At 45.4% G+C, this 115343-nt stretch carries 88 protein-coding genes and 1 tRNA gene (2 of these 89 running past the window's edge); 47 read left to right on the top strand and 42 right to left on the bottom strand.

Annotation, left to right across the window (positions count from 1 at the left end):
- Both Q1A41_RS12115 and Q1A41_RS12120 read left to right on the top strand, forming a co-directional pair.
- On the top strand, window positions 1–941 hold the 3' portion of the coding sequence (locus Q1A41_RS12115) for a FecR domain-containing protein (protein ID WP_299979170.1). Its footprint begins 37 nt before the window's first position; 941 of the gene's 978 nt are visible here — the last part of the coding sequence; its start codon lies off the left edge, out of view; its stop codon occupies window positions 939–941.
- Between the two features lie 178 nt (window positions 942–1119).
- Window positions 1120–4065 carry a TonB-dependent receptor gene (locus tag Q1A41_RS12120; RefSeq protein WP_299979173.1) on the top strand — a complete coding sequence of 982 codons (2946 nt, stop codon included), beginning with the start codon at window positions 1120–1122 and terminating at the stop codon, window positions 4063–4065.
- A 163-nt stretch (window positions 4066–4228) separates the two neighbouring features.
- Here Q1A41_RS12120 and Q1A41_RS12125 read toward each other — a convergent pair whose 3' ends face one another.
- Window positions 4229–7198: a TonB-dependent receptor gene (locus Q1A41_RS12125; protein WP_299979176.1), complete on the bottom strand. Its 2970-nt coding sequence runs from the start codon at window positions 7196–7198 to the stop codon at window positions 4229–4231.
- Between the two features lie 712 nt (window positions 7199–7910).
- Window positions 7911–9239, bottom strand: coding sequence for a hypothetical protein (locus tag Q1A41_RS12130; protein ID WP_299979179.1), 1329 nt, complete (start codon window positions 9237–9239; stop codon window positions 7911–7913).
- A gap of 491 nt (window positions 9240–9730) precedes the next feature.
- Between Q1A41_RS12130 and Q1A41_RS12135 the strand changes: the two genes are divergently transcribed.
- The 4 genes from Q1A41_RS12135 (at window position 9731) to Q1A41_RS12150 (ending at window position 16223) form a co-directional block, all read left to right on the top strand.
- A complete protein-coding gene (locus Q1A41_RS12135; protein ID WP_299979182.1) occupies window positions 9731–10708 on the top strand; it encodes a dipeptide epimerase in 978 nt (325 codons plus the stop codon).
- A 102-nt stretch (window positions 10709–10810) separates the two neighbouring features.
- Window positions 10811–11833, top strand: coding sequence for an AraC family transcriptional regulator (locus tag Q1A41_RS12140; protein ID WP_299979185.1), 1023 nt, complete (start codon window positions 10811–10813; stop codon window positions 11831–11833).
- Between the two features lie 143 nt (window positions 11834–11976).
- Window positions 11977–14187, top strand: a complete 2211-nt coding sequence (locus Q1A41_RS12145; protein ID WP_299979187.1) for a TonB-dependent receptor — start codon at window positions 11977–11979, stop codon at window positions 14185–14187.
- 158 nt (window positions 14188–14345) lie between these two features.
- A complete protein-coding gene (locus tag Q1A41_RS12150; protein ID WP_299979190.1) occupies window positions 14346–16223 on the top strand; it encodes a serine hydrolase domain-containing protein in 1878 nt (625 codons plus the stop codon).
- Between the two features lie 93 nt (window positions 16224–16316).
- On the opposite strand, the gene clpB is transcribed toward Q1A41_RS12150, so the two are convergent.
- The 3 genes from clpB to rluD form a co-directional block, all read right to left on the bottom strand.
- Complete coding sequence (gene clpB, locus Q1A41_RS12155) at window positions 16317–18950, bottom strand: ATP-dependent chaperone ClpB (RefSeq protein WP_299979193.1); 2634 nt, start codon at window positions 18948–18950, stop codon at window positions 16317–16319.
- A gap of 192 nt (window positions 18951–19142) precedes the next feature.
- Window positions 19143–19925, bottom strand: coding sequence for a peptidoglycan editing factor PgeF (gene pgeF / locus Q1A41_RS12160; RefSeq protein WP_299979196.1), 783 nt, complete (start codon window positions 19923–19925; stop codon window positions 19143–19145).
- Window positions 19926–19961: 36 nt separating this feature from the next.
- Window positions 19962–20984 (bottom strand): 23S rRNA pseudouridine(1911/1915/1917) synthase RluD, encoded by a 1023-nt coding sequence (rluD, locus tag Q1A41_RS12165; protein ID WP_299979199.1) that lies wholly within the window; start codon window positions 20982–20984, stop codon window positions 19962–19964.
- Window positions 20985–21374: 390 nt separating this feature from the next.
- Between rluD and Q1A41_RS12170 the strand changes: the two genes are divergently transcribed.
- Entirely contained in the window at window positions 21375–22379 is a 1005-nt protein-coding gene (locus Q1A41_RS12170) for an outer membrane protein assembly factor BamD (RefSeq protein WP_299979201.1), read from the top strand.
- Between the two features lie 74 nt (window positions 22380–22453).
- On the opposite strand, the gene Q1A41_RS12175 is transcribed toward Q1A41_RS12170, so the two are convergent.
- The 4 genes from Q1A41_RS12175 to Q1A41_RS12190 form a co-directional block, all read right to left on the bottom strand.
- Window positions 22454–22744: a transcriptional regulator gene (locus tag Q1A41_RS12175; protein WP_299979204.1), complete on the bottom strand. Its 291-nt coding sequence runs from the start codon at window positions 22742–22744 to the stop codon at window positions 22454–22456.
- Window positions 22737–23216 (bottom strand): hypothetical protein, encoded by a 480-nt coding sequence (locus Q1A41_RS12180; RefSeq protein WP_299979207.1) that lies wholly within the window; start codon window positions 23214–23216, stop codon window positions 22737–22739. The genes Q1A41_RS12175 and Q1A41_RS12180 overlap by 8 nt, the downstream gene beginning before the upstream one ends.
- A 243-nt stretch (window positions 23217–23459) precedes the next feature.
- Window positions 23460–24818 (bottom strand): APC family permease, encoded by a 1359-nt coding sequence (locus Q1A41_RS12185; protein ID WP_299979210.1) that lies wholly within the window; start codon window positions 24816–24818, stop codon window positions 23460–23462.
- A 132-nt stretch (window positions 24819–24950) separates the two neighbouring features.
- Window positions 24951–26312, bottom strand: coding sequence for an aspartate aminotransferase family protein (locus tag Q1A41_RS12190; RefSeq protein WP_299979212.1), 1362 nt, complete (start codon window positions 26310–26312; stop codon window positions 24951–24953).
- 299 nt (window positions 26313–26611) lie between these two features.
- On the opposite strand from Q1A41_RS12190, the gene Q1A41_RS12195 reads away from it, so the two are divergent.
- From Q1A41_RS12195 to Q1A41_RS12205, 3 genes are all read left to right on the top strand, one after another.
- Entirely contained in the window at window positions 26612–27514 is a 903-nt protein-coding gene (locus Q1A41_RS12195) for a LuxR C-terminal-related transcriptional regulator (protein WP_299979215.1), read from the top strand.
- Between the two features lie 270 nt (window positions 27515–27784).
- Window positions 27785–30106: a TonB-dependent receptor gene (locus Q1A41_RS12200; protein WP_299979218.1), complete on the top strand. Its 2322-nt coding sequence runs from the start codon at window positions 27785–27787 to the stop codon at window positions 30104–30106.
- A 64-nt stretch (window positions 30107–30170) separates the two neighbouring features.
- Window positions 30171–31544: a glutamine synthetase family protein gene (locus tag Q1A41_RS12205; protein WP_299979221.1), complete on the top strand. Its 1374-nt coding sequence runs from the start codon at window positions 30171–30173 to the stop codon at window positions 31542–31544.
- Between the two features lie 268 nt (window positions 31545–31812).
- Here the strand turns inward: Q1A41_RS12205 and Q1A41_RS12210 are convergent, their stop codons facing one another.
- On the bottom strand, window positions 31813–32100 hold the full coding sequence (locus tag Q1A41_RS12210) for a helix-turn-helix domain-containing protein (RefSeq protein ID WP_299979224.1): 288 nt from the start codon (window positions 32098–32100) through the stop codon (window positions 31813–31815).
- Between the two features lie 148 nt (window positions 32101–32248).
- On the opposite strand from Q1A41_RS12210, the gene Q1A41_RS12215 reads away from it, so the two are divergent.
- A complete protein-coding gene (locus tag Q1A41_RS12215; protein ID WP_299979227.1) occupies window positions 32249–32800 on the top strand; it encodes a carboxymuconolactone decarboxylase family protein in 552 nt (183 codons plus the stop codon).
- Window positions 32801–33038: 238 nt separating this feature from the next.
- On the opposite strand, the gene Q1A41_RS12220 is transcribed toward Q1A41_RS12215, so the two are convergent.
- Window positions 33039–33719, bottom strand: a complete 681-nt coding sequence (locus tag Q1A41_RS12220) for a class I SAM-dependent methyltransferase (RefSeq protein ID WP_299979230.1) — start codon at window positions 33717–33719, stop codon at window positions 33039–33041.
- Entirely contained in the window at window positions 33719–35929 is a 2211-nt protein-coding gene (locus tag Q1A41_RS12225) for an EAL domain-containing protein (RefSeq protein WP_299979232.1), read from the bottom strand. Before Q1A41_RS12225 ends, Q1A41_RS12220 begins: the two co-directional genes overlap by 1 nt.
- A 388-nt stretch (window positions 35930–36317) precedes the next feature.
- On the opposite strand from Q1A41_RS12225, the gene Q1A41_RS12230 reads away from it, so the two are divergent.
- The 5 genes from Q1A41_RS12230 to Q1A41_RS12250 all read left to right on the top strand — a co-directional run bounded on the left by Q1A41_RS12230 (window position 36318) and on the right by Q1A41_RS12250 (window position 42123).
- Window positions 36318–37838, top strand: a complete 1521-nt coding sequence (locus Q1A41_RS12230; RefSeq protein WP_299979235.1) for a peptide MFS transporter — start codon at window positions 36318–36320, stop codon at window positions 37836–37838.
- A 178-nt stretch (window positions 37839–38016) separates the two neighbouring features.
- A complete protein-coding gene (gene ychF / locus Q1A41_RS12235; RefSeq protein WP_299979238.1) occupies window positions 38017–39108 on the top strand; it encodes a redox-regulated ATPase YchF in 1092 nt (363 codons plus the stop codon).
- A gap of 13 nt (window positions 39109–39121) precedes the next feature.
- Window positions 39122–40087: a DMT family transporter gene (locus tag Q1A41_RS12240; RefSeq protein WP_299979241.1), complete on the top strand. Its 966-nt coding sequence runs from the start codon at window positions 39122–39124 to the stop codon at window positions 40085–40087.
- A 121-nt stretch (window positions 40088–40208) separates the two neighbouring features.
- Window positions 40209–40285, top strand: a tRNA-Met gene (locus Q1A41_RS12245).
- 119 nt (window positions 40286–40404) lie between these two features.
- Window positions 40405–42123: a site-specific integrase gene (locus Q1A41_RS12250; protein ID WP_299979244.1), complete on the top strand. Its 1719-nt coding sequence runs from the start codon at window positions 40405–40407 to the stop codon at window positions 42121–42123.
- Between the two features lie 106 nt (window positions 42124–42229).
- Here the strand turns inward: Q1A41_RS12250 and Q1A41_RS12255 are convergent, their stop codons facing one another.
- From Q1A41_RS12255 to Q1A41_RS12265, 4 genes are all read right to left on the bottom strand, one after another.
- Window positions 42230–43084, bottom strand: coding sequence for a hypothetical protein (locus Q1A41_RS12255; RefSeq protein ID WP_299979246.1), 855 nt, complete (start codon window positions 43082–43084; stop codon window positions 42230–42232).
- 241 nt (window positions 43085–43325) lie between these two features.
- Window positions 43326–43580: a membrane protein insertion efficiency factor YidD gene (yidD, locus tag Q1A41_RS20390; protein WP_363322385.1), complete on the bottom strand. Its 255-nt coding sequence runs from the start codon at window positions 43578–43580 to the stop codon at window positions 43326–43328.
- Window positions 43570–43896 carry a hypothetical protein gene (locus Q1A41_RS12260; protein ID WP_299979249.1) on the bottom strand — a complete coding sequence of 109 codons (327 nt, stop codon included), beginning with the start codon at window positions 43894–43896 and terminating at the stop codon, window positions 43570–43572. Before Q1A41_RS12260 ends, yidD begins: the two co-directional genes overlap by 11 nt.
- Window positions 43897–43987: 91 nt before the next feature.
- Complete coding sequence (locus Q1A41_RS12265) at window positions 43988–44551, bottom strand: recombinase family protein (RefSeq protein ID WP_299979251.1); 564 nt, start codon at window positions 44549–44551, stop codon at window positions 43988–43990.
- A gap of 178 nt (window positions 44552–44729) precedes the next feature.
- Between Q1A41_RS12265 and Q1A41_RS12270 the strand changes: the two genes are divergently transcribed.
- The gene (locus Q1A41_RS12270; protein WP_299979253.1) at window positions 44730–45539 is read left to right on the top strand and encodes a hypothetical protein; all 810 of its coding nucleotides are present in this window, start codon (window positions 44730–44732) and stop codon (window positions 45537–45539) included.
- Window positions 45540–45691: 152 nt separating this feature from the next.
- Here the strand turns inward: Q1A41_RS12270 and Q1A41_RS12275 are convergent, their stop codons facing one another.
- From Q1A41_RS12275 to Q1A41_RS12285, 3 genes are all read right to left on the bottom strand, one after another.
- The gene (locus Q1A41_RS12275) at window positions 45692–46207 is read right to left on the bottom strand and encodes a hypothetical protein (RefSeq protein ID WP_299979256.1); all 516 of its coding nucleotides are present in this window, start codon (window positions 46205–46207) and stop codon (window positions 45692–45694) included.
- Between the two features lie 295 nt (window positions 46208–46502).
- Window positions 46503–47249, bottom strand: coding sequence for a hypothetical protein (locus tag Q1A41_RS12280; RefSeq protein ID WP_299979259.1), 747 nt, complete (start codon window positions 47247–47249; stop codon window positions 46503–46505).
- Between the two features lie 270 nt (window positions 47250–47519).
- A complete protein-coding gene (locus Q1A41_RS12285) occupies window positions 47520–48713 on the bottom strand; it encodes an ISL3 family transposase (protein ID WP_299979262.1) in 1194 nt (397 codons plus the stop codon).
- 916 nt (window positions 48714–49629) lie between these two features.
- Between Q1A41_RS12285 and Q1A41_RS12290 the strand changes: the two genes are divergently transcribed.
- The 7 genes from Q1A41_RS12290 (at window position 49630) to Q1A41_RS12320 (ending at window position 57004) form a co-directional block, all read left to right on the top strand.
- Window positions 49630–51012, top strand: coding sequence for a hypothetical protein (locus Q1A41_RS12290; protein WP_299979265.1), 1383 nt, complete (start codon window positions 49630–49632; stop codon window positions 51010–51012).
- Between the two features lie 702 nt (window positions 51013–51714).
- Window positions 51715–52161, top strand: a complete 447-nt coding sequence (locus Q1A41_RS12295; protein ID WP_299979268.1) for a TlpA disulfide reductase family protein — start codon at window positions 51715–51717, stop codon at window positions 52159–52161.
- A 92-nt stretch (window positions 52162–52253) separates the two neighbouring features.
- Entirely contained in the window at window positions 52254–54080 is a 1827-nt protein-coding gene (locus Q1A41_RS12300) for a DUF255 domain-containing protein (RefSeq protein WP_299979271.1), read from the top strand.
- A 20-nt stretch (window positions 54081–54100) separates the two neighbouring features.
- Window positions 54101–54409, top strand: a complete 309-nt coding sequence (locus Q1A41_RS12305) for a hypothetical protein (protein WP_299979274.1) — start codon at window positions 54101–54103, stop codon at window positions 54407–54409.
- A 103-nt stretch (window positions 54410–54512) separates the two neighbouring features.
- The gene (locus Q1A41_RS12310; protein ID WP_299979277.1) at window positions 54513–55175 is read left to right on the top strand and encodes an NAD(P)H-dependent oxidoreductase; all 663 of its coding nucleotides are present in this window, start codon (window positions 54513–54515) and stop codon (window positions 55173–55175) included.
- A gap of 78 nt (window positions 55176–55253) precedes the next feature.
- On the top strand, window positions 55254–55952 hold the full coding sequence (locus Q1A41_RS12315; RefSeq protein WP_299979280.1) for a GDSL-type esterase/lipase family protein: 699 nt from the start codon (window positions 55254–55256) through the stop codon (window positions 55950–55952).
- A 119-nt stretch (window positions 55953–56071) separates the two neighbouring features.
- Window positions 56072–57004, top strand: a complete 933-nt coding sequence (locus Q1A41_RS12320; protein ID WP_299979283.1) for a LysR substrate-binding domain-containing protein — start codon at window positions 56072–56074, stop codon at window positions 57002–57004.
- An 88-nt stretch (window positions 57005–57092) separates the two neighbouring features.
- Here Q1A41_RS12320 and Q1A41_RS12325 read toward each other — a convergent pair whose 3' ends face one another.
- From Q1A41_RS12325 to Q1A41_RS12340, 4 genes are all read right to left on the bottom strand, one after another.
- Window positions 57093–57668 carry a VOC family protein gene (locus Q1A41_RS12325; protein ID WP_299979285.1) on the bottom strand — a complete coding sequence of 192 codons (576 nt, stop codon included), beginning with the start codon at window positions 57666–57668 and terminating at the stop codon, window positions 57093–57095.
- Window positions 57669–57997: 329 nt separating this feature from the next.
- Window positions 57998–58450 (bottom strand): DUF4440 domain-containing protein, encoded by a 453-nt coding sequence (locus tag Q1A41_RS12330; RefSeq protein WP_299979288.1) that lies wholly within the window; start codon window positions 58448–58450, stop codon window positions 57998–58000.
- A 262-nt stretch (window positions 58451–58712) separates the two neighbouring features.
- Window positions 58713–59150, bottom strand: a complete 438-nt coding sequence (locus tag Q1A41_RS12335) for a hypothetical protein (protein WP_299979291.1) — start codon at window positions 59148–59150, stop codon at window positions 58713–58715.
- A gap of 198 nt (window positions 59151–59348) precedes the next feature.
- On the bottom strand, window positions 59349–60719 hold the full coding sequence (locus tag Q1A41_RS12340; protein ID WP_299979294.1) for a cytosine permease: 1371 nt from the start codon (window positions 60717–60719) through the stop codon (window positions 59349–59351).
- A 316-nt stretch (window positions 60720–61035) separates the two neighbouring features.
- Between Q1A41_RS12340 and Q1A41_RS12345 the strand changes: the two genes are divergently transcribed.
- The 7 genes from Q1A41_RS12345 (at window position 61036) to Q1A41_RS12375 (ending at window position 68756) form a co-directional block, all read left to right on the top strand.
- A complete protein-coding gene (locus Q1A41_RS12345; RefSeq protein WP_299979297.1) occupies window positions 61036–61785 on the top strand; it encodes an SDR family oxidoreductase in 750 nt (249 codons plus the stop codon).
- A gap of 27 nt (window positions 61786–61812) precedes the next feature.
- Entirely contained in the window at window positions 61813–62586 is a 774-nt protein-coding gene (locus Q1A41_RS12350) for an SDR family oxidoreductase (protein WP_299979300.1), read from the top strand.
- A 27-nt stretch (window positions 62587–62613) separates the two neighbouring features.
- On the top strand, window positions 62614–63291 hold the full coding sequence (locus tag Q1A41_RS12355; protein WP_299979303.1) for an urea carboxylase-associated family protein: 678 nt from the start codon (window positions 62614–62616) through the stop codon (window positions 63289–63291).
- Window positions 63292–63325: 34 nt separating this feature from the next.
- The gene (locus Q1A41_RS12360) at window positions 63326–63775 is read left to right on the top strand and encodes an ester cyclase (RefSeq protein ID WP_299979306.1); all 450 of its coding nucleotides are present in this window, start codon (window positions 63326–63328) and stop codon (window positions 63773–63775) included.
- Between the two features lie 121 nt (window positions 63776–63896).
- The gene (locus tag Q1A41_RS12365) at window positions 63897–64790 is read left to right on the top strand and encodes a polysaccharide deacetylase (RefSeq protein ID WP_299979308.1); all 894 of its coding nucleotides are present in this window, start codon (window positions 63897–63899) and stop codon (window positions 64788–64790) included.
- A gap of 144 nt (window positions 64791–64934) precedes the next feature.
- Window positions 64935–67214, top strand: a complete 2280-nt coding sequence (locus tag Q1A41_RS12370) for a TonB-dependent receptor (protein ID WP_299979311.1) — start codon at window positions 64935–64937, stop codon at window positions 67212–67214.
- Between the two features lie 51 nt (window positions 67215–67265).
- Window positions 67266–68756: an amidase gene (locus Q1A41_RS12375; protein ID WP_299979313.1), complete on the top strand. Its 1491-nt coding sequence runs from the start codon at window positions 67266–67268 to the stop codon at window positions 68754–68756.
- Here Q1A41_RS12375 and Q1A41_RS12380 read toward each other — a convergent pair.
- The 5 genes from Q1A41_RS12380 to Q1A41_RS12395 all read right to left on the bottom strand — a co-directional run bounded on the left by Q1A41_RS12380 (window position 68750) and on the right by Q1A41_RS12395 (window position 75665).
- The gene (locus Q1A41_RS12380) at window positions 68750–69703 is read right to left on the bottom strand and encodes a LysR family transcriptional regulator (protein WP_299979315.1); all 954 of its coding nucleotides are present in this window, start codon (window positions 69701–69703) and stop codon (window positions 68750–68752) included. The genes Q1A41_RS12375 and Q1A41_RS12380 overlap by 7 nt on opposite strands.
- A 192-nt stretch (window positions 69704–69895) precedes the next feature.
- Window positions 69896–71299, bottom strand: coding sequence for an amidase family protein (locus tag Q1A41_RS12385; protein ID WP_299979318.1), 1404 nt, complete (start codon window positions 71297–71299; stop codon window positions 69896–69898).
- 850 nt (window positions 71300–72149) lie between these two features.
- Window positions 72150–72830 carry a hypothetical protein gene (locus Q1A41_RS12390; protein WP_299979321.1) on the bottom strand — a complete coding sequence of 227 codons (681 nt, stop codon included), beginning with the start codon at window positions 72828–72830 and terminating at the stop codon, window positions 72150–72152.
- A 29-nt stretch (window positions 72831–72859) separates the two neighbouring features.
- Complete coding sequence (locus tag Q1A41_RS20395) at window positions 72860–73549, bottom strand: tyrosine-type recombinase/integrase (RefSeq protein WP_363322398.1); 690 nt, start codon at window positions 73547–73549, stop codon at window positions 72860–72862.
- 220 nt (window positions 73550–73769) lie between these two features.
- On the bottom strand, window positions 73770–75665 hold the full coding sequence (locus Q1A41_RS12395; protein ID WP_299979324.1) for a PhoX family phosphatase: 1896 nt from the start codon (window positions 75663–75665) through the stop codon (window positions 73770–73772).
- 302 nt (window positions 75666–75967) lie between these two features.
- Here Q1A41_RS12395 and Q1A41_RS12400 point away from each other — a divergent pair, with 302 nt between their 5' ends.
- Window positions 75968–78784, top strand: a complete 2817-nt coding sequence (locus tag Q1A41_RS12400) for a TonB-dependent receptor (protein ID WP_299979327.1) — start codon at window positions 75968–75970, stop codon at window positions 78782–78784.
- Between the two features lie 91 nt (window positions 78785–78875).
- Here the strand turns inward: Q1A41_RS12400 and Q1A41_RS12405 are convergent, their stop codons facing one another.
- The 5 genes from Q1A41_RS12405 to Q1A41_RS12425 all read right to left on the bottom strand — a co-directional run bounded on the left by Q1A41_RS12405 (window position 78876) and on the right by Q1A41_RS12425 (window position 86322).
- Window positions 78876–79475, bottom strand: a complete 600-nt coding sequence (locus tag Q1A41_RS12405) for a thiamine biosynthesis protein ThiC (protein ID WP_299979330.1) — start codon at window positions 79473–79475, stop codon at window positions 78876–78878.
- Window positions 79476–79799: 324 nt separating this feature from the next.
- Window positions 79800–80990, bottom strand: coding sequence for a serine hydrolase (locus Q1A41_RS12410; protein WP_299979333.1), 1191 nt, complete (start codon window positions 80988–80990; stop codon window positions 79800–79802).
- 774 nt (window positions 80991–81764) lie between these two features.
- On the bottom strand, window positions 81765–82976 hold the full coding sequence (locus Q1A41_RS12415; protein ID WP_299979336.1) for a hypothetical protein: 1212 nt from the start codon (window positions 82974–82976) through the stop codon (window positions 81765–81767).
- 273 nt (window positions 82977–83249) lie between these two features.
- Window positions 83250–84872 carry a HAMP domain-containing methyl-accepting chemotaxis protein gene (locus Q1A41_RS12420; RefSeq protein ID WP_299979339.1) on the bottom strand — a complete coding sequence of 541 codons (1623 nt, stop codon included), beginning with the start codon at window positions 84870–84872 and terminating at the stop codon, window positions 83250–83252.
- Between the two features lie 283 nt (window positions 84873–85155).
- Window positions 85156–86322 (bottom strand): MFS transporter, encoded by a 1167-nt coding sequence (locus Q1A41_RS12425; RefSeq protein ID WP_299979342.1) that lies wholly within the window; start codon window positions 86320–86322, stop codon window positions 85156–85158.
- 279 nt (window positions 86323–86601) lie between these two features.
- On the opposite strand from Q1A41_RS12425, the gene Q1A41_RS12430 reads away from it, so the two are divergent.
- The 7 genes from Q1A41_RS12430 (at window position 86602) to Q1A41_RS12460 (ending at window position 95097) form a co-directional block, all read left to right on the top strand.
- Entirely contained in the window at window positions 86602–87399 is a 798-nt protein-coding gene (locus Q1A41_RS12430) for a DUF3348 family protein (RefSeq protein ID WP_299979345.1), read from the top strand.
- Window positions 87400–87498: 99 nt separating this feature from the next.
- Entirely contained in the window at window positions 87499–90243 is a 2745-nt protein-coding gene (locus tag Q1A41_RS12435) for a DUF802 domain-containing protein (RefSeq protein WP_299979348.1), read from the top strand.
- 9 nt (window positions 90244–90252) lie between these two features.
- Window positions 90253–90933: an OmpA family protein gene (locus Q1A41_RS12440; RefSeq protein WP_299979351.1), complete on the top strand. Its 681-nt coding sequence runs from the start codon at window positions 90253–90255 to the stop codon at window positions 90931–90933.
- Complete coding sequence (locus Q1A41_RS12445; RefSeq protein WP_299979354.1) at window positions 90930–91598, top strand: DUF2894 domain-containing protein; 669 nt, start codon at window positions 90930–90932, stop codon at window positions 91596–91598. The genes Q1A41_RS12440 and Q1A41_RS12445 overlap by 4 nt, the downstream gene beginning before the upstream one ends.
- Window positions 91599–91725: 127 nt before the next feature.
- Complete coding sequence (locus Q1A41_RS12450) at window positions 91726–92880, top strand: paraquat-inducible protein A (protein ID WP_299979356.1); 1155 nt, start codon at window positions 91726–91728, stop codon at window positions 92878–92880.
- Window positions 92877–94505, top strand: coding sequence for an intermembrane transport protein PqiB (gene pqiB, locus Q1A41_RS12455; protein ID WP_299979359.1), 1629 nt, complete (start codon window positions 92877–92879; stop codon window positions 94503–94505). Before Q1A41_RS12450 ends, pqiB begins: the two co-directional genes overlap by 4 nt.
- A gap of 10 nt (window positions 94506–94515) precedes the next feature.
- Window positions 94516–95097 carry an ABC-type transport auxiliary lipoprotein family protein gene (locus tag Q1A41_RS12460; protein ID WP_299979362.1) on the top strand — a complete coding sequence of 194 codons (582 nt, stop codon included), beginning with the start codon at window positions 94516–94518 and terminating at the stop codon, window positions 95095–95097.
- Window positions 95098–95164: 67 nt separating this feature from the next.
- Here the strand turns inward: Q1A41_RS12460 and Q1A41_RS12465 are convergent, their stop codons facing one another.
- The gene (locus Q1A41_RS12465; protein WP_299979364.1) at window positions 95165–95944 is read right to left on the bottom strand and encodes a hypothetical protein; all 780 of its coding nucleotides are present in this window, start codon (window positions 95942–95944) and stop codon (window positions 95165–95167) included.
- Between the two features lie 2 nt (window positions 95945–95946).
- On the bottom strand, window positions 95947–96648 hold the full coding sequence (locus tag Q1A41_RS12470; protein ID WP_299979367.1) for a hypothetical protein: 702 nt from the start codon (window positions 96646–96648) through the stop codon (window positions 95947–95949).
- A 598-nt stretch (window positions 96649–97246) separates the two neighbouring features.
- Here Q1A41_RS12470 and Q1A41_RS12475 point away from each other — a divergent pair.
- From Q1A41_RS12475 to Q1A41_RS12495, 5 genes are all read left to right on the top strand, one after another.
- On the top strand, window positions 97247–98464 hold the full coding sequence (locus Q1A41_RS12475; protein WP_299979369.1) for an alginate export family protein: 1218 nt from the start codon (window positions 97247–97249) through the stop codon (window positions 98462–98464).
- Between the two features lie 191 nt (window positions 98465–98655).
- Window positions 98656–99495 carry a glutathione-dependent disulfide-bond oxidoreductase gene (gene yghU, locus Q1A41_RS12480; protein ID WP_299979372.1) on the top strand — a complete coding sequence of 280 codons (840 nt, stop codon included), beginning with the start codon at window positions 98656–98658 and terminating at the stop codon, window positions 99493–99495.
- 190 nt (window positions 99496–99685) lie between these two features.
- The gene (locus tag Q1A41_RS12485) at window positions 99686–100078 is read left to right on the top strand and encodes a DUF2306 domain-containing protein (RefSeq protein WP_299979375.1); all 393 of its coding nucleotides are present in this window, start codon (window positions 99686–99688) and stop codon (window positions 100076–100078) included.
- A 90-nt stretch (window positions 100079–100168) separates the two neighbouring features.
- Window positions 100169–100576 carry a MerC domain-containing protein gene (locus Q1A41_RS12490; RefSeq protein WP_299979377.1) on the top strand — a complete coding sequence of 136 codons (408 nt, stop codon included), beginning with the start codon at window positions 100169–100171 and terminating at the stop codon, window positions 100574–100576.
- An 8-nt stretch (window positions 100577–100584) separates the two neighbouring features.
- A complete protein-coding gene (locus Q1A41_RS12495) occupies window positions 100585–101604 on the top strand; it encodes a GTP-binding protein (RefSeq protein ID WP_299979379.1) in 1020 nt (339 codons plus the stop codon).
- Between the two features lie 61 nt (window positions 101605–101665).
- Here Q1A41_RS12495 and Q1A41_RS12500 read toward each other — a convergent pair whose 3' ends face one another.
- From Q1A41_RS12500 to gloA, 5 genes are all read right to left on the bottom strand, one after another.
- Window positions 101666–103237: a hypothetical protein gene (locus Q1A41_RS12500; protein WP_299979381.1), complete on the bottom strand. Its 1572-nt coding sequence runs from the start codon at window positions 103235–103237 to the stop codon at window positions 101666–101668.
- Window positions 103238–103284: 47 nt separating this feature from the next.
- Window positions 103285–103989: a hypothetical protein gene (locus Q1A41_RS12505; protein WP_299979382.1), complete on the bottom strand. Its 705-nt coding sequence runs from the start codon at window positions 103987–103989 to the stop codon at window positions 103285–103287.
- A 143-nt stretch (window positions 103990–104132) separates the two neighbouring features.
- On the bottom strand, window positions 104133–105419 hold the full coding sequence (locus tag Q1A41_RS12510; protein WP_299979384.1) for an ATP-binding protein: 1287 nt from the start codon (window positions 105417–105419) through the stop codon (window positions 104133–104135).
- Window positions 105420–105508: 89 nt separating this feature from the next.
- Window positions 105509–106228: a response regulator transcription factor gene (locus Q1A41_RS12515; RefSeq protein WP_299979386.1), complete on the bottom strand. Its 720-nt coding sequence runs from the start codon at window positions 106226–106228 to the stop codon at window positions 105509–105511.
- A complete protein-coding gene (gloA, locus tag Q1A41_RS12520; RefSeq protein ID WP_299979389.1) occupies window positions 106228–106638 on the bottom strand; it encodes a lactoylglutathione lyase in 411 nt (136 codons plus the stop codon). Before gloA ends, Q1A41_RS12515 begins: the two co-directional genes overlap by 1 nt.
- 98 nt (window positions 106639–106736) lie before the next feature.
- Between gloA and Q1A41_RS12525 the strand changes: the two genes are divergently transcribed.
- Window positions 106737–107438 (top strand): SOS response-associated peptidase family protein, encoded by a 702-nt coding sequence (locus Q1A41_RS12525; protein WP_299979392.1) that lies wholly within the window; start codon window positions 106737–106739, stop codon window positions 107436–107438.
- Window positions 107439–107491: 53 nt separating this feature from the next.
- Here Q1A41_RS12525 and Q1A41_RS12530 read toward each other — a convergent pair whose 3' ends face one another.
- Together Q1A41_RS12530 and Q1A41_RS12535 are read right to left on the bottom strand one after the other, a co-directional pair.
- On the bottom strand, window positions 107492–109450 hold the full coding sequence (locus tag Q1A41_RS12530) for an ATP-binding protein (protein WP_299979396.1): 1959 nt from the start codon (window positions 109448–109450) through the stop codon (window positions 107492–107494).
- A 120-nt stretch (window positions 109451–109570) separates the two neighbouring features.
- Complete coding sequence (locus Q1A41_RS12535; RefSeq protein ID WP_299979398.1) at window positions 109571–111934, bottom strand: EAL domain-containing protein; 2364 nt, start codon at window positions 111932–111934, stop codon at window positions 109571–109573.
- 262 nt (window positions 111935–112196) lie between these two features.
- On the opposite strand from Q1A41_RS12535, the gene Q1A41_RS12540 reads away from it, so the two are divergent.
- On the top strand, window positions 112197–113480 hold the full coding sequence (locus Q1A41_RS12540) for an FAD-binding oxidoreductase (protein ID WP_299979401.1): 1284 nt from the start codon (window positions 112197–112199) through the stop codon (window positions 113478–113480).
- A 447-nt stretch (window positions 113481–113927) separates the two neighbouring features.
- Window positions 113928–115343 carry the 5' portion of a PAS domain S-box protein gene (locus Q1A41_RS12545; protein WP_299979404.1) on the top strand. The gene runs 69 nt beyond the window's last position, so 1416 of the gene's 1485 nt are visible here — the first part of the coding sequence; it begins with the start codon at window positions 113928–113930; its stop codon lies beyond the right edge, outside the window.

Genomic DNA, 115343 nt, shown 5'->3' on the forward strand with positions numbered 1-115343 from the left:
TAAACCAAAAGCTGCTTGACCAAGCCGCTTACTGGATAGTCAGACTACGCTCTGATCGCTGTGCCCTGTCCGATAAAAAAGAGTTTTCAAATTGGCTGGAAAGTGACCCCCTACACGCCAACGCTTTCGACCAAGTATTAGATACTTGGCAGGCCAGCGCCCACGTTAGCAATGAACCTGAACAAAATCATCGCACAAGCCAATGGCAGTATATTAGTGCCATGGCGGCCACCGTATTAGTCGCTGTAGCGGCCATATTGTGGCAATCAAACAAAGACGCCAATATCTACCAGCAGAGTTTCAGCACTCAAGCTGGCGAGTTTGCTCAAATTGAGCTTCCTGATGGCTCCGTTATTGAACTGAACACCAATTCCAAAATTGATGTGCATTTCGATGATAAGGCACGTCATATCACCCTTTACCAAGGTGAAGCCTACTTTGACATCAATAGCGATAATCAGCGCAAGCTAGAAGTCGATCTTGGTGATGCCAGCGTTAGCGTACTGGGCACAGAGTTCAACATCCGCAAAAAGAGCGATAACAGCCACATTATTGTGACCGAAGGCCGCGTCAAAGTAAGCGAAAAAACCGGCCACGAGCAGATCGCCGGAGACAAAGCTGTACTAAACCAAGGCCAGCAAATCAGCGTATTCAAGCGTACCGGTCTGGGCTTGGTAATGCCTAAGCAGAACAGTCAAGATATTAACTGGCGTGAACGTACCCTAGTATTTCAAGAGACCAACCTGCAACAGGCGCTTGAAGAGCTAAATCGCTACCTAAAACAACCCGTTGATACCAGCGATGAAAGCCTGCAGTACTCAAAAGTATCAGGCACTTTCAGCCTGGATGAGCCGGATACCACCCTTTCTGCCCTTATCGAAACCTTCTCTATCGAGCAAGAAGAAGGTATCAATGGCAAGACTCGCCTGTTTATTAAATAGCTCCTCTCATCCCCAGCTTAAGCGATATTTCGCGACAAATTTGAGCTATCGCCTCAATTCAGTTATAAATGTGCAATTGTTCTTACTTTTGTATACAAAATAACAAGGCACCACTGGCTTATTTAGACAAAATAACAGCCGTGATGGTCCACAAACGCTGAATAACGAGCACCAAGATTTGCACAAGCTTTCACTGCAATGGCCCGCCCTTATTGCCGCCAGCATTGCTTCTAGTTATCCGCTAGAAATAGTCGCGGAGGCCCCTGCTCGCCAAGCGCAAAGCCAGCAAGAAAACTCAATTACCCTCGACATTCCCGCGCAGAGCCTAGCCCGCAGCCTTATCCAGTTAGGCAAGAGCCAAAATATCAGCATTGTATTCCCAACCCAGCTGCTAAACGGCAAACAAGGCCCTGCAATCAAAGGCCAGTTCAATATTGATGAGGCGCTAAAAGCTCTACTAAAAGACAGCGGTATTGAACATTTAGCCTTAAACCCAAAGGTTATTCGCCTAAAGGCCAGCGGCAAAACCGAGCAACCCAATGAAGCGCCCTTTCAATATGGCCCGATGGAGGAAATTTCCGTCATTGGCCGCCCTTTAACCGGTAGTCGATTAAAGCGGCATGACTTAAATGGCAGCGCTCCTGTTGATATCATTTCGGCCCCTCAAATAGCTGAGCTCGGCGCCCAATCCGTTGGTGAACTACTAAAATTTATGCCCGCCGTATCCGGCAACTCCACATCCACCTCGATCGGTAATGGCGGTGATGGCACTGCAACCGTTACCTTAAGAGGACTGCCCGCCAGCAACACCCTTGTATTAATTAATGGACACCGAATCGCCAATAGTGGATTTGCTGGCGAAGCCGTTGACTTAAACAGTATTTCGACAGATAGCATTGAGCGAATTGAAATTCTTAAAGGCGGCGGCTCAGCGGTATACGGTTCCGATGCAATTGCAGGCGTAGTAAATATAAACCTTAAAAAGGAATACAGTGGTGCCAGCTTCAATCAATACTACGGTCAAAGCAGCCGCGGGGATCTAGGCAGCCTTAATAGCAACCTGAGCATTGGCAAAGATTTTGATAAAGGCAATGCCTTAGTGATACTTTCACATCAGCAGCGCGATCCCATTTTTAGCCGTGACCGAGAACTTTCCGCCAGTGCCGATGGCCGACCCTTTGGCGGTAGCGATAGCCGATCAAGCGCAACACCAGGCGGCCGCTTTACATTAAGTGACGGCAGTGTTGTAACTTTCGATAAAGAGCTCGATAGCTTTAGGCCCGTGACCTCAGAAGATTTATATAATTTCTCCGAACAAACATCGGCCGTTTCAGAATCTTCACAAGATGCCATTTACGGCTTTGTAAATTGGCAGCTTGATGATCAACTTGAGCTCGCTATTGACCTTGCTTACACCCGCAGCCAAGCTGAAGCAACGCTTGCTTCTACCCCCATCTTCACAGCTTTCAGCCAAGAAGATGCCACTATCTCAAAGGATAATATTTACAACCCCTTTGGCGAAAACATTAGCGATGCACGCTATCGCGCACTCGAAGCCGGCCCCCGTTTACAAAATGATGATTCAAAAAGTTATCGCAGTAATATTCAACTCGACGGTAACTGGCAACAACTAAATTGGTCCGCGCAATGGAACTGGAGCCGCAGCGAATCAAGTGAAACACTGGCAGGAATTTTTGATGGTGCCCGCTTACAAAGAGCGCTTGGCCCCAGTTCGCAGTGCCAAGGTAGCGATGTCGATGGTTGCGTACCCTTAGATTTATTCTCAGGAAACATCTCGCAAGATCAGATCGATTATATTCAAACACAATCTTCAGCATCCGGCTTCGCAGAACTCAATGAATTCTCTGCAACCCTTAGCGGCAACTTGAATATCAGCCCTGCGGGCGCAAGCCAAGCCTTAGGCGGATTTAGTTATCGCACTGAAAAAACAAAATTTTTATCCCGAAATAGCGAAAGTTTTTTTGTTGGAGGTAGCGTCCTAGGAGACACCGCAGGCCAACGTCAGGTAAAAGAAGCATTCCTAGAACTCTTCGTCCCCCTAGCGAAACCCAGCAAATGGGTGAGCATGTTGGATTTGGAGTTCGCAGTTCGCCACTCTTCATTTAGCGATTTTGGCAAAAACACCTCACCCAAAACTGGCATTCGCTACCGACCCAATAACGATATTTTATTGCGGGCCAGCTACGCCGAAGGCTTTAGAGCCCCAAGCCTGCATGAGTTACACGCTGGTCGCACAGCTTCATTTTTAACCTTAAACGACCCCTGCTCTAACCCGGATAATGTAGCCACATTACCAGGCTGCCAACAGGCATCCGACCCTAGCTTGAACCAGTTCCTAACCTTAAAAAAGGGCAACACCCAATTAAAAGCCGAACTGGCTGACACCAGCACAATCGGGTTTGTATGGACACCCCAAGCAATTCCCAAGCTATTTCTCAGCGTCGATTATTTCGACATCAGCCAACGCAATGTCGTCGACTCAAGCGCCCAATTTATTATTAATCAAAATGCACAATTCGCCCACTTCCAAGATTTAATTGAACGTGACAGCGCAGGCAATCTCCGCCAGGTAACCGCCCCCAATTTAAACATTGGCCGGCGCAGTATCGGCGGGCTAGACATTCAACTGCACTATCGTACCCTTCCCATACTTGGCGGCAATGTTGATCTTTCCCTAAATGCAGCACATATATACCGGTACCAAGAGCAAATTAGCCCAGAACAAAGTAGCGAAAACCTGGCAGGCTCCTTCAGGGATGAAGCCTCAGAAGGCAATGGCGCACTACCTAAGTGGAAGGTAAGTACCGGGATTCGCTATAAGAAATCTCGCTGGCAGCTTAACTACAACATCCACTATGTAAGCCCAGTTGAAGAAATCCTTATGGACAGCCAGGAGCTTCGCAAGACCGCCAGCTGGCTAAATCAGAACCTTCAATTCAGCTACGACTTTAATAAAAAAACACGACTCAGCCTTGGTATAGATAATATATTTGACCAACGCCCCCCCTTCTTCGACTCTGCCTTTCTCGATAACCATGACGCTCGAACCTATGACATAAAAGGGCGCTATTGGTATACACGCTTCAACTACCATTTTAATTGATAAATCTATCTAGCAAAGCAAAGCAAAGCAAAGCAAAGCAAAGCAAAGCAAACATCTAACAGCCTACCCAAATAAAAAGCAAAAAAAATCCCTGCCAATGACAGGGATTTTTAAAGTAGCTAGGCGGGTGATTAAACCCGCTCAGCTCATTCTAAACCAAAGATTAGAATGTGAACTTAGCAGTCAAACTGTAACGACGACCTAGGGTGTCGAAAGTTGACGGATAAGTGTTACCACTGTTGTAGCCAGTTGCACCAATGAAGGCACCAGTCAATGGTGGCTCTTCATCAAGCAAGTTTGATACTACACCAGTAACAGTAATGTTATCAGAAACAACATAACGTAGAGTCAAATCAAAGATGCTGTAAGACTCAGTACGGTTGAAGTTTTGAGAACCTAATACATTACCTTCTGGTACACCAATGAAGGCTTGGTCGCTTACACCGTTTTCATAGTCGTTGCTGCTAATGTAGCGCCACATCAATGAAACATCTAGATCACCGTAAGATAGGGTGTTACGCCAGTTGAAAGTCTTCTCTGGCTGGATAGATGCACAGTTTGAGCTGTACAAACCAACACACTCACGATTGATAGAGGTTGGAGTAGCCTGGAAAGTAGACTTGTTGGTTTTGTTCGCTACGAAGTAAGAACTCCACAAGAACTCACCAAACTCGCGAGAGTAATCGATAGTCAAATCAAAACCATCGGTTTCTAGCGTACCAGCATTGGTTAGCACCAACGGCAGACCTTTAACAACAGCCTCATCACCACTCAAGCTACCATCGATCGGAGAACGAACGATAGAAGTACAAGCCGCATTAGAGGTGCTTGGGTTATCAAAACAAGCCGCAATTACGTCGTCTTCAGTAGGAGTAGTAATCGCATCTTCGATTTTGATGTTGTAGTAGTCAACAGTCACAGTCAAATCAGGAATCATTGAAGGCTGGATTACAAAACCAACAGTCAAACTATCAGATTCTTCTGGATCCAAGTTCAGATTGCCACCACCGGTAGTATTCACCTGGCCAGCGGCTGGCTGAGGGATAAAACCAATAGTACCGGCAGGTGCACCCTGTGCAATACAAACATCACGTAGCGCACCAGTTGGTACATTACCGTTGTTAACACCTTCGTCATTTACAGAAGCACAAGGGTCAACAGCTAGGTTACCCAACTCAGTAACTGTAGGCTCAAATAGCTCTTCAATGTTTGGCGCACGAACCGCACGGGAGAAAGTAGCACGAGCTTTAACATCCTCAATTGGAGTCCAGCTTAAACCAGCTTTCCAAGTGGTAGTAGAGAAGCCCTCTGCACCTTCAGCACGAATGTTGTAGTCAGAGTAACGTACACCCAACTCACCGGTAACTTCTTCAGCAAACTGTGCATCTTGAATAAGTGGAATAGCGGCCTCAGCTACCAATTCCTTAACAGAGTAACCACCAGAGATGTTTGGACGAGCAGAACCGGCACCACCTAGGTCACCAGACTGAGACAAAACGTCAGACTCCTGAGAACCACGATAGTCACGGAACTCAGCTGCAAGAGCGAAGTTAATAGAATCGTTAGCGAAAGGACTAGTAACACCAGTCTCACCAGAGATATTGGCAGTAAACTGAGTCATGTCAAACTTGGTTGCAATGCGGCTTTCACCACCCAACAAGAACGCATTCATCTCATCAGTAATTGAACCGGTAGGACCGAAGAAGTCTACAGGTACACAACCGTTGCTAGCATCGTTACAGCCATCAGGACCTGCCAACAAGCTCTGACGGAAACGAGACTTCATCCAGTAACCTTTTTGAACCTGAGTCTGATCACTCTTACCGTAAGAACCATAAACGTCCCAAGAAATGGACTCGTTCAAGTCGCCACGTAGACCAAGGCTGTAGTTGAAGTAGTGACCAGTGTAATCACTGATTCGTGGACCACCTTCAACGTTACGACGACGTAGCTGAGTATCAACTGTCAAGTAATTTGGATCGTTAGGGCCTACGGCTGCACCAGCTGCATCACACTGAGCCTGACTGTACTTAGGAGTATAGCCATTACCAGGAGTAGTGTTAAACGCACACAAAGCATTACGCTGAGCATCAGATAGGAACGGGTGGTTCAAAGAAATAGAAACAGAATCACCGAAAGAACCTGAAGGTGCAATCAAGGTATTTACTACGTTCTGAGAGTAAATAGCGCGTGAGTAGGCTTCAATAGAATCGGTAATCTCATAGTTTACCGAAGAAAAGATGTTAAAACGCTCAAACGGAGTTTGGAAAACGTTAGATGGGCCATAGTTGTATGGGGTGAATGCCGCTGCGAAAGTACGGTCATCCTGAACACCACCTAGAGACAAGTTACCGTCTGCAGTACCAGTAGGGTTCACGTTACCAATACGAGTATTGAATGAACCTAGACCAGAACCACCGCGGGCACCATTCCAGTAGAAGTGTACAAACTCAGAGAATTCACGGTCACCCTGGTATACAGGATCTGTGCTTTGAAAGCCTAAGCTTAGTACAGCATTACCACGGCCATCATCAAGATCGGCACCCATAGTAACTTCGATTAGGTCTTTTTCACCATCACCTTCAGCAGTCTCACCGTAAGTAGTGGTCAATTCAACGCCAGTGAAGTCGGTCTTAGTAATGAAGTTAACAACACCTGCGATGGCATCTGCACCGTATGTGGTACTTGCACCACCGGTCAAAACGTCAACACGCTCGATTAGCGCTACAGGAATGTTGTTCAAGTCAAAACGGCCGTTTAGCTCAGAAGGCGCCATGCGACGACCGTCAAGCAAAACAACGTTACGGTTAGAACCCAAACCACGAAGGTTTACATAAGAGAAACCACCGTTACCATTGTTAACGTTGGCGCCGATGCTAGGAACAGCACCTGGAACCTCACGCAACATCTCTTCTACTACGCTGATGGATTGAAACTCCATCTCTTCAGAAGAAATCACGTTAACCGGAGCAGAACGGGTTAAGTTAGGGTTTTTGATCAAAGAACCGGTTACTACCACTTCTTCAAGATCAGTAGCAGAGTCTTGAGCTAGTGCGGCAGCTGGAAAGATGAAGGCCGCTGCAGAAGCGCCTACAATCCCTCGGATTGCACCAGTCAGTAACTTTTGTTTCATATGCATCCCCTCAATGGACATTATTTGTTTTGGCATAACTTTAGAGGCTAAAACGCCTCTCAATGGCGGCAATGAAAGCACCACTATTTCTTGGTTAGAAAACCGCCGTCGGAATATAAACGAAAGTATCCCCTGTACCCTCAAGAAAATACGCAAAAAAATGTAAAAATTAGCTTTTTATAGGGAACTTTTATAAAAATCTCATTTTCAGATCAATTTTCAACCTAATACCTGGGCAAAATAAAGATTTATGCGCCAACAACAAGAAGGTACTGCTCATAAAACACACATGTAAGAGCTATGCCACCTCCCCGCTTTTTTTGCGGACACAGAAACCCAACCACCCTCTATTTCGGCAAATTTGCCTAGAAACTAATGAGTTAATGGAAAATTTCAGCTCGGCTAGGTATATGGGATATTGCCTTTCGAGGCTTATCTAAACCAACTAACTGCCGCAAAGCTCAATCGCCCAACCATAAGCATTGCCACTTCCCCCCTAAGGAAGAAGCGCCAAAATAAAAGGTTCCGCTAGCAGGCTTCCCGGCTAAATCAGAAATAGCGCCCCCCTGTATCAAATGACCAATAATCCCTTTAAGGTAGCCCGTTTATTATTTCTGAAAGCGCCGTCCAATTTGATTACCCGCCTTACCTCGCAACTTTCGTGCCTCTGATTACAGCCATGCTCCACAACGGGAAATCTGCCCTTAAATAATCAATGTAAAGTGTCTAATTTAAGCTGCAGCTTTTCTAAGCGACCAGAAATTTGCTTCTTTTTTTCCCCACTTAGACTGTGCCACCACCCCAGCAAAGCTTTACTCTCATGTTTGGCAATTAACCCAGGCCACATTTGTGTTTGATCGATAAATTCTGAATAATCTCCAGAATTCAAGCCTGCCTGTAAAAAGCTCAATACTAGGCTTCTTTGTAAATCAAGCATAACCCCAGGTTCGGTTTCGCCGGCCAAAATCCCCCCTAGCGGCCATGGTATCAGTAGCGCCGCATCACTAAATGCAAAGTGGTGACTCCCTTTTACTATATATTGGTAATAGCTCTCCTCACGTCCGGCATAGGCAAACCGTTGTTCAGAAAAATCGTTATACAAAAGCTCTGTATTTACAGGGCCTCCTGCTTCGCCCTGCTGCTGCAAACGGTGGACATCATGGGCTAAATGGAGTGTAGGAACAGTAGGTGCAGAATTAAGACCTAGAAAATGAGAATCCGCTCCGTCCAAATTTATTGCCACAGCGCAACGCTTGCTAAGTCGACAAGCCGCTACCGCTGTACTGCCACCGAAAGACATCCCGGTAAATGCGACTTTATCATAACGCCCGTGGCTTGCGATAATTCGTACATGAGCGGGTAATTCTCCATCAACAAGCTGCTCGGTAACAAACAATTGATCCGCCAGCCACTGCGGTGCACTGCGCGTCAATTTTGAATCCCCCACCTCAAAGGCCCGTTCAATATACTGCATAAAAAAATCAAAGCGATTGTTCATATCGGCTTCGCTATAAGCCATTTTACGAAGTGCCTGTATATCCTGCTGCTGTTGATTTTGCTCTGGTATATAAGCTTCAATTAGCTCACCAGAGTCAAACTGCACAGCGGCCGCATCATAGGGGTGGTGTATGCTGAAGACCAAGTAACCCTCGCTTGCGATTGATTCCAAAAGTGCAGTGCTTTGCCACATATAGGAGTACAGACCATGGCTGAAAATAACCACTGGCAATTGTTGTTTATCAATAACGTCGGCACCTTCAACACTATGGGTAGTTACCCGAGTAAAATGGCTGAAGACTCCACTCGGTAATGACATCAGCTTCGCCATTCCCCTCATAGTTCCCAAGACTTCAGACTCATTGGCATAGGGGCGCGTCGCTCGATCAGTAGTATTCTTCGCTGGGTACCACATTCTTAACTGCAGTTTTCTATCTGCACAGTTTTTCTTCTGACACAAAAGTTCAGGCCGACCATGATCGGTCAATTCGAAATCCGCAACCCCTACAAAATAAGGCCCCGTCGGTTTAGCTAATGTAGCCACAGGAAATTGCCAAGGTAGGTAACTGGCTACGAGTAATAAAATAAACAAGATTCCATTTGCCAAGATAAAAAGTTTGGGAAATCTTCTTTTCGCCTGGAGGCGCTTTTTCCCAAGTGCCCATATCGCCAAACATAAAAACGAGCTGTACAACAAAGGCTGCCCGTGCCAACGAAGATCCAGAATCAATAAAAATGAGGCTAGCACAAGAAGCAGTTGAACATTTCGTTTGCCCTTGAACGAACTAGCGAAGCCCAACAAACAAAAAAGTAACAAGCAAGCCGATGCGACCACTTCGCTCAACAACATAAACTTGGCCTCTCCATCCAATAAAAGTGCTGTAGTTTAAAACAATCCACTATCCGTTCAAATCGAGAAGCCGCATCAGAACCCACACTCTTGTTTCGATGTCGTTTTTCATTGTTTGCGTAACAGCGGCTTTATCGAAAGCGCTGCCCATAATCTGCCATTCAATATGAGCAGGTATCAGCTACATGGAATTTAAATACAACTTCTACAAACGTAAACTTAGACAGCCTCTGGAAATAAGTGATTATCTATTTGAGCAGATCGAAACATTAGAGGTAACACTATATGCAGATGGTCAATGTGGCAGAGGAGAAGCAGCAGGTGTCTACTATCTTAACGATGACCGCAGCCAAATGGAGTCTCAACTCATTGAGATAAAACAAGCTATCGAGGCGGGAATCGACACTCAGAGTTTGCAACAACTATTAGCACCTGGCGGCGCTAGAAACGCTATTGATTGCGCCCTTTGGGATTTGAACTGTAAGCGTGAAGGAATAAGCATTTGGCAAAAACTAAAGTTATCACCGAAAAACCTGCATACTGTATTTACTATCGGCCTAAATGAAGCCGAGATAATGGCCAAGCAGGCTGTTAATGCGAGCGGGTTTAAACGTTTAAAACTGAAACTCAATAACCAGCAAGTCATAGAAAAACTCAGCGCCGTACATCGCGCCAGGCCTGATGCTGAGATTATATTGGACATCAATCAAGGCTGGAGTGAAGGGGAGCTTATCGACTTCCTTCCACAGCTTAAATCCTATGGTGTCATCCTTCTCGAACAGCCACTTGCAAGGGGGGGCGATGAGATCCTAAAAGCCTTAGATAGAGACATCGCTATTGCGGCAGACGAATCATGCCTTGATATGAAAGACTACCATCACGTAAAACAGCGCTACGATGTCATCAATATTAAACTGGATAAATGCGGTGGCTTTAGTGAAGCTTTAAACCTAGTAAAGCAGGCGAAGAGTGATGGTAAACAGCTCATGGTAGGCAATATGATTGGTAGCTCCCTAGCCATGGCACCGGCCTATGTAATAGGTCAATACTGTCAATTTATTGATATCGATGGTCCCTTATTGCTCGAAAGCGACTGCCCCAACGCCTTAAGGTTTCATAAAAACGGTTTGTGCGAAGCCCCATCGTTAGAGCTTTGGGGCTAAAGACTGCAATTTTACTAAATGCATACTTTAATTGCCTATTTGCACAGTTACGTTGTTTAATTATGTGTAACCTCTTTGCTTTGAAGTTTAGAAGTAGGATTTATGCAGCAACATATTCGCAGAGAAATTTCTGACGCTTTTGCTTCGTCAAAAGATGCCAGCTTGCAGGAAATGATTCGGGAAAACACACTCGAAATTGAAGCCGAGGAGTTTTTTCCCGGTGGTCATATCACTCGCTATCATGTTCACAATCAAGCCCTATGCGGCCGGCAAGAAATTGTTCAAATCAACCGTGATTTTTCCGTCATTACCAGCAATATTGAGGCCACCAAGGCCTCGCAAACCAGCTACAGTGGTGCTAACTGGCTGGCACTACAACTTTGTGTCGCCGGCGAATATGAAGTTTCTATCAACAAACAGAATCCGCAAATTCTTAAGGCAGGAGATTGCCGCTTAGATATATTCAGCAAGCGCGGCACCTTGAACCGCTATCAACAGGGCGGCAGCCGTTATCGCAATGTCGCTCTTTATATGAGCATAGAGGCTTTCAAGCAAAACCTAAATGTTGGTCAACACGCGGAGCAAATGTTGCAACAGCTGTTTCAAGACGACCTCATCCACCCCCACGCATCCAGTACTTTTGAGGCCTCTAAATCTCTAATGATCTCCGCCAATGAGCTGTCAGAGTTTGGGCGCTTTGGAGGCCTACGGCCAGCTTATATTAAAGCAAAGGCCATTGAGTTTATGGTATATGCGGCAAATTTTGCGCGCTGGCAAGGCCGCGGGGTTTCAGGTTTAAGAAGCCGGGCAAAGTTATCTCGCAGTGTAAATATCGCTCAACAAACCAAAGCAATTATCGATCGGGAGTACTCTATAGCCCATACCATTGATGAGCTGGCTCAACGGATAGGAACTAATAGAACAACTTTAAGCCAATCCTTTCGAGCTGAGTATCAATTGACTCCCATGCAGTATAGAAGACGCCTTAGGCTTGAGGTGGCAAAGCAGATGCTGCAGTACCATGAAGGTTCAGTGGGTGAGGTTGCCGAGCATGTAGGCTACGCCGACGCATCTTGTTTTATTAGAGCATTTCGAGACTATTACGGCGAAACCCCAGGAAGCTGATTATCGTCACAAACTATCTATTTATTTGTTGAAACATCGATTTATTTTTACTTTCTGCAAATTTTTTTTGACTTAAATTCTTCATGCTACACGCCGCAAAATAATCAAAAAATAGTATAAGTCGCTGTAGTAGGAGAATATCAATGATACCCAAGTACGCCCAGGCCGCTTTTATCTCTTTAAGTAGTTTAACTAGCAGTCAAATCGCCATTGCTAGCACACAAGAATCGGTTCAGCTTGAAGAAGTCCTTGTTACCGCCAGTAGACGTGAAGAAAATTTACAGGAGGTAGCAGCTTCGGTTGCTTCTGTAGATCCACAAGACCTTCAAAAGCATGGCCTCAATGAGCTTCAAGATATTATCGAGTACACCCCAGGTGTTAACTGGCAAGACGGTGGAGGCCGAGGTGTCGGAACGATAACCATGAGGGGAATTCCACAATCTGGAGCCATCAGAACTGTTGGTATTTACATCGATGATACGCCCTTAATTAGCGCCAGTGGTTTTAGCGGCGCTGCCGGCGGCACAATCGATGCTTCTCTCATTGATTTAAGCCGCATAGAGCTTATCAAGGGCCCGCAAGGAACACTGTATGGTGCTTCTTCGGTAGGAGGTATGATTCGCTATATTAGTCGCGCACCCTCTTTAGAAGACGTGCGAGGGGAATTCAGTGTAGATCTTTCACATAACAAAGGCCCTGGCAGTCATAACACTATCGTAAGCGGCCGCTTAAGTGGCCCTATTATCAAAGACTCCGTAGGCGCTACTTTGTCGCTCTTTCAAGCAGATGACGCAGGCTTTACACAAGTCGTACAGCCTGCAAACGGAAGTCTGCTGCGTAAGCGAGCTGATCAATCTCAAAGTAAAGGCATTTCTGTTGACCTGCTTTGGGAGCTTAATGAGGCGGCCCAAATTAAATTAAAGTATTTAAAGCAGGAAGGTGAGAGCGACTTGCTCAGTAACGTCACTCTACTTCCTGGCACAGAAACACCCGCCTTTGCACAATACAGCACCATTAATCAGCCGCTACCTTTACAAAGTGAAACCGAAATCAGCTCTGTTAGTTTTGATTATGACTTTGAATGGGGGCAATTGAACTCCGTTAGCAGCCTCTCGGACCGTAGCGTATTCGTCAACCTCGATCGTAGCGCTCAGCTGGCTCCCGTAAACGACGCTATTTATGGCCTAGCACCTGGCAGCACTGAGAGCGTCGTCACAATTTCAAATCAAAACATGCAACGTTTTGTGCAAGAGATTCGTCTAAGCTCTCAGCAAAATCAAAGCTTCGAATGGATCTTAGGCTTATTTTATATGAACGAAGATAGCGGCAATCGGCAACAAGCCATACCAGCACCCTACGTAGGCGCAGGGCTCTTTGATGTCAGCTTTCCCTCTGGGTACGAAGAGCTGGCATTTTTCGGCGATGCCACTTGGTATTTTAACGAAGACTTTGATATCACTTTAGGTTTGCGCTATAGCGACCATGAGACCGAAATGGAAAATATTAGTACTGGTCCGCTGACCGGCCCAGGGCAAGCGCTAAGTCAATATAGCGACCAAACGGTGACTTATTTGGCCACCATGCGCTACCGCCCAAGCGAGCAACTATCAGTTTACACGCGAGTCGCTAGCGGCTACCGCCCTATCTCCGCCAACCTTGCACTTTTAAATCCAGCGACAGGCGAAAACTTAGCTCAACCCTTTGTCGAATCCGATAAAATTTGGTCTTATGAATTGGGCGCCAAGGGTTTCAATCACGATGCTAGCATGCAATATGAAATCTCACTTTGGTATTCCGATTGGGATAACTTTCAAACTCGCTTTGCATTTAATGGTGTATCTGTAGGTGCTAATGCTCAAGGTCGCTTGATGGCTAAAGGGGTAGATCTCAACTTAGCACAGCAAATATCCGAGCGAATATCTCTGCAGTTAGGCATTAGCTATAGCGATAGTTACTTAAGTGATGATGAACCGGGACTTGGAGGAATCGCTAGTGAGCGCTATCCGGGCCAAGCCCTATGGAGTGGTTCTGTGCAATTGGCCTATGAACTCGGCGATCTTAAAGGCTGGCAGGCCAATCTTCTTCTTGCTGGACGATATATTGGCCAACATGACTCAAGCTTCTCTCGCTCGAGCACGCAACAATCTATCGAGGTAGATGCTTATACGCTGGTGGATAGCAGTCTAAGTCTTGAAAAAGATTCACATCAACTCAGCTTTTATCTGAACAATCTTCTCGATACGCAGTCCATTATGAACCGTACAGATACCATCGCTGGCAATGGCAGCCTATCATCTTCGGCTATTTTTACCTCGCCACGAACAATTGGTTTGAAGTATCGCTACCAATTCTAAGCGTTGTAAAACTCAGAATACATACTCTCCGGCGTTGATTTGCCGGCCCCCCCCGCAAGGGGGGTCTTTTTCCCAAATGTATCTGTCGTTGCAAGACTAAAAACCGATACAAAGCTGCGACCAACAGCAGCAACATTATTTATCCTGAGATTTTAAATATGTCAGCCGTTATCCGAAGCCTTTTAATTCTCTCTCTGAGTCTCTTTTCCCAAACCTCACTAGCTAAAACTATCGAGGATTCAGTGGGCCTAGAAAGCTACATTGACGGCCTAGTGCACAGCGCAATGAAAAAACACCACAGCCCCTCAGGGGTAGTATTAGTCTATAAAGATGGTGTTCCATTAATCAGCAAAGGCTATGGCTGGCAACAACTCGCTAGAGCCGATGAACAAGCCATTGCCATAGATGTTAAGCGCAGTTTATTTCGCCCGGGCTCTATCTCTAAGCTTTTTACCTGGGTGGCGGTGATGCAATTGTTAGAGCAGGGAAAGTTAAATCTCGATACCGATGTCAATCAGTATCTGCATCAATTCAAAGTAAGCAACAGCTGGCCTGGGCAAACGATAAGCCTGCGACATATTATGACTCACACGACTGGATTAGAAGATGGTGCGCTTGGCTATCTGATTCTAGATCAGGAAGAGTTTGTACTGCCCTTAGCCGATGCATTGGAAAAATACCAACCCAAGCGAATTAACCCTCCCGGTAAACATACTGCTTATTCAAACTGGGCTACCGCTTTAGCAGGCTTAATCGTCGCCAATGTCAGCGGCTTAAGCTTCGAAGAATATGTTCAGCGCCACATCTTTGATGTACTCGGGATGAAATACGCAACCTTTGTAGAACCACCACAAACGCCACTCAATAAACATATAGTGCAGGCCTACAAGTGGTCTGCTGGTGGATATAAGCCCACCCCCTATGAAAGAATTTCCAGCTTTGCACCAGCCGGGTCGGCGGCCATCTCTGCAGAAGATATTATTCGCTTTGCTTCAGCCCTACTTAATGGCGGAGAGTTCAATGGCCAGCGTATTCTAAAGCAGGAAACCGTAGCGCAAATGATCTCTGAAGGTTTCAGTCATGACCCCAGAACTCGAGGCATGGGGCTTGGATTTATAAAAAGGCGTTTCGGGAATGATGGTTTAAAAATCTTTGGTCACGAAGGCGCCAGTGCGTGGTTTTATTCCCACCTGGGAATCTCCAAGCAAGAAAAGCTGATTGTATTTGCCAGTTTCAGCGGCGCTGGCGGCCGCCAAGTATATCAAACTTTTCTTGCAGAGTTTTATTCACACTACTTTGCAAACCCAGACGCAAAGCCTGTTTACCAAGCACTTTCAATTAATCAGTTACAGGAGTATCAAGGTGACTACCTACCTTGGCGTGCAAGCTTCAGTAAGGTCGAAGCTCTACTGCGTGTTCTAAACGGTCGCACTATTGGTGCAATAACAGCCCAACAGCAGTCTTATCTACTATATCGCGACACGCGCTATCAAATGGTTGATAAAGATTTATTTCAAGAGCTGGGAGGCTATGGGCGCATTGCTTTTCAGCGTAATAGCAATGGCACAATAGATAATATGATTGAAGATGGTAAAGCCTACACCCAGTACTATAAAGCCCCGTTCGCTGAAACCAAGACAACTGTATTATTGTGCCTGATTGCCATCCCCCTTCTTTCTTTTACTATTCTTATCCATCTTCTATATAAGCGTAAGAAGTTGTTAGAAAGTTCTAAAACTCTGTTTTACAGTCAACTCAGCTGGTCAGCTTTAACACTGTTGTTTTTTATAGTGATGACACTATCCTTGCTAAGCCTACCAACCATCGTTAATGGCTTCCCCAGATCAATTAGCTTAGCCTTGATTTTGCCTCTACTTTCGAGCTGCTCAGGGGCCATTCTGATAGCCGGGCTTGTGCAGAGTCTACTGAAAAGAAAGCCACAGCAAGTCACAGCTTGGCTTAGCGCGATACTGGCCCTTTCGACGCTGGCATTTTATAGTTATTGGAATCTTTTAGGTTTTAACTACTTTAGCTAAAAAAACGATTTAATTTTGAGCTGTTATAAATAGCAAGGCCAGTGAAGAATAAACCCTACACTGGCCTTTAATTTGCGTTTTATTGTGTGATTGCTAGCGAGCGTCAAAAGCTAATTTATTGCCGCTCAAGCTTGCCACTATCGTCTGCCCTGGCGAAAACTTACCCGACAATATATCTTCCGCTAGAGGGTTTTCAACTAAGGCCTGAATAGCACGCTTTAGAGGCCTTGCTCCATAGACGGGATCAAAACCTGCCTCAGAGATCATATCCATGACCGACTCATCAAGCTCTAAACTCAGCTCTCGCTCTGCCAAGCGCTGACTCAAACGTTCTAACTGAATATTCGCGATACTCTGAATATGCTCCTTACCCAGCGGATGAAACACTACAGATTCATCAATTCGATTGATAAGTTCAGGGCGGAAGTGTTGAGTAACAACTTCCATAACAGCATCCTTCATTGCCGCATAACGGGTTTCTGTTAAGGTAGAATCTTCGGCCGGCGCATTAAAATCGATGGCGTCATAGGAGCGGTCATTAGCCAAATCCTGAATTCGATCTGAGCCCATATTCGAAGTCATTACCACGACAGTATTGCGAAAATCTACCGTGCGCCCTTGGCCATCGGTTAAACGGCCATCTTCTAAAACCTGCAATAGAATATTGAACACATCAGGATGGGCTTTTTCGATTTCATCTAGCAGAACCACCGAGTATGGCTTTCGGCGAACGGCTTCAGTTAGATAACCACCCTCTTCGTAACCCACATAACCTGGAGGCGCACCGATTAGTCTGGCAACGGAATGCTTTTCCATAAACTCCGACATATCGATTCGCACCAAGGCTTCCTCGGTATCAAACAAGAAAGTCGCTAATGCTTTACACAGCTCTGTCTTACCGACACCTGTTGGCCCTAAAAATAAGAAGGAGCCATTGGGACGATTCGGGTCCGACAAACCCGCGCGAGAACGACGTACAGCGTTAGATACGGCAACAACAGCTTCGCTTTGACCGATAACACGCTTATGTAAATCATCTTCCATTTTCAGTAATTTTTCACGCTCACCTTCGAGCATCTTACTTACAGGAATACCCGTCCACTTGGAAACCACCTCGGCAATTTCTTCATCGGTAACTTTATTTCGCAGCAGCTGCATAGGTGCTTGCTCAGCTGTATCGGCTGTGGCTATCTGCTTTTCTAACTGTGGAATTAGACCGTATTGCAGCTCCGACATTCGCCCTAGATCACCTGCACGACGAGCAGCCTCTAAATCAAGCTTGGCTTGCTCTAACTGGCTTTTGGCTTCAGCGGATCCACTGAGTGCCGATTTTTCAGCACGCCAAATTTCATCAAGATCCGCGTATTTACGTTCAACTTCTAATATGTCAGCGTCAAGCAACTTAAGCTGTTTGCGTGCGCCTTCTGATTCATCTTTTTTAACCGCTTCACGCTCAATTTTTAATTGAATGAGGCGGCGCTCCAATCGATCCATATCTTCTGGCTTGGAGTCAATCTCCATACGAATGCGACTTGCCGCCTCATCGACCAAATCAATGGCTTTATCTGGCAATTGGCGATCGCTAATATATCGCTGGGAAAGTTTGGTGGCTGCAATAATCGCCGAGTCGGTAATATCAACACCGTGATGAACTTCATAGCGTTCTTTTAAGCCGCGTAAAATTGCAATGGTATCTTCTTCTGTAGGTTCATCGACCTGAACCTTTTGGAAACGACGCTCCAGAGCCGCATCTTTTTCAATATACTGGCGGTACTCATCTAATGTTGTTGCGCCTACACAATGTAATTCACCACGCGCCAAGGCAGGCTTTAACATATTGCCGGCATCCATAGCGCCATCGGTTTTCCCCGCACCCACCATGGTGTGTAATTCATCAATAAAGAGAATAACTTGGCCTTCTTGTTTTGACAGCTCATTCAAAACGCTTTTCAAACGCTCTTCAAATTCACCGCGAAACTTAGCCCCAGCTAGCAAGGAACCCAAATCTAAAGACAAAAGTTTTTTATCTTTTAAGCCCTCTGGCACTTCACCATTCACAATTCGTTGTGCCAAACCTTCAACAATTGCGGTTTTACCTACACCGGGCTCACCAATTAATACCGGGTTATTTTTGGTGCGACGTTGAAGAACCTGAACAGTACGGCGAATCTCATCGTCACGACCGATCACCGGATCTAACTTACCCGCCAATGCGCGCTCGGTTAAATCAACCGTATATTTATCTAAAGCTTGGCGGTTGCCTTCAGCTTCCGGGCTATTCACAGATTCACCACCTCGGATGGTTTTAATGGTGTTTTCTAGATGTTTAATATCACCATGGGCTTCTAAAAGACTGGCCAATGAATTATTGCCATCTTTCCAAGCTGCTAATAAAACAGCTTCACTGGCAATAAACTGATCGCCCTGCTGCTGTGCTGTTTTATCGGCGAGATTTAATAAACGCGCCAACTCACTAGAGAGCGGCACCTCACCGGTGGGGTTGCCAACTTTAGCGAGCTCCGTCAGTTTTTTCTCCATGGCTTGATTTAAACCCGCCATATCAAAGCCGGCTTGGTTTAATAATGGTCGCACCGCACTGCCTTGTTGTTGCAGCATCGCGGCCAATAAGTGTACGGCATCTAGTTGGCTATGATCTTGGCCAACGGCTAAGGATTGCGCTTCAGAAAGAGCGCTTTGTAACTGATTAGTCAGACGATCGAATCGCATAATCACCTCTATGTGTTTTACGAGCCATCAGGCCTCGTATCTATCACCCGCCTTGCATTCAAGCACGAGTCGCACATGGGGCTGCCCGCCCCATCTAGCCTTTTTAAACAATATATCAGGCTCTAGATATTAGATGGGGACAAGCTTTGATAATTCAACAGCTACTTAAACAACACGGTGGTTTTAGATGAGTTATTTGCGCCAGATCAAACTGGCCATGCGACCGCAGCGGCTGTCGCCAGCCTGACTAGAGCGCCGGAAGGAAAAGTAATTTTGCTCGTCAGCAAAGCTGCACTCATCGCCGCCATGAACATTAGTAAGCCCCAAACTTATCAATTGCGCTTTAGCAATAGCGGCCAAGTCTAAGTGATACTTCAAAGGATTACATTTAGATGGCAAGGATGCCGCTGCTGTAGCCTCAAGAATATCGGCACTTGGGGCGAGCTCAAAAAAAGTCTCCAATACTTCAATACCAACTTCAAAATATTGCTGACTAATAGCCGGGCCTATATAGGCTTGCCATGGGCTGCTCTTATTGCCCTGTTTATTTAACTCGCTAAAGTTATCTAATAGAATCCCATTCGCTAAACCTCGCCAGCCAGCATGAACCGCCGCAACCGCCGAACCATCTACACGCCACATTAAAACCGGCAAACAATCAGCGGTTAAAACTGCACAGGCCTGTCCTATGTCGGCGCTAAAACTGGCATCTGCGTTAGGGCATTGTTCCTGCCCGGCCTGAACCATCACGCAACTGTGCGTTTGATTTAGCCATTGAATGCTCTTCGCGGCCGGCATCGCGCTTAGCAACAACTCTCTATTCGCAGCGACTATGGTCGCATCATCTCCGACATGATCTGCAACGTTAAAACTGCTGTAGGGCCCCTGACTTTGGCCACCTGAGCGCCGGCTGATAAGCAAGCCGATGTTCTCTGGCAACGGTATATTAGGTACATAGTCAAAGTCAGTTGCCACTGTATATCTCCTTATCCCAAAAGCCCGCTTGCAATATTAAAGGGTCTCAAAACCGGTTTTGGACGCTTTAAGGTCAGCCAGTAAACCGACCATATCCGCAGGTAGCTCGGCATCCCACTCCATATATTCACCGGTACTTGGGTGAATCAATCCCAACTGTGCGGCATGCAGTGCCTGGCGCGGAAAACCGCGTAGCTTTTCAATCAGCTCTTTATCCAATCCCTTAGGAATTTTGAAGCGGCCAGCATAGGCCGAATCCCCAACCAAGGGGTAGCCGATATGGGCCATATGAACACGAATCTGATGAGTTCGACCTGTTTCAAGCTTCAGTCGAATATGTGTATAGGCATCAAAACGCTGAATCACCCGGTAGTGAGTGATGGCTTCTTTACCACCAAAATTCAGAACCGCCATTTTGGTGCGCTGCTTAGGGTGACGGCCGATATTGGCCTCTACCATACCGCCGCCCGTCATGACGCCTTGGGAAATCGCCTCGTATTCACGCGACACGCTGCGCTCTTGCAATTGTGCCACTAGGTCAGTGTGTGCTTCCAGAGTCTTTGCCACCACCATTAAACCGGTGGTGTCTTTATCTAAGCGGTGCACAATACCGGCGCGCGGAACATGAATTAGATCAGGGCAATGGTGCAATAGAGCATTTAATAAGGTGCCAGTATGATTACCCGCTGCAGGGTGTACTACCAAGCCCATGGGCTTATTTAATACCAGAATGTCGTTATCTTCGTAAACGATATCAAGATCAATCGCCTCGGGCTGCCAGCTGCCCTGCTCTTGCAGCTCGGCTTTCAATTCTAATTGTTCACCACCGAGCATTTTATCTCGGGTTTTGGCCTTAGCCCCGTTAACCGTGAGCTCACCGCTCTTTATCCATGCTTGTAATTTAGAGCGAGAATAGGAGGAGAACAGCTCGGCGGCCGCCTGATCGAGACGCTGGCCACTGGCCGTTTCTGGAACTGTGGCCGATTCTTCGACTTGTTTATTACCTGTATCTTCCGATAAATCTTCTAGCTCATCTACAGGAGGGATATTTTCATTCATTCTAATGTCTACCTATGGCCTGCTAGGCCAAAATCTATGCAGCGTTAATGCCACTGTGTATCTTCAAGCTTAAAAACAGTCTAAACGCCTGTTTTTTAAACAATACAGGACTTAACTGTGGCATTAAGATCAAAGGGTTTGCCTTTACCTTAAGGGCCTTAACAAGCTATCGAGGTATATCGGCTCTAGCAGAACGAATACCTTGGGGTTTCGCTCGGCCTTGTGTTTAAATAGCACCCTTAACTTTTTGTCAGCCAAATGATTGCAGCTGTGCTGCGACATTGTGACGGTATGACAACAAGCGATCGATAACTCGTTTGGGCGGAAAGCGGGTATTTTAAACCGTTTCCACAAGAAAAACTAAAACACTCCTAATAGAGAGTTCTGAACATGCAAAACTACCCCTACATCGGGGCCAAGCTGGTCTTAAGCCTTTTGTTGGCACTTACCTTAAGTGGTTGCTCTTACTTCCAAGATGAAGAAGAAGAGGATAAGCCACAGTATGATACCGAGCGTCAGTTTTACGAAGCTGCCAAGCGTCAGCTGGACACCAAGCAGTGGGAGCGTGCAACCAAAACCCTACAAGCCCTAGAAGAGAACTTCCCATTCGGAAAATACGCCGAACAAGCCCAGCTTGAGTTAATTTACGCCTACTTTAAGAGCTCTGAAACTGAGGCCGCCTCGGCCGCTGCCGATCGCTTTATTCGCTTGCACCCTCAGCACCGCAATGTGGATTACGCCTATTATATGAAAGGCCTATCTTCATTCTCTGAAGGTAAAGGTTTATTTGAGCGCTTTTTACCCACCGACCTTACCCGCCGTGACCCAGGTAGCGCACGTGAGTCCTTCACTTATTTCTCACAGTTGATTGCGCGCTTCCCGAACAGTCCTTACGCACCGGATGCTGAAAAACGCATGATCTACCTGCGTAACTTGTTAGCTCGCTATGAAATTCACGTGGCTAACTATTACTTTAAGCGTGGCGCCTATGTAGCAGCGACCAATCGTGGCCGCTATGTAATTGAGAACTTTCAAAAAACCCCAGCGGTTCCTGACGGTCTGGCGGTAATGATACAAGGCTACCACGCCTTGGGTATGGATGATTTAGCCGAGACAAACTTAGCGGTTCTTAAAGAGAACTACCCAAATCATCCGGCGATTGGTAGCGATGGAAACTTCAATTACCAGTTCCACGCTGATTCTGGCGAACGTGGCTGGCTGAGCAAAGCAACCTTTGGCTTTCTGGATAAGCAAGACCCACCAGGCTTTGATAGCCGCGCGGTTTACAACCCGGCTTACAAAACTGATCGTCAAGCTCGCCAAGCTGTTGATGCACAAGAAGCCAGTGGCGATCGCCCATGGTATCACCGCATTACTTTTGGTTTGTTTGAGTAAACACAAAAGCCAAAATCGAAAAAAGCCTGCATTTGCAGGCTTTTTTGTATCTACTGTTTAACGATTTTTTCAAATTAATCGTTTAACTCAGCGACAATTTCTTTTAATGCCGCCACATGGCCACCAAAGGCTTGCCTACCCACAGATGTCAAAGCGATCCAACTACGCGGGCGCGCATAATCACTGCGCTTGGTAATGCTGATATAGCCTGCTTCTTCCAAAGTTTTTAAATGTTTCGATAGCACCGAATCACTCACTTCCAGCTGCTCTTTTAGAAACTTAAATTCCAATTCCGAGGCCGTAGATAGAGCAGCACATATCTGCAAGCGATTCGGCGCATGAATAACCGTATCCAGTTTACTCATTGTTATTCCCAGCCCTTTGCAGCTCCCCTGCGGGATGCCAATGCTGAAAATACATCATCAACGCGGCACATAAGAATGCGGATACAAAAGGCGCAAACTCAAAACCGAGTAAACGCAGCTCCCTTCCAGCAATTAATAAAAGCGCAAACGCGATACCGCTGAACAGGTGAAACATTACCCCACTGCTGCTTTTAGGCAGAATATTTATCTTCATTCCTAGCAACTTAGCGCTATAAACCGCCAATAAGACAAAACCAAAAAACAAGGCGCCCCCAATCCACATGGCCAAGGCCCAGAGGTTATCGTGCTCGGTCATCCCCCAGCCAAACACAATAAAACCATAGCTAATGCTAATACAGGCCGACATCCACAGGGGCACTCTTAAGGCCTTCTGCATATTTTTTTGGCTGCTTTCAATTTCATTCAAGGCCGCCTGGGCGGCTTTTGCATCGATAGACTCGTTATTACTCATTCGCTCGCTCCTACACAGTTACTTTCCAATATGGAAAGTAACTATAGCCATTACTTTCCATATTGGAAAGTGATATTTTGAGTTTTTGATAATTGCCATTAAAAACAACAATCTACAGGGGTTCAGGCAACAGTCTTGTTAATGCTAATACGAGCTTCAGAGTAGTAATACGCTGAGAATGGGCAGGATTCGGCCGGCGGACAAGCGGTATCCGCCGGCTTAAAAGAACAAGAATTTTAGTAGTTAGTGACTTTGTTTTTCAGCTGCTCGAACCAAAACTTCACCTAATAACATAGTCACAATGGTGCCAATCAATACCGGCCACTGCATGCCCTCTTGAGGTACATAGATAAATAACACGATTGCCAATACGATGACAGCCAAACAAAGATAAGCCAACAAACGTGCCACAAAAGGACCGCCTGGCACTTTAAATGGACGCTCTCTATCAGCATCATCACGACGTAGCTTTAAGAAAGACAGCATCATGCCAATGTAGGTTAGTAAGAAGATAACCGCACTGAAGGAAAACAATGACCAGAATAAATCTTCATTGGAAGAAGCCATCAATCCATACAGCAATAGCACCACAGTGCTTACCACCCCCATCGCAATAGCGGCCCCAACAGGTGTGCCGAATCGTTCATGCTCTTTAGCGAAAATTTTTGGCAATTCACCGTCAATAGCGGCTTCGGCCATTGAGCGGTTACAACCCATCGCCCAAGTAACACCATTTGAGAAGAAGGTATATAAAGCCGCAATACCTAACACCGTCACGAAAGCCGAGCCTAAGCTTGAGCCACCAAACAGCATATTTAAGGTATCCACTAAGCCTTCCACTAAGTTCACATCGGCAACTGGAACCGCCGCTAAAACAGCGAAGGTACCTAAACTGTAAAACGCTAAAATAATTAAGCCCGAAATCAAAATTGCTTTTGGAATATCACGCGCAGGGTTTTCCATTTCTTCACTACTGGAGCTCATCAGCTCGAAGCCCAGCATGCCGTAGATGATGGCTGGAATATACTCCAAGCTGCTACTCCAATTCGGCGCAATCGTGCTTAGGTTAATTTCATTGGCCATGCCTTCGTTTTGTACATGCACCAAGCCACCTATGATCAAGGCAGCAAAAATCACGATCTTTAGAATAGCCCCCAAATTGGGCACCCACTTGCCGATATTGAGAGTCATAACATTAATGACTACGGCCACCCAGGAAAGCGCAATCCCCATCCCTATCTGCCACGCGAGCGATAGTTCAGGAGCAAACAGTTGCTTAAAGACACCTGCAAAAAGAATAAAAATAGCCGGATTCCAAAGAGCGGTATTTACCCAATAGGCCCAAGAGATTCTCGATCCCCAGCGCTTACCAAAGGCATTTCGCACCCAGGCATATACACCACCCTGCTCTGGGTAGCTGGTACCCATTTCCGCACTGATCAAACCAAAAGGTAAGAAGAAGATTAAACCTAAAAACAGCCACCAAAAAATGCTCGACACGCCCACCGCAGCAGCAGCCGCCAATGTGTCTAATAATAAAATGGCCGAAACGGTAAACAGAGTTAGGTCGGGTAATCGGAGAGATTTAATATGCTTGCTCATGAGGTACCTGAATCTATCGCTTAGATGCCGCTTGAGCGGCTTTTATAGTTTGTGTTGTTATTATGCTACACCCCACAAATAAGGGGCATAAAAAAAGCCCCAGTCTTTTCAGGCTGGGGCTAATGCACTACATCAAGTCAACTTGCTTAGAGTGATGTCTAAGGCTTTTTTCGCCTTCTCCACCAGCTCATCAATCTGTTCTTTAGTGAGCGTTAGCGGTGGCGCTACCACCATCATGTCGCCAACGGCGCGCATCACCAAACCACTTTCGGTACAGGCATCTCGACAAATTGCACCTGCGGTACAATCATCGTCAAAACGCTCGCGCGTTGTTTTATCTTTTACTAGCTCTAGAGCCGCCAAGAAACCTACACCACGAGTTTCGCCAACTAATGGATGCTCAGCTAACTCAGCCCAGCGCTTTTGCAAATAAGGGCCAGTCTCTTCGCGAACGCGTTCGATATGCTTGCCTTCTTGCAAAGATTTAATGGTCGCGATGGCCGCCGCACAAGCTGCAGGGTGACCCGAGTAAGTAAAGCCGTGGGTAAACTCGCCGCCTTTGCTTTTTAGAACATCAGCAACGCGATCAGAAACCATTACACCACCAAGAGGCTGGTAGCCATTAGTAACACCTTTAGCAAATGGCATTAGATCTGGCTTGGCGCCGTAGTAAGTAGAACCGAACCACTCACCAGTACGACCAAAGCCACAAATCACTTCATCACATACCAACAAAATGCCTTTTTCTTCACAGATACGTGAAATCTCAGGCCAGTAAGATTCTGGTGGAACAATCACACCGCCGGCACCCTGGATTGGCTCAGCAATAAATGCGGCAACCTTATCAGCACCTAGCTCATCAATTTTAGCTTCTAGCTGGCGGGCAACCTGAACACCAAATTCAGCTGGGTCAGTATCGCCACCTTCACCAAACCAGTAAGGTTGATCGATGTGAACAATGCCAGGCAAGGTCGCGTATTGCTTGTGCATGCCATTCATACCACCAAGGCTGCCTGCAGCGATGGTAGAACCGTGGTAGCCATTCTTACGAGCAATGATCGTCTTGCGCTCTGGCTGCTCTAGCAGATCCCAATAGCGGTGGATCATACGAATAACGGTATCGTTCGCTTCTGAACCAGAGTTGGTATAGAACACATTGTTCATATGCTCAGGTGCGATTTCAGTCAGTAGACGCGACAATTCAATTGAAGGCGGGTGGCTGCACTGGAAGAAGTTATTGTAAAACGGCAGCTCTGTTAGCTGCTGATTTACTGCTTCAACAATCTCTTTGCGACCGTAGCCTAGGTTACAACACCACAGGCCGGCCATGCCGTCTAGAATCTGATTACCTTCGCTATCGTAGATATAAACGCCATCGGCCTTAACGATAATACGGCTGCCCTTTTCGGCCAGCTCTTTAAAATCGGTAAACGGGTGCAGGTGGTGCTTGGCATCCAATTCCTGCCATTGGGCGGTGCTACGTACTTCGCTCATTCTCTTCTCCAATTCAGCCCGTGGCACCATGCTTTTGCTAGCGGGTGCCTTGATGATAGGGTCTTGGTGATACAATTCGTGGATTACCCGCTTATGGGATCATAAACAAGTGCCTGGCAACAACACCCCAACTGGGGTAGGCCAATGAAAATCAGCAAATTGCCCTTGCCCTGTCATTCGCCTTTAAAAACAATCAATTAGCGGGGCGTGGCCACGAAAGCAGGATTTGACAAGGCCCCAGCGCAAGATTAGATTGAGTAAATACCATAAGCATAAACAAACGCCAGAACCTACAAATCATGCCAGATCAAGCCAATAGCCCTACCGCGCTGCCTAACCTAGCCCAATGGAACCAGGCCTTGGCTCAAATTGTAGACCACTGTGGTGAAGAGGCTTTCTTTCCACAAATGGTGGCTGTATTGCAACAGCACTTAGAAGTGGATCACCCCCAAATATGGATGTTTCGCCGGGATCTCGCCCCTGAGGCCATCTACTACGAGATCGCCAGTGAAGAAGTTGATGTTCAAATCGATCGCTATATCGATGGTGGCTATTTACTCGACCCCTTTTACCTTTCCGGCATTAAGAATCAAAAATCCCCTGGGGTTTATCGCATTACCGAGATCAGCGCCTCGCATTTTAAACAGAGCGATTATTACCGCAGCTACTATGCTCAGCTGGATACCAGCGATGAAATCGCCTATATCATCGAGCTGGATGATGATGCCTGCCTGCACATCTCCCTAATGCGCAATAAGCAAACCCGGGCCTTTAGCGAGGAGGAGCTGGGCTTTTTACAAGAAATCGAGCCGAGCATTCGTAGCCTTTCCCAATTACATGCGCGCTTGGCCAATTTGGTGCAAATGGAGGGTGAGCGCATCGATGTGCGTGGTGTAAACAAAAGTGTGCATCGAGCTTTTGACCTGTTTGGCCGTTCGCTGCTAACCGGGCGCGAGAAAGACGTTTTGGGCTTGATGCTACAAGGCCACAACACCAATCTTTCGGCTGAAAAGCTTGGTATCTCGCCCGAAACCTTGCGCCGTCATCGCAAGAATATGTATCAAAAACTCGATGTTAGCTCCCAAACCGAGCTGTTCTCCTTATTTTTAAACTCCCTTTCTCATTTTGAGCAATCCCCCGGGGAAGACCCGCTAGCGAGCTATTTCGCCAAACCCGAAGCGGCCAGCGATAACGATAGCTAACCGTATTTTATACGGCTGAAGCGCCCCCAAACCGCCAATCCCAATGAAGCACTTACCCCAAACGGGGCATTGTTTGCTTTACTCACAGCGCTAGGATGTCATAAGGCCTGTTAACAGGCCCCCAAAGCTCGTTGGGCACAGCTACATCAAGTGCAGCAAGCCCGCGAGCTTAGACTATTTTAATAATGCGTTTGCGCAAAAAGGCCGAAGCCCTGGAGCTTAGGTCACAGCCAAAATAACACCTATAAAACTCCAGTGGAGAGTCTACCCATGAGCAAAACTACGCAATATTTTTCCAAAAGCCTTCTGTCTGTGGCGATTGCTGCAAGCAGTATGTCTGCAGCCGCAGTGGAAATTGAGGAAGTTGTTGTAACCGCCCAGAAGCGTGAACAAAGCCTGCAAGACGTACCATTAGCAGTAAACGCTTTTAGCCAGAACTTTATGGAGCGAGCCGGCGTTGAAGACGTTCGCGATCTCGTCGTATTGTCACCAGGCTTCAGTGGCGCCACTGAAGACAGCTTCTCTGATGCAATGGCCATGCGCGGTATTAGCACCAACGATTTTGGTGTTGGCGGTGACCCATCAGTAGCCGTATTTGTTGACGGTGTATGGGCCGGTCGTACCGGTGGTGTACAGAGCTCCTTCTACGATATGGCTGGCGCCGAAGTGGTAAAGGGCCCACAGGGCACACTATTTGGTCGTAATGCTATTGCCGGTGCAGTAAGCATCAAAACTCAAAAACCAGTAATGGACGAGTTTGAAGGCAAGGTAAAAGTAGGCATTGCCGAATACAATCGTTTTGATACTACCGGCACTGTAAACGTACCGCTAAGTGAAAACTGGGCCATGCGCGCCAGTGTTTACGGTTTAACCGAAGACGGTTACCTAGAAAACATCCAAGGTGGTGATGACTTTGGTTTCCACGATCGCAGCTCTGCACGTGTTGCTTTGCGTTACTCTGGCGATACCGTTGATGCCACCATTACTGCTCAGTATGAAGACCGCGAGCAGAACTCTTCCATTTACTGGGACGAAACCCTTGGCCTACCCAAAGATAAAGTTAGCCAAGATCTAAAAGGCAAAGACGCTATCGATGAAGGTGAGATCGCCAACATTACCGCTAATGTTGAGATTGATCTTAATGAAAGCATGAGCCTAACTTCGATCACTGGCTGGAAAACTTATAACTTCTACTACGTAGAAGATTATGACGCCCGCCCGACTTTGATCGACAACTTCTTCCTAGATACCGATGTTGATTACTTTAGCCAAGAGCTACGCTTAAACTTTGAAGCCAGCGATACCCTAGTGGGTTTCTTGGGCGCGAGCTACTACAAAGAAAGCATCGATGCCAACACCGGCACCATCGCGGACGAAGATGCACTATGTAATGCAATTGGTCGTACCGACTCCCCAGATTTTGATGGCCCGGTAACTGGCGGCTGTGCTGATCCAAACTTCTTACGCTACTGGCTAGAAGAAGAGCCTAGCGCTGACGATATCGCCGAAGCTCGTGACTCTGTTCTAGATGGCAAGCGTGAAGATATTTACAACAAAGTTGAAGCTGATGGTTGGGCGGTATTTGCCGATCTAACTTGGACTCCAGCTGAAAACCTAGACATCATGTACGGCGTTCGTTACACCGAAGACACTAAAGAAATGGGTATTCGTGTAGCCGACTCAGGTGGTTATTTAGGTAACAACTTTAACTTTGAATATGTAATTCCAGAGTTCGTTTACGACGAGCAAACTTGGAGTGACACCACCCAACGTATTGCTGCCAATTACCAGCTAAGCGATGAAATTACCCTATATGCCAACTATGGTCAGGGTTATAAGTCCGGTGGTTACGCGACCTACGGTGCGATCTTGGTTGATAACGATGAAGACGGCATAGCCGATCCGGGTACCAAGCCAGAAGCCTTTGCACCAGAAACTGTAGACAGCTTTGAGATTGGTATTAAAACCAAGTTGTTAGAAAACACCTTACAGGCAAACTTCGCTTTGTATTCTTATACTTACGAAGATTTGCAGTTGTCATATTTTGATAACGGTGCCACCAAGGTTGAGAACCTAGGTGAAGCTGAAGGTACCGGTTTCGAGCTAGACATTCGCTACTTGCCAAATGAAAACTTAGATTTGTTCTTCACCGCGTCTTATCAGGATACTGAAATCTCTGATGACACCGACGTTGTAGGCACCGCTTGTAACGAAGCTTGTGAAGGCAATCAGTTGCCATTCTCACCTAAGTTCAGCACCTCTACTGTGGCGACTTACAGCATGCCAATGGAAGCCGGTGAAGCTTACGTTACTGTTGAACACTTCTTCCAAGGTAAGCAGTACAGCGACTTGGACAACAACCCGCAAGTTTCCCAGGACAGCCACCACGAAACAAACCTTCGCATTGGTTACGATGCCGAAGCTGAGTGGAGCGCGGTACTTTGGGTAGAGAACATCTTCAGTGAAGAGTACTTCGAGCGTGGCTGGGCAAATGGTGACTTGAACAACCAATACGGTTACGGCATTAACAATACTCAAGTTTGGGTATCTAAGCCACGCACCGTTGGTGTTGAGTTCAGCTACAACTTTTAATTTGTTTTAAACCCGGAGCACGAAGCCAGCCATTGGCGAAATGCTCCATGCCAAAGGCATTGCTATGAACACATCCAGCTCGATAGATCCCCAGTTACAACAAGCTAGGGATTTTCTAGCGGCTAACCCCGACATTAATACCATTGAAGTTTTTCTTTGTGATTACAATGGCTTGCTACGCGGTAAACTGATTCCAAGAGAAAACCTGGAAAAAGTTTTTAAGGGTAACTTAAAGCTGCCCGTTACCGCATTAAGCATGGATGTTTGGGGGCGTGATTTAGAAGAGATCGTGTTCGCCACTGGCGATGCCGATGGCCTTTGCTTACCCGTGCCAGGAAGCTTACAACGCGTACCTTGGCGTCCAGGCACGGCTCAAATGCAAATCACCATGGCTGATATGGATGCCCAAGATGACGATAGCGACCCGCGTGTTATCTTGAGCAATATTAGCCAGCAGTATGCCGCCAAGGGCTTGCGCCCTGTGGTTGCTGTCGAAATGGAATTCTTTTTATTAAAAGCCGAATTAAATGCCGACGGCAGCCCACAGCACAGCAGTGTGGAAGCCGACGGTTCTGCAAGTTTAGGTGGCCAGCCTTACCATCTAGACAGCATGATTGAGCAGCGCGAGCTGTTGGATGAATTGCGTAGCGCTTGTGAAGCGCTAGACCTACCTGCCGATACTTTTGTGAAAGAAGCGGCACCTTCGCAATATGAAATTAATTTGAACCACCTGCCAGATCCTGTAGCCGCTGCCGATGCTGCGTTTTTATTAAAGCGTGTTATTCGTGAGGTGTGTCGCAAGCATGGTTATATTGCTTCGTTTATGGCCAAGCCTTTTGGTGATGAGGCTGGTAACGGTATGCATGTCCACTTTAGTTGCATCGATGAAGATGGCGAAAACATCTTTAGCGACGGCGGTGAAAAAGGCAGTGCGGCTTTGCAACATGCTATTGCCGGTACGGCCGCAACCATGAAAGATTGCATGGCCATTTTTGCACCTAACTTAAATTCCTATCGTCGTTTTCAAGCCGGCTGTCATGCTCCTACCTCACCTTGCTGGGGCTATGAAAACCGCACTGTAGCTTTACGCGTACCAGCAGGTGATGCCAAAGCTCGTCGTATCGAACACCGCATTGGCGGCGCCGACTGCAACCCCTATTTATTATTGGCTGCCATTTTGGCCGGTGCTCTAAAGGGTATGGAAGAGAAATTACCAGCGGATGCACCTATCGAAGGTGACGCCTATAGCCAAGTCGAGCCAAGCCTGCCGCAATTTTGGCCAGAGTCTTTAAGCTTGTTTGAACAGTCCGAGTTTATTCCAGCGACTTTCGGTGAAACCTTCCACCACCGCTACGCCTTGTGCAAACGCCAAGAGCTAAATGAATTCCACAGCCGAGTAACCCAGCTGGAATACAGCAGTTACCTAAAGTGCATCTAAATCCCCCTCCGAACAGGGGTCAGATCCCTCGGGATCTGACCCCATATCGAAGCCGCAATCTACCGGCCGAGAATGTCTAATTAAAGCCCTCTAGAACGAACCAATAATCACACCACAAAAACACTTTCGCGTTCTAGCCTCATCGAACCAATCCCTTCGAAAAGAAGAGCAACGCCCCAATAGCCCGGCTCCGAAAACGGGGTCGGCCCCGAACGGGGTCAGATCCCTCGGGATCTGACCCCAAATCGAAGCCGCGATTTTATGGCCTTTACAAATTTTTATCCGCCCAAATATTCAGCTGCAATAGCTGCTCCACTAGCTCTGCCCCTGCAGAAGAATACGCAAAGCCCTCTTCATCATGCTCAACAATACCCAACTCCCGCAACTCTTTAAGCCTGCGATTCAAACTGGTCGGCGACAAATCATCGCAACGGGCCTGCAGCTGCCTAAAGTTCATCGGTTCATTACGTAGCTCCCATAAAATCCTCAAGGCCCACTTCTGACCCAGGACATCCAACAGACGCATAATGGGCCGTGACGAGTTATTTGTACTCATAAAACATCTCTCTACTAAGACCCACGGGAATCTTTACAAATCTTGCTACATAAAGTGTAGCAAATTAAAAACCAGCAAACTATATTTGCTACACATTATGTAGCAAAAAACTAACGAAAGCTTTATTTTGAACACAAAGGAGAAGCCAATGAGCGAGATACTCAGCCCACTGAAGGCGCCCTACCCAGCCAGTATTAGTGAGACTCTAAAGAAATACCCCGATATAGACGGCTATATACTGGCCTTGTTTCGAGTCTTCGCCAACAGCGAGCGTTTCTTATCCTACAGCGGCCCGAAAAACTTGCTGGATAAAAATAGCCCGCTAAGTTTGCGTGAGCGTGAAATCATAATCTTACGCTGCTGTGCCCAACTTGATTGTGAATACGAGTGGGGCGTTCATGTGGTGGGCTTTGCAGTAAAAGCTGATCTAAATGAAGATCAGATAAATAGTTTGTATCTTGGTTCAGGGCTGGATGATTGCTGGCCAGAAAAAGAGGCCGAGTTAATCAGCTTGGTAGACCAACTGATTCATAAGGCTCGCATCAATTATGATGAGAACCCGAACTTTAGCCAACACTGGAATAAAGACGAGCAATTGGAAATTTTTGCATTAGTGGCCAATTACCATTTAGTAGCTTTCGTTGCTAATAGCAGCAAGCTCGAACTTGAGCCCTTCGCCACACGCTTTCCTAAACCCTAAAAACTCGACCTCGAAAGCGGGGTCAGAACCCATGGGTTCTGACCCCAGATCGGAGCCGAGATCTACAATCCCAACACTCCTAATCGAAGCAAGCCCCGTTCAATACAAATTAGTATCAGCGCCAAATCAAATGCAACTTGCTGTGGAAAGGATTACTCAGATTGGTTTATTCGAAAAGAAAATCCCAAGGCTCCGAAAGCGGGGTCAGAACCCTTGGGTTCTGACCCCAGATCGGAGCCTATGTTGGCAAGCAGGACCAAGTAAGGGTTAATAGCCGCTTAGGGCGGCCAAAGTTTTGGCAATCCGCTTCAGCGATTTCAAAGCTGTAGTGCCTCTTGGGGCAAAGTACCTCCAGCTCTCCTGCTACCCCTATACAGATATCGCGCAACACCTCTTCGGTATAAAAAACCTTCAAGGTCTCCTCGCCCTCTTCCATTCGGCGAAAGTAACCTCGCTCATCCGCTTTATCAGCACCAAAATTAATATCACTTCGATGATTAAAACGTGCCACAAACTGGCCAGGTGTTTTAAGTAATCTTACCAAGCCAAGTAGTGTTTTCTGCAAGGCTTCATGGGGCATATAGTGCAAGGAAAGATTCGCCAAGATAAAATCAAAATCCTTATCTGCTAAGACACGAGGCAAGCTTTCGGCATCGGCTAACAATACGTCCTTTGCATGCCCTAAATCTTTCGCCTGCTGCAATGCGGATTCGCTGATATCGCTACTCAGTACCTTAAAGCCCAAGTTAGACAAGCAAGCGCTATCCAAACCCAAGCCGCATCCAATATCCAATGCGGAAGATTGCTCATTAAGCGATAACAATTGAGGAAGTATTAAAGAATCCAACCAAGGTTCATAAGGAATACCTTGATCAGTATTTAAACCTTGATAAAACTTGTTCCAGTATTGCTTTGACATCAGGCAGGACTTAACTCAAGCTCACCACGGCGATAAGCTTCGCAAAATTGAACGAAGTCTTGCATCGGCATAGGCTTGGCCAAATAAAAGCCTTGGATATAATCGCAATCAAAGACATTTAAGGCCTGCAACTGCTCTATATTTTCCACACCCTCAGCTATCACACCGATGCCCAAAGCTTTACCCATTTTAATAATTACCTCGACCAAGGTTCTGTCTTGGGTATTATCCAGAATATCCATCACAAAAGAGCGATCGATTTTAATAAAATCTACTGGGTAGTTGCGCAGATAGTTAATAGCTGAATAACCGGTACCAAAATCATCAATCGCAAAGCGAAAACCATTACTTCGCATTTGCTTTAGCTCATCTACCGGAGACTCATTACCATCCATAAATAAGGATTCAGTAATTTCAAAAATAATTTTTGCAGGATCGATACCGTGACTAGAGACCAGCTCTTCCCATTCTCTATGGGAACCTGCCGGGTAGAACTCACTGACGGATCGGTTTATAGAAACCGAAATATCTAAGCCCGCCAACTGCCACTGTTTATAGTCTTTACATACCCGCTCTAGAACCCAACGCCCTATCGATCGGATAGCACCGGTATTTTCAGCAACACCAATAAACTCATTAGGCGGGATAAAACCTTTCTCTGGATGACGCCAACGAATCAAAGCCTCACATTTAGTCACTTTAGCTGAATCAACATGCATAATAGGCTGATAGAAGACATCAAACTCATTGTGCTCTATGCCATTAAGGATTTCATTGTGCATTAGTAATTGATACTGGGCTTCATCTCGCATAGCATCATTAAAGAAGGTCACCCGGTTGCGCCCAGCGCGCTTCGCCGCATACATAGCAGTATCGGAATGACTCAAGATTGCTTCGGCGGTTTGCCCATCATCCGGGAAGACGGCGATACCAATGCTGCAACTCACTGAAAGCTTTTGCCCAGCGATATCGTAGGGTTGGTTTAAATAGCCCAAAATTCTATTGGCCAGCAAATCAACCTGGGTAGCACTTTCGGCGTTATGCATTAGGACAACAAACTCATCACCCGCCAAGCGAGCCACAACATCACTTTTGCGCACAAAGCCCATTAATCGGCTTGCCAACTCCTGCAATAACTCATCACCCGCACGGTGCCCCCAGGTATCGTTCACCTGTTTAAAGAAATCCAAGTCAATAAACATCAAGGAAAATTTTCTTTTTAAGCGAGTATGGGAGTTAATGGCTTGTTGCAATTGGTTCGAGAAAAAATTGCGGTTAATTAGCCCTGTGAGCGCATCATAGTTGGCTCGATAATTAGCCGATTGCACGGCTTGTTCTCGGCGTGCATAACTTTTCGCCACTGCATAAGCGGCCAAAGCAAACAAGCTCGAAATAAATAAACCAAAAGCAGCCGCCATGGCTAAACGAAATCCAGCGGAAGCCCAATTGCTTTTATCAACATCCACCGCTGCCAGCCAACGTGCGTTGGGCAATTCGATATTGAGCTGCACACTGGAGCGGCTAAAAGAAGAGGCATCCCCAAAGAAAACCTGCGCTGGTGAACCATCATCGGCCAACCAACGCAGTGCAACATCCTCTGGCAAATTAGGTGAATCCACTCCAGCACGTGACAGCATGGCACTGTGATCGACCACACCAACCACCATGCCCAGCAAGACATCCTTTTGGTACACCGGCAACAGCATATATAGGCAGAGCTTATCTTCGTGTAAATCTGGCCCTGCAATAAGCAAGTGACGACTATCAATAGCGCGATTTATAGCCGCTTCAAAAATCTCTAAATCTAATGCGGGGTGCCCTTGGCTGCGCCCTTGGCGGCTATCCAGCTTAAGCGTGCCGCTTGCCACCGGTATCCAACTTAGCCCTTTCATTTGGGTGCTATGCCCCATTAAACCCTTGGCCAGCATCTCAAATTTGCTAGCTTCCATATTGGGCTCAAGCATCACATTAGTATGTAAGCCTGATAGCATCATGCTATTACTGGTCATTAAGCCTTCTAGGCGAGCTTTAATGGCCAGCATCTCGGTGAGGGCATTGTATTGACGAAGGCTTTTGAGACGATTGGCCTCATAGAATAAAAGAATAGTGCACAGTGCAAACGATACGAGGAACACTGCTGCTGCAGACAACAAAGGATGCCTTATAAACGCCCTAAAGGGGTTACTGCTTGGGGCCGTTTCGTCTGTCATTCGAAGCTCTTTATGTCCTGCGATAACTCGGTAGCGCTGTGTGGCACAAAACCCTGCAGGAAATACTCCACAAGTTAGCACGCACCTTAAGCATTTTAGATCATTTTGCTTTGGACCTACTACTTTAGCGGGAATTACATGTAAATATTTAGCCAAATTGCAGCGTATTTTGGCGAATTGTTCCCGTGAAACATAAGGAATATTAGTTATACCCTTTATACAGCTATTAATCGCTCAGAAAATAGGCCAAGCGATTATTTTGGAGGGGTTTGGTAGGGCGTTCGTTTAGCTCTTTAACCCTTTTTAAAACACCTAGACAGGGGTATAGGCGTTACCTTTTCAGCAGGGTTTGAATTCCTACAGATTATAGACCAATAAAGGATATCCAATGAACCAAGAAGCGAGCTCCAACTCAGATACTAGCTTTTTCGGTCATCCGGCAGGTTTAACCACACTTTTCTTCACGGAAATGTGGGAGCGGATGAGTTATTACGGCATGCGAGCGCTTTTAGTGCTTTATATGACGGCCAGCTTACAAGAAGGGGGCTTGGTATTTACCGTAGCTTCTGCTGCCGCCATTTACGGCCTATACACCGGCTCGGTGTATTTTATGGGCCTACCAGGGGGCTGGTTATCCGACCGCATGTTTGGCGGCCAAAAAGCCGTCTTTTATGGTGGCGTGATCATCATGATCGGCCACATCGTGCTAGCCATCCCAACTGATGGCAGCTTCTTTATTGGTCTTATCTTTGTGGTATTGGGTACTGGTTTATTAAAGCCCAATATTGCCGCCCTAGTGGGCCACCTGTATAGCGAAGGCGATGCGCGCCGCGATGCGGGTTATGCCATTTACTATATGGGTATCAATATCGGTTCGGTATTGGGTTACTTTGTTTGTGGTTGGCTACAGCTTAATGTTGGCTGGCACTATGCCTTTGGTGCAGCAGCGATTGGTATGGGCATTGGCTTGATTCAATACAAAATGACCGAGCCTAAGCTAAAAGGTGCTGGCGCCGAGCCTGCCGAGCCACTAAGCCCAGAAGGTCGTAAAAAGACTTGGGCCGCTATCGGTATCTTCTTAGCCATCGTTGCGACTATTACTGGCCTAACCTATAACGGCACAATTGTTATCGATCCAGTGCCTGTAGCTCAGTACGTAGCGATTGCCTTTACTCTGATCTTTGTTGTCTATTACGCCTATATCTATTTCATGGGCAACCTAACCGGTAACGAAAAAAGCCGCCTATGGGCCTTGTTGCTTGTTTGTGTTGCCTCAGCGTGCTTCTGGTCTGGTTTTGAGCAGGCAGGTTCTTCAATGAACTTGTTCGCCCGCGACTACACTGATCGCATGATCGGTAGCTTCGAAATCCCAACCGCTTGGTTCCAATCCGCTAACGCCCTGTTTATTGTTGCCCTAACCCCATTCTTTGCTGCCCTTTGGATTAACATCGGTAAGCGTTGGGTAAGCCCGGCTTACGGCATTAAATGTGCAATTGGCTTAATCGTAATGGCCAGTGGCTTCTTGGTAATGTTCTTCGCAGCACAGTACGCTGCTAGCGGCTTGAAAGTGGCGCCTTACTGGTTGATCACCACCTACTTCCTACACACTGTAGGTGAACTATGCCTTAGCCCGGTTGCACTGAGTGCGGTAAGCCGCTTGTCACCTCGCCGCTTCCTAGGCCAGATGATGGGTGTATTTACCCTAACCTACTCTATCGGCAACATTATCTCTGGTTTGTTAGCGGGTAACTTCGATCCGAACCAAGTAGATCAGATGCCTAACCTATACGGCCAGATCCTAGTATTTGGTGTTGGTATTGGTGCGGTTGTACTGCTTATTGCCCTATACACCCGTAAGCTAGAAAACCTACCGGCTGACGACGACAAGTTCGAAGAAAAAGCCGCTTAAGCGCTTCAAAGCTAGATAGATAAAAGCCTAAATGCTCATTTAGGCTTTCTTAATCGATAGAAGTGGTGAAATGAAAATACCGCTTCTATCGATACTCCCTTCCTTGTAGTAGAATGCCCGCCTATTTTTTGTGCCCCCACGTGGGCGTTGATCCAGAATTTAAGCGAGACAGAACACTATGGGCTTTAATTGCGGCATTGTTGGCCTTCCCAACGTTGGTAAATCCACCCTATTTAACGCCTTAACCCAGGCAGGTATTGGCGCCGAGAACTTTCCTTTTTGTACTATCGAGCCCAATGCTGGCGTCGTAGCGGTACCAGATCCACGCCAAGATAAACTGGCCGAGATCGTAAAACCCGAGAAAGTGATCGCCACCACCATGGAGTTTGTGGATATCGCAGGCTTGGTAGCTGGCGCCTCTAAGGGTGAAGGTTTGGGTAACCAGTTCCTAGCCAATATCCGTGAAACCGATGCGATTGCCCACGTAGTGCGCTGCTTTGAAGACGAAAACGTTATTCACGTTGAAGGCACCATCAACCCAGCTGCCGACATCGATGTCATCAATACCGAGCTGGCGCTGGCCGATCTAGAAAGCTGTGAAAAAGCCCTACAGCGCTTTACCAAAGCGGCCAAGGGCCAAGACAAAGACGCCATCAAGATGAAAGCCTTGATGGAAAAGATCTTGCCGCATCTGAACGAAGCCAAGCCTTTGCGCTCTTTTGCTCTAAATGATGATGAGCTACAGCTATTAAAACAGCTTAGCCTGCTGACCCTAAAACCCACCATGTACATCGCCAACGTCGATGAAGAAGGCTTTGAAAACAACCCACACCTAGATGTGGTAAAAGGCATCGCCGCTGAAGAGAACGCTGTTGTCGTCACCATCTGCAACAAGATCGAAGCGGAAATTTCAGAGCTAGACGACGATGAGAAAGCCGAGTTCCTAGAAGAGTTAGGCCAAGATGAGCCAGGCCTAAACCGCGTAATTCGCGCGGGCTACGAGCTACTAGGCCTGCACACCTACTTTACCGCGGGCGTAAAAGAAGTACGCGCTTGGACCATCCCAGTAGGTGCGACTGCCCCACAGGCGGCTGGTAAGATCCACACCGACTTTGAAAAAGGCTTTATCCGCGCCGAAATCGTTAGCTACGACGATTACATCGCCAACAAAGGCGAATCGGGTGCAAAGGATGCCGGCAAATGGCGCCTAGAAGGTAAAGACTATATCGTTGCTGATGGCGACGTTATCCACTTCCGTTTTAACGTATAAGTAGGGCAAAGCAATGCATCAGCCCAGCGACCGTTGGCAGCTGGGCCTAGCCCTCAGCCTTTTCACCGTACTTCTTTGGGGCTCCCTGCCCGTTGCCATCAAAGGCCTATTGGCCAGCATGGATGTGAACACCATTATTTGGTATCGCATGCTGGTTTCTACCGCTCTTGTGGGTTGCTACTATGCCATCAAAGGCGGCTATCAATGGCGTAAGATGGCCCAGCCGAAACTTGGTATCCCCATGCTGGTGGCCGTTATAGGCCTATGCGGCAACTACTTTCTATGGGTGCGCGGCTTAGATCTTTCCAGCCCTGAGGCCGCCCAGCTGGTCATTCAAGTGGCCCCAATGCTGCTGCTCTTAGCCAGCGTTTGGTTATACAAAGAAGCCTTTCGCGGCTGGCAGAAGATAGGCGTAGCAATATTCACCCTTGGCTTATTGCTCTTTTTTAACCATCGCCTAGTGAGCCTATTTGGCGGGGGTGACAGCGGCGACGGAGACAGCCAATACAACTTAGGCGTAATAATCGTCTTTATCTCGGCCCTAAGCTGGACAATCTACGCCCTGGCCCAAAAGCAGCTTTTAAAAGAATTTGGCTCCCAAGAGGTCTTACTAACCATCTATATCGCCGGCGCCATTATCTTCTTCCCACTGGCCAAGCCAGAGCAGCTCTTAGAGCTGAATCGCACCGAGCTATATTGCCTAATATTCGCCAGCATCAACACCGCCCTATCCTATGGCGCCTTCGCCATGGCCATGGAGCACTGGCAAGCCAGCCGAGTAAGCGCCACCATCACCATCGTACCGCTCACCAGCCTCTTCTTCGTGCACCTAGCCGCCTGGCTAATGCCCGACATGATCCAGGCCGAAGCCCTAAATTGGCTAAGCTGGCTGGGCGCATTTATGGTGGTAGCAGGCTCCATGACAAGCGCCCTAGTCAGGCCCAAACAGCAGCCAATCGCCAGCGTCGAAGCAAAGTGAAAAAAAGCTGAAAAATTAAGCCCTTACCTCTTGACAGAGCAAGGGCAAATCGCGAAAATACGCGCCCTCTGAGACACACAGAGCACTTATTAAAGCGCTCACCGTGACATCAGGGTCCAGTGGCTAGGTAGCTCAGCTGGTTAGAGCACAGCACTCATAATGCTGGGGTCGGCAGTTCAAGTCTGCCTCTAGCTACCACTATTCTTAAAGGTTGGTGTTCACTCACCACGCAGCCCTTTAAAATCAAAGGGCTGCTCCTTTTCCCTCAAATCCTAAGTTATCTTATTTCACTGGTATCTAGGGATTTGCTACAAATCATGCTACAACAACGCTCATCTGGTATATATTACTTCCGCTGGTCAGTACCTATAAAGCTTCGCAGTATCGTCAAACAAACCGAGCTTTATAAGACCCTTCATACAAAAGAACAACTGATAGCAACTCAGCTATCCGCTTTAATATCAATGGAGTTAAGCAAGTTTTTATCTATGTGCACAGACGAAACCCTAGAAGCCTATCGTGAAGTCCTCAGCCTTGAATGGGCCGCCCTAAAGAAAAAAATCAGCCAAATAAAGCCACCTAAAACAGTCATACAGGGCTTACTTGGTGACTCAAATTCACTCGAAGAGGTTGAACGGCTTAGGAAACTTTATAAAGTTGGCGCTCTACTTATGACAACCGAAGGCTACCTAAACGAGCATGATCAATATTCAGTTTTCGAGCAGGCCGCCTATCCAATTGGCATACCTGAGCCGATTAAAGCAATAAAAGAAAACTCACCAGACCTTTACCACCGAATGGTCAAAGATAGATTTGCAATGAATGCCATCTACCATATACATAGCAGCCCACAGCTCCCAAACAACTTGACCCAACATTTCCCTCTAAGCTTCACTGAAGCAGAACTTGAACAGCTCGAAACCCATACAACTACTATCACCCCGGACAATAGCCCACCCGAGTCGCGACCAATTACCGAATATTGGAAGGATTATCAACAGCAAAAGATTGTTAACGGCGAATGGAAATCGGGCTCAAAAACGTTCAAGACGCACGAATCTTGGTTTAAGGATTTCTTAGACCTTTTACCTGCTGAAATATCTATCAATGATATTGATACAAGTATCGCACAGGACATTATTTCCTACACCCGAAGAATCCCCCGCTATCGCAAGCGTAGATTTGAGGATCAACCCTTAAAAGAGATCCTAGAACAAGAACAACAACTGTCAGACGGGTCTATTAATGATAGAGGCTCCGTTATCAAAGGCTTCTTTAACTGGTTACTCCACAATAAACACATAAGCCAAAACCCTTTTACAGGACTTAGGTGGGTAGTTAAAGCAGGCTACAAACCAAAACAAAATTATGCTGTATACACAAAGAAAGATCTAACCGAGTTATTCAATCTACCCAAACCAAGAATTTTGCACCGCTGGCAATTCTGGCTCCCACGAGTCGCTTTATTTACCGGGGCCAGACAAAATGAGATCGCCCAACTTCTAACGACTGACGTAATTAAATCAGAGACTGGTATTCTATACTTTTCAATCAATGATGAAGAAAACAAGAGACTAAAGACAGGTAACGCTATTAGATACGTTCCCATACATGACCAACTAATCGATAATGGCTTTATTGGATACGTCAACAGCTTAGAAAATGGCTCACTCTGGCCAGACCTGAAGCCCAAAGGTGACAGCCTAGGCCAACAAGTAAGCACCTACTGGAACGACCGACTTAAGACATATCACAAAATTCCCAGTAATCCAACAGATGAACGGGGAGGCCGAAAGGTTTTCCACAGCTTTCGTCACAACCTAATTACTGCTCTAGTAGATAATGGGCAAACCACAACTATAATTCAGACAATTGCAGGCCACGAGCCATCACTGCTAGGTGAAACTGCAACTTACGCCAACAAGTTTTCTGAAGCCAGCCTTAGAAATTGCCAAAAAGCAATCAACGGTTACACCCCCGAAGGAAAAATAAGCTGGGATGAAAGCGTCTATAAATACAAAAAAACAGGTAAATAAACTATTCCAACTGTACAGCCACCAAAACGAAACCGAAAAACGGGGGAACTCCCTCTTTTTCAAGGCGATGTGTCAGATCTGGCCTGAACCTCTACGCTTTAAATCATCACAACTGAAGGAAGTCACCTTCTTTAAGAGTAATTATAAATTCAGTCCTCACATCAGACGGCAAAGGTGAGACCGTATGATCCGAGTTAACCGTGTACTTGCTATATACCGTGATACGAACCTTACGATAGACTTCACTATTGTTAGGTTGATTAATAGGAATGATACTCGTAGCTTTGTTTGGGCCATACCCATGTCCGGCCGAATGCTCTGCACCACTCGCATCTATAAGAGTGAATATATGTGCATTCTCGCTCCCTCCCACCCTAATCTTTCCACCAAATCGATATTCTATATCTGGATCCAGATCAAATTCAGCGGTCGCCTGCAACTCTCCCACGTCTATAGTTAGCTTTTTTTTAACCTCGCCTTTAGCAGCCTTATAATCGACTATAAAGTTTTGATCCGCCTCAGACCAAGCTAGATAACTGGTTTCACCTGCATTTGGAAAATCAGGGACCGCAACACCACCACTTAACCCTTTAACAAAGACCCCGGAAACCGACTCAACAATAAAATTCGAACTTTGCACTGAAACCCCATCTACAATCAGCTCAGCACTGTGCTCACCAAGACCGAAATTAGGCCAGAACACTACAGTTCCAAAGCCATTTAGCCCATCGTTATCACACCTGTCAGCCGTATCCGATCTATCCCCACCATACAACATTGGCACCCTGTATTTTCCATCATCTATTGAGAGCTCGATAGCACTAGCATCACATGCCCACCCACGAACAAGCCCAACCCCACTAACCACGCTTTGGTTAGCGGGCGTCTCTAAGCTAACCTGTGCCAAAGTGGCCATCGGAAGTAGAGAGATCGCTAAAATTAACAGCAATTTTAAATTCATATGTAATCCTTAAGTCAGCACTCAGCTTTCAACGGTCGTATTAGCCAGTAACAACACTAATTTGCGAACCACCCTACACTTCATTATACAACTCCACCAAATCCAATTATAAACATCAAAAGCAAAGACGAATAACTATATCGGAAGTACGGTCAAGCCACTAAACCAATAACAGACATCATTAAATTAAGATTAGTCAGAATTTCAAAATATCATTAATTACTCAGACAATAAGTTTTTCTTATATACAAGTAAGAAGTCTGGAAAATGTCATATGCACCCCTTCAGCCACTCCAAATTCAGCTATTGAAACTCTGGCAAACTCGGAACAAGAGACATCATATCTGCAATTCACAAAAGTCAACATTGGCGACACCGAGATTTGATAAAAATCAAGAAGGGAAAAAGCTAAGTATTTCCTCCCCTCCTCACCAACGGATAGACAAGCACCAACGCCTACCAATATAGCTGCGAGAAATACAAATTTAAATTTCATTGCCACAGCTCGGGCAAAACTTCGGATTACCAGAATAAAACTTCCCGCATTCTCGACAAATCTCAGAATCTGACTTGGTTGCTTTTTCTTTTTTGTTGCCAGACATTGTCCAGATTAGCGCTGATGGTCCTGATATTGCAGCCCACACAAAGAACCAGACAAACATTCCGCATCCTATGCCGATGCCAGCGCCCGCTTCTTCCATTTCTGTCATAGGCCTGTTCAACTCTTCTCCCACACTCGCAATACCTGCAAACATCCCAATCAAACAAAACAGAGACCAAATTATTGTTACCCACTTAGCAATAGACTTCATAAAAAAAATCCTTTTGGTAAAGATGCTCCTAGCCATTTATACAGCAAACCCATATAACTAAAGCAAAAATATATTTACTTATTGAATCAAGTCAGGAAGTTAGGTAGGTGGGCTGAAGCGCCCTCATGATCGTAGCCCTAGAAACACCAAATTGTTTCGCAAGCTTTGACTTGCTAGCTCCCTGCTTATGTAACCGTCCTATTTCTTGTACTTGAGCCCCGGTTAAGGCTTTTGATTTCCCTCCTTTGTTACCTGTGCGCTCGCGTCCAGACTGCAAACGATCAACAATAATACTATGTTCTAGCTCAGCAAACACCCCCAAAAGCTGGGTCATTGCTTTTTGCATCGGACCATTAGAACTAGTATCTACCTGCCCATCAAGTGTTTTAACAGACACTCCCTTGTTTTGAAGATCAGATATCGTAGCCAAAATTGAGTTAAGCGAACGACCCAGCCTATCTAGTTTGGTTAGTACAACTACATCCCCTTCCCTTGAATAATCAACTAAGGTCGAAAGCATCTTGTGGTTGTCTTCAGATTTTCCAGACTGCTTACCATGAAACACCTTCTGGCACCCAGCCTGCTCCAAAGCCTCAATTTGTGCCGATAGGTCTTGATCCATCGTCGACACCCTTGCGTATCCTATTAGAGCCACTAATCCCTCCTGTTCATTACTTTGTAGTTTTGAACATCCTCAAAAGGAATGTTCAATTGTAACAATACCAACAAGTGAACACCTGTTCAATACGAGCCTTACATTTGAACACTATGCTTCACTGTACATAAAGGACCCCTGTTGATAGGGTGCTAGCACTCTGAAAAGGACTTTAGAAATGAAGGATGATACCCCTGCGTTTTTGTACCACTACACTTCAATTGAAAACCTCGCTTTAATTTTGTCCCACAGAACAATTCGCTTTCGCCAATTAAGTACCTTGAACGACCCATTAGAAGGAAAAAACGCTGATTTTGCTTACGCTGAAAAACTTATTTTTTCATCATCATGGACAGCGTCTGAGCAAGACTCAATTCCCATGTGGAGTCTTTATACTGGTCTGAAAGGAGTTAGGGTTAAACTCCCGATCGACTTATTCAATCCCAGAGATGAAATTACATATGGCAAATGGGGTAATGGGCATATTAATGCTGCAAGCATCTCACCCCCTATTGAGATGTTGATGTTACCTACTCAAAGTGGAAGGCGTGCCGTACATAAATTCTCACACGTAACTGGACCAGATAAAATTAATTATATAAACAGCGAATCAGTTGGTGATCTTCCCCCCGTAAGAACCAAAACGATAGGATTTTGGCACACCGCTAAAAATCCAATGGAAGGGTTCGACCTCTCAAACATAGGGCTCCATAAGATTGAAGACTGGTCATTTGAACACGAATGGAGATTTCGAATCCCTCTAGCTATTCAAGCAACTATCGAAGGGAATAGCTTGGAAGAATACTGTGAAATCATGCAGCCAAGCCGCGACTACATCGACCTACCCATTCGAGCTGAGGCACTTCAACAAATAGAGGTAATGCTAGGGCCTAAAACTACACAAGGGGAGGAAGTCTTAGTTAGAAGCCTGATAAATACGATTGTACCAAGTGGAAAGATCACAAAAAGTGAAATTCAAATCAGATGAGTCTCAGAGCCAATATAAGCCATTTTAACGGGATTTATTCTGGGCGCCCAGTGATGGCAAAGTCCCATAGAAACCGCTCAATCAGCCTCTCACAGCCAGCAAGCTGGGAATTAAATTCACCTTCCCCGGATTTTAAGGAGGGCGGAGTGATGTTAAGCGTAACAATCCTTGGGGATAAGGCCTTTCTTAATCCAACCATGCCTTTGCACCTTATCTTGCTTGAAGTAGCGGTTCAGATCATGAAGCATGCCCGTACGAATTGAAGCTGTATGATTTTTGGCCTTCTCTTGATTCCAAGGTTCTGATTTTGTGGATACTGCCAACCCGCTTCTCTGAGCCCAAGACTCAATCCGCGCTATATCATTATCAACACCATTGGGGGAATCTGAGACAAAGTACAATGTTAAAAAGGGTGCCGTAAAGTAACCCGACTCATCTTTCAAGTCTTCAAAATAGTACTTTGGCACATTCTTAATCGCCAGCTTCCAAAAAAAGCCTTTAACCCCATTTCCTCGCCCCAAGGATTTTCGGAGAGATTCAAAGTGCTCCCTAGCATTTGAACAATCACTAGAGACCTCAAAGAATACAGAAATCCTATATGTCCAATTTACGGACTCAATTGCATTTATTATCTGTCTTTTCTTGTATTGGTCAGATGATTCAGTCAATCTCTACTTCCTTAACTATTAACTACTAAAGCAATATATTAATATCTTATTTGATGTCTATATGCATTCATTTCATTTGATCTATTTAGCAGCTATTAAGACCTCTATTTAGAGTTAATATTAAGTATAAGTGTATTCCTTATACTACATGCGCATTTTTAGTGCCTAGCTTAGCCCTCAGGCCCTGTATATAAGGGGGATTGAACACCAGCAAGCTAGTTAAAAGCTCCCCAAAATGGCAAAACTTACCGGTAGGCATTCAAGCCTACTGTCTTTTTATCGCCCCCACTTTAACCTACTTCACCCATTGAGCCCTGATGTGCTCAAACAGCTTGGTATTTGCCTCAGCTAGACCAATTTGCATAGCCAAAACTGTCTCTGTTTGCTTTTTAAGATGTTGGCTATATCCACCACCAAACTGGAGATCATCTCCCGTTTCGAAGAAAGTTGATGTTTGATTTTCAAAAGAAGAATGAGAATAACCACTACAGTGCTTTTTGACCTTTCTAAGAAGCTCTAGATTACTTTTATCTAACTTAAGCTTAGAGGCATTGTGAACACACAATCCAAAGGAGTTCATAGGGTATAACCTTTTAGCCTTGCTCTTGCTGTACAACCTTTCCTGATAATCAATTTGCTTTACTCTCTTGGCTTTTCCACCCTTCCATTCAACCACCAGCTCTAAGCTCCCTTGGTAGCTAAGTAGAATTGCCGTCAAAACAGACTCTAAGTGTACGCGAAGTGTGTTGCAAGACTGAGGGAAATACCCATCACACAATAACTTGATCGAATCTACCAAGTTTACATATGAATATAGATAGAAGTGGCATGCCCGCCTTTTCTGATCGCTTCCTGACCTATTGGCAACTTCAACTAAACTCATAAGCTTTGGAAATAAGTCAGCAAGTGAGCTACATAAATATCGGACATTTGGTTCAAAATCCTCAAAGAAGCACGCTCTTCTGGAGTCCTGCCCAGAATTAAAGAAAACGAATGAACTATCGGGATTGGAAAAGTCTATATCATCGGCAATCGTAGCCATTGGGGAGCCTCCGTGCTTATTACTTCCATAATTAGATTATCGTATTGCTACAAAAACTGCTACAAAATGCTAGCATATGGGGGTGGATTTGACGGTAATTCAAGGCCTTACAGGTATGGTAGATAGTCTGCCTCTAGCTACCACTATTCAAAGGCTAGCAGGTTAGTACCTGCTAGCCTTTTTTATTGCCTGCTCTATTTGGTACACAGTTTGGTACACAGCTGAATTTGGTACAAAAAGCGGCTCTACCCCATTAACGGGGGATGGCATTCATATTGGTCGGTTAATAATTCCATCCCAGCCACAATGGACCATGACTCTTAACCGATAGTTTTCAAAATTTCTAAAACCATACGCTCGTCTCGACATCATTTCCATCTTATTGCGGAAACCCTCTGTGATCCCGTTTGTTTTGCTGAATCTCCACATCGCCAATATTGGCCCCATCCAAGACTTGAGGGTTTGGGCTAATGATCTTAGCGGGCTGTCTTCCAGCTGATCTATCAGTGACAAGTAGCGAGGTAAGTGCTTCCTGGCTCGTTTGGCTGTCAGCGTTTTTAGCAGCATAAAACGAATAAGCTTTTGCTTGGCGATATACAATTCCTGCAGCACAGGGTAATCGCCCAGGTAAGTCATCAAGTTCGCATGTTGCTCGTTGCTTAAGTTCCATTTATGGCGGCGCATTAAACTAAGCAGCCCTCGGTTTCTTCGCCCTTCTGGGTGATGTTGTTGCCACACCTTCAGAAAATGTTGATTCACCATCCGAACTACATGAAACCGATCCGCTACAATAGTCGCTTGAGGAAAGTATCGACGTGCTATGCTGCGATAAGTTTCCGATAAATCCATGACCACCACCTGAACATTGGATTTACCTCTTAAGCCTTTTAAATAAGACCTCAAGCTCGCCTCGGAGCGCCCGAGTTTTACATCAAAGACCCTATGCCTTCTAAGATCTACAAAGGTTGTGGCGTAGCCTTTCTTGCGAGTAAAAAAGTGTTCATCAATACCTAAAACCTTAGGGCAATCGCGCTCACTCATCTCAGAACGCTTCATGTCGATGTGATGTTGATACCAACGCTCTACCGTAGCGGGGCTGATATCGTGAGTTCTTGAGAGCTTGCGCTGGGTCACGCCGCCATCGTGAGCCTCAAAGACTTCTAAGCGGTAAGACTCAGTTGCTCGATACCTTGGCCTAATGCCAGCAAAAGGGTGGCGAAAATAGCGGTTACAGCATCGACAATGATACTTCGGCACCTTGAGGTGCAAAGTCATTAAGTGGTTGCCCTGGCGGGTGTGCTTCAAAGTGCGCTGATGTGTCGCTTTAATCCTTAGATTGTGGCTCTCACAATGCTTGCAGGGCGGCCTGTTGCTGGGTCTAGCCCAGACTTCAATGCCGTCATGGCGGTTAACCCTCTCTACAAGTAGCTCAGAAATGCCTACAATGGTTGCTGCGTGGGACATCGGTGTTTCTCCATTAAAATGATCTTCGCAAATCTATTTTTTAATGAATGCCGGTGTCCCCCGTTAATGATGAAGAGCCCAAAAAGCAGCCCCAAAGTGTATTTTAACCCACCAGCAATGACGCTGGTTTTGCTAAAACTCCACATAGCCAAATTCGGCGCAACCCTCAAATTCAGACTTTGAGCAAACTTCCCACTTAACCCTCCTTTGCTCCGCCGGGAATACCAGCACAAAACAAATAACTGGAAAACTCATAACTATCGCCAAAAGATGTGGAATTGTTACTGCAATCAAATTCAATTACTGTGGCGGAAAAATGAAATTCCAACATACATGGATAAACTGAACGCAACTAAAAGCGACCGTTCGTCGCCTGCCGTTTTTTCGTTGAAAAATACGGTAATTTGCATGACAAATAATTAGTGACAAAATTTAAGCCACTGTTTGCAAACACTTTTTATTTTTTTCCTTCACAAACAAGAAAGTTTTTCTCAAAAATAAATTCCAATTCAAGAAAGATAGGCCCTAACCTGTAAGAAATTTCCTCTTGACCGTCAATATTTTGACGGTAGCATGAGTCCAACAAAAGAATATTTTTTGGCAGAAGGGTTATGGGATATGTGTGTAATTAACGAAAAACTAATCGAGCTGAACAACAAAGACCGGATCGAGCTCATTTCAACCAGTGCCGCTTGCGCTTTTCTAGGGATTAGCCGAACAACCCTATGGAGGATCAGTCAACGCGACAAAACATTCCCTCGCCCCAAAAAAATTTCACTCAGTAAAAATTCTTGGAATTTACAAGAGTTAAACAACTGGGCACAAAACCAATAACCCTCTTACTCTAAATGCAATCACCCCAAGTATCCCTCTAACACCCAACTCCCAAGCCACATCCAGTCAGGAAAACAAGTCCATGTCTATTTTTGACCCAAAAGCGCACGCCTATGCCAATAGTAGGAATTTCCCTGAGCCCTGCACCATCTTACTAGATGAGGCTACGAAAAGTCGGACAAAAGAGTCTCCTCAAATCAGCAGGACTTTTTTTCTGGAGTCGAGGAATATCGGCATGATGCCGCAGTACAGAATCAGACAGAGAAAAACACACAAAAACAAACTACCCGATAAACACACCAAATCTAACCGTCTATCTCAACGGGCTGTTGGAAAAATCATAGATTCGGCTGTCCATGTCCAATATCGAGGCGGGTATAACCTATTCATCACCCTAACCCTGAATAATAAGAGCAGAGAAGAGCTTCTAAACAATAAATTCAGACTTCAAAGCGAGGTAACTCGGGTCATGAGCGCCCTAAAAAGACTTTATTTCAGAGGTTCAAAAAAGCTAGGGTTTCCTGAAGCCGAAAACAGTCTTTTTGATTATATCTGGGTTGCTGAATCTCCGAAAAATACCTATAAAGGAGAAAACCCCCATGTTCATCTAGTCTTGCGGTGGAAACTATGTCGAGACAAACAATCTAAATTACATACCTATTTAACTAAATGTTGGAAACTAGGTAAAGTTCACCTTAAAAAATCAGACTCACCCATATCTACCGCTGCATATCTAGCAAAGGTGTGCACTCAACATGATAAAGATCAAGGGGAAATAGGGGGAAATAGGTATAGCATTAGCCGAAGTGCTAGATCACCAAAATGGGATATCGTGGGCTCATTCGAGAGCCATTGTTACGCACAGTACATTTTCAATCTATACAAACAACTCAAGCATGAAACCACACCTCTATATAGAGAAAGAAAAAAACTAGCATTAAAAAAACGACAGCAACGAAACACTCTTAAGAGCTCAAAACCTCAATTAAATGCTGATGCGAGAAAACGAATTTTTGCGAAATTAAGTGCAATCCAAAACAATTTAGACAAGGTGCAGAAAAAAATCGATGCATTTCCCATTCAGACAAACGGGTATCAGATTACCTGTTCAGACTCTCGGATTCTAGGGTCGATCTTAGACATGAGACCTCTATCTGAAATCCCAGCCTGCAAGACCACCTTTGGTTCGGCCTCACCAACAAATGCCATAACCAGCTCTACAAGCAAAAAACTACTGCATGCATTACATCAAAGGCCATACCGCATACCGGCCAAAAGACCAATGGATAGATACCACCACCTATTTTCACCAACCAATATTGCTCCCATTTTCGAATACAACCTACACAGTGAACCCTCCTCTCGCAGAACGCATGATTTCCTGGTAAATAGATTTCAGCTGAATTCCACTAGGTTCAAGCTTTCTTTTAAGCACCCAAAGTTTAGTGTTAAACCAATCGTTTGAACAACGCATCGCTCTATGGGTAAGCGATCCTCAAGAAAGACAGGAAAGCATGCTCTTAAAGCCAATGTCTTAGCTAGCTCTAATGCTGTAGAAATTGACTCGAAATATAGTTTGGACACCCTGCTTTGCCTCTGCCGTTTGGCCAAATAAGGCGCCACCTAGTTTCCCGGTGCACTGAATATCAAATTCAGGTCTTTTGCTGCAAAAAATGTCAAAAGAAAAATCACCAACATCACCCCCACTAGGCTATACGTAGCTTATGATTTTCAGGGCAAGGTTTATTATTTATTAACCCTTCTTCGCTCTTTTCAGTGTAAGCCCTACGCCAACTATAAAACGTCTACCTACATATGCCGAAATACCAGCAAGCTTTCGATATATTGCTGATTTCAAAAGCATAGTTCAGGACCTTCAATTTCCTAGAAACATCTAGTTGAGCCTTCTTATTAATGTAAAAATCTCGATCCATAGATAAACAGTATAAACTGTCTACCTAAGCCGAGGCTTTATAAATGTATTACAACTACGTTTATATAGCTAAGATTTTATAGGGTAACCGGGTGGCTAAGCTGTTTCGCAGATGGCCTTTCGAATACCCGCTAAAATTCTCATCCCCTTTCAAATTTTTCTCAGCAGACTGGCGCTCTTCTCTAGCCTAGAATCACAGACTGACGAAATCAGCCTTTATGCCGAGAATCAGATATGAAAACCATTGCCATCGCCGCCTGTATCTTTAGCAGCTTTCTGTTTAGCGCTAAGTCCCGCTCAGATTCGCTGGATTTAGCTCAGTATCGAGGGCAAGTTGTGTATTTAGATTTCTGGGCATCTTGGTGTGTGCCTTGTAAAAAATCCTTTCCATGGATGAATCAAATTCGGGAAAAGTATAAAGACAGGGGGCTAAAAATCATTGCTGTCAGTGTCGATGAATCAGCCCAGGCGATGAAAAATTTTCTTGCGCAGCATCCCGCCAAATTCAGCGTTATTCATGATAAGGACAAAGCCCTATCCAAAGGCTATACGCTGATTGGCATGCCAACCAGTTTCATCTATGACCGCGAAGGAAAACTGACGGGCTCATATCCCGGTTATAACCTTAAAACGAAAGCAAAGATTGAAGCGCAATTGCAGGCGCTGCTAAATAAAGGCTAAGCCCTAATGTATCGTAGCCGCCAGAACCGGTAATGGCTCTGGCCACACATAAGCAGATTTCTCCATTATTCAGACAAAAGAGTTATAAACTCATGAAACAGCTAATACTACTATTTTCGCTATTATGCTTAAGCGTCACCAGTACTGCTGAAGTTGCATGGCAAACGTGGAGCCAACAAACATTTGCAACCGCCAAAAAGCAAAACAAATTGATTCTCATCAATGTTGGCCTTGAAGGTTGCACCGCTTGTAATCGCATGGAGCAGCATACCTACAGCAACCCTGATGTCATTAAACTACTGAACGAGCATTTCGTCAGCATCGCAGTAGACTCCCAAGCGCGTCCCGATATTGGCGAACGTTACTCCGATTGGGCTTGGCCCGCCACTGTATTCCTCATGCCTAATGGTCAGCAAGTGTTCGCCATGGCCGGCAATCGTTTTCCGCATAATTTCATTCCAATTTTGCATGATCTCATCGCAAAGCAGCAAGCCGGCACCCTGCAGGAAGACCCAGACTCCCCCTACGCTGCCCAGCCAGCTCCAGTGAGTTCACCCCTTACTATGTTACGCGATAATTTACGGAAACAAATTGACCGCGCTTTCAACTCCCGCAGCAATGGCTGGAGTCAATGGGGTGTAAACGCGGAAACAGACGGTGCTAAACTGGCCCACCTCTATCTGCGCGCTCACCTGCAAAATGATAAAAATTTGTTGGCTCGAGCTATCAATGTCAGCGAAACCTTTATGCTCACGCTAGATCCTGTTTGGGGAGGTGCCTACGAGGCCAATATCGCCCCAGGCTCGCCTAATGTACCAGCCGAGTTTCAACGTTTAATGGCCATTCCAGAGAAGCGCATCAGTAATCAATCCAATGCGTTGCACGCCTTCGCCCTGGCCTATCGACATACCCAGAACCCTAAATACCGCCTCGCCATTGCTGAGGTAGATCGCTTCTTAGATAACTGGATGCAAAACCAGCATGGCCAGTGGTATGCCAATCAAAAAGATAGCCCACCAGGCTTGCCCGCTGATTGGTGGCCACAAGATTACTGGCTGCTTTCCAGCAATGAGGAACGCCGGCGCTATGGTGTCCCACCTGTGGATCATGCGGTTTACGCCGACAAAAACGCTGAAATTATTCTATCTTATCTCTCTGTCTATCAAGCTCTTGGCGAAGAGAAGTATTTAAATAAAGCCCTACGCGCTGCCGAGCATTTTGTTGCCACGAATATGACCACTGAAGGCTGGTTACTACAGACGACTAAATCTGAAGCTGTCGAAGGTGATGAACGTTTACGACCGCTGGCTTTAGTCGATCGACCGCTGCTAATTGCCCAAGCTCGATTTGGTATCGCTTTTCTAAAGTTATATCAGCAAACTGCAGATCCTCAGTGGTTGAGTCAAAGTAAGAAACTGGCTAATGCCATGCTAAAGCACTTATACGATCACGAAGTAGGCGGCTTTTGGGCTCTGGCTCCCCACGCTGATGAACCCATCGCTCCGCGCAAGCCCTTGGAGAGCAATGCTCTGGCCGGTCAGTTTTTTTACCAACTTCACGTCTTAAGTAAAGAGCCTGAGTATGAAGGCATCGCTGAGGCGACTCTGCGCGCTGTAGCCAGTCAACCAGTACTGTCGAGGGAAGGGAAGGCCACCGCAGAAACTGCCCTACTTGCCGAGTTGCTCACCGCACAATATGTTGAGTTTACGGTGGTTAGTAATGACTTCACTGATCAACGCAGCCAGGCCTTATATCAGGCCGGTTTAGATATTTATCACCCGAGAAAAGTTATTCATTATGAACGGCCAGGACGTTATCCTGATCTGGGCGAGCCTGTCATGTTCATATGCAACCCAAATCGCTGCTCGCTGCCGCTGAAAACCCGCGAAGATATAGAACGTATCGCAGCTAGCTACTAAAAACTAGGAGTATAAGTACGATGGATTATCAAGATGCCACAGTATTTGAGTATGTGGAATTCCGCTGTGATTCTAAGTTTAGCCAGCAACAAATATTCGATGCGCTAGATGCCACAATCGACATTCTCAACGAAACTGAAGGTTTCGTTCATCGCGATATTGCAAAGCGCGATGATATTTGGGTAGAGCTAGTTTACTGGCAGGATCAAGATTCTGCTAATAGAGGGCTGGAGAAGTTTAGCAGTGACCCCCGCAACCAAACACTGCTAGCGATGATAGATCAAGACAGTTTATCGATTTATTACTCCCAGTTGCAGAAGAGTCGTTGAGGTTTTTAGCCATCAGCATGATCTGAGCATCGCCTACAAACAACAGCTAACTATTACCGCTGTTTATTTCTCAGACTAACACTTATTTTTGGAGATTAGAGCAATGTCCAGTACAAACAATATACTCGTAGTTAATTCCAGTGCTAGAAAAACACGTTCGATTAGCCGGGAGCTCAGCGTACTATTTACAGAATCGTTTCGTGCCCATAAACCCTGCAATATCACCCAACGTGATGTTGGAATGAATCCTCCCTCTTTCATTACTGAAGATTGGATTGCGGCAGCTTTCAACAGCCCAGAGCAGAGAAGCGCGGAGCAAAAATCCATACTGCAAGAATCTGATCAGTTGATCGATGAAGTTGTCCGCAGCGACATCATTGTTTTGGGCGCACCGATGTATAACTACTCAATGCCGGCTTCTCTAAAAGCCTGGTTCGATCTCATTGCCCGAGTCGGCCTCACCTTTTCCTTTGATCTTAGCCGCGGAGATTACCCCATTGAGCCTGTTTTGCGGGACAAAAAACTCGTGTTGCTATCTTCCCGTGGAGAGTTCGCTTTTGCCCCAGGCGGGGAGCGCGCACACCTTAACGGACTCGACCCAGCACTACATGCTTGTGCACACTATTTGGGCGTTGAGCAAGAATGCGTAAATTCCATTGTCGTGGAATACGAAGAGTTCAAAGATAAACGCTGGCTGGATTCTTTAGAGCAAGCCCGCCAGCAAACGAGGCAGCTAGCTTATCAGATGGCCGGCGCAGCAAGCTAACAGCCTACAATCGAGCAATAACTCACTTCGGTGAATCGATGATTTTACCACCCTCAATAAGTAAGGAGATCTCACGACATGAACAATGCGAACAAAGCCAGCAGCACACGACGCGTGCTGGTTTATGGTGATTCCAATACTTGGGGCTGGATTGGTGTAGAGCACGCTTTTCCCAGTACCCGTTACCCTGATGAACAGCGTTGGGCCGGTGTTATGGCCAATATTTTAGGGGATGATTTTCAAGTTAGCGTAGACGGCCTAACCTCGCGCACCACTAACCTTGATGATGCTGGCCAGTGGAATACTGTTGCCGGGCAGATGCTTAACGGAGAGCGCCTTTTACCTCAAGCCATCGCCCGAGAAATGCCTTTGGATCTGATTGTCATTGCTCTTGGCACCAATGATTTAAAAGCAGAGTACCAACGCGAAGCGAAAGACGTCGCCGCGGCGATTGTGAATTTAGCAGCATTGGCTGGCGCAAGCGACTATGGTATTGCCTATGAATACCTGGCCCCTAAGGTGTTAATCGTAAGTCCCGCTGTGATCGGCGACATTTCCCATGAGGGCTTTCGTGCCGCGTTCGCCGGGGCCGCTGAAAAATCCCGGGCCTTAGCCGCTGAGATTAAACAACAGGCCAGTAGCCAACACATCCCTGTCGTCGATAGTAGCGAGGTTATTGAGGTCTCTGGGGCTATTGATGGCATCCACCTAAGCTTGCGGCAACATCAACTACTGGGGGAACATATAGCCGCACAGGTAAAGAAGATCCTCAGCTAAGTCCTGAATTTTTAACTATAAGAGCTCAGTATACTCTGGGCAGTTAGCATTCAGCGTATTTTACCCTATAATAATTTTCTTATTTAGGGCCTTAATGTCTGCACCAAGGCCCTACCACAATGAGCAAAGCATTAATTCGATACGCTGGTCAGCCTATGAGCAAACGACGCCTTCCAACCATGAATGCTATTCGTGCATTTGAGTCTGCAGCGCGTTTGCTGAGTATTAGCGAGGCGGCCAGAGAGTTGTCAGTTACACCAACAGCAATTAGCCATCAAATTCGCCACTTAGAATCACAATTGGGGGTTAAACTGTTTGATCGATCTGGTCGCACTATACAACTGACTAACCATGGCAGCCGAATACTGCCAGATGTGACCTTGGGAATGAATTATTTTGCCGCAGCATTTGATGATACTTATGATTCTCAGAGCGATAACACTATTAACATTAGCACCACTCGTGAGTTTGCTCGCTACTGGTTGCAGCCTCGTTTAGGTTCATTTTATGAGCGCTTTGGGCAATATAATGTTAATATTTTTTCTTCCGAACATTGCGTTGATCTCGACAGCAATGAAATCGATATTGCTATACGCTACGGAGAAAAAAACGAAAATGATGATTCCGTTTACCTTTTTCAAGAGCATTACATCCCTGTGATCAGTAGCGCATTGTTGCAAACTAAAGAGCCTCTTCAAGATATCAATACCATAGCGGGAAAACGCTTGATCGACGTGCGCTGGGAGCGTTCTGACCTAAACGCACCTAGTTGGAAACGTTGGTTTGAACTCGCAAAAATTTCGAGCTACAAGACATTCCAACGAATGTCATTGGACGCCTATAACCTTGCCCTAGATAGTTTAACGCGGGGCTATGGCGCCGCACTGCTAAGCAGAACGATTGTGGAATCAGAGGAATATTCTGATATTTTTGCTCGCATTGAAGGGCCTATCTTGCCAGGCTATCATTATCGTCTAATCCAAAACAAATCAAAATCTAGAAAAATTTCTACAAAACACTTCGTCGAATGGGTAGATACCGAGATTCATTAGAGCATTAAAAAGGGCTGACGGGAGTTACCTCCCTATCAGCCAAGTCATGACCTACAATAGGCCAGTCTTTCTTTGGAGAGGTGGTAAATTAAGTTTTCTTATTAGCCTGAAAAGGCATTGAAGGGTACCAATAATCCGGCTCAGGATATTCAAAATCCTTAGGAAAGTAATACGTCTCAAACACGGCAGCCGTGTCATCTTCAGTATCGAAGAACGCAAAATGATTAACTCCCAGCCACTTACCAGACTGGACACAGCGATAGCCTCGCCGCTCAAACTCAGAGAATCGCTCTACCATGGGAGTATCACCACAATCATAAGCAATGTGTTGAATCCCCCCACCGGGGTTTCTCTTTAGATAATCTGCAAAAATAGTGGGGCCAGATAGGGGTTCCATTAACTCCCAAATGACATTGCCACTTTGCGCAAAACACACCTTTATCTCGAACTCAGCGGGGAGTCCCTGATAGGTCTGTTCCGTCGTATTCTCCGGGGAAAAAGTGTAAACCCGCCAAGGCCCTATCCCCAAATTAACTAGACCCTGCATAGTTTTATCAGCATCTGGAGTTACAATGGCAATTTCCACAATATCACCGAGGAAGCTATTGCTAAGGCTGCTTTCGGATCTTACTTCGGGTAGTTCGATATCATCACCTGGTTTCATTCACTACTCCTTAGCTGAAAAGTTATCACCACCAAGCGAATGCTTTATGAATTCAATAGTGGATCATGCTTTAAAAATTATGCTTATTGCTCTATCTGCACCTAGCGGCCGAAAAAAACCACGTATCATATTTTTTCGGCTGGCCCTGACGGGCCATTTCTCGTTATCGACAGATTTAGTCTTATTGATAGTCGGCAAGTAATAAAGAGAGAATAGCTTGCACACCGCCCACTGCAAATTGACGCTGCATTTCTAGCCAATATCGATTTGCATTATCTACAGCACTCTTATGGACACTGCCACTTAGGACGGTGTAGCTTTCGATAGTATTATTGAGCTACGGCCGAGGGCGTCCACATATCCAAGTGAAGCTTCCACTGCTTATCTTCCTGCTTGAATACTAGCAAATAGCGGCTATCGCTCACGTGTCCATTGGTGTCAACAAATTTCAATGTGCCCGTAGCATAAGCTAAATCACCCGATTGCTGCACATCGTGAATCTCTAGACTTACATGCTTGGCACCTGCCTTGATAGCGCCTTCCCAGAACAAACGAATATCTTCTTTACCGTGAACTGTAGGCGCGCTAGGTGCATATACGTAGGCATCGTCAGTATAGGTATGAGAATCATTGAGAAGCTCTATATCACCCTGCATAATGGCCTGTGCCAATATATTGTTATGCTTATCGATTGTTTTATAGAGGGAGGACTCAGCGAACACAAGACTCGAAGCAAATAGACAGCTCATGACTGAAATTGTAATAACTTTTAGCATCTTCATGATTTTTCACCTATTGTATAAGGATTATAATAGCCTTGGGGCTACCGACAACAAACAGCACTAAGGTTTCATCAGCTCTAAATATGCTAATGCCTAGCAAATAGTCACAGATAAAATACTTAAACATACCATTTGCAGAGGCCATTATAGGTCTTGCCTGGATAATTTTTGCTTGAGAAGTTTTAAGGAAACAGATGAAAAAAACTTAATTATCTATGTCAAACTAAGGCCGTAGTAGCCACTGAAGCAATTTTCCCTTGCGTCACAAACCTGCGCGGCAAGGCCCACATAGATGGCAATCCTCTTCGCTCACTGATGTCCAAGACTGTGAAATAATTACCCATCGCTGTTCTTTCAACAAATTAATAACACTAATGTCATGAGTAACTTGTAATTTATTTTCTGTCATTTCACAACCCACAATGGCGCAGGCGACATTGCCGTAAACCTGTATATCATAGAACTTAATCTGTTCCGAGAATGAACGAAGTACGCCCCGTTTTTTAAGACCTGACATGCGCTCGACAAAGTCTTGGGGGCTCATAATTTTGATAGGTCGAGCAGAGGGAATTATTCTCCCCTCAGGGTGGAAACCAGATAAGAAAAGCTCCCAGTTTGCTGGGCGACTCTCATCCCAAGACAAGCCAGAATACTGCTTCTGCAAAAGCTCTAAGATATTTTTCTCGTCCGGTGTCATCATACATCAACCTCAACAATCTTTTATTCTGGCTCACTATGTAAGTAACAAAACGTCTAAAACTGATTTTTGACAGACGATTACAGGTGTCCACCATCATTTCTCAATAACTCTTAAGCTGGAGAAGAAAGCTAAAAAATAAAAAAACCGCCAGTTAGTGGCGGTAAAGAACGCTCTACTGCTTGGAGCTTCACGGGAATACTATTCGTAGGACTCACTAAGTTGCGCAGATTTTGGCTGCAATAACCTTACTAACACAACATATGCAACAGCGGCCACAAGCATCGAAGGAATAGTAGCGCTAATATAGGAAAACGCCGACTCTCCCAAACTAAAGCTTAGTAGCGCATAACCAGAAAGCCAACCGCCAAGAAACAACCACACGACCATGCCCAAAGCTTGGGCAACAAAAGCGTAGATATTAAAACCCTTGTAGAAACGATAGATACCTCGATCCTGAAAACAAGCCTCAACATTGATCATACCCTTTCGCAGAACCATATAATCAACTATGGATATTGCCCAGTACGGCCCCGCTAGAAGACCAACGAATAGCAGGATAATACCGAATAAATTCTGCAACTCAGCATCATAAATGAAGATTAAAGAAGGCAAAGCGACGATAGCAGTGCTCAGCTTGTAATTGAATTTAGGGAATATTGACATAAAAGCCATCACCCCAGCATAAAGCAACAAAGAACTGGTAGTGATGGTGCCCAGGATAATAATAATCATCGAGACCAGTCCCAACTCTAGCTTTACCGCCCAAACCGCTGGGTCAATTTCACCTGTAGCTAAAGTTGCGATGCCACCGGTAATCGCAAATAAAATTCCAATAAAGGCCAAACCGACAAATGTTCCCCAATAGGCATTGCGCTCTGAGGATGCAAACTTATTCCATGAACCTAGATAAGGTTGCCAAGCTACAGCCCAAACCACACAGGTTTCGACCGCAAAGGCGATACCCACTGCTCCAGTGGGCTCAAAGCTCGTAACAGCCGCCATATGATCGCTGTTTACAATCTTATAAAGTATATATAGTGAAAAGCCCCCAAGTACTGGCACAGTAACGGTAGACAGGTAGAAACTGGCTTTCGGTGTAAGCATCACCAAAAACATAGGAATTAGAAGTCCACCACCAACCGCATAAGCCGTATAATTGCCAGAAAATGAATAGGATTCTCCGAGAAAGACCTCACTTGCGTTGACCGCCGCAGTACCTGTCATCGATGACAATAGGCCTATCCAGCCGAAATTAATAAAGATTAAGACAAAGGCCCCATAATAAGCGCCCTTCATACCGAAAGCTGGCCGGAGAGCCACAACCTCATCCAAACCGTATCTCGCACCTCTTTGGGAGGAAATCGCACAAATCCCATAAGCGAATAAATTAGCACTTATGGAGATAAGTACCATAGGCCAAAAGCCGAGCCCTTCAGCGTAATAACTTCCCACCATAAAGGTGGCCAACAATATATTGCCTCCCGCCCACAGAAGGACTAAGGATACAAAACCAGCATCTCTATCTGACGGAGCTATGGGCGCCAATGTGTTTCCGGAAACTGTTTGCATAATCGAGCCCCCCTTCAATCGACACACATTAGGAACAAAATCGACAACAAGGGGACGCAGGACAGGACAGTCATCGCCAAGTGATCAAGCTTACTGACTCTTCCACTGTGTACTATTTCTTGATCCATATAAACCTCGCCTCGTTATTATTGAATTGCAGGCATCTTACACGCTGCTTATAACATGTGCAGATGAAAGTCATTCATCAAAAGGCTGAGAAAAATTTGACTGAAAGAATCAGAACCAAGAGATAGCATTAGATTGTGTTAAAACACTTAGCTCGCAACTATTCAAATTCACTGACTGGCTGAAAGAAATGAAGCTAAAGAACAAGACAACCCTAATTACTGGCGCTTCTAGAGGCATTGGGCTATCCATTGCCAAAAGATTCTTAAGCGAAGGCGCCAATGTAGTAGTCAGTTACTTGGCAGAAGATTACTTAGTCAAGGACGACCAGCTAATTTTAGAAAGCTATGCAGACCAGTGCCTTATTGTTGAGTGTGACGTTCGAATCGATCAACACATAGAGGCCTGCGTGGAGCAGACATTATCCCGTTTTTCCAGTATTGATACATTAATTAACAATGCTGGCGTTGCTCATAATGCCCCTCTCGAAGAAACGTCCATGGATCAATTCGATGAACTGATGAATGTCAACCTTAGGGGCGCTTTTAACATGAGTCGCTGTGCAATCCCTAGCATGCTCGAGGCAACCGTAAGCTCGAACATTATCAATATCAGCTCTGAACTGGCATATCTTGGGCGTGCAAATAACAGCGCCTACTGCGCTTCTAAGGCTGCTCTTATTGGCTTGACACGCTCATGGGCAAGGGAATTTTCTCCCAAAATTCGGGTTAATGCTATAGCGCCAGGCCCAACTAGCACACGAATGTGTGACCCCAATATCATGCACGAAGAAGAGCTAGCCATGGAGCTCAATAATCCAATGAAGCGTTTTGGTCGATGCAGTGAGATCGCATCAACAGCGTTATTCTTAGCTTCTGAAGACTCTTCGTATTTTACAGGACAATGCTTAAGCCCCAATGGCGGCGCAGCAATGTATTAGAACCTTAACCCTGCAAAAGGTATGCACATGCAGAGAGAATACACCAATAAAAACGTAGTAGTCACCGGTAGTTTTAGCGGCATTGGAAGAGCTGTAGCAACTGCGTATGCAAGCGAAGGCGCGAATGTTTTTCTTGTCGATGCAAACCCTAGGATTGAGGAAGCTTCCGAAGCCATCGCAGCGCAAACACAAGCTAAGGTTACAGCGATACACTGTGATATTAGTGACGCGAATCATGTTGAGCGGGCCTTCTCTGACATCGAGCGTATTGACGTTCTTATCGCCAACGCAGGTATCGAGGCTGCGACACCAATTGATGGCCCAATGAATGTGTACCTTGAGAAATTCAAAAGAATATCTGAAGTTAATATCACCGGAACGTATTTAACCATAGCATTTGCTAGACAGAGAATGGCTGCTGGTTCCTCAATTGTTATCACATCTTCGATTTGGGGAAAAACAGCAGTACCAGACTTCGCAGCTTACAACGCCAGCAAGCACGCCAACCTTGGCTTAATGCGTACCTTGGCCAAAGAATTAGGCCCTCATGGAATACGTGTTAATGCAGTATGTCCTGGTTGGGTTAAAACTGGCCCAGCCATGGAGTCATTAAGAATCCTGGCAAATGAAAAAAATTGCAGTGAGGAGGCATTATTGAAAGAGCTAAGCGAAGAACAGTGCTTCGGCGAGGTGCAATCACCTGAAGACGTCGCCTTTGCCTATTTAATGCTCACATCAAAATACTCGATTAATGTGACGGGCCAAGCGATCAACGCTGATCGCGGCGCGCTACTAACATAAGCCGCTAGTAATTTTTGAGAACGAATCATGACATACCAGCCTCACATTCCCAATGGCTCGAACGCGACACTCAACTCCTCCATCTCAGCAACCGGTGAGCCAATATATGGGAAAACATACCGAATACCGGCACGCTGTGGCATTGCAGTCTCTGTGAAAGATGGCGATCTAATCAAGATCGATAATCCAAGCGGGTATCAAGTCTGTGATTTTTGGGCCTTTCGTACAGGAAATCTTAACGAGTATCTGTCAATGAGCCATAGCCGGACACATCTAAAAAAATTAATTCCAGAGATTGGAGACACATTAGTTAGCAACTTGCGAAATCATATGGTTACTATTGAGGATAGTGACACTCCAATCTCGCATGACACTCTCATAGCAGCCTGCGACCATCACCGCTATCAACAGCTAGGCGTTCAGGGTTATCACGATAACTGCACCGATAACCTTAGAATGGCAACACAAGTCATTGGGCACGAAATACCACTGGTCCCCGATCCATTTAACCTATGGATGAATGTCCCGATTTCTACTTCGAATGACCTCAGTTTTGAGCCACCAATATCGGGAGAAAACAGCAGTGTACTACTCAGAATTCATGGAGATTGCTTACTTGCGATGTCTGCATGCCCACAAGATGTAACCCCGGTTAATGGTGATGGCAAGAACCCAAGCTATTTAGAGTTTTGTGTTTCAAACTAAGAATACACGAAGTAATTCACACGAGGAAAACAATATGAGCACACCTGAACAAAACAAGAAAACGGTAGCCAATATTTACGGTATTTGTTGGAATAATGGCGACATGAACGAAATTGACAAAATCTTTGATGATAATGTCGAGCATGACCAGTTTCTTCCGGACTGGCCAAAAGGAAAAGAAGGCTTTAAGACCCTAGTATCTTTTTGGAGAGAAGCTTTTCCGGACATTCACGAAGAGGCCTTAGAATTAATTGCCGAAGGCAACAAAGTAGCGAGCCGATTTCGTTTAACTGGAACACATCTTGGTGACTTCTACGGGATCCCTGGAACAGGTCGAAAAATTGATATTCTTGGTGCAGAGATCTTCGAGTTTAAGGACGGCAAAGTCGTTCAGTATTTCTACCATGAAGACACTATGGGCCTATTTACTCAACTTGGATTGATGCCAGTAGGGCAGAACAAGATTGCTGGTGTGAATTCTTAATTTCAAAATCTCTTCAGACATCGATAGATGAGCTTTTTATCATTATCAGCTAAAGAAATTTAGTTTGTAAGAATTCTTTGCTTCATCGAGCATCGTAGGCTCTACAACAGGAGAGCTTACGATGATCGCAAACCCAATTAAATGGCCCGGTGGGGCAAGAGTCGCCTGCGCAATTACTTTCGATATAGATGCAGATAGCTTAATCCACATATCTCGTCCAAAGGATGGATTTGATCGTCTATGCCCAGTTTCGATGGGAAAATATGGACCTAAGGTAGCCATTCCTAGAATACTTGATACCTTCAAGAAATTTGATATCAAGCAGACCTTTTTCATCCCAGCCTGGTGCATGTCGCAATACCCTGAGATGGTTGAATCTATACTTGAGGGTGGGCATGAAATCGCTCACCACGGTTATATTCATGAAGATCCCACCCGACACTCACCCGAAGAGCAAATAGAATGGTTCGAGAGAGCCCTTGAAGTTCACCAATCCTTGACTGGAAGTAAGCCGGTTGGATATAGGGCGCCCGTCTACAATGTCAACGATACTGTTATTGAATTACTTATGAAACATGGATTCTTGTACGAAAGTTCAATGATGGCTGATGATATACCCTACATTTTACAGAAGGACGGGCGACAACTGGTCGAGTTGCCAGTCCACTGGGCCAATGATGATTGGCCTCCGTTCGCTCACTACCCGGAAATAGACTACATGATGCATGTCCAGGCCGCTTCAACTGGACTTGCAGGTTTTTGGGAAGAATTCGAAGCACAATACCAAGCCCGTGGATTCTGGATGTCTATCTGGCACCCTTTTCTGACAGGTCGGCTGACCCGTTGGACACAGGTCGAGAGATGGCTAGAGTCCATACTCGATCGTAATGACTGTTGGTTTGCAACGCTCTCGGAGATAGCTGGGTACGTTGCACAACAAGACCAGGATAATTTGCAGAACATACGAAAAGATACACTCCCCTATTACCACAATGTTCAAATTCCAGACCTATAAAGTGCAAATTTTATTCATCCATAGGCTGAAATTATTTCGCATGTCTGATTTTTCAATTTATATATATTTAATTTGCAGGGTTTGAATCCGAACTTTAAATCTCGCTATAGCAATAATGATTAAGTTCATAATAGGAGAATAAATATGTCCAGCTTAATAATGCATAAAAAATATCGACTTTCATCCGCTATATCATGCGCCATCATTATGGGCTCATCAGCGTTCTCAAATGCGCAAGACTTTGCACTAGAAGAAGTCGTGGTGACTGCGCAAAAACGCTCTGAATCAGTTCAGAGTATTGGCTTAACTGTTTCTGCGTTAACCGGTGACGAACTAAAGGAAGCCAATGTTGATGATATAACTAAGATTGCTGCTAACGTCCCCAACGTACAAGTCAATCACGGCTTTGGCCCAACAAACTTCAACATTCGCGGCCTTGGCGTGAACGAATTTTCCAGCAATTTAGATTCACCTATCGCAGTCCATCTAGATGAAGGCTATATTTCCAAAGGCTTTACCACAAGCTTAATGCTTTTTGATATACAACGAGTAGAAGCTTTAAAAGGACCACAGGGAACGTTGTTTGGCCGTAATGCTACCGGTGGTGCCGTTAACTTTTTCACCAACAAACCTGGCGATGAGTTTGAAGCCAGCTTGCAGCTTGGCTACGACGATTATCAAACCGTAAGAACCGAAGCCTACATCAACACGCCGCTTTCAGAGGGCTTGAACTTCAGACTGTCCGGCTTTAGCACCAAGCAGAATAAAGGCTATTACGACAATCTTACCCGTGGCGATGACGAGGGTAAGATCGACAAGTGGGCATTGCGTTCTCAGCTAGCATGGTCTTTTGATGCAACTGATGTAAATCTATCTCTGTCTTATGGGGAAGATAGTTCATCATTTATTCCTTATGAAGGAGCTGGCATCTTTACTCCTGAATCTTTGGCAGCTGGCAGCCCTGAATTTTGTTCCGAGTATCTAAATGGTACGGTTAACGGGGGCACTTCAAACTGTGTTCGCGGCATAGACGGACTAAACCCTGGTGATAGTGATCCGTTCACCTCTAACGGGGGTACCGAGCATATTGTAAATAACGAAGCTCAGAATGCTCTACTGCGTATTGATCATGACCTTGGTTGGGCAACGCTTACTTCAATAAGCTCTTACCAGGATTTTGTGCGTGATCAGCAAGAGGACGCTGATGGCACGCCCGGCGGAGGAGTAGAAATATTCTACTACGATCTAGTAGAAACCTTTAGTCAGGAACTTCGATTAACGTCTGACAATGATGGAATGTGGAACTACGTTCTTGGTTTCTATTACCTAGACGATGAGTTTTATCAAGCTGAATATCTCCGTATCCTAGGAGGAACAGCACCCGGATTTTTCTCGGAATTTAATCAAAACAGTGAAGCTGTAGCACTGTTTGCTCACAACGACTTTCAGTTAACAGAAAGCTTAGCATTAACTCTCGGAGTTCGCTGGAGTGAAGAAGATGTGGAGATCAACGGCGGCACTGACTTCGGTACTGGCCTGGTCCGCTCTCTAGGCGGTCGTGATGCTCCTGAAGTCATCGTTGGTACCGCTGCCACATCCTCCGAGGTAGCCGGTGGTGGAAAACGTAATGATGAAAACATAACTTATAAACTTGGTGCCAAATGGGAGCCAGAACTCGATCAATTTGACCAGTTCATGGCATTTGTTAACTACTCTACCGGTTTTCGATCCGGTGGTTTCAACGCAACGTTTGTATCCCGCCAAGAGGGCTTCACCTCACTCGAGCCAGAAGAGATCACTGCGTACGAAGGCGGTATTAAAACCACCTTCTGGGATGGCCGAGCACGCTTAAACGTCTCAGGTTTTATTTATGAGTTTGAAAACGGCATAGTCAATGTAGACAACGCCAATGCTCCTTTACCCATCGCAGTAAATGCGGCGGAAATCGACACCAAAGGTATTGAAATAGATGGCCAATTTCTGCTAACAGAAAAACTTGAGCTACAACTCGGATTCGGCTGGTTAGATTCAGAAATCGTCAGCAATATTACCGCTGGCGGCCAAAGCTTGAACGGAAACACACCGGTTAATGCACCTGAGTATACCTTTAACGGCTTGCTCCGCTATGAAACTGAACTCAACGAAAATTGGACAGCAGCTATTTCGACGGACTGGAGCTGGAGAGACGATCAGTATTTAGAGACCGTGAATGCGCCCTCCAATCTGCAAGAGGACTACTGGCTGCATAATGCTCGAATCACTATGTCCAGCAGCGACGGTAAATATGAGTTCAGCTTATATGGTCACAATATTGCTGACGAAGAATATCGCACTTATGTAAATGACCTACCAACCTTAGGTTGGCTGCTAAACATTTATGGTCAGCCTCGTACCTTCGGTATTTCCGCGTCCGTTTACTTCTAAATACAGAAACCGGCCAGCGCCTTTGCTGGCCTTTTTTCAGGTAGGTGAAAAATGAAAAAATCTAACGCATATAAGCCAGCACATGAACTTGCAGAGCTAATTCGCACTGGAGAGCTATCAGCTGTCCACTTAATGGAAGAGACAATAGATCGCATAAATGCGCGCAACCCGTCTTTGAATGCGTTTGTTATTACTGCATTTGACGAAGCTCTCGCCGCTGCCAAAAAAGCCGATCAAATGGTACTAGATGGCTCGCCATTAGGCCCTTTACATGGGGTTCCCATAGCCATGAAGGATTTATTCGACTTCAAACCTGGCTGGGTATCAACTCTCGGTGGCGTAAAGGCCTTAGAAAACAATATTGTCGAAAATCAGTGTGCCTTTACCGAGCGCATGGAGGCTGCCGGCGCAATTATCGTCGGTAAAACAAATAGCCCGACCTTTGGTTTTCGTGGAACCTGCGACAATTTTCTATTTGGCCCAACTAAAAACCCCTTTGACCTTAGCCGCAACAGTGGCGGTTCATCAGGGGGCAGTGCCGCAGCGGTAGCTGACGGTCTGGTTTCCCTAGCAGAAGGCACCGACGCAGGAGGCTCGATACGCATTCCGTCTGCATGGTGCAGCACATACGGTTTCAAGCCGTCTTTTGGGCGCTCTCCAATTCTTATTCGCCCAAACGCCTTCGGTGCAACTACTCCCTTTATCCACATGGGTCCGATCACAAGAAACGTTAAAGATGCGGTAATTGCACTAGATGTTTTATGTGGCCCACACCCAGCGGATCCGCTTACAGTCGTGCCAAAAGAGAATCTGCAATCACATCTCGGCAAAGATGTCACAGGCTTGAGGGTTGCGTTCACCGAAGATTTCGGCGTATTTCCCGTGGATCCAGAAATCCGCGCTGGTGTACGAGCTACTGCGGAAAAACTCAAGCAAGCTGGAGTATCTGTAGAAAACGTAGATATCGATTTAGGCTACGATCATTTCGAACTCGGAGAGTTGTGGTGTCGTTTGATGGCGCCATTAAACACCCATGTACTTGATAGCCTACAGCAGGCTGGCGTAGATTTACTCGAAAATCCAGATCAACTTCCACCAGATTTGTTGCGTTGGAACGATTACGTCAACAACTCTATGAACATGCGCGACTACTATCGTGACCAAGGTGTAAGATCAGAAATATTTGAGAAGCTTCAATCCGTATTCGAAGGTTATGATGCAATAATCTCCCCAACCCTAGCTTGCTTTCCAGTCCTTAATGATAGCAATGGTGACACTAAAGGGCCCATCGAATTAAATGGTGAAAAGGTGGAACCTCTAATTGGCTGGTGTTTAACCTATCTTGCAAATTTCACTGGCCATCCTGCGGCGAGCATTCCCGCCGGACTGGGCTCAGAGGGGTTACCCATGGGACTGCACATCATGGGCAAATCTGGCGATGATGGTACCGTGATTGCTCTGAGCGAGGCCCTAGAGCAAGTTGCTCCATGGGAGCACCTGTACAACCACTGCGAGAGTCGCCCTATAGGCTTAGATCAGTAGCCACCAGTATCGATTAGAGACGCCGCTGGGCTGTCTCTATATCGATCGGCTTCATCTAACAACCAATCTTGGAACGCTACAATTTTTTGTTTACTGGCATGGCTCTTTTCACAAACCAAGTAGAAACTCTTATCTTTGAGAAAATAATCAACATTTGTTGGAATAATTAATTCACCTGACTCTAGATAAGAAGACGCCGCTACAGTGCTGCAAAGTGCAATCCCTCTACAATCCAAAGCAGCTTGAAGACAAATGTATTCCTCACTATAGGTCTCCGCAAAGTTCGCATTCGTCGATGCAGTGCCAGATAAATCAAACCACATCTCCCATGTGGGGTCATCTGCATCTTGATTTTCAGTCCACTCATAAACAATTAGTGGAAATTCCAGTAATTCCTCAGGTTTAAGTTTGGCATCTGCTCGATTGGTAAACATCCTTGGTGAGCAAACCGGAACAACGAAGTTGTTAAGTATCCAAGCAAAATGCGAGCCTTCATAGCTTCCCTTACCATGACGAATCGCAATATCGACATTGTTTGAGGTAATCTCTCGGACTTTATCACTGGCGTCTATCTTGAGATTATACTGAGGGTATAGATTAGAAAATCTATGAGCTCGCTTGGCCAACCAATTAGCGGCAAAAGACTTAGTAGTAGTAACTACGAGGGGGCCCTCACCTTCGGTTACCGACAAAGCATTAACTGCTTCATGCAGTTTTAGAAAAGCTTCTGTAGCTAAAGGAGCAAAAGCTTTTCCTTCGTTGGTAAGGCTTAAGGAGCGTGTCAGCCTATTGAAAAGCTTTACGCCCAACTCCTCTTCTAATGACTTTATATTATGGCTTATGGCGGTTGGCGTAACATTCAACTCGTCTGCGGCCTTCTTGAAACTCAGGTGCTTAGCAGCGACCACAAATGCTTGAACCCCTCTAAGTTGCGGAAGTCTATCCATTATTGTCCTCCAAGCACTGCAATTGTTATATAGCCCCTCCAAAAGGGTGGCTTTAAATTAGAATACACATGACTATTCTACACTCTAGATAGCTCCAACTTACTATATTATTTGTCACATTTCTAAATTTCAAGATTAAGCTCATGCCTGGATGGCAAGTACTTTTGCGTAAGGCGCTTGATACACGACTAATCAAACGAAACTTTCAATTAATTTTGCGACCTTTAGCAAAGGCAAATCGCGATTTTGAGCAGACGACAATAGCAATCCAAATGGTTGCGCCCCATTGTTCTTTTTGATTGGGATCGATATCCCTGGCATATCTAAGTAACTACCCAGCATGGTATTTGCCAGTATTTGTCGATTATAGCTTTCATGGAAATCCATATCTTTTAGCACCCTTGTTAACTCGACAGGTTCAACAGGGATCGTTGGAAATATAAAGAATTGATGCCTAGGTAACTCTGATAAGCTTTCTATAAGCTCACGACGGCTACTCAGTAAAATGTCTTTTGTCGATGCCTTTAGCAAACTTGCTTTGGACAACCGGCGGCGAGTAAAAGGCTGCAAGTTATCATGGCTCTGCTCAAGTAGGTGCCCATAGTTTTCATAAGCTTCATGAGACACCAGTGTTCCATACTTAGAGAACAGTTCACTTACGGCATCAAATTCAGGTACACATTCAACCTTAATGCGAAAACCTATCTTGCTGAGACCACTGACCAGTGCTGAAAATTTCGATTTAATTTTTGGGTCAAGAGCGTTGCTTACGTCGTGATCTGGCACGATGAGTTCAATAGCACTGGGCTTTAGCTGCTCACAGAATTCACGCTCCACCGATGACAAGAGTGTATGGATAGTCACACTATCATTGACATCTCTAGAAAAGAAGCCTACTGTGTCGAGCGTTCTGGATAATGGTTGTATATCTGAAATATCATGCACCCCGAAGCTCGGCCGAAAACCAACAATGCCTTGAACTGCCGCTGGAATTCTAACTGATCCCGAAGTGTCCGTACCTATAGCAATGGGGACGAGTCCGCTTGAGACGGCAGCAGCAGACCCGCTTGATGAGCCCCCCGGGATATGCCGCTTACCAGCACTCACCGTTTCTGGCGTACCAAAGACCGTGTTAATACCTACGCCAGAAAACGCCAATTCACTCATAGTTGACTTTGCCATCGGGATTAAGCCATGCTCAAGCAGCTTCTTACAGAAACCAGAGCTAGAAGGTTGACGTTTAGAGTCTATGGCAAGAGAACCACTGCTGGTCGTGTAGCCCTCAATATGAAAGTTATCTTTGATAACAACCGGAATCCCATCAAGTGGCCCTAGGTCACGCTTCAATCGATGACGCAAATCACTCTGCACCCAAGCCTTATCAGCCAAGTCATAGCAAGTACTAGCAAATACTCCTGCCGAAGTATTAAAGTCAGGCAAAATCGCCTGCCTGACTTCTTTGGGGCTGCAGATACCAGCCCGATATGCGGATGTAAGTGCGTTGGCGCTGCAAGTTCTGGAGAAGTACCTAAGCTGGTCCAACTGAGCCATTTCTATCATAAGGCACAGGGTTCCTAAAGCAATTGAAAAATCCATTCTCAATCTCAATAAGAAGATTTACAAAACAATTGTCATCAGCCAACAGATGAGAATTAATTAACCTGGCGTCCCTCAACGAGTTACAGTCTCCGGTACTTGAGAGAAGGATACTTTAAGCTGAAGCACGTAAGGCAATAGCAGAATAGATACGACGCCAACCCCTGGCACAGCCTTTGCCATAACATCACTATCCACTGCACTATTGGCAAGATCACTATCCAGACCTGAATTGTACTCATCAATCCTCAATATCCACATTCCTACAAGAAATTTTCGCGCACTTTTCAAACAAAAAAGAGCGTGCACGCTCTTTTTTGTTTACACTTATTGCATTGCATGTTATAAATTTTATAATTATTATAAGGTTATGTAACTAATATAAGGGCGAGAGGTAGTTCGGGACCTTTTTTTAAAAAAACTGTTTTTCTTGCAAACCTTTATTGGGCTGAGCCAGCCCACACTGGGCTATCACAGCCCACAGCGGGCGGAACCAGCCCATAGAGGGCTGCCACAGCCCACAAAGGGCTAGCCTAGCCCATCTAAACTGCTCGTTTTTCACTCTCTCGGCAAGTGATTCCATTAAACTCTATTGTGATTCCACTAAACCCTTTTGTGATTCCATTAAACTCTATTGTGATTCCATTAAACCCTTTTGTGATTCTACTGCCCCCTATTGTGACTCCACTGAACCTCATTTCGATTTCACACCATTATCAAGCCTTCATGACGATTAACCCTCTCTACAAAGAGCTCAGAAATGCCTACAATGGTTGCTGCGTGGGACATCGGTGTTTCTCCATTAAAATGATCTTCGCAAATCTATTTTAATGAATGCCGGTGTCCCCGGTTAATGATGAAGAGCCCTATTTTTAAAGCTCTGCGATTGGAATTCTATTAGAGTTTCAACTAATTCAACTACAGCAGTCAAAAGAACATCGTGAAGTCGATTTATCAAATCTAGGACAGGCTCTCTTTGCTCATCCCCTGAATATTGATAAAAAAACTCAAGCGACGTGCCAGTATTTGCAATTCTACCAGGAAGCCGATGCTTCGCGCTGTTACAGATCCGTTTCAATTCCTCAAATTCATCAATCTCCCTAAAGGACCGGAGACAAGGACCCAAGCTGGAAGGTGCGTACTGCTCGAGAAAACAATCTTTCCAACCAACACTTCTATTTTCAATTGAAAAATTTGCGTAAATAGGGTGCAGAGCAATGTTCAACATATATGGCAGAGAATCAACTAGCGCATGCAGGGTATAAATAAACCCAAAAAAATGCGACTCATAAAAAACCCTGTAACCAATCTCATCTTGACCAGAATGCGAAAGACGATCCTTTAGCAAACCAAAATCAGAATTGATGAAATCATACAACTCTGAATAGTAATACTGACACATGAGATTTCTTTTTTGTATGGTCTCTAAGGCCTGAGAAAGCTTGTTAATTCTCTGCTGACTCATATCAGGCGAAAATGCTCTGAGATTGTTCACGATCGCTTCAAAATTGACCACAACTCTTCTATTCAAAACTCTACTCCTACCGAAAACAACTAGATTTAACCACGACAAATCGAGGCAAGCCCTAGATCTATCACCTGCTGCATATAATCTGGAGGCAAGTGTGCATACCGCATTGTAATTTTTAAGTCAGAATGCCCCAAAATCCGCTGTAGCGTGAGTATGTTACCTCCACTCATAATGAAGTGGCTAGCAAATGTATGGCGAAGTATATGGGTCATTTGCCCTCTTGGCGTCTCGATCCCTGAGCGATCAATTGCAGACCGAAATGCAGATTTGCAAGATGCAAAAAGTTGAGACATTGGCCCCGGAAAGGAAACTTCTTTAATTCTATCTATTAACCAATCAAGCACAGGAACGGCACGAATTTTCCGATTTTTGGTGTCTGAAAACCGTATTGCATTATTCATTAGTCCTGATCGTTTTAAGTTATTAGCCTCAGACCAACGCGCGCCAGTTAATAGGCAAATTCGAACAACAATACCGCAATGATTGTTAGTAGAGTTATCGCACCCTTTTAAAAGTAGCTTAATCTGATTTTCTTCCAGAAAGGCAAGCTCCCGCTCTTGCTCTTTGAAAGTACGAACTTTAGATAGAGAGTTAACACTCTCATATATTCCAAGTCGATCAAGCTCAGAGAAAACCGCCCTTAGATAACTGGTTTCATGATTAACAGTAGATTGAGAAACGTCTTTGAGGCGTTGCGTTCGATAATTTACAAACCAAATGCTTTATCACAGTCTTGAAAAATCCCGATCTTTTTTTGGGGTATCGTGTTGTTCAATTATGTATCGGGGCGCGGCTCTCGATTTAGACAACTTGAACAAATAGAACTCTGACAGATCAACACTGCGTTAAAGCGCCAACAACCCAGTAAATCTTTCCGGGTAAAAAATATCATCGTTGAAATAATATCTGGTTAAAACCCAGCCTTATCTCCATAGATTATTAAGCCTCACCCACCATCTTCCCATCCCTATGCCTAATCGCCATCACACTGGGCCGTGGTGGCAAGCTCTCATCGTAATCAGGCCAGCGGTGCGCCGGCTTATCAAAGCTTGAACCTTCTACATCCGCTGGGTGCTGAACGGCGACAAATAAGGTAGTCCCATCTGGGGTGAATTCTGGCCCGCAGAGCTCTGCACCTTGAGGACAGCCAAAGAAGTGCTTGGGTATGGCGCGATATGGGCCAGCGGTGGGCATTGCCCATAAACCATCGTGACATTGGAAGGCTTCGCAGCCATCGGTGGCTACCCACATATTACCTTTGGGATCGAATGCTAAATTATCGGGGCAAGCAAACCAGCCATTTTCCGAAACTGTTTCGCCATTTGGGCCGGTGCCATAAAAGCCGCGATCATTAATTTTATTACTATTGGGATGACCACCTAGGGCGAAAGTATTCCACTGGAATGTTTGGCTGCTATGATCGCGCTTACCGTCAACACCTGGGTGCAAGATTTCGAGAATATGTCCTGCGGTATTTTTCGGGCGCATATTGGCAACATCACCTTTTTTGCGCTTTTTGTTTTTAGTGAGCATGACATAGGTACAGTCATTAACCGGATTGGTTTCGATATCTTCCGGTCTATCCATAGGCGTAGCGCCAATCAGCTGCGCAGCACGGCGGCACTCGATAAGCACATCAGCCTGAGAGGCAAAACCTTGATGCTCTGTTAATGCTCCCTGGCCATGCAGCAATGGCAGCCACTCGCCGCTACCGTCTTCATTAAATTTGGCAACGTATAAAATACCCTCTTGCAGCAGGCTGCGATTAAGGTGCTCAGCTTCAGGTTTGTACTCTTCATGGGAGACATACTTATAAATAAACTGAAACTCATCATCATCGCCAGTATAAGCGGCAATGCGTTCACCAGGTTTTGCCACAATGGTGGTGCCTTCATGTTCGAAGCGTCCCAACGTGGTGAGCTTCTTAGGTATCGATGTAGGGTCGTAGGGATCAAACTCCAACATCCAACCAAAGCGATTGGCCTCGTTGGGTTCCCACTCGATATGAAATCGTGAAGCAGTTTTACCCCAGCGCCGGCTATCTTCACCACCAATACTTAGGCGCTCGAAGTTATCTTTCTCTTGCTCGTTTAAGGTGTCTCGGTTACCCATAAAAAAGCCACCAAAGCCCTCTTCAGCGATCAGCACTGTACCCCAGGGCGTTTTGCCTCCAGCGCAATTCCCTACAGTGCCCAGCACTTTTTTGCCGCTGGGATCCGCCATCGTTTGTAAGCGAGGATGGCCCGCTGCTGGGCCGGTTATTTCACAAGGGGTGTCCAGAGTAATACGGCGTGTGTAATCGCTGCGCCTGTTAACTCGCCACTCATCCCCTCTTAGCTCAACCTCTACAACACTATGACCACAAGCCTGCATTTCAACTTCAGTTTGCTCACGACTGGCATTGGCAATGCCGTCTTCCTCATCACTAAAACCAGGGAACATTAAATGGGGTAAGGTGTATTCGTGGTTAATGCACAGGAGACCACGTTCACTATTTCCGCTATTGTAGTTTTCGCTCGAGCTCAGATCTTCGTCCTCTAAGGGCATAAATCCGATAAAGTCATTATTAAATCCGAAACTCTCAGCTTGCTCTTGAGCTGTATAACCACTGGGGTTGAATTCCTTATCGGAAAGCAAACTATCACCCCAGCGCAGTAATACTTGGGCATTATGATTGGGAGCGACATGATGTTGCTGATCAAGAGCGTGGGGGATTTCACTAAATTCCAACTTAGGGTAAGAACTGCATCCTGTTAGGCTACCGGCAAACATCCCCAAACCACCAATACCTGCGCTGCCCTTGATAAAACCACGTCGATTGATCTTTTTCATCATAACCCTATTGCCCTAGCCTCTTGCGCCGACCTTTTATTCAGAACATCACCAAACTGAATATTATTTGATATTTTTATGACAGCTAAATGAAAGCCCTGCAACAAGCTAAACAATGCCCTCTGTCTCTCATCTCATTAACTGTTTTCAGTAAAAAATCTGTCATCATTTTTACATATAGGCGTAACCCAATAGTCACCTGTCCTTTTTAGACTGGCGCGATACTTTTAAGAATTACGACTAAAAACGTCGCTTCAATAGGCCTAGGTAGTCATCAATTGGCCAATCGATAAACAGGGGACAGCATGAATAAATCACTAAAAGCAATAGCATTAATGTCAGCGGGGAGTTTCATCTTCTCGATGAATAGCATGGCCGATGGCCGCTTAGAGGGCCGCATCAGTGATGCGACTTCTAGCGTTTACTTTGATGGCGCGATTGTAAAAATTAAAGAGCTGAAACTGGAATCCAGCTCCAAAAATGGCGGGCGCTTCTCATTCAACAATCTACCGGCTGGCGACTACACCCTAGTGGTGGATTACCTAGGCGCGGAAACCGTACAACAGCTAATCAGCATCTCTGATAACAAAACCACTAGCGAAGCGGTGCGCATCGGTGATGACGTTGGCGAGATGGATAATGTGATCGTAATTGGTCAAGCCGCAGGTGCGGCCAACGCCTTGAATAAACAACGTGCAGCGGATAATTTCAAATCGATTGTTTCGGCTGACTCAATTGGTCAGTTCCCAGATGAAAACGTTTCTGAAGCGCTTCAGCGTGTACCGGGCGTATTTATCGAACGCGACCAAGGCGAGGGCCGTTTTGTAGGTGTTCGTGGCGTTAACCCTAATCTTAACAGTGCCTCGATCAATGGCGTGAACATTCCAGCCCCAGAACGTGATCGCCGCTCTGTGGCATTGGATGTTATTCCTTCTGGCCTGCTAGAAAGCTTGGAAGTCACCAAAACCATCACCCCAGATATGGACGGTGACACCATTGGTGCGAACATCGAAATTAAAAGCCTATCAGCCTTTGATCGCGATGGCATGAGTTACAAACTACAAGCCGAAGGCAACTATAACGATCTGGAAGAAGAAACCAGTCCTAAACTGGCCGGCAGCTTCACCAACGTGTTCGACGTGGCCGGTGGCGAGCTTGGCGTTGCTGCCGCTGTCAGCTGGCAAGATCGAGATTTCGGTTCTGAAGTTATTGAAGGCGATGGCGAATGGGAATCCGACATTGAAGATTCAGGCGTGCGTGGTGTTAAGGAGCTTCAGCAGCGTGATTACACTGTAAACCGTAAGCGTTTAGGCGTAGCTCTTAATCTGGATTGGCGTCCGAACGAGCTATCTGAATACTATATGCGTTCTTTGTATAGCCACTTTGAAGATCAAGAGTTTCGTCAACGTATCAAATACAAGTTTGATAAAGGCGATCTACTAAACATAGATAGCAACTCAGCGCTTTGGGACGAAGGCGATATGGAGCGTGACTTCAAAGATCGCTTCGAAGAGCAGAAGATCACCTCGGTAGTATTTGGCGGTAGCAATATCGTTGACGACTGGACCCTAGAATATAACCTATCTTACTCAAAAGCCTCGGAAAACGAGCCAGATCGTCGTGATACTGGCTTTAAGCAAAAGAACATCAGCGAGATGGGCTATAGCTCTTTGGGCAGCAGTCCACGCATCTTTGCCTCGGACGAAGCCTTTGATGCATCCGAGTTTGAACTCGATGAAGTGGTTATAGAAAACAACTACACCGAAGATGTGCAACAGGGCTTTAAGCTGGATATCACCCGTGATATGTACTTCGGTGAAAACCCCGGCTATATCAAATTTGGTTTAAAACGCAGCGAGCGCGAAAAGACTGATGATGTCAATGCCGATATCTACAATGACTTTGGCGATATCGACGATCCAACCATGGACGCCTTTATCAACGGCAACCTGAACTACGCTATCGGTAACTTTGGCCCAGCCCTAAACAAATCCGCCATTGACGCCTTAATAAATGGTCAGATTAAAGGTAATACCGCCCTTCAGGACGAAGAAGCCTTGGCCGAGAGTTTGGTGAGCTCCGCGCGTGATTACATTGCGAATGAAGACGTTACCGCGGCCTACATCATGAGCCGTGTAGACATCAACGATTGGCGCCTTGTGTATGGCGTACGCTACGAGCACACTGACTTCAGTGCCGAAGGTTACAATGCTCGCTTACTTGATGGTGAAGAAGCTGAAATCGTAAAAGCCAATTACGAGCGTGATTACAGTCACTTCTTACCTAGCGTTAATGTGCGCTACCGCTTTAGCGACGAAATGATTGTACGCGCAGCCTTCTCACAATCAATTTCACGACCTTCTTTTGGTGATATCACTCCGTCACCCGATAAGATCGAAATTGATCAGGAAGACAATGAGCTACAGGTTGAAGCCGGCAATCCTCTGCTTAAAGCGTATGAATCCAACAACTTCGATCTATCGATGGAGTACTACCCAGATAATGGCATTGGTGCCTTCGGCGCTGCATTGTTTTACAAGCAAATCGACAACTTTATTTTCAATGCCGATGTAAGTAGTGATGCAAATGCTGCGCTTTATGCGCCTGGTGTAAACTTCGATGATATCGAAATCACTCAGCCACAAAATGGTGACGAAGCCGATCTATATGGTTTAGAACTCACCTACACCAAGCACTTTGCTAACGGCTTACTGCTGCAAGCCAATGCCACCTTTACAGACTCGGAAGCCACATTGGATTTAGGTGAAAACCCTGATCGTAATACCGATATCCAATTACCCGAACAAGCCGATCGCGTGGGTAACTTGGTACTGGGTTATGAAAAAGGCCCGCTTAGCCTGCGAGTTTCTGCCGCTTACAAAAGTGAGCGTTTGATGGAGCTTAACTACGAAGATGCCGCTAATGATTTGTATCAAGACGAGCATTTGCAAATCGATTTAAGCGCTAAATACGAAGTAAACGAAAACCTTCAGTTCCACTTTAACGCTATCAACATCAACGATGAGCCCTTCTACCGCTATCATGGCAGCCGCTCTTACAACGCACAGTATGAAGAGTATGGCCCATCTTATGTTCTAGGTGTGACCTATCGTAATTTTTAAAACACAAGAATAGATGCCATAAAAAACCCCAGCAGATAATTCTGTTGGGGTTTTTAATTTAACTGTGTAGCAAACCGCTACCTAGGCCAACTTAGCTTTTACGAGCCGCAACAATTAAACAAATCGCCAACAACAAAGTCGCCAACACACCGGTCGCACCAGCAACGCTAGAGGGTAAAAAGCCGTCACGGCCAAAGGTGATCAAAATGGCATTAGCTAGTACAGCAATGCCGCCAACAAGAGCTGTTAAACCGCCCAAGGCTTTGTTGCCTTCAGACATAAGTGCTGAGCCCATTCCCAAGGCCGCCATGCCCAATAAAAGTTTAGCGGCGTAATAAATCATAAAGGACAACGCGACTACACCACTTAGCGCAGGCTTCAATCCTTCTACTTCAGATGCAGCCTCACTAAAGCTGCCAAACAGGGTTATGCCAACACTCACCTGAATCACATTCAGCACAGCACTAAACGCGATAGCCGACCATACAAGCTGATTTTCTTTTAGCTGCACCATGGCTGCACCAGCGAAAGCAATCAATACCGTGAACAGCAGGCCCTCGGAGCCCCACAAAAACTGCCTTGGTACATCAAGCTTGGCAACATAAAGCGCTGTATAAACAACTTGGGTAAGCGCCAATACCAATAAAATATAGGCGGAGAATTGGGTTAATTGTTTAGGGGTAAAGTTCACAGTCGTACCTCAGCTGGTGTTGTGTTTATTGTTTTGATGGTGTTTTGACTGCATAGATTAATATCTAAGCAGTCGAAATCAAACCGGCGACTGTAGCAGCAATAAAATTAAGTCTTTTCTTATATACGGTGACTTGAGAGCATATGGGGTTAAGCTGGTTAGAATATAGGGTATGAGGAGCCATCGTGCGGCATGTAAGAATCTATTGCCCTGATTGTAAGTGTGGTTAAAGGCCTCAGACTATAGATTCGATATTTGTGTTAGATGGCGCCGAAGTCTGACTTCGACGCCGCACTGCTTACACACAAGCTCACAGCTAAATGACTACTTATCGAATGCGGGGAAAATTACCTGAGCAATTTGATCCATAATCGTACCCTCTTGAGTCGCCCCAGTAACCACAACAATCAAGTCTAGCTCTTTGAATACAATAATACGCTGGTCACCGCCACCCCACGCCATATCTACAGTGATTTGTTTGCCATTAACTGTAAAGTCTGTTGGATACCAATAAAATCCATAGTAGTAATTGTCAGGAATCCAGTCATCGGTCGGTTGCGTAAGTTTACGGGTCGCCTCATTCAAAAAAGCTTTCGAAATTAACTGATCACCTTTCCATTGCCCGTCGTTTAATACCAAAGAACCCAGCTTCAACATATCTCGAGATGTGATACTAGAACCGCTCGCGCCTATCGCCACGCCGTTGGCATCAGTCCTCCACCGGTAAACCGAGATACCAAGCTTGCTCAACAACTCTTTATCAATGAAGTTCATTGATGAGCCTGGCACGACTTCTTCCAACACGCGCATGACAATACTTAGATCCACGCCCTGATACAAAAAACTCTGTGATTCTGGGCTAATGGCAGCCGTTGCTTCAAGCAGCTGTTGAACAATGTCGCTTCCCTTAGTTTCTCTAGCACTGCGCGTTAATTGGCGAAGCTCTTCTTCCTCAATCCTAAGGCCAGAACTCATGGTCATGGCTTTGCGAAGGGTAATATGCTCAACGCCTTTCGCTAGCTTTGATTTATCCAAGCCCTTTAACAGCTGAATAACGGGCTTGTCTAAATCATCCATACTCAGATAACCCAACTGAATAGCTCGACCGACAGCTAAAGCCGTATGGGATTTAGTCACAGAAGCCTGAAAGTGCGGTAGGTTTACTCGCCCTTTTCTAAAATAAGATTCAAATACAAGTTTGTTTTTGTGGGCAATCAGCAAGCTATCGTATTCACCAAACTTTGAAGCTGCTGCTTCCTTTGCAAAAGCCAAAATATCACTGCTTGCGTTAGTGTGCGAACGTAAATCCGCAACCTCAATGCCATCTCTTCGACCTAGCGGACTAGGCTCTATATAAGCCGGCGACAAGTTAGGCAGATCTTTTTCAAAGGAGTAGGAAAGCTTAGCAGGATCTACCTCCGCAAGCTCTGGAGCTCCAGAGCTTATCGCCAAACTTGAAAAGCATAAGGCAAGGGTGCCCGCTGCTATATTTACAAACCTAGTTGAACCCAACATAAAACCCTTCCTCATTATTGTTATTCCAGTGATTTCCTAGTCCTGCTCTTCTAAGCATATACTAGGGGCTCAATAACAATATGTGTATGCTAAGATCGACAAAGCGAGGAATTAAGAGGTTTGAATACCAATGCACGGGAGCCTCGTAGGGCATAGCCACAAAACAATAACTGAAGAAAACAGCTATTTAGATCTTCCTTACACATCATAGCTCAAACTAGAGGGGATGTTTGACCCATTAGTTAAGACAATATACTGTTTGCACTGAAGTCAGACGCAGTTAGTTATTTTCACTTGTCTTATCGCTATATAGGCGTTACCAGCCAGGAGGGCTCACATTAATAAACTGTTATCTTTATCTGTTTTTATAGCCCTCACATTCACGGTGGCTTGCACTTGCTTGTCTTTATTTTTCACCTATTCATTCTACGAGTATGGGAAGAGCTCAATCCGTTTTATTAATGGAGTGTTGGTTGCTCATGCCATTGCTTATGGGGGAGCTTCAGCAATTTATGCAATTTTAGCGAGCATTATCTTTAGAAACAGAGTGCACAAGTCGCTAATCATAGCGTCATCGATATCCCTCGCCATTCTATTGGCAAGTTTTAGGCTATACATTCTTCTTGAGGGAAAACTAGGTTTGCTGGGTTAGCTTTGCTGCAATAGCCGCTGGAGTAATGTAGCAAATTGAACGAATGTCTTTTTTAACCAGTCTGCGTGGTGCACTAGAAATCTCACCACGCTTTATGCAATATAATCCAAGCTCAGTATCAATTAAACGCGCTTTCGACGTCGATGTAGTACTGCAAGTGGCATTAATATAATTAGGGTTAATTGTCCCCACACCCCAATAGCTGGCACTTGCTTTGGCGGTTCAGGCTCATCATCCACAATAGTGCCCATAACCTGAGATACAATCGTACCGTTACAGGTAGAGTCGTTAAACTCTAAGTTTTTATCTGGCGTGCTACCACCGCCACTTTGAATCGCACCTAAGTTATAGACTATTGTTTCATTACCTTCATATATTGTATCGGCGCTGATATTTAAAGGTAATACAATAACGCCCTGCTGCCCCAAACTATTATCTGTTTGGTTAGGATCATATTCCCCTGCTGGCAGAGTAAGCTGAATTTCACCACTAGCGCCATTAAAACTATTCACCTCACCCCGGCCTGCCAAAGCACCAACAGTAATACTAAAATCCTGTTGTGGTGAAGCCGTTGAAGCCGCATCCAATGTCAGATTAAAAACCGCATCACTATCTAGGGTACCACTAATAATCAGCGCAAATTCCATACTGCCTACGCTATCTTCAGAACCAGAAGCCGGCGACATGGTATTCAATTGAATTTCGACCAAAGGCCTTAGATCAACTGTAATACTATCAATGAAGTTACCAACTGGGCTGGCAGGTGATAGCGACTCAAAACTAAATTGTCTTGCGCCAGCCACTGCATCATTTGTTAGAGCCCCTGAATGTTGTACCCAGCCATCACCTAATGACACAGCATCAAGCGGACCACTAAACACCAGCGCACCCGCTGCATCGTGTAAAGAGGCACGCGTAGTTTCATTAGCTTGGGCCCTTGCACGATGGTAATACTGATAGTTCACCGATTCATTCGCCGTCAAACACACTTCTTGATACAAACGAGCGACACTCTCGGCATTCACCTCGGCAAACTGATTTCCCTCAAAGGCTGGGACCGATAAAAAGCCATCCGACCAAATTTCGATAGGCGACCCGGTCGTGGGCCCGCAGCTCAATCCAGTTTGACTAGGCGCGGTAGTAAGCCAACCTTGAACAGCACTTTGATCAATTTGATCGAAACCCGAACCTGGAATACCACAAGTTGCGTTTAAATCGGGTCGTTCAAAACCTTCATTAACAATGATTCGAGTTGGAATTTGGGCTTTCGTGAATGACCATGGCAGAACAGCGACAGCCAATAATAGGCATCGGAAGATAACAGAGCGCGACACAAGGACTCCTTAAAAACACTATGTCTTTTGCTTTTTTATCCCCTTTACTGAGCTGCCAATTTTGACAATCAAATCACACCCAATTTATATTTTGGGCAGCAAAGAATTTGGGAGAAATGTATTAGTGATTGCCTATGCAATTATAATAAATTTCTCTTACTGAATGTAAGCTTTACGCGAAATCCGAATTTGGAATACCATATATAACAAAGCCCTGCATTCGATGCAGGGCTTTTGAGTTTTAAAAACCTACTCCTAAAAAACTACACCTCTTTAGCGAACATACTGCCCGACCAAGTCGTTTAACTGGTTTACACTATTCATTAACTGAACAGTGGCCTCTGATGCAGATTTCACTTGCTGAGAGGAGTTTTTAGCACTGCTTGATACTTCGACAACACTACGATTAATCTCTTCGGCCACCGAGCTTTGTTCTTCCGCAGCTGTTGCGATCTGGGCATTCATATCACTTACAAGAGCAATTTCCGACTTGATATTTCGCATCACCTCACTGGATTCTTGAGCCAATTGGGAAGTTTTACGTGTTTGCTCGACGCCAAGCTTCATTGCGGAAACTGCTTTTTCTGAGCCAGCTTGCGCAGCCTCGATTATGCTCTTAATTTCAGTAGTCGAATCTTGTGTTTTTTGCGCCAAAGTTCGCACCTCATCCGCTACAACAGCAAAACCTCGCCCTTGATCTCCGGCCCTTGCAGCCTCAATGGCGGCGTTCAATGCAAGCAGATTAGTTTGCTCTGCAATACCCACAATCACATCCAGAACAGACCCTACACCCGCTACCAAAGATTCTAGCTCTTCTAATGCCTCGGCTGTTTTTTCAACATCGGTTTCAAGTGTACGCATTGAAGAAATGGTTTTATCCATTGTTTGCCTGCCGATTTCGGTATTGTCATTCACCGTGCTTGCTGAATTCGCGGCAGATGATGCGTTCCTAGATACCTCTTGGATAGACGCCGACATCTCATTCGTGGCGGTAGCCGAATGCTCAACATTTTTTTGAATGGACTGTGAATCTTGCTGAATTTCACCAGAGATTATCGATACCGAATCGGAAACTTCGGTCAGATTTTTTGCCGATCCATCCATTGCCTCTAACATCGAAACTAACGATAGGCGCATCTCCTCTAAACCACCACCGATTTGGCCGAGCTCATCTTTCGATGAAACCTGAACAGGCTGAGAAAAATCTTTGCCCTTAATCAAATCTAAGGAAGCAATCAGCGCTCTAGTTGGCTTTACGATGTTTCGGTTCATTATCGCAGTACCGATCAACAATACGATAAGCTGCCCGAATAATATTGACGGCAAAGCCCAACTCTCTACGGCCGCAGAGCTGGCAATGTTGCTTTGTGTTTGCTGGCGCACATCCAATGATACCGACTTTGCAGTTTCTGCTAACAGCTTCGACGGCCCCCTATCAATACCTCGAACATAGTTGTCTGCTGCATTGGGATCTAGATCGGTGATAAAGATTTCGTAGGCCTCTTCGTACTTAGCCATCATGATCTGGTAATCCTGCATGAAACTTTTCAAATTGCCGCTTACCGCACGGCTATTGGAACGCCCCATAATGGCCTTCGAATCAGCCATAATTGACTGCTTACGTTCTTGGAAGCGCCCCCAGTACTTTTCTAGATCCGCCGGCTGATGCCCACGCAAAAGCACATTTTTCCACTCTTGTACCTGGGTTTTAAATTCGCTATTTAACAGCAAAATATCCCGCTCTATCGCCACTTCTCTATCGAGAAGTAAACGAAACTTGTTTAGCTGCTTATTTTCAAGGTGTACAGCTACACCCGCTATGATAGAAACAGCTATAGCACCTAGAGCCAAAATGCTCAAAAGCTTGTTTCTCACCGATCCGCTGATTACATTCATTAGTTAACTCTAATAAAAACAATGGTAGACTATTCAACATTGTTATCGGCACCGTTCAATAAAGCTTAGTTTTTTTGATTATTTTTTAATCTGGATAAAGACAAGATTTGGAAAAAACCAAATCTCAAAGGTTGATAGCAAGCGGCTTTTACAAAAAGACTTATAAGACTCAAACACTCGACAATTAGAGGCGACTAGAGAGAAGCCCCCTATTAAGAAGCCTCTGTGAGAACATGAAAGATAGGGCCGATCAACAAATCTTCGCCCCCCAATTTTAGTAAGTTTATAATTTCTTCGATTTCTTAATCCAAGCGAGCATTAGCATCACAAAGCCTGGCAGTAGCAAAAACATTGACGCCCAGTTACTGTTTTCCCAGCCAATACTGGCAAATAACCAACCCGCAGAAAACGCGCCAATAGTGTTAAGCACTGCCACCGCAGATTCATTCAGCCCTTGCAATTTATGGGCATCGCCTGGCAACGAAGCCACCAGAGCGCTGCCGCCAACGTACAACATATTCCAACCTAGCCCAATTCCGATCAGCGCCACCAAGATTCCATGGTAGCTTTCAAAATTGATGGCAATAAGCATCGATGCCAACATCACCATATAGCCAGCAAAGATTACGCGCCCCACCCCAATTAAAGTAATTATTCGCCCCATAAATAGCGATGGTATAAACATAGCAAGGACATGACATTGAATAACTAACATGATGCTAGCGAACTCTATGCCCATTGCGTTCATTTTTAGGGAAGACTGCATCATTAAAAGCGCCATCAGCATATAACCAAAGCCAGAGGCATAAATCGCCAGTATTAACTCGGTTTTATAACTTTGATTAGCTGCAGAACTTGCAGGGTTCGCTTTATCGGTGGCCAACTTACTTGTAGCAACATTAGGGACAGTGCTTAAAACAAAAGCGAGTAATACCGCCAAAACGATAAACATCAAATAGCTGGCGCTGAAGGCATAATCGGGAATAAGCAAACGACTATGGCTTGTTAATATCGGCGCTACGAAAGCGGCCACCACACCACCTAAAGTTACTAAAGATACGGCTTTTGCCGTTTGCTCATTACTTAAACCGTCGGTCGCGGCGAATCGAAAATAGGCAAAGGCACTGAAGGCCATGCCAAACAAGGCATGTGCAAGACAGTTTAGAAAGAACGAATCACTGTATATTGAGTAGGCCCCCAAACTGCCTCCCAAAGCGAAGCTAAAACACGCCAAGTAGAAAACAGGTTTGCGGCCAAAACGCTTCATGGCCATAGACAGCAAATATGAGCATACAATTACAGAGGCAAACTGTAGGCCGTACGGCAGCGTTGACAACTCAGCACTAGGTGACAATAGCTTACCTACCAGTGGCGCAATGGATACAGTGATAACCGCACCGCACAATGCCAAAGCTTGTGCCGCTGAATACAATAGAGTTGTTTTACGCATAAATAGGGCCACTGCACAATAATTTGGGTAGGCATAATACGAGATAAAGCTGTTAAGCCAAAACTTAGGCGGTAAGCATTCAGAGTTTATTCAGCATTCACAAACAAGCGCCAAATTGACGCCTTAGGCCGCTTGAATCTTGGCCTCAGTTATTGATAATAGCCGGCCGACTAAAAAATAGTGGCCACGGTTAGAAACTGTTCGCATTGCTCAATTAATAGCCGGAACAAGACTTAAGTACGACTTTTTGAATACTGGCTTACGGCACGCGTTACATACATGGCTCAAATTTCTATAGAAGGCTCTCGACTAGTTCGTTTTTTGAACGATCTAGATGTATCCAATGCCGATCTTTTCGACAAGGCGTTTGCCGAACGCATCAGTCAATTAATCGGGCTGCACAAGTCTTTGGCGCTGTCTGGTTTACCTTTAAAACTCGTTAGGCTTCGTTTTGAGCCTCGATCTACTAGTGCAGAAAAAGTACAGCAAGAGTTTTTGCGGGTTAATCAAGAGCTAATAGAAACACTGATTGAATGCTTTACGCCCGGTAATGGCAGCGCTAGGGTTCGCTTCCCGGGTTATCGTGAAGATGCCACACAAGAGCAGCTCAATAACTTTGATCTGTATGTGCAGTTTTACAGTGCCAGGCAAAGACAGATAGAACTGAAGGTTCAGCACCTACTTTCCTACGTGCGTGATGCTGCCGCTGGTCACTCACCACGATTGGCACAGCTGGTCATGTTAGAAAGCTCTTTTGGGGAAGCGATTGCCGGCTACGATAGACAATGTTTGGCCGCGATACCCAGGCTGCTAGAAACTCACTTTGAGCAACTGCGCCAAAAATACCAAGACTCGCTTGCCAAACAACCCAGCGAATCGACTCCAGAAGCAAGTCCGAGCTGGATTAATCATTTTTCTGACGACATGCGCGAGCTGCTGTTTGCTGAGCTAGAACTGCGCTTGATGCCCGTAATGGGCCTGATAGAAGCCTTTGACGAGGACAGCCCTGAGCTTGATAAAAAAAGCCACTCGAAAAAACAATCCGCCGAAGCCGTAGCAGAAAAGGCCAAAGCCTAAAGAATAAATATCCGCTTTTCCTAAACAAATAGATTTAAGCGTTCGCATAGCGCGACGCTGGCAATGGAAAGCGAAAAAGGAAACAAGTAAGAAGATCTTATGAACAGACTATTATTCGCCCTCGCCTTTGCTCTAGGTTCTGCCGCCGTCATTTGGATGGCCTTGATATTTGCTGGCAGCGACGCCCTGGCTTTTACTGTCACGGCTGTTATTGGCGGCGTTTTTGTATTGGGGGCAATCGAGCTATTAGGGTTTCGTAAGGCCACCACATCGCTGGCCAATGCTTTAGATAATCTAGACGATCAAGAAGAAGCTCCAGAATCGCTAGAGCCATGGCTTAACAAGCTAGCTCCGGTATTAAGAAATGCCACCCAAGCCCGTATTGAAGGTGAACGTGTTGCACTGCCCGTACCGGTTCTAACACCTTATTTAGTTGGCCTACTGGTAATGCTGGGTTTATTGGGTACCTTTATTGGAATGGTTGAGACCTTGCAAGGTGCGGTCACTGCATTGGAAAGCAACAGCGAATTGCAAGCCATTCGAGCCGGCCTTGCCGCACCTATTCAAGGCTTAGGTTTGGCCTTTGGCACCTCGGTAGCCGGTGTGGCGGCTTCAGCCATGCTGGGTTTAATGTCGACCCTCAGCCGACGTGCGCGAATTTTTGAAACCCAACGTCTCGATCAAAAAATCAATAGTAGCTTGCGTGCTTTTTCTTTAAATCACAGCCGCCAGCAAACCTATCGCGCTTTACAACTACAAGCCGATACCCTGCCAGCCGTCGCCGATCGCTTAGATAGCTTAGCTCACACTCTGGAAAATATGGGTGAGAAGCTGGGGCAAAACCTTGCCAATAATCAAAGTGAATTAAATCAATCACTCACTTCACTATTTAGTAATCTAAGCACTACGGTCGAAAAGACCTTGAGCGACAGTGTCGCAGAAACTAGCCGCTTAAGTGTTGAGAACAGCCGTCTTGTAGGTGAGAGTATAAAACCCGTGCTACAGGAAACATTGGGCGATATTCAATCGGAGTTACGCCGCTGTAATGACAGCAGCCTGCAACAACTTACAGATAGTGCTGAGGCAACTCAGCAACAATTACTGAAGCAGACCCAACAATACTTACAAGAGCTCAACGGTAAAACTGAAACCGTGCAAAAACAAGTTGCCGATTTAAGCACAACAACATTAGAGCAGCTAAAAAGTACGGCGCACGATAATCAGCAGGCACTTATCAATAATGCCCAAGAAACATTACAAAAAATTGATAGCAACAGCGATGCTACCCATAAGCTCTTGCAAGAAAGTACTGAGAGAACTCTGTCGCAACTGCAAGAAGGCAGCTTAGCAACCGAGAAAAAACTGGAAGAAAGCAGCAGCGCCACCCATAAGCTACTAAAAGAAACTACAGAGCAAACACTTTCGCAACTGCGTGATAGCAGCATGGCAACCGGGCAAAAGCTGGAAGAAAGCGGCCGTGCTACTCAGCAACGTATCACTGAGCTGGCAGCTTCACAGCTACAATCTTTAAGTGAGCACTTTAGTAACAGCGCCCAAGATGTTGCGCAAGCTTGGCAGCAAGGTTTAGCAGCCCACCAACAGGCTAATCAAAGCTTACTGGCACAAGACAAAGATAACTTGAACGCCTATAGCTCAGAGTTTGAACGGCTTTCTAAAGATCTACTTAGCAAAGTTGAAGCGAACAGTAATGGCTGGCTTCAGCAGCAACAAGAAGCCGAACAGCTGCGTGTTAAAAGTTGGCAAACAGCCCTTGAGAATAGCCAGCAGCAGTCTTCCAAAGAGTTGCAACAGAACACGGCGGAATTTAGTCAACAACTACAAGAGCAAAGCCAACATCAACAGCAAACTATTGAGCAGTTATTAACGCGTTTTGAAGCGGTATCCAATGAATTAAATATCCAGTGGCGTGAAAACGGCGAGCAAAACAAGACACAGCAACAAGAACTCGCCCATACCTTGCAGCAAAGCGCTCAAGATATGAATGCCCACTGGCTGCAAAACGCCAAACAAATGCTTGAACAGATTAACGGCCTTATGAGCTCTTCTGAACAGCTATTGCAACAGCGCATGGACAGCGAAAGCGAATGGCTGGCGGCCCAGCAACAACGCATGAGCGAGTTAAGCAATGTGTTGGGCGAACAGCTCGAGCAATTATGCCAGCAGGAGCAAAGCCGTGGCGAAGCTGCGGTGGCTCAACTGGGTCAGCTTGAAGCTACTGTCGCCAATCACTTAGCCGATCTTGGGCAGTCTCTAGAGGCACCAATGACTCGCTTGATAGAAACAGCGTCTGAAGCGCCGCGGGCAGCGGCCGAGGTGATCGAGCATTTACGTGCCGAGATCTCTAAGAATATCGAACGCGATAACGGCCTTCTAAGCGAACGCCGCGATGTTTTAGTAGAGCTAAACAGCTTATCGGAATCTATTCAGCAAACGGCAGCGGGCCAGCAGCAAGCCATTGAAAGCTTGGTAAGCGAATCTACTGGCAAACTGGATACTATTGGTGAGCAATTCACCCAACAAGTCGCCGATGAATCCGAAAAGCTCAATGAAATGGTTGCTCTATTTGCTGGCAGTAGCGCCGAGCTGTCGAGTCTTGGTGAGGCTTTTGGTGTTGCGGTAGAAATGTTCCGCGATTCAAATACAGCTATGACCGAAAACCTAACTCGCATCGAAAGCTCGCTTAGTGAAGCCGGCAACCGAAGCGATGAGCAGCTAGGCTATTACGTCGCCCAAGCACGCGAAATTATCGATCAAAGTATTGTTTCCCAGCAGCAAATGTTAGATGGCCTACGCCAGCTGCGTGAAGAGAAAGCTGTTAACTAAGGTTACGACATGGAAGAACTGGAAGACGCCAATAGTGAATCTTCACCGGTCTGGGCCATTTTTGGCGACCTAATGTCGGGCTTGGTAGGTGTATTTGTTTTAATTCTAGTATGGGTACTTGGCTTTCAATTAGAGCTGGCTAAAACCCTAGAGGAAGAGGTTAAGAAACGCGAAGCTGAAGAACAGCGTCGTATCGCCCTTGAACAAGCACTGGCTGATCCACTCTCCAGCGGCAGAGTCACTTTACGCGATGGTCGCATTGGTATTCGTGGCAGCTTCTTATTTGCCAGCAATTCAGATCAGCTACAGCCCGAGGGCGAAGCTTTATTGCAAACGTTGGTAGAGCCCCTGCGCGTCTATTTAACGGATCGCGATCAATTATTGATGATTAGCGGCTTTACCGATAACCGTCCCATACAAAGTGGCAACCTACATTACCGGGACAACTGGGAGCTTTCTGCACAGCGCGCCTTAACGGTTACCCGCGCGTTGATCGACTCGGGTATGCCACAGGATCGCGTTTTTGCAGCTGCCTTTGGTGCACAGCAGCCCGTAGTTGAAAATAGCGATGATGAAAGCCGTGCTAAAAACCGCCGCGTTGAAATGGCGCCAGTACCCAGAAACAAATCGCAAGCTGACGTAAATCAAGCGAATACGACAACCGCAGCAAACTCAGGCAGTCGTTCATGAACAATGTCGCCGAAGCACTTGCGGATCTACACAGTCGTGGCGGACATCACTTCGACCCGGTTCGCTATGCCTATATCGACGCCCTGATACAGCGTGCCATTTTGCTACCCGATGAAGCCTCAAACTTGGTACTGGATAAGGCTAGTAAAGCTTTAGAGCGTTACCAACAGGACTACCAAACAGCACAACAAGCCAAGGGACAAGAAGACGCACAAGCCGAGCAGCCCGCAATTGCCAAGTTATCGGCACTCACCCATGAGCTGTTGAACCGAGACATTGAGCTAGGCGAGCAAAACCAAGAAGAATCACTCACCGACTTCTTACAGCAACAAGAAAATGCTGTGCTTAGCAATGTAGGAAAACGCCCCAAGAGGAAATCCGGTGGCCGCAAGGAATTAAAATCATTAGCTTCCTTTCGTAGCTCTTGGGAGAAAATGCGCGGTAGCCGAATTGCCATGGCAGTGGGTAATGAAGCCCCGGAAAACCCAGGCCCACTTAACCAACATATGCTGGTGATCACAACGCTGACCAAAATGCAGGAGCTATCACCGGCTTACTTTAATCGCTTTGTGTCTTATATGGGTTCACTTATGTGGTTAGAAGAGGCTGCACAAGAAGCTAAATCAAAAAGCAAATCTAAGGGCAACAAAAAGGCGAAACCTTAAGGGCAAGCTCCTACCTTGTGCAAAGCTTTCATGTTTTGACATTCTAAGGGCGTCTTGGGTAAGGTAAGCACTTGATTTAGCTCTTTTTCAGGTTTCACGCCAAGCCTTGTGATTAGGTTTCCACCCTATGCCATACGCGCAGCAAGATATAGTTAACTGCCACGAATGTGACTGGCCAAGCGCCCTGCCTGAGCTTGCCCACAACCAAAATGCGCATTGTCCACGTTGCGGCTACAAGCTGGCCGCACAGAAGCATAATCATGAGCAGGCGATAGTCGCGCTGTCGTTAACTGCGCTAATTTTCCTTGGCTTTTCTTTGCCCTTTGAGTTTTTGTCATTTTCCAGCCAAGGCTTATCACAATCAATGAATTTACCCGGTAGCATCCAGATATTAGCTAGCAGGGAGTACTTATCGCTAGCGACATTGCTGCTATTGGTCATTTTTATTTTGCCCGCAACAATTCTACTAAGCTTATTCTATCTATATGGCTGCCACCTTTGTAAATTTAATCCCTGGGGAGCCAACCGCATTGCCAAACTGATTTATCTGTTTTTACCTTGGAGCATGGTAGAAATCTTTCTGGTGGGTGTGACTGTCAGCCTGATCAAAATCGTATCCTTAGCCGATGTTGGCCTGGGCCCCTCTTTTTACAGCTATATAGGCTTTACGGTCGCAACCGTTGCCACCCTACTCTATGTCGATAAGCAACAGTTAAAAAAGCGCTTTGAAGTTGAGTTTGCGCACCGCCCCGTGCAACAAGAGCTTAGTATTCAACGAACTTGGGCCTTGTTAATAACGTCCTTAATTCTTTATATACCCGCCAACTTACTACCCATCATGTATACCCGCACTCTAGGGCAAGATGAGCCTAGTACCATTATGGGGGGCGTCTTACTACTGTGGGAGCTTGGCTCCTACCCCATTGCGGCCATTATTTTTATTGCTAGTGTCGTTGTACCCATAGCCAAGCTGATTATTCTCTGCTGGTTAAACTACAGCGTTCAAAAGGGCTTTAGTAAAAACCCCCAAAAACGCATTTATTGGTATCGCGTAACAGAGTTTATCGGTCGCTGGTCTATGGTGGATGTATTTGTGGTTGCGATATTGGTAAGCCTAATTCAGCTGGGAAATATAATGAGCATCTACCCAGGACCTGCTGCTATGGCGTTTTGTGGCGTTGTGATAGCAACCATGCTAGCGGCTATGAGTTTTGATACACGATTAATTTGGGCCAATAGCCGCTGGCCCTCTACAACATCTGGAGCAGATAAGCCTGTATGAGTGAAGACAATAAATACTCTGATATAGCCGATATACAAGACTCTAGAAAGCTATCGGCTGTCTGGCTGGTTCCCTGTGTAGCCTTAATTATCGGCTTGTGGTTTATTTATTACCAATGGAGCAACCAGGGCCCAATGATTAACATCGCTTTTGAGCATGCCGAAGGCCTTGAGGCAGGGAAAACCAAAATTAAAGCTAGGGAAGTTGATATTGGTCTGGTTAAAAGTATTAAATTAAAACCAGACTTAAGCGGTGTTGTGATCACCGCTCAAATGTCCAAAGAAGCTGAGGATATGCTTACCGAAAATACCGAGTTTTGGATCGTAACACCCAGGGTATCGCTTAGCGGTATTTCTGGCATGAGCACCCTGCTTTCAGGCCCTTATATTAATATGGAACCCAGCTTAGAGGGTGAAACAGAATCGGACTTTCAAGCGCGTAGTGAGCCACCCGTTACCCCTATTGGCACACCTGGGCTACACATCACGCTTAACAGTAATGATGAGTTTGCCTATGAAAAAGGTGATGCCGTTGTCTATAAAGGCCTGAAGGTCGGTGAATTTGAAGATATTTACTTCAACCTTGAAGAGCGCATCGTTTATTACAATGTATTTATCGAAGCGCCTTATCACCAGCTCATCACCAAAAACACCCGCTTTTGGAATGTCAGCGGCATAAAGTTTAATCTGGGTGCAAATGGCCTAGAAATTCAAACCGGTAGTGTGGAGACCCTATTAACTAATGGGGTCACGTTTGATGTGCCCAAGGGCATGCCCCTAGGCAAGCAGATAACCGAAAGGGACTATTTCGATATTTACCCCGATTTTCAAAGTGCCAGCGATCAGCGTTATAAGCACGGAGTAAAGTTCGCACTAATGATCGACGATACAGTTCGCGGTTTAAAAGTTGGAGCACCTGTTGAATACCGTGGTCTTGTAATTGGTAAGGTGCTTGAAATTAATCCCGAAGTTTACGCCAAGCAATTGGTGATGGACAGTAACTATTCGATTCCAGTGATTATTGAAATCCAACCCGGTCGCATTCAGCAAGACGATAGCCCTGAGGGTGTAGCGTATTTGGAAAAGCAAACCTTAGCCGAGATTAAGCGAGGATTGAAAGCTACACTCGAGACAGGTAATTTGATTACCGGGGCCTTATATGTCGACATCGACATCTACCCTGAAATAGGCGCACCTGATTCAATCAGTAGCTTCAACGGCTATCCAGTGATACCTACCTTGCCTGAAGAGATTGGTCAAATTGCTGAGAAAATGAACCAAATACTCAATAAGGTAAATCAGCTCCCCCTTCAAGAGCTTGCCCAAAACGCTAACGAGCTGCTTAGTGAGCTGTCTAAAACAGCCAAAGCGCTGCAACACACTAGCCAACAAGCGGACAAGCATATTATTGTTGAAATGGGCAATACGCTAGCAGAAGTCAATCAGCTTCTGCAGGATTATCAACAAGGGTCAGACACTAACATCGAACTGAACAAAACCATGAAAAGTGTGCAGCAAGTTCTTACAGATTTGCAACCTTTGTTGAAACAGCTAAACCGTGCACCCAACAGCTTAGTATTCCCCAGTAAGCAAAGCGATGAAATTGAGCCTGCAGGCAAACAATAAGGTAGCCGCAATGTTTTTTAAAAGACGAATAACAATATTACTGTCTATTTTCATCGGCTTAAGCTCTTGCGCTAGCCAACCTGATGAAATTAACTATTATCTACTGCACAAACCCAGCGCTATTGATAAAGCAATGGATTTTTCTGGGGAAAATTTAGTTGTATTGCAATCGCTGCAGTTAGCTGACTACCTACAAAGCCAACATATAGTCATGCAGCTAAACTCTAGCCAGCTACAGTTTTCCAGCAAACACCGCTGGGCAGAGCAACTGCAGGCAGGCTTAGAAAAAGCGCTGCTACATCAGCTAAGACTACAGAATTCTGGAATAAGCTACTTAAACCGTCAACAACGAGGAAAGGCTTCCGCTAAAGAGCTATTCGTTGATATAAAGCACTTTTTAATTACCGAGGATTCCAAGGCTATCATCACCGGCGACTACTGGTTTAAACCCAGTGGCAACAGCACCCAGCTACATAGTTTTAATATTTCCTTAAATCTCGACCAAGATGGTTATGTACATGCCATCGAAAAGTTAAGAATGCTACTGGTGGAACTTGCTGGCAAGATAGATAGAAGCGCGAGCAAGGAATAAATAAAAGCGTGAGCCAAGATCGGATAGAAGCGGCCGCTGCAACTCAAGTGCAGCGGCCAGAGAAGGATCATTTATGATACTTGAAGATATCTGACAAAAGCCTTTCAATCATCTCGGTATTAAAGAACACTGTGCGTGGTAAATCACCTTCCTCTACTTTCAAATAATAGGATCTAGAAGAGTCCCAGCGTTTACGCAGCTTGGATACTTTTTTCTTTACCTTGTCGGGGTAGCCATTATTTTCAATTTTCAGCAATCCATCATCAAAAGTTTTTACGGTATTGCTGGTTTGTTTAGCCACGTTAAAGTCTTTAAAGCCCGCAATCGATATAATGTACAGTTTAGCCATACGTTCAATAAGATAGCGCTGCTGCTCAATTACATCAATCATACCGCTGGCTTCTTGGGTAGAGCCATACAGTACCGTTGCGATATTCTCTGAACCCTCAAGAAGAACCTCTCCCATATCAATCACCAGCAAGCCCGTATCACGGCTATAATCTTGATTGAGGGTATCTTTAAACTCTGCCCAAATCATATCTACAAACATCAAATCATCTTCAATCTGATCTTGATTTTCGAATGATTTCAACTTGTTTAAGCTCGCATCCACTTTGGCGATATGCTCATCTAACATCTGCCCTGATCGCGAGGAATTTAGATTCTCGCCTAAGTAAAAATAGTTTTTAACCAAGCTTTGACTCATCACTGCAATATCCTCTGCAGCGCTTAAGTATTCAATATTTGCCACCTTTCCATAAGCAGCCGGGCTTAGACTCATAATAGATAAAGCCAGTATCACCGCTTTTTTAGCAAAGGAACTGACCAGTAAATTTAGGGTATTCATTTCTACTTCTCTTCAATCGCCACAATTAAATCATCTATGACGTCGTTAATTTGTGTTACTAAGCGGGTTGCCGAACGCTGCCCTAATGCCGGTACAAAGCGACCGGATTTACTCTCAGCCATTCGCTCGAAAACCAGAAAAGATCTTTCAATCTTATCTAATTTGGTCTTGGTCGCGTCGCTAACATACTTTGGGTATGCCTGTTCAATAAGCTCATGATAGTAAACCTCGAATTCATCCAAGATGGTCCGAACTTCTTCGAAATATTTTGGATTGGGCACATCCCAAGCTCTCATCATATAAAGTGCAGCAAGTCTTTGAACTTCCATCCCCAGTTCAGCAGCGACTATGACATAGTGCTCACCTTCAACATGAGTTTCAGCCGCTATTAGCTCTGCGATTGCCCAGCACTCTTTATCAAAAGCTTCAATAATATAGTGAAGCTCAAGGACTTTTTCTCGATCAGGTTTAGCAAGCGCAATTTCCCTAATCTTCTTCCAGGTTTTCTCCTTTTCGATAACCATCGCATCGATCTTTGGGCCCAAGTGGTGACCTTTTTTAAGAGCCTTGAACTCAGTATCGATTTTTTCAATGGTTTTCTTAAGATGATTAGCAGGGTCGTCGTATTTAACCCCCATCCCGACTAAGGAATAGTCTTTAAGAACGGTCTGAACATTGGTACAGATATCTGCAATATTATGCACATCCTCCACCGAGGCAGCTGCATAAACACGGAGATTGATACAACAAAGGAACAACAAACAACTTAGTATTTTGGGCCGCCACAAGCGCCCCCTATCTATATATTGCACGGCTATAGATTCCTACGATCTAATTAATGATTAAGGGGTTCTCACTCGAATGTATCTTCGATTATGAATATCAGCCCTTCTCCGTAGAACAACGGAGCTCTTAGTATGCCCATAACAGTATGACTGCCCAATGAATGGACAAGCCTCACAGGATTTGGGCGCCTCACCCTTTTGAACTCGACCATTTTAAATACCACTCACGATCACTCGTAAGCAGCCTAAAAATCGCGCGGAAAACTAACATATTTTTTCACTGATGAATTGGCAATAAAGAAAGTTTCAGAGTCATTTAACAACAAATAGTTAATTTATCTGATTAACGGTAGCTGCCTGTATATTTGTCTAAAAAGACAAGCACTTAAGCTAAACAAGCTGCTTGCCTAGACGACTTTAAATTTGTCGTTTTTGACTATACTCAAATCTATGCAGCAAATTTCGCCTATGCAGCGCTCAACAAATCAATTCATATACTAATGGTCTGGTCCTTCAAATGAATAAAGCAATAAAGCAAGCTGATAGAAGCTTCATCCACTCCTGCCTCCTCATTTCTGCTCTTCTTCATGCTGACACTTTATTTGCAGAGCAAAAAAAACCATTATCCGAGCAAGGGTTTTTCAACGCTAGCAGTACTAAATTGAGTTTTCGCCTACGCCACGAATACGTGGACCAAGATGGCCTTAGCGAGGACGCTCAGGCCAATACTGTTCGTACACGCTTAAGCTGGCTATCAGGCACTTCCTCTGGCTTTTCAGCTAAAATTGAATTTGATGATGTACGCAGCATTGGAGATGACGACTACAACAGCACGAGCAATGGTAACGCCTTATTTCCAGTAGTCGCCGACCCTGAAGGCAGCGAAATAAATCAAGCCTTTATCCAGTACACAGACAAAGGCTTTAGTGCAACTTTGGGAAGACAAGGAATTAAACTGGATGATCAGCGATTTGTGGGTACTGTCGGCTGGCGTCAAAATGAGCAGACCTATGATGGCTTGCGGCTGAAATACCAAGGCGACGGTAAACAATTTGATTACAGCTATATAGACAATGTAAATCGTATCTTTGGGCCAGACGGTGATAAAGCGAACATCAAAGGTTCGATCCATCTATTAAATACAAAGTTTCAACTTTCTGAAAAGCAAAATATTACACTGTTCAATTACAATCTCGATTTTGATCGTGCCTTGACTCTTTCCAGCAATAGTTACGGTATACGTTACAACGGTAAATATGAAGCACTGAATATCACTGCCAGCTTTGCCAAGCAATCGGATACGGGCAGCAACCCTGTAGCTTATGATGCCGATTATTGGCTATTAGAAGCTAACGGCAGCGCGGGGAGGATAAAATGGAAAATCGGCCAAGAAACCCTTGCAAGCGATAACGGCAAGAAAGCATTTACTACTCCGCTGGCAACATTACACAAATTCCAAGGTTTTGCTGATAAATTCTTAGGCACACCCAATGATGGTGTTGAAGATCGTTATATAGGCTTTGGCACAAAATACTCTGGCATCGCGGTTAATATTAGCTATCACCAGCTCGATTCAGAATATACCCAGGACGATTTAGGTACTGAATGGAATGCCTCTATGGCATACACATTTAACAAACATTTAAAGGGCCTTCTGAAGTACGCTGACTATAGAGCCGATAGTTACGCAACGGATACCCGAAAACTCTGGATACAGCTTTTAATCAGCTTTTAGTTTTTTGTAATTCAGCGGCCCTTATAAAAGCAATCCCAAAAGACAAATAACAGGCTATAAACGTCACTCAATAAAGATATGTAAGTCCCACTAAGCTTATAACTGCAATATCTTTGGCAAAGCCCTGCTCTTGCAATTAAGCTAGCAGGGTATTTATATTTAACCAAATTATCTTTTGCCGAGGCCATTTTATGAGCGAGCAAGACTATACCCCAGCGGCGGTTTGGACTTGGGACAAAAACGATGACAATCGATTTGCCAGTATTAACCGCCCCATTGCCGGCGCTACCCACGAAAAAGATCTGCCCGTAGGCGAGCACCCCTTTCAGCTGTACTCCCTAGCCACCCCCAACGGTGTAAAAGTTACCGTGATGCTCGAAGAGCTACTTGCTCTCGGGCACCAAGGCGCTGAATACGACGCCTGGATTACTAATATTATGGAAGGTGATCAGTTTGGTAGCGGCTTTGTATCGGTAAACCCTAACTCCAAAATTCCAGCATTGCATGATCGCAGTGGTGAGGAACCAATTCGGGTATTTGAATCCGGCGCTATCTTGATGCACCTGGCCGAAAAGTTTGGTGAGTTCTTACCAACTGAGCCGGCCGCTCGTGCGGAATGTTTGTCTTGGTTATTCTGGCAGATGGGTAGCGCGCCCTATCTCGGTGGCGGTTTTGGGCATTTTTATGCATATGCGCCAACCAAACAAGAGTATCCAATTAATCGCTTTACCATGGAAGTTAAGCGTCAACTAGATGTGCTTAATCGAAACCTATCGGAACGCCGCTTTTTATGTGGTGATGAATACACTATTGCTGATATCGCTAACTATGCCTGGTATGGAGTCTTGGTCGAAGGTCATTTGTACAATGCGGCTGAGTTCTTGGATGTTGAATCCTATACCCACGTCCGGCGTTGGGCTGATGAAATTCGCGCTCGCCCAGCAGTACAGCGCGGCCGTAAGGTCAACCGAGTTTGGGGCGAAGAACATGAGCAAGTTAAGGAGAGACATAGCGCCAGCGATTTGGATTGAGAGCGCTAGCCTGAACGAAGCAATCAAGCGAAGACCCACCCAAGCCTGCAGTGCAAATACACTGCAGGCTTTCCTAAATCATCAACCTACTGATAATTCTTGGCCACAGTTGCCTGCCAGCCAATTGCCTACTCCTTAACTTAGCCTTACTATAGTTGCGCAAACATTAATAAATAATAAAGGCTTTGCGATGAGCTACGAACCCTTAATGTACATGCATTTAGTGACTGTTGGCCCTGCCGCCTTAATCGGCATTTACCTTTTTATCTGCCGCAAAGGCACCGCTATTCATAAGAGTTTAGGCAAAATCTATATGGTATTAATGCTCCTGACAGGAGTCATCACCCTTTTGATGCCAGCGGCGATTGGAAGCCGCCTTTTCGGTCATTTCGGTTTCATTCACCTATTCAGTCTACTCACACTCTACGCAGTGCCAGCGGCTTTCCTGGCTGCCCGTCGAGGCGACATAGTTGCACACAAAAGCTCGATGATGGGTTTGTTTATTGGCGGTGTATTGATAGCAGGGACCTTTGCCTTTATGCCGGGGCGTATTTTACACAGCTGGCTATTCGGCGCCGTCTAACAAAACAAATGAAAACCATTATCACTTTCAATATTTAATGTTATGTTATAACATTAAATATTGACCTCCCTCCTAGCCATTAAGGACATCATGATTAAAGTCAGCCAACTGGGTGATAAATTCGCCATCAGCCTTTCCGCACTTTGCAGCATTCATTGCCTCGCAACGCCTATTGTGCTGGCGGCTTTGCCCTCCCTTACAGGCTTAGCGTTGCTGGATGAAGCATTTCACAGCTGGATGGTTCTCGCTGTAGTACCATGCAGTCTGTTAAGCCTTTTAATAGGCTGTAGAGAGCATCGCCAACGCTCTGTCGCAGAGCTTGGTCTAATTGGTATTGCCATCTTGCTTACGCCGCTTATTTTAGGCCATGAAGCCGTTGGCGAATTGGGTGAAAAAACCTTAAGTGTGGTAGCCGCTATCGTTATCGCCTTGGCACACTGGAAAAACTATCGCCTTTGCCAAGCCGAGCAATGCTCGTGCAACAATAAAACTAATTAGATTAAAACATGACTATAAAAGCTGTACCTTGCAACATCATTACCGGTTTTTTAGGTGTTGGTAAAACCAGCAGCATATTAAATCTACTAAGGCAAAAACCAGAAGACGAGCGTTGGGCTGTTTTAGTCAACGAGTTCGGTGAAATTGGTATCGACGGGAAGCTCATCGAATCACAACAACAAGATCAAATATTTGTCCGGGAAGTGCCTGGTGGCTGCATGTGTTGCGCAGCGGGCCTGCCCATGCATATCGCCCTAAATCAGCTACTGCAACGCGCTAAACCTGACCGCCTACTCATTGAACCCAGTGGTCTAGGCCATCCCAAAGAAGTTATGGAAGTATTGCATGCCGAGCATTATCAAGATGTGCTGGATATTCAAAAGTGCCTTACTTTGATTGATGCTCGCAAACTCAATGATGAGCGATACACCGAAAACCCCATCTTTTTACAGCAGGTGAATATTGCTGATGTTGTAGCCGCCAATAAAGAAGATCTATATCGCCCAGAACATAAGCAACTATTACACAGCTTTTTAGAAACCCAAGGAAAATCACAAGTAAAGACAGTCTTTTGCAGCCAAGGTGATTTCCCCTTCGAGCTCTTATCAGGGGCTAGTGGGTTTCAATTGCAAAAATGCTGTTCTCACCACCATGATTCGGCGGCCGAAGAAGAATCAGCAGAAGACGCGTTAGCAACTAATAGTTTTGAAGACACCGCCATCCCCCAAGAAGGCTTTATTAGTCAAAGCAATAGCTCCGAAGAGTTTTCCAGCATTGGCTGGCGCTTCTCTCCCAATGTACTATTTAATCATTCTAAGCTTTATGCTTGGGCAAACGAGCTATTGGCCGAGCGAATGAAAGCCGTTTGTATTACCGAAAGTGGCGTTTGGGGCTTTAACAAAACCCCAGATGGCTTACAGGAAATCGAATTAGATGACTGCATGGAAAGTCGATTTGAAATTATTGCCAGCAAGCTCGATCCAAACTGGGAAAAGCAGTTGCTGGACTGTCGCCTGCCAAGCGCTTAAAAATCTCACCCCAAACGCCTAGACAGCACTAACATTAAACTAGGCGTTTGGATACTTGGATTTAGTTTTTGCAACTCACTTCGGCAAGATTACTCAATCTTGTCATTGGCATGCTGCCGCTTCCCATTGCGCTGCTATTCCAACTCAATGTTGCTCGTCTACAATCCTCTGGATCAAGGGCTAGATCGAGAGTACCCCAATTACTGCGACTGACCTTATTGGCATCGAAGGCTGCACCAAACTCACCGCCAGAAACTGTAATCGCTTGAGTTTCAATCAGCGGCCCCACAACATTACCGGTGCCTACGATCCACAAGGGCGCCCCAGCCTGATCAAAGGTATACCAGTAAATCACCGCCCTACCATCATCCAAAACCTCTACCGATAAACCATGCCCCGACTGTTCCGGGTTATACCAAGATGCACTGGCATTCGCAGAAGCAACTGGATAAAACAATGGATGGGCTTTAAGTACCGTCGCTTGCTGCTCACTCATATTGAAAGGCATAAAGTCAGCAACACCACTGTAAAACATATAGTTATTCGCGCCACCATCTCTACCACATTCAAAGTCATCGACGGCTTGATCTCCAGCTCGCCCATCAACGCCTAAATTACTTCGGCCATCGAAATCCCGCAAAGCACACTCTAAGGTATCGCTAAAACTATCGTGTTTTTGGCCGCTTTCTTCGGTTGTGTGAGGGATAGACATCAGATGTGACATCTCGTGCACAAGGTTTGCCGCATGCCCGGCAATATCAGCACCATAGGCTCGCTCTGACATGAGCACACAGCTATTGCGATAGTTTTCATGCATTACCGTTGCCGGCAAACCAGGGGAAACGCCCGCAATGCCTTGTACCTCAGATGAGCTAATGGTCTCCACCAAGCCGATGTTTAAGGCTCGCCCAGCGCCAAAGCGCTGGCTTAATTGTTGGCATAAAGCTGGAATTTCGTCCTCATGGGTATCTGCGAAATTTGCCAACAAAGCTTGATCAGCCTCTTGAATATTTAACTTACCAAGGCGCAATTGGTGTGGTCGCATTAAACGATTTATCTCGCCCGATAAACCGCTTTTAAAGCTTTCGCTCAAGCTGCGCTGGCGAGTATTTGCACTGCGATCTAAAACTAGAATATTTACATCTACCGCCTGACTGCCATTGACATGTTGTTTAAAAACAGCGCGCACATCCATTGCACGAGTATCGCCACCATTTGAGATTACGCGTACTTTATACTCTCCAGCTTTGAGCTGACTTTCTGGGTGATTATTGCTTGGGAGCAGCACCGCAAAATCGGCCAGATTGGCAAGCGCATCTTTACTCACATTGCCCGTCACATTAATGTTATCGCCATTTACTACAGCCGAATAAATAACTTTACCGCTGGGGTCAGTAATGCGATCGATCAACAACTCAGTGCCCGTCGATACACTTCGGCCACTTAGATACATTGAGCGATCAGAGCTCAGAACATCAATGCTAAACTCTTGCCCAAATTGTACATTTGGGATTTCTACAATACGTAAGTCATCCATTCCAGCAGCCTGCGCCCACAATAAATTAGGGGATAGAGCCGCTGAAAGTAAAGCTATCGATTTAATCATTTTTCTAAACATAAGTATTTTAAACATAGGCATTCTCACTATAATCGTTCAAGTCTTACACCATTAAACCCACACTAAGAGTCGCTTAGTACTTCCTCACGCATTTGCTCTTGCTCAGGAAATATAGGGTCGTGGTTTTTATGGGCTTTGATCGGCTGGGTTAATACAGGATATGTGAAAATTTCTACTTCGCTCATCCAGTGAATGTCATCTGCTTTGGCCGCTTCCAAGGTATACCAATAGAAATCCTCACTACCCACCATAGCCAAGTAAAAATCTCGATAAGGCTTATGCTCTAAAGCCGAGCGAGGATAATCCAGCGCTTCTTTAAATCCGTCACCCCAAGAATGAACGCCTAACTTCGCGCCAGATTCCATTTCTCGCTCGACTCCAGACATAAAAAGATCGACGGCCCCAGAAGCAATAACGCTGTCACTACGCAAATAAGTAGACAAACCTTGCTGTCGAACGTAATGACACATTTGTAGATTTGTTTCGTCGTCGATGCTACCTGGCATTACCGTCAGCACGAGTGTTTTGACTTGTGGATTATTTGCAATCACAGCTTTAAGCTGGGCATAGCTTTTAGAATTGATAATGCCCATAAGATACAATTTGTCACCTTTAACTTTGGTTTCGGTTAAGGTTTGATTATTCATCTGGAGCATAATCAACTGCTCACAGGCCGTTAAGAAAACCGACGAGAACAGTATCAGCGTAAGAGCTAGTGTTTTGGATTGGGGTAAGCGCAAGCGCCTGGCCATTGATTTTTGAGTCATTGGCTAATCTCCATAATTTTGACTCAAGCAAAGTGCCGAGCCCTGGAGATCTAATTATCAAAAAACAATAGAAGGGAGATAAGTTGCAAAGAGTATGACTTTGTCAGGGTTTGTAAGTCCGGGGGCAATTCAGCTTTACATGCTTAGTTCATGGGCAAGCAAAAGCTAAATCGCGCACCACCGGTAGGAGATTCACTCAGTTTGACTTCACCACCGTGTAATTCTATGGCTTGTCGAACAATCGCCAGTCCCAAGCCATAACCCCCATATCCCTCGGAGTTTCGGCTTCTAGCAGTGTCAATTCGGTGGAAGGGACGAAATATGGCTTCTCGTTGATCTTCAGGTATCCCTTCACCATCATCGTCAAAGTGAATCAGGATCGCTTGTCCATCGAGCTGTAGGTTAACCTCGATCAGATCATTTGCGTATCGAAATGCATTACGAATAATGTTCTGCACCGCCCTTTGCATAAGTGCGCTATCAAAAGAGTACTGACAGCTTTCTTCGCTATGGGAATAACGAATTACAATATCCGATTCCAATTGCAAACTTTGTAAGGAGTGAAATAACCACGCCACAATTTCCCCCGGCTCACGCTGAATTCGGTACTGTGCATTTTCCATTTTGGCATGCTGCAGCAGCTCCTCAACAAGATAGCCAAGCTCTTTTACATCATCGTCAATACCTTTAATGTATTTGGCTCTAGCTTCAGCACTTTCTTCGTCAGCTAGCATATCCAGCTGGCACTGCAGACGAAATATTGGCGAACGTAGTTCATGGGCAATAGCATTACTTAATTGTTTGTGGCTCTCGATTAGCTTTTCAATGCGCTCGGCCATTAAGTTAAAACTTTGGTTTAGCTGCCCAACTTGTTGGCCCTTAGCTTTAGGGGCACGTGCGGCTAAATCACCCGCTGCCAGCCTTTCGGCAGCACTGTTTAATGCCACCAATTTAGCGTTCAGAAAATATACCCAGGCGCCAAGCACTAATCCCAAAGCTAAGAATACAGCGATCATGGTTAAATCCGCACTCAGACTTAACTGATCTAGCAAAGGGTGGTTTTCTCGATACTGAAATCGGTAAATATTGGGATCATTTGGGATAAGGAAATAGCTAAGGGCTTCGTCGGAGTTAATCACAAGAACGCCCTTTTCCCTTAGCAATGGTAATTCTTCATCAAAGAGCTCTTCTTCCTCGGCAACATTAACTTCAGCCCCCATACTCTTGGCTAAGGCTTGCATATGCTTAATTTGTTGCTGAGGACTATCCGCCGAAGTGATCGCTAGCTGACGATAGGCTTCAAACTGCTGGGAGAACAACTCGTCTTGGGCATCACCCCATATGCCAAAGAACAAGGACTGCAAGGCGATTACAGCAAATATGACACTGGCAATTAAACCGAAATAGAGTTTAAAAAACTGGCTTTTCACTGGCGGTTCCGATCAACAATTGAACTAGTGCCATCATTCCATATTAATTCGCCGAACGCTGCAGGATTTTTGTATGGCTTTGTATGGCTCTACCACTGATCTGGGACAAAGCGGTAACCTTTACCTCTAACAGTAATAATGCCACGCGCCTTATTGGGGTCTGCTTCTAGCTTCTTTCTCAAACTGGCAATACGATTATCGATGGTTCTGTCTAACCCATCATACTCAATGCCTCGAGCATCCATAGTGAGCGCCTCTCGGCTGTAGATTTCATCGGGTTTTGATGACAGCAGCCAGAGAACATCAAATTCGCCAGGCGTTAAATCAATCTCAAGACCGGCAAGGGTACAACGGCGCAGCGAGCTATGTAGAGCCAATCGACCAAAACAGCGTTCTCGACTTGAAGCAGATACCAAGGGCTTAGGCGAGGCCTCTGCTGACGGCATCGGCCGGCGCAGTAACATTCTAATACGAGCCAATAACACACGCGGCTGCAGCGGCTTGCAGACATAATCATCCACCCCAAGCTCTAAAGCGGCCACCTGATCCATATCATCATCATTCGCCGTCAACATCAGTATCTGCCCAGCATACTGACCACGAACCTGGCGACAGATACTTAAGCCATCCAGTCCCGGAAGCATAAGATCCAGTATCACCAGCTCAGGCGCTTCAGATAAGATCCGCTCTGGCGCCAAGGCACCATCCCCCACCCAAGACACCTTAAAGCCTTGCTTGACCAAATATTCTTGCAGAATATCGGCCAGCTTTGCATCGTCCTCAACTAAGAGGATATGGGGCTCTGCCACTAACCTAGGCCTTGACTCATGGACTTACGTTGAATCAGTTCAATCGCATAGCCATCAGGGTCGCGAACAAAAGCAATTTCAGTGCTTCCGCCTTTCACAGGGCCTGGTTCTCGACTGATCTCACCACCCGCTTCCCGAATAGCATCACAAGTTGCGTAGATATCTTCAAAGCCAATCGCCAAATGACCAAAGCCCGAACCAAGGTCATAGCTCTGGGTATCCCAGTTGTAGGTCAGCTCAACCACCGCCTGGCCGCTGGACTCTTCACCATAACCAACAAAGGCCAAGGTATAACGATACTCAGGGTTCTCAGATTTGCGTAATAGCTTCATACCCAAAATACGGGTATAAAAGTCGATACTACGATCCAAATCACCAACGCGAATCATAGTGTGTAATAGTTGAGACATAATCACTCCAATAGTTCTACTGCTAGCTCTGCTCTTCTTGCAGAGGGATTTGTTCAACTTTACCATAAGCAGTAATAGTCAGAACATCAGGTTTTAATATGTGCGGTCGATTCAACGTCAGCGATTCCCCAGCAGTGCAGCAGCTGTTGCTGCGCCTAGGTATAGACAGCCATAACTGGCCTGTTCGCTATAGTGATTACCATCGAGTCTGCAATACCATCAGCATTGTTCGGCACGATGGCCAAAACACTGTGTTAGAGGACGCTACTTGGTGGCTGTTGCTGGAGTTCAAGGACGATCGTTACAAGCCTTCTCGTTATACATCGTTTAACACTCGCTTCGACAAGCTCGACGTGCCTCGCTCGGCGGGATATCGTCCTTTTCGTGAAAGCCGCTGTATTATCCCTGCCAGTGGCTTTGGTGAAACAGAATATGAAACGGTTAATGGCAAGAAAAAGCCCATGCGCTATACCAATTTTAACGCCAAAGAAGCGATTGCTTTTGGCGGGCTTTATCGGCAGTGGCAGCACCCTTTAAGCGGCGAAATAATTAATAGCTGCAGTATTATCACACTCCCCCCACACCCCAAGCTTACGCCCTATCACAGTAAGGCATCGCCCCTCACACTGCCACAAGAGGGCCCTTGGCTAGAGCATTGGCTAGATCCACAAATAAAGGATGTAGCGCAATTCGCTCCGCTGCTACAACCCGCTATCCGTCAAGACCTAGAGGCTCAAGTCATCGACAAACCATCAAAAAGGCAAGCTATAGGTAACTCTACCACCCTATTAGCTGATTAATTCTCAAGCGTGCTAAAGCCGCACTACCTCGAGGGCCTTGGATACAAAACCATCTAATCACATAAAGCCGTCTCAACTAGCTCTATAAGGCGTTCAAACTCGAAGGCTTTTGCCAATTCCATTAATTCATTCGCTGTTTCATTTTGCTCGACAGGAATACTATTAATAAGGCGGTTAATGTTCTCGCTATCTAATGATTCCAGTGCTTGCTGCAATTCCATTAGCAGCTCTCTATCTAACAGCAATACCGATTCCGATAAATCTAGGTTTGGCAGACCGGTTTCGCATTGCCCCTGCTCATCAATATAGTTGTACTCTATATTAAGGTGCTCAGCCATGGTGGCAAATATCTGGTCTTCTTGATAAGGCTTGAGCAATACGGCTTGGCACCCAGCATCTAAGGCTTTTTGATCCTCTCCTGGTGCGATACTGGTTGTGATCGCTACAACCACCGGCGGATTTTCTCTATTGTTAGCAAGGATTCTTTGGCAAGCGTCAATGCCGTTTACTTCAGGCATTCGAATATCCATCCAAATGAAATCGGGTTGATAACTATCGACGGCAGCGATAGCCTGCGCACCATTGCTCACCGTTAACACATCAAAACCAACGCGACCCAGTAGTTTTTTCAGCAGGTTTCGATTGTGCTTTTGATCTTCTGCTATTAACACACGAATAGTCTTTTTCTGATCTTTCAGCGAAGCAACGCGCCTTTGCTCACGGTTATGCATTTCGCTATTATCTGGTGTTACTACCTGACTGGTGAAACTTACTGTAAAAGTGCTTCCTTTTCCTGGCTCGCTAACGATCTTAATATCGCCTCCCATTAATTCCACAAACTTCGAAGTAATTGCAAGCCCCAACCCTGTTCCTTCAATAGCACGGCCCGAGATCTGCTCAAAGGGCTTAAACACTTCCTTACTTTGCTCGGGAGTCATTCCCAAACCGCTATCTTTCACTTCAAAAAATAGCTTTCGAAACTCCATTCCCTCCTGCGAAGGTGCAAGCTCGGACCAAACCTTCATGATGAGACCACCAGTCTCTGTGTACTTAACAGCATTACTCAGCAAGTTTATTAGGATCTGGCGAATTTTAATTAAATCAGACCTAACAAATTGTGGAACATCAGCCGATATCTCTACAGTATATGAAAGCTCTTTTTCAACGGCCTTAGGCCTAATCAGCTGACCAACATCTTTGATTGTTTGTAAAAGCTCCACTTCGCTTTCGTCATAATCCATTCTGCCCGCTTCAATCTTTGACATATCCAATACATCATTAATCAAGCGTAATAGGTGCTCACCGCTAAACCGGATAGCCTGCAGGTCATCTAAATTATTGGATGAAAGACCACTTTCTTCTTGAAGGATTTTTGAGAAACCCAAAATTGCATTTAAAGGAGTCCTCAATTCGTGGGACATATTGGCCAAAAATACGCTTTTGGCTTTACTCGCTGCCTCGGCCTTTTCTTTAGCCCTGATCAATTCCTCTTGTGCATTGATCAACAATTGATTTTCATAAATGGTTTTTAAACTGAGCTGGATACTCTGCTGAAACTCTCGTAGCAGCTCTTTATACTGATCATTGTAGTGATTCTCCTTGCCATCCAACACACAGATTGTCCCAAACACTTCGCTATTGGGCCAGCAAAGGGGCATACCCAGGTAAGAAATCATATTTAGCTTTACATCGGGATTATTGGCCCAGACCGGATCTGTCAAAGCATTAGGAACCAGTAAAGCCTCGTTGCTAGACATAACGGTCTCGCAATATAAGCCAGTATGCAGATCGGCCAACTCATTGGGCTCATAGACATTGTCGCCATTACTCGAAGCAATACAGACTTCAATCTGCTTTTGATGCACCCGCATAATCAGGCCAGCAGGCACCCCCATAGCCTGTGCCATTAAATCGATGGTTTTCTGCCAGCTCTGCTGAATATTCTCTGGAATCTGCAGATTGTTGAGAATGGTGTACTTACCCGTACAATCGGCATCTAGTATCGCATTCATGACCTTAGTCCCTTTACCCTTGTTGATTTATCGTTCGTATTGCAGCACTGACAAAAACCATCCAATACAAAATACCCAAATCTAAATACGATTCGAGGATTCCAGATTTAACTCAAAAACCTAATTGCCTCTTAGCGAGTTTATATCCGAGAAAATCGATCTTAGTTCGGATGCTTTTATAGGCTTATAAAATTTATAACCTTGATAGTAGTCACAACCATCTCTTAATAAATGGTCAAACTCCTCTTTCTCTTCCACTCCTTCGGCGATGGTTTCTAAGCCTAGGTTTTTCGCCATACCGATAATAGTGGAAACAATCGTCGCGGCCTGTTGGTTGAGATGCACATCACTTACAAAAGAGCGATCAATTTTCAACATATCGATGGGCAACTTGAGCAGATAAGACAAACTGGAGTATCCAGTACCAAAATCATCGATAGAAAATGACACACCAAGATTTTTCAGTTCGTTTAACTTTGCTATGGTAGTATCCACGTTTGAAAGCATTAAACGCTCTGTCACCTCTAGCTCTAAGTGCTCGGGCGACATATTAAAGTGTTCTAAAGTTTCCCGAACATTGCTGACAAACTGATCACTGGAGAAGTGCCGAGGACAAATATTAATTGCTAATCGTTTAAAGGCCTTTGGCAGAAGTCCCTCTTGCTGCCAGTGCATAAACTGCGAGCAGGCCGACCGGATCGCAAAGAGATCCAAATCCACGATAAGATTTGATTCCTCAGCCAAAGCAATGAACACATCAGGTCGAACGAAACCAAACTCTTCGCTCTCCCAGCGCATTAACGTTTCTAGACCTACAATTTCACCGTTTTTATTAACCTGGGGCTGATAGACCATATACAGCTCATTGTTTTTAACGGCCTGTCGTAAGCCTTTAGTCAATGCCAGTCTAGATTCAGCGCGTGACTGGTACTCCGGCTTGAAAAACTGAATAGCATTCTTACCCGTCTTTTTGGCTTGATACATAGCTGCATCAGCTTCAACAAGATATTCTTGCCCCAGCTTATCGCCTTTACCAAATAGAGTGATGCCAATGCTAATCGACATCTGAACTTCATGGGAATCGATATGGAAAGGACGTGTGATGGCTTGCCTAATTTTATCGGATACAAAATGCGCGCGTTCTGAAGCGTTAGCCCTTTCATCACTCAGCATCGGCAACATAATGACAAATTCATCGCCGCCCCACCTTGCACATGAGTCTGTTGAGCGTAAAACCTCTTGAATACGCTGCGAAGTAATTTTCAACACAGAATCACCCACCTCGTGTCCCAGCGCATCATTAACCAATTTGAAATCATCCAAGTCTAGATAGACTAATGCACCGACCATTCCGGTGCGCCCAGAGACATTAATTTCGTGGGCGATGCGATCATTCATCAAGCGGCGATTAGGTAAACCCGTCAGTTCATCGTGATAGGCGAGGAATTCAATTTTCCTATCGGAAGAACGACGTGCGAGACTACTACCAATAACCTCCGCTACCTGCCGATAGTAATCGATATCCTCTTCTCTAAACGCCTGATCAGGAGGAATGCTGATCGCCAGTAAACTGAGCAGGGTATTTTTAACTTTGATAGGTACTATTAGAAAGTTGGTCTTAATATCACCTGCGGCAAGACCTAAGGGGCGCTCTTCATCCTTAAGAACAATTCGGGTGGCTGAAAACCCCTCATAAAGAACAATCAAGGTATCCGCCTCTAAAAAGCCGCCAAAGCCCAGCTCGTTAATAATGCAGACCATCAGGCAATTAAGCTGCTGATTTAAACTTTTATCGCCCAGAGTAAATGAATTAAATGCATGACTGTTGGGATGATCATTAAAAGTTATGACCGCAGCACTAGGGTTTTGCTCGTGTTTATCCAAAACCTGATTTAATGCTTCAAGTATTTTATTGATGTAGCTATTGACCGCCAGATCGTCGATAGGTGTACGTAGAATTTTGGCAAGAGCCTTTTCTCTTACACTGAGATTTTTGTATCGACTGATTGCATCTTCCAGTTCCCTCGTTTTTCCCTGTACCTTAGCCTCAACTTCTTGATTTGAACGCGCTAACTGTTTTCGCATTCCGCTCAAGCTCAAGTGAGTGTTCACTCTGGCTAGAACTTCCTCTATCTGGAAGGGCTTTACAATATAATCGACGCCACCGCATAAAAAAGCTTTTATCTTGTCATTGATGGTATCTAATGCACTAACAAAGATAATGGGTATATCAGCACAGGCTTTTATCGATTTGATTCGCTCACAGGTTTCATAGCCATCCATCCCTGGCATGTTAATATCCAGAAGAATGAGATCCGGCTGCACCTTCTCGAGACTGCGCAAAGCAAGCTTGCCACTGATAGCAGGCAATACTCGGTAACCTCGTGATTCCAACATGCGCTGCAACACTTGCAGGTTCTTTGAGTTGTCATCGACAATCAATACTGAAAATTCTGCCTGACATTGATCAGTCAATATTGACATTGCAATCTTAATCCTAGGGTCTTAAACACTACGTTTCTTTATTGACCCTAGACCAATAAAGGACGCTCTGCCAAAGCAAATAGAGCTAACATAGATGCTTTTTTCAGATAATGTGAATATACGGCTTGAGGGGTATTAAAGACTGCACCATTTGGGTTATATACCTAGCTATCGGGCTCTGGTTATGCTGATAGATCATTGCACAATCAACAAACCCCCAATTTTATCCAAGACACCAATAAAGAGAGACTAAAGTGATAACATGACACGATGCCCTTCTTATTATTCCGCCAGCATCAACGAAGAATCCAACTACCCAACCCTACAAGACGAACAGAGCAGCGACATAGCCATCATCGGCGGTGGTTTCACAGGTATTGCTACGGCTCTTGAACTCGCCGAAAAAGGCTTTTCGGTTAGCTTAATAGAGGCCAATAAAATTGGCTGGGGCGCCACCGGCCGAAATGGTGGGCAGGTTACTGGTAGCCTCTCTGGAGATGAAGCCATGCTAAAGCAGTTAAGGAAGACCATTGGCGCCGATGCTGAAGATTTTGTTTGGAATTTAAGATGGCGCGGCCATGAAATCATTAAACGCCGTGTCGCCAAATATGGTATTGATTGCGATCTAAAATTTGGCCACTTACAAACAGCCTATAAGCCCAGTCACATGAAGGGCTTGCACGCTTTCTATCAAGAAGCCCTTAGCCGCGGTATGGGCGAAGAACTGGAAATAGTCAGCGCGGCTGATATCCCAAATTATTTAGATAGTCCGATCTACCACGGAGGCTTGCTCAATCGGCGCAATATGCACTTGCACCCACTTAATCTGTGCCTTGGTGAAGCCAAGGCTGCGAGCAGCCTAGGTGTTCGAATTTTTGAAAACAGCCCCGTTATTGATATTGAAGAAAACGATAAAATAATCATTAAAACCCAGCATGGCCGAGTGAGCGCTGACCGCGTAATGATCGCCGGAAATGCATACCATAGATTGGGTAGACCTAAGCTCGGGGGGATGCTCTTTCCCGCATCGCTAGGCAATATGACAACCGCTCCTCTAGGTGATGAGCTGGCCAATCAAATTAACCCACAAGATCTTGCCGTTTACGATTGCCGCTTTGTTCTTGACTACTATCGCTTAACGGCCGATAAACGCTTAATGTTTGGTGGCGGCACTAACTACTCGGGTAAAGATTCCAAAAGTGTTTCGGCAGAATTACGTCCGGCAATGGAGCGAACCTTTCCGGCACTAAAGGGTATCGATATCGAATTTGAATGGACAGGTATGGCCGGCATCGTTATTAATCGTATCCCACAACTGGGTAAGCTCAGCGATCGTATTTATTATTGTCAAGGCTACTCTGGCCACGGGCTTGCTGCCTCTCATATTATGGCTGAAATTATGGGCAATGCGATCGCAGGGCATATGGAAGAGTTCGATACATTTGCAGCCTTTAAACATATTAGAGTTCCTATTAATGACTGGCTTGGCAACCAAGCTTTAGTTCTGGGCATGTGGTATTACCAACTGCTTGAAAAATTTCGATAAGATTTTTTAATCACGAGCTGTTGTTGCGCTTAAGAACTGCAATAGCAGCTCGCTCAGCCTTCCCAGCGCTCACTGCTGACCTCTCACTATTTACCTCTCTGCTCTCGTTCTTAGAACTCAACCAGCATTCGCTTTGCGATAGCTGGACACGCTATAGATGACGTAGGGTCTTGGCGAGGATGTTCTGCAATCCCAACGAGATTAACAAACGATAAACCCTGCGTTTTATGGAGGAATATAAGACAAATGATCTATGTAAAGAACGTCTAAAAAGCACTAGGTATTTCGCAAAATACCCATCTAGACTCAAAATATCTTGGCTGAATTTTGTACAAGATCTGTCAAAGCCTCACAAAAGAAGTGGTTAAAAAAACAACATTTTACCCTTTAGAGGCTTCCCAAATGACCGTTAACTACTGATAGAGAATTCTAACTGCCGAGGTACCCATGCTGTCATTCCTAAAGCCCCGTAATAATAACGACGAAAAGACCGCAACAAAGACCACCGAACCCACTCTTGATAGTGCAACACAGAGCCAAGTAGACACTCAGCTGATGGAAAATATGCTAGAGCAGTCGGAGCAAGGGGTTGTCATTATCGATGGAGACAACTGCATTACCTTTATGAATACATCGGCCGAAAAGCTTTGGGATATCAGCAAATCAGATGTCATGGGCCAAAACGTCAAAGTCCTAGTCCCCAAAGCAATACAGGCCGATCACGATTCCTACGTAAATAATAACCGTAAAACCAGCCAAAATATTATCGTTGGCACCAGCCGTGAAGTTCAACTTGAACGACATGACGGCAGTACAGCCTGGATAAGCCTATCGCTTTCTAAGATCGATTTAAATGGCGAACAAGGATATGTCGGCTTCGCCAGAGACGTAACCGCTGATAGGCGTGCTCGTGAAGAAACCCGGCAAATTCTTGAGCAAGCATTAGACGGGGTTATTACTATCGATAAAGATAATAAAGTAACCTTTATGAACAAATCTGCCGAAGATTTGTGGGGCTATTCACGAGATGAGGTGATTGGTCAAAATGTCAAAATGTTGGTTCCAAAAGAAATTCAAGCAAACCACGATGGCTATGTAAATGCCAATCGTAGCACCGGCAGAAATACCATTGTTGGCACCAGCCGTGAAGTGGATGTCGTACGCAAGGACGGTAGTATAGTAAACGCGGCACTATCACTATCTAAAGTAGAGGTAGACGGAGAAATAGGTTATACCGCTTTTGTACGCGATATCAGCGAAGAAAAAGCGTCCAGGGAAACCATTAAGCAAACTCTTTCTCAGGCATTAGATGCCGTTGTTAGTATTGATGCCGATAATCGGGTCTCATTGTTTAACGCCGCGGCGGAAGCACTTTGGGGTTACTCTGCTGACGAAGTGATCGGGCAGAACGTAAAAATGCTTGTCCCTGCGAATATCAAAGATCAGCATGACAACTTAGTCAATCGCAATCGCGAAACTGGCGAAAACAAAATCGTTGGCACCAATCGTGAAGTTCCGATATTCCGAAAAGACGGCAGCAAAAAGTGGGGCAATCTATCACTTTCTAGAATTGAGGTTGCCGGCAGAATTATGTATACCGCTTTTGTAAAAGATGTCACCGCCCAGGTAGAGCAACGCAATGCCATGGGTGAAATTATGAGTAAAATAACAAAATCTAGCCAGGAGATTGGCGAGATATCTAAAGTAATTGATGGTATTGCAAGCCAGACGAATTTGCTCGCTCTAAATGCGGCTATTGAAGCAGCACGCGCTGGGGAATATGGCCGAGGCTTTGCGGTGGTTGCCGATGAAGTACGACAACTCGCAAGCCGTTCTTCTGAATCTGTGACTAAGATTAACAGC

The sequence above is a fragment of the uncultured Pseudoteredinibacter sp. genome (genome assembly GCF_947502065.1).
Classification (GTDB): domain Bacteria; phylum Pseudomonadota; class Gammaproteobacteria; order Pseudomonadales; family Cellvibrionaceae; genus Pseudoteredinibacter.

Excerpts from the sequence above, each read along its gene's own strand:
- Q1A41_RS12125 (WP_299979176.1), bottom strand. The coding sequence starts at position 7,198 with ATGAAACAAAAGTTACTGACTGGTGCAATCCGAGGGATTGTAGGCGCT.
- Q1A41_RS12135 (WP_299979182.1), top strand. The coding sequence starts at position 9,731 with ATGGAATTTAAATACAACTTCTACAAACGTAAACTTAGACAGCCTCTG.
- Q1A41_RS12140 (WP_299979185.1), top strand. The coding sequence starts at position 10,811 with ATGCAGCAACATATTCGCAGAGAAATTTCTGACGCTTTTGCTTCGTCA.
- Q1A41_RS12145 (WP_299979187.1), top strand. The coding sequence starts at position 11,977 with ATGATACCCAAGTACGCCCAGGCCGCTTTTATCTCTTTAAGTAGTTTA.
- Q1A41_RS12150 (WP_299979190.1), top strand. The coding sequence starts at position 14,346 with ATGTCAGCCGTTATCCGAAGCCTTTTAATTCTCTCTCTGAGTCTCTTT.
- clpB (WP_299979193.1), bottom strand. The coding sequence starts at position 18,950 with ATGCGATTCGATCGTCTGACTAATCAGTTACAAAGCGCTCTTTCTGAA.
- rluD (WP_299979199.1), bottom strand. The coding sequence starts at position 20,984 with ATGAATGAAAATATCCCTCCTGTAGATGAGCTAGAAGATTTATCGGAA.
- Q1A41_RS12170 (WP_299979201.1), top strand. The coding sequence starts at position 21,375 with ATGCAAAACTACCCCTACATCGGGGCCAAGCTGGTCTTAAGCCTTTTG.
- Q1A41_RS12175 (WP_299979204.1), bottom strand. The coding sequence starts at position 22,744 with ATGAGTAAACTGGATACGGTTATTCATGCGCCGAATCGCTTGCAGATA.
- Q1A41_RS12180 (WP_299979207.1), bottom strand. The coding sequence starts at position 23,216 with ATGAGTAATAACGAGTCTATCGATGCAAAAGCCGCCCAGGCGGCCTTG.
- Q1A41_RS12185 (WP_299979210.1), bottom strand. The coding sequence starts at position 24,818 with ATGAGCAAGCATATTAAATCTCTCCGATTACCCGACCTAACTCTGTTT.
- Q1A41_RS12190 (WP_299979212.1), bottom strand. The coding sequence starts at position 26,312 with ATGAGCGAAGTACGTAGCACCGCCCAATGGCAGGAATTGGATGCCAAG.
- Q1A41_RS12195 (WP_299979215.1), top strand. The coding sequence starts at position 26,612 with ATGCCAGATCAAGCCAATAGCCCTACCGCGCTGCCTAACCTAGCCCAA.
- Q1A41_RS12200 (WP_299979218.1), top strand. The coding sequence starts at position 27,785 with ATGAGCAAAACTACGCAATATTTTTCCAAAAGCCTTCTGTCTGTGGCG.
- Q1A41_RS12205 (WP_299979221.1), top strand. The coding sequence starts at position 30,171 with ATGAACACATCCAGCTCGATAGATCCCCAGTTACAACAAGCTAGGGAT.
- Q1A41_RS12210 (WP_299979224.1), bottom strand. The coding sequence starts at position 32,100 with ATGAGTACAAATAACTCGTCACGGCCCATTATGCGTCTGTTGGATGTC.
- Q1A41_RS12215 (WP_299979227.1), top strand. The coding sequence starts at position 32,249 with ATGAGCGAGATACTCAGCCCACTGAAGGCGCCCTACCCAGCCAGTATT.
- Q1A41_RS12220 (WP_299979230.1), bottom strand. The coding sequence starts at position 33,719 with ATGTCAAAGCAATACTGGAACAAGTTTTATCAAGGTTTAAATACTGAT.
- Q1A41_RS12225 (WP_299979232.1), bottom strand. The coding sequence starts at position 35,929 with ATGACAGACGAAACGGCCCCAAGCAGTAACCCCTTTAGGGCGTTTATA.
- Q1A41_RS12230 (WP_299979235.1), top strand. The coding sequence starts at position 36,318 with ATGAACCAAGAAGCGAGCTCCAACTCAGATACTAGCTTTTTCGGTCAT.
- ychF (WP_299979238.1), top strand. The coding sequence starts at position 38,017 with ATGGGCTTTAATTGCGGCATTGTTGGCCTTCCCAACGTTGGTAAATCC.
- Q1A41_RS12240 (WP_299979241.1), top strand. The coding sequence starts at position 39,122 with ATGCATCAGCCCAGCGACCGTTGGCAGCTGGGCCTAGCCCTCAGCCTT.
- Q1A41_RS12250 (WP_299979244.1), top strand. The coding sequence starts at position 40,405 with ATGCTACAACAACGCTCATCTGGTATATATTACTTCCGCTGGTCAGTA.
- Q1A41_RS12255 (WP_299979246.1), bottom strand. The coding sequence starts at position 43,084 with ATGAATTTAAAATTGCTGTTAATTTTAGCGATCTCTCTACTTCCGATG.
- yidD (WP_363322385.1), bottom strand. The coding sequence starts at position 43,580 with ATGAAATTTAAATTTGTATTTCTCGCAGCTATATTGGTAGGCGTTGGT.
- Q1A41_RS12260 (WP_299979249.1), bottom strand. The coding sequence starts at position 43,896 with ATGAAGTCTATTGCTAAGTGGGTAACAATAATTTGGTCTCTGTTTTGT.
- Q1A41_RS12270 (WP_299979253.1), top strand. The coding sequence starts at position 44,730 with ATGAAGGATGATACCCCTGCGTTTTTGTACCACTACACTTCAATTGAA.
- Q1A41_RS12280 (WP_299979259.1), bottom strand. The coding sequence starts at position 47,249 with ATGGCTACGATTGCCGATGATATAGACTTTTCCAATCCCGATAGTTCA.
- Q1A41_RS12285 (WP_299979262.1), bottom strand. The coding sequence starts at position 48,713 with ATGTCCCACGCAGCAACCATTGTAGGCATTTCTGAGCTACTTGTAGAG.
- Q1A41_RS12290 (WP_299979265.1), top strand. The coding sequence starts at position 49,630 with ATGTCTATTTTTGACCCAAAAGCGCACGCCTATGCCAATAGTAGGAAT.
- Q1A41_RS12295 (WP_299979268.1), top strand. The coding sequence starts at position 51,715 with ATGAAAACCATTGCCATCGCCGCCTGTATCTTTAGCAGCTTTCTGTTT.
- Q1A41_RS12300 (WP_299979271.1), top strand. The coding sequence starts at position 52,254 with ATGAAACAGCTAATACTACTATTTTCGCTATTATGCTTAAGCGTCACC.
- Q1A41_RS12305 (WP_299979274.1), top strand. The coding sequence starts at position 54,101 with ATGGATTATCAAGATGCCACAGTATTTGAGTATGTGGAATTCCGCTGT.
- Q1A41_RS12310 (WP_299979277.1), top strand. The coding sequence starts at position 54,513 with ATGTCCAGTACAAACAATATACTCGTAGTTAATTCCAGTGCTAGAAAA.
- Q1A41_RS12315 (WP_299979280.1), top strand. The coding sequence starts at position 55,254 with ATGAACAATGCGAACAAAGCCAGCAGCACACGACGCGTGCTGGTTTAT.
- Q1A41_RS12320 (WP_299979283.1), top strand. The coding sequence starts at position 56,072 with ATGAGCAAAGCATTAATTCGATACGCTGGTCAGCCTATGAGCAAACGA.
- Q1A41_RS12325 (WP_299979285.1), bottom strand. The coding sequence starts at position 57,668 with ATGAAACCAGGTGATGATATCGAACTACCCGAAGTAAGATCCGAAAGC.
- Q1A41_RS12330 (WP_299979288.1), bottom strand. The coding sequence starts at position 58,450 with ATGAAGATGCTAAAAGTTATTACAATTTCAGTCATGAGCTGTCTATTT.
- Q1A41_RS12335 (WP_299979291.1), bottom strand. The coding sequence starts at position 59,150 with ATGATGACACCGGACGAGAAAAATATCTTAGAGCTTTTGCAGAAGCAG.
- Q1A41_RS12340 (WP_299979294.1), bottom strand. The coding sequence starts at position 60,719 with ATGCAAACAGTTTCCGGAAACACATTGGCGCCCATAGCTCCGTCAGAT.
- Q1A41_RS12345 (WP_299979297.1), top strand. The coding sequence starts at position 61,036 with ATGAAGCTAAAGAACAAGACAACCCTAATTACTGGCGCTTCTAGAGGC.
- Q1A41_RS12350 (WP_299979300.1), top strand. The coding sequence starts at position 61,813 with ATGCAGAGAGAATACACCAATAAAAACGTAGTAGTCACCGGTAGTTTT.
- Q1A41_RS12355 (WP_299979303.1), top strand. The coding sequence starts at position 62,614 with ATGACATACCAGCCTCACATTCCCAATGGCTCGAACGCGACACTCAAC.
- Q1A41_RS12360 (WP_299979306.1), top strand. The coding sequence starts at position 63,326 with ATGAGCACACCTGAACAAAACAAGAAAACGGTAGCCAATATTTACGGT.
- Q1A41_RS12365 (WP_299979308.1), top strand. The coding sequence starts at position 63,897 with ATGATCGCAAACCCAATTAAATGGCCCGGTGGGGCAAGAGTCGCCTGC.
- Q1A41_RS12370 (WP_299979311.1), top strand. The coding sequence starts at position 64,935 with ATGTCCAGCTTAATAATGCATAAAAAATATCGACTTTCATCCGCTATA.
- Q1A41_RS12375 (WP_299979313.1), top strand. The coding sequence starts at position 67,266 with ATGAAAAAATCTAACGCATATAAGCCAGCACATGAACTTGCAGAGCTA.
- Q1A41_RS12380 (WP_299979315.1), bottom strand. The coding sequence starts at position 69,703 with ATGGATAGACTTCCGCAACTTAGAGGGGTTCAAGCATTTGTGGTCGCT.
- Q1A41_RS12385 (WP_299979318.1), bottom strand. The coding sequence starts at position 71,299 with ATGGATTTTTCAATTGCTTTAGGAACCCTGTGCCTTATGATAGAAATG.
- Q1A41_RS12395 (WP_299979324.1), bottom strand. The coding sequence starts at position 75,665 with ATGATGAAAAAGATCAATCGACGTGGTTTTATCAAGGGCAGCGCAGGT.
- Q1A41_RS12400 (WP_299979327.1), top strand. The coding sequence starts at position 75,968 with ATGAATAAATCACTAAAAGCAATAGCATTAATGTCAGCGGGGAGTTTC.
- Q1A41_RS12410 (WP_299979333.1), bottom strand. The coding sequence starts at position 80,990 with ATGTTGGGTTCAACTAGGTTTGTAAATATAGCAGCGGGCACCCTTGCC.
- Q1A41_RS12420 (WP_299979339.1), bottom strand. The coding sequence starts at position 84,872 with ATGAATGTAATCAGCGGATCGGTGAGAAACAAGCTTTTGAGCATTTTG.
- Q1A41_RS12425 (WP_299979342.1), bottom strand. The coding sequence starts at position 86,322 with ATGCGTAAAACAACTCTATTGTATTCAGCGGCACAAGCTTTGGCATTG.
- Q1A41_RS12430 (WP_299979345.1), top strand. The coding sequence starts at position 86,602 with ATGGCTCAAATTTCTATAGAAGGCTCTCGACTAGTTCGTTTTTTGAAC.
- Q1A41_RS12435 (WP_299979348.1), top strand. The coding sequence starts at position 87,499 with ATGAACAGACTATTATTCGCCCTCGCCTTTGCTCTAGGTTCTGCCGCC.
- Q1A41_RS12440 (WP_299979351.1), top strand. The coding sequence starts at position 90,253 with ATGGAAGAACTGGAAGACGCCAATAGTGAATCTTCACCGGTCTGGGCC.
- Q1A41_RS12445 (WP_299979354.1), top strand. The coding sequence starts at position 90,930 with ATGAACAATGTCGCCGAAGCACTTGCGGATCTACACAGTCGTGGCGGA.
- Q1A41_RS12450 (WP_299979356.1), top strand. The coding sequence starts at position 91,726 with ATGCCATACGCGCAGCAAGATATAGTTAACTGCCACGAATGTGACTGG.
- pqiB (WP_299979359.1), top strand. The coding sequence starts at position 92,877 with ATGAGTGAAGACAATAAATACTCTGATATAGCCGATATACAAGACTCT.
- Q1A41_RS12460 (WP_299979362.1), top strand. The coding sequence starts at position 94,516 with ATGTTTTTTAAAAGACGAATAACAATATTACTGTCTATTTTCATCGGC.
- Q1A41_RS12465 (WP_299979364.1), bottom strand. The coding sequence starts at position 95,944 with ATGAATACCCTAAATTTACTGGTCAGTTCCTTTGCTAAAAAAGCGGTG.
- Q1A41_RS12475 (WP_299979369.1), top strand. The coding sequence starts at position 97,247 with ATGAATAAAGCAATAAAGCAAGCTGATAGAAGCTTCATCCACTCCTGC.
- yghU (WP_299979372.1), top strand. The coding sequence starts at position 98,656 with ATGAGCGAGCAAGACTATACCCCAGCGGCGGTTTGGACTTGGGACAAA.
- Q1A41_RS12485 (WP_299979375.1), top strand. The coding sequence starts at position 99,686 with ATGAGCTACGAACCCTTAATGTACATGCATTTAGTGACTGTTGGCCCT.
- Q1A41_RS12490 (WP_299979377.1), top strand. The coding sequence starts at position 100,169 with ATGATTAAAGTCAGCCAACTGGGTGATAAATTCGCCATCAGCCTTTCC.
- Q1A41_RS12495 (WP_299979379.1), top strand. The coding sequence starts at position 100,585 with ATGACTATAAAAGCTGTACCTTGCAACATCATTACCGGTTTTTTAGGT.
- Q1A41_RS12500 (WP_299979381.1), bottom strand. The coding sequence starts at position 103,237 with ATGTTTAAAATACTTATGTTTAGAAAAATGATTAAATCGATAGCTTTA.
- Q1A41_RS12505 (WP_299979382.1), bottom strand. The coding sequence starts at position 103,989 with ATGACTCAAAAATCAATGGCCAGGCGCTTGCGCTTACCCCAATCCAAA.
- gloA (WP_299979389.1), bottom strand. The coding sequence starts at position 106,638 with ATGTCTCAACTATTACACACTATGATTCGCGTTGGTGATTTGGATCGT.
- Q1A41_RS12525 (WP_299979392.1), top strand. The coding sequence starts at position 106,737 with ATGTGCGGTCGATTCAACGTCAGCGATTCCCCAGCAGTGCAGCAGCTG.
- Q1A41_RS12530 (WP_299979396.1), bottom strand. The coding sequence starts at position 109,450 with ATGAATGCGATACTAGATGCCGATTGTACGGGTAAGTACACCATTCTC.
- Q1A41_RS12535 (WP_299979398.1), bottom strand. The coding sequence starts at position 111,934 with ATGTCAATATTGACTGATCAATGTCAGGCAGAATTTTCAGTATTGATT.
- Q1A41_RS12540 (WP_299979401.1), top strand. The coding sequence starts at position 112,197 with ATGACACGATGCCCTTCTTATTATTCCGCCAGCATCAACGAAGAATCC.